Raw genomic sequence first — 114837 nt, 5'->3', positions numbered from 1 at the left:
ACTTCGGGTCAGCCAGGTGCTTTGCAGAACTTCGTTGAAGTATTGGTCGAATTCGTCGATGGCAGCGTGAAAGACAGCTTCCATGGCCGTAGCCCGGTGATTGCACCGCTGGCACTGACCATCTTCGTCTGGGTGTTCCTGATGAACGCCGTCGACCTGGTACCGGTCGACTGGATTCCTCAGCTGGCCATCCTGATCTCCGGCGACCATCACATCCCGTTCCGTGCCGTGTCGACTACCGACCCGAACGCGACCCTGGGCATGGCGTTCTCGGTTTTCGCACTGATCATCTTCTACAGCATCAAGGTCAAGGGCCTCGGCGGTTTCATCGGCGAGCTGACCCTGCACCCGTTCGGCAGCAAGAACATCTTCGTTCAGGCGCTGCTGATCCCGGTGAACTTCCTGCTGGAATTCGTGACCCTGATCGCCAAGCCGATCTCCCTGGCTCTGCGTCTGTTCGGCAACATGTATGCCGGTGAGCTGGTGTTCATCCTGATCGCTGTGATGTTCGGCAGCGGCCTGCTCTGGCTGAGCGGCCTGGGCGTAGTTCTGCAGTGGGCGTGGGCTGTGTTCCACATCCTGATCATCACCCTGCAGGCGTTCATCTTCATGATGCTGACCATCGTCTACCTGTCGATGGCGCACGAAGAAAACCATTAAGACCAGTCTCGACTAGTCTGATGTCCCTCCCGGTCAAACGGGAGGGGGCTCTTAACGGGGCCTCTGAAACGATTTGTTTTACCGCTTTAATCTAAAAAACCTAAACCATACGACGTAAAAGTCGGGAGGAAAGATGGAAACTGTAGTTGGTCTAACCGCTATCGCTGTTGCACTGTTGATCGGCCTGGGCGCACTGGGTACCGCAATTGGTTTCGGCCTGCTGGGCGGCAAGTTCCTGGAAGGCGCAGCGCGTCAGCCAGAAATGGTTCCAATGCTGCAAGTTAAAATGTTCATCGTTGCCGGTCTGCTCGACGCCGTAACCATGATCGGTGTTGGTATCGCTCTGTTCTTCACCTTTGCGAACCCGTTCGTTGGTCAGATCGCTGGCTAATTACTCGGATCTTCCGGGTAATTTGGTGTGATGGACAACGTAACTGCGAGGTGTTGGCGTGAACATTAATGCGACCCTGATTGGCCAGTCCGTTGCGTTCCTGATTTTTGTACTGTTCTGCATGAAGTTCGTATGGCCTCCGGTCATCGCAGCTCTGCACGAACGTCAAAAGAAGATCGCTGATGGTCTGGACGCTGCCAGCCGAGCAGCTCGCGACCTGGAGTTGGCCCAAGAGAAAGCGGGTCAGCAACTGCGCGAAGCGAAAGCTCAGGCAGCTGAAATCATCGAGCAAGCCAAGAAACGCGGTAACCAGATCGTCGAAGAGGCTGTTGAAAAAGCCCGTATCGACGCTGACCGTGTGAAGGTTCAGGCTCAAGCCGAGATCGAACAGGAACTGAACAGTGTCAAAGACGCGCTGCGTGCCCAAGTGGGCTTGCTGGCAGTCGGCGGCGCCGAGAAGATCCTGGGTGCCACAATCGATCAAAACGCGCACGCAGAGCTGGTTAACAAACTGGCTACTGAAATCTAAGCGAGGGCGATCATGGCAGAACTGACCACGTTGGCCCGACCTTACGCTAAGGCGGCCTTCGAGCACGCTCAGGCCCACCAGCAACTGGCCAATTGGTCAGCCATGCTCGGCCTGGCAGCAGCGGTGTCGCAAGACGACACCATGCAGCGCGTGCTCAAGGCCCCGCGACTGACGAGCGCAGAAAAGGCCGCCACGTTCATTGACGTGTGCGGCGACAAGTTTGATGTGAAGGCACAGAACTTCATCAACGTCGTTGCCGAAAACGACCGTCTCCCGCTCTTGCCGGAGATCGCCGCTCTGTTCGACCTGTACAAGGCCGAGCAAGAGAAATCGGTAGACGTGGAAGTAACCAGTGCTTTTGCATTGAACCAAGAACAGCAAGACAAACTCGCCAAGGTTCTCAGTGCACGACTCAACCGGGAAGTGCGCCTGCAAGTCGAGGAAGACAAATCCCTTATTGGGGGCATTGTCATCCGCGCCGGCGACCTGGTTATCGATGGCTCGATTCGCGGCAAAATCGCGAAACTTGCCGAAGCATTGAAATCTTGAGTTTGAAGGGGCAGCAGAGCAATGCAGCAACTCAATCCTTCCGAAATAAGTGAAATTATCAAGGGCCGCATCGACAAGCTCGATGTGACCTCCCAAGCCCGTAACGAAGGCACTGTCGTCAGCGTATCTGACGGCATCGTGCGGATTCACGGTCTGGCCGACGTCATGTACGGCGAGATGATCGAGTTTCCGGGCGGCGTCTACGGTATGGCCCTCAACCTGGAGCAAGACTCCGTAGGTGCCGTTGTATTGGGCGCGTACACCAGTCTGGCTGAAGGCATGAGCGCCAAGTGCACCGGCCGTATCCTGGAAGTTCCGGTTGGTAAGGAACTGCTGGGTCGCGTTGTCGACGCACTGGGTAACCCAGTTGACGGCAAAGGTCCGCTGAACAACACCGAGACCGACGCGGTCGAGAAAGTTGCTCCAGGCGTGATCTGGCGTAAGTCGGTAGACCAGCCTGTACAGACTGGCTACAAGGCTGTCGATGCCATGATCCCTGTCGGCCGTGGCCAGCGTGAGCTGATCATCGGTGACCGTCAGATCGGTAAAACCGCTCTGGCGATCGACGCGATCATCAACCAGAAAGACAGCGGCATTTTCTGCGTCTACGTAGCCATCGGTCAGAAGCAATCGACCATCGCCAACGTAGTTCGCAAGCTGGAAGAAAACGGTGCACTGGCTAACACCATCATCGTTGCAGCGAGCGCTTCGGAATCTGCAGCACTGCAGTTCCTGGCTCCGTACTCCGGTTGCACCATGGGCGAATACTTCCGCGATCGCGGTGAAGACGCGCTGATCGTTTATGACGATCTGTCCAAGCAAGCAGTGGCTTACCGCCAGATTTCCCTGCTGCTGCGCCGTCCACCAGGCCGTGAAGCTTACCCAGGCGACGTGTTCTATCTCCACTCCCGTCTGCTGGAGCGCGCATCCCGCGTTTCGGAAGAGTACGTAGAGAAGTTCACCAACGGCGCAGTGACCGGCAAAACCGGTTCCCTGACCGCACTGCCGATCATCGAAACCCAGGCTGGCGACGTTTCCGCGTTCGTTCCGACCAACGTGATTTCCATCACTGACGGTCAGATCTTCCTGGAATCGGCCATGTTCAACTCGGGCATCCGCCCTGCAGTGAACGCCGGTGTTTCGGTATCCCGTGTGGGTGGTGCCGCTCAGACCAAGATCATCAAGAAGCTGTCCGGTGGTATCCGTACCGCTCTGGCTCAGTACCGTGAACTGGCGGCATTCGCCCAGTTCGCTTCTGACCTGGACGAAGCGACCCGTAAGCAACTTGAGCATGGTCAGCGCGTTACCGAGCTGATGAAGCAGAAGCAATACGCGCCAATGTCGATCGCCGACATGTCGCTGTCGCTGTATGCCGCTGAGCGTGGGTTCCTGACTGACGTTGAAATCACCAAGATCGGCAGCTTCGAGCAAGCGCTGATCGCTTACTTCAACCGCGATCACGCCGATTTGATGGCGAAGATCAACGTTAAAGGTGACTTCAATGACGAAATCGATGGCGGCCTGAAAGCCGGTATCGAGAAGTTCAAGGCCACCCAAACCTGGTAAGCCGCAGCGGGAGCCGCAAGGCTCCCGCTTGCTAACCTGATAGGTGTTACATGGCAGGCGCAAAAGAGATTCGCAGTAAGATTGCGAGCATCAAAAGCACGCAAAAGATTACCAGCGCCATGGAAAAAGTGGCGGTCAGCAAAATGCGCAAGGCACAAATGCGCATGGCTGCTAGCCGTCCTTATGCGGAGCGCATCCGCCAGGTTATTGGTCATCTGGCCAACGCCAACCCGGAATATCGCCACCCGTTCATGATCGACCGTGAAGTCAAGCGTGTCGGTTATGTCGTAGTGAGCAGTGACCGTGGTCTGTGTGGTGGCTTGAACACCAACCTGTTCAAGGCTTTGGTCAAGGACATGGCGGTAAACCGCGAGAAAGGCGTCGAGATCGATCTGTGTGTAGTTGGTAGCAAGGGTGCGGCTTTCTTCCGCAACTTCGGCGGTAACGTCGTTGCAGCTATCAGCCACCTGGGTGAAGAGCCGTCGATCAATGACCTGATCGGCAGCGTCAAGGTGATGCTGGATGCCTACTTGGACGGCCGTATTGACCGCCTGTCCGTGGTGTCCAACAAGTTCATCAACACCATGACACAACAGCCTACCGTGGAGCAGTTGATTCCATTGGTGGCAACCCCGGATCAAGAACTCAAGCACCACTGGGACTATCTCTACGAACCGGATGCCAAGGAGCTGCTGGACGGCTTGATGGTCCGTTACGTGGAGTCGCAGGTCTACCAGGCGGTGGTCGAGAACAACGCGGCTGAACAAGCTGCGCGGATGATCGCGATGAAGAACGCTACCGACAACGCCGGTGATTTGATCAGCGATTTGCAGCTGGTCTACAACAAGGCGCGTCAGGCTGCGATCACCCAAGAGATCTCGGAAATCGTCGGCGGCGCTGCCGCGGTTTAACGGTTCAAATATTCAGAGGATCCAGCTATGAGTAGCGGACGTATCGTTCAAATCATCGGCGCCGTTATCGACGTGGAATTCCCACGCGACAGCGTACCGAGCATCTACGACGCCTTGAAAGTTCAAGGCGCCGAAACCACTCTGGAAGTTCAGCAGCAGCTGGGCGACGGCGTGGTTCGTACCATTGCGATGGGCTCCACCGAAGGCTTGAAGCGCGGTCTGGACGTCAACAACACTGGCGCAGCCATCTCCGTACCGGTCGGTAAAGCGACCCTGGGCCGGATCATGGACGTACTGGGCAACCCGATCGACGAAGCTGGCCCGATCGGCGAAGAAGAGCGCTGGGGTATCCACCGCGCCGCTCCTTCCTTCGCAGAACAGGCTGGCGGCAACGAGCTGCTGGAAACAGGCATCAAGGTTATCGACCTGGTTTGCCCGTTCGCCAAGGGTGGTAAGGTCGGTCTGTTCGGTGGTGCCGGTGTAGGTAAAACCGTAAACATGATGGAACTGATCCGTAACATCGCCATCGAGCACAGCGGTTATTCCGTGTTCGCCGGTGTGGGTGAGCGTACTCGTGAGGGTAACGACTTCTACCACGAGATGAAGGATTCCAACGTACTGGACAAGGTTGCTCTGGTATACGGCCAAATGAACGAGCCACCAGGAAACCGTCTGCGCGTAGCGCTGACCGGCCTGACCATGGCTGAGAAGTTCCGTGACGAAGGTAACGACGTTCTGCTGTTCGTCGACAACATCTATCGTTACACCCTGGCCGGTACTGAAGTATCCGCACTGCTGGGCCGTATGCCTTCTGCAGTAGGTTACCAGCCGACCCTGGCTGAAGAGATGGGCGTGCTGCAAGAGCGCATCACTTCGACCAAGCAAGGTTCGATTACTTCGATCCAGGCGGTATACGTACCAGCGGACGACTTGACCGACCCGTCGCCAGCGACCACCTTCGCCCACTTGGACGCCACCGTCGTTCTGTCCCGTGACATCGCTTCCCTGGGTATCTACCCAGCGGTAGACCCACTGGACTCGACTTCGCGTCAGCTGGACCCGAACGTGATCGGCAACGACCACTACGAAACCGCTCGCGGTGTTCAGTACGTGCTGCAGCGTTACAAAGAACTGAAGGACATCATTGCGATCCTGGGTATGGACGAGCTGTCGGAAGCCGACAAGCAGTTGGTAAACCGTGCTCGTAAGATCCAGCGCTTCTTGTCGCAGCCGTTCTTCGTGGCTGAAGTCTTCACCGGTGCATCGGGTAAATACGTTTCCCTGAAAGACACCATTGCTGGCTTCAAAGGCATCCTCAACGGTGACTACGACCACCTGCCAGAACAAGCGTTCTACATGGTTGGCGGCATCGAAGAAGCGATCGAGAAAGCCAAGAAACTGTAATCCCGGCGCCCGGCAACGGGCGCTAATTTAGGTTGAGGCAATCAGATGGCTATGACAGTCCATTGCGATATCGTCAGCGCGGAAGGGGAAATCTTTTCCGGCCTGGTCGAGATGGTGATTGCGCACGGTGCACTGGGTGATCTTGGTATCGCCCTGGGTCACGCGCCGCTGATCACTAATCTGAAGCCAGGTCCGATCCGCCTGATCAAGCAGGGCGGGGAAGCCGAGGTGTTCTACATCTCCGGTGGTTTCCTCGAGGTTCAGCCGAACATGGTCAAGGTTCTCGCCGACACCGTGCAACGGGCTGCCGACCTGGACGAAGCCGCAGCTTTGGAAGCCGTTAAGGCTGCCGAGAAAGCCTTGCATGAGCGAGGCGCGGAATTCGATTACGGTTCTGCTGCCGCACGTCTGGCCGAGGCCGCAGCTCAGCTGCGCACCGTCCAGCAGATCCGCAAGAAGTTCGGCCACTAAGGTCACGCTTGTTGTGCGATTGATTAAAAAGGGTAGCCTCGGCTACCCTTTTTTCTTTTCCGAATTTTTTACAACCCGGTCGCAGCCGCTGACCACCCAGGATTGGTAGCCAGTCATGTCCCTAGAAATCGTTATTCTCGCTGCTGGCCAAGGCACGCGTATGCGTTCGGCGTTGCCAAAGGTTTTGCACCCGATTGCCGGCAACTCGATGCTTGGTCATGTTATCCACAGCGCCCGACAACTTGATCCACAGCGCATTCACGTGGTGATCGGCCACGGTGCCGATGCGGTGCGCGAGCGTCTGGCGGCGGACGATCTGAATTTCGTCCTGCAGGACAAACAGCTGGGCACCGGTCACGCCGTCGCTCAAGCGGTTCCTTTCATCCAATCCGACACCGTGCTGGTACTTTACGGTGACGTGCCGTTGATCGAGGTTGAAACTCTCCAGCGTCTGCTCAAGCAGGTCGGTCCGCAGCAATTGGGTCTGTTGACTGTCGAACTGGATGACCCGACCGGTTACGGCCGCATTGTTCGGGATGCCGAGGGCAAGGTGACTGCGATCGTCGAGCAGAAAGACGCCAACGAAGCCCAGCGCAAAATCAGTGAAGGTAACACCGGCATCCTGGCTTTGCCGTTTGAACGGCTTGGCGACTGGATGAGCCGTCTGTCCAACAACAATGCACAGGGCGAGTACTACCTGACCGACGTGATCGCCATGGCGGTGAGCGACGGATTGGTGGTGGCGACCGAACAACCCCACGATGCCATGGAAGTGCAAGGTGCCAACGATCGTCGGCAGTTGTCCGAACTTGAGCGGCACTATCAGCTGCGCGCCGGTCGCCGCTTGATGGCCCAAGGCGTAACGCTGCGCGACCCGGCACGTTTCGACGTGCGTGGTGAAGTGACGGTAGGCCGTGACGTGTTGATTGATATCAACGTGATTCTCGAAGGCAAAGTGGTCATCGAAGACGATGTCGTCATCGGCCCGAACTGCGTAATCAAGGACAGCACCCTGCGCAAAGGCGTGGTGATCAAGGCCAACAGCCACATCGAAGGTGCGGTCCTGGGCGAGGGCAGCGATGCCGGTCCGTTTGCGCGCCTGCGCCCCGGCACCGTGCTCGAAGCGCGGGCGCATGTGGGTAACTTCGTCGAGCTGAAAAACGCCCACATGGGCGAAGGCGCCAAGGCCGGTCACCTGACCTACCTGGGCGATGCCGAAGTCGGTGCGCGCACCAACATTGGCGCGGGCACCATCACCTGCAACTACGACGGTGCCAACAAGTGGAAAACCGTGCTGGGCGCTGACGTGTTCATTGGTTCCAACAACTCGTTGGTAGCGCCTGTGGATATCCTCGACGGCGCGACCACTGCAGCCGGCTCGACCATTACCTCGACTGTGGATAAATCCCAGTTGGCGGTAGGACGCGCTCGCCAGAAGAACATCGATGGCTGGAAGCGGCCGGAGAAGGTCAAGAAGTCGTAAGTTATCCACAGCTGCTCTTGCAGGAGCGAGCTAGCTCGCGATGAACCTGAACGATTGCGCATTTTTTCTGAATAACCGCATCGTTCACGTACCCATGGCGCGCAGGCTCGTTCCCACACCGGTTTATCCACAATTCTTTTTATTGCCCGACGCTTGACGAAGTTTCACTGATAGGTTTTGATTGCTTCCGTTATCTTTCGAAACGAAACTTATCAGCTCATGTCGAAGCGCAATACACCTCAACGCCGCCACAACATCCTCGCCTTGCTCAACGAGCAGGGCGAAGTCAGTGTGGACGAACTGGCCAAGCGCTTCGAAACCTCCGAAGTTACGATTCGCAAGGATCTGGCGGCGCTCGAAAGCAATGGCTTGCTGCTGCGTCGTTATGGCGGCGCAATCACCATGCCTCAGGAACTGGTGGCGGACCTCGGCCAGCCGGTTTCGAAATTCAAACAGGCCATCGCTCGTGCTGCCGTTTCACGGATTCGCGAGCACGCGCGGATCATCATCGACAGCGGCAGCACTACGGCTTCCATGATCCCGGAACTGGGCCAGCAACCCGGCCTGGTGGTGATGACCAACTCCCTGCATGTCGCCAATGCCCTGAGCGAACTCGAGCATGAACCGGTGCTGCTGATGACGGGTGGCACCTGGGACCCGCATTCCGAGTCCTTCCAGGGCCAGGTGGCCGAGCAGGTACTACGCTCTTACGACTTCGATCAGTTGTTCATCGGAGCCGATGGCATCGATCTGGTTCGCGGTACCACCACCTTCAACGAACTGCTGGGGCTGAGCCGGGTCATGGCCGAAGTCGCCCGTGAAGTGGTGGTGATGGTCGAATCCGACAAGATCGGCCGCAAGATACCCAACCTGGAGCTGCCGTGGAGCAGTGTCCATACCCTTATTACCGATGATCGCCTGCCGCTTGAGGCGCGTGATCAGATTCAGGCCCGCGGCATCACCTTGATATGCGCGGCTGTCAGTCAGGAGAAATAGCATGTGTGGAATTGTCGGCGCAGTTGCAGAACGTAACATCACCGCCATCCTGGTCGAAGGCCTGAAGCGTCTGGAATACCGTGGGTATGACAGCGCCGGCGTGGCGGTCTACACCAATGATGAAAAGCTTGAGCGTCTGCGCCGTCCGGGCAAGGTCAGCGAACTGGAGCAAGCCCTGGCCGAAGCGCCGTTGATCGGTCGACTGGGCATCGCCCACACCCGTTGGGCCACTCATGGCGCACCGTGCGAGCGTAACGCCCACCCGCATTTTTCCGGCGATTTGGCGGTGGTGCACAACGGCATCATCGAAAACCACGAAGCCTTGCGCGAACAACTCAAGGCCCTGGGTTATGTGTTCACCTCGGACACCGACACTGAAGTCATCGCCCACCTGCTGAACCATAAACTGAAGGACCTGCACGACTTGACCGTGGCCCTTAAAGCTACCGTCAAAGAGCTGCACGGTGCCTACGGTCTGGCCGTTATCAGCGCTCAGCAACCGGATCGACTGGTCGCGGCCCGCAGTGGCAGCCCGTTGGTCATCGGTTTGGGCCTGGGTGAAAATTTCCTCGCGTCCGACCAGTTGGCCTTGCGCCAGGTGACCGACCGTTTCATGTACCTGGAAGAAGGCGATATCGCCGAAATCCGCCGGGACAGCGTGCAGATCTGGGACGTCAACGGGAAGGCCGTCGAACGCGAAGCGGTACAGTATCGCGATGGCGCCGAAGCCGCTGAGAAGGGCGAATTCCGCCACTTCATGCTCAAGGAAATCCACGAGCAACCGTCCGTGGTGCAGCGCACCCTGGAAGGCCGACTGAGCCAGAATCAGGTGCTGGTGCAGGCTTTCGGCCCGCAAGCCGCAGAGCTGTTCGCCAAAGTACGCAACGTTCAGATCGTCGCCTGCGGCACCAGCTACCACGCCGGCATGGTTGCCCGGTACTGGCTTGAAGAACTGGCCGGCATTCCGTGCCAGGTCGAAGTGGCCAGCGAGTTCCGCTACCGCAAGGTCGTGGTGCAACCCAACACACTGTTCGTGACCATCTCCCAATCCGGTGAAACTGCCGACACCCTGGCTGCGCTACGTAACGCCAAGGAACTGGGGTTCCTCGCCAGCCTGGCGATCTGCAACGTTGGCATCAGCTCGCTGGTGCGTGAATCGGACCTGACCTTGCTGACCCAGGCCGGTCGTGAAATCGGCGTGGCTTCGACCAAGGCGTTCACCACGCAATTGGTCGGCTTGCTGCTGCTGACCCTGTCGTTGGGTCAGGTGCGTGGCACCCTGGCCAATGGCGTCGAGGCAACACTGGTCGAAGAGCTGCGCCGTCTGCCAACTCGATTGGGCGAAGCACTGGCGATGGACAGCACCGTGGAGAAAATTTCCGAGCTGTTCGCCGAGAAGAACCACACGTTGTTCCTCGGCCGTGGTGCGCAGTTCCCGGTGGCGATGGAGGGCGCACTGAAGCTCAAGGAAATTTCCTATATCCACGCTGAAGCCTACCCCGCTGGTGAACTGAAACACGGCCCGCTGGCGCTTGTGGATAACGACATGCCCGTGGTCACCGTGGCACCCAACAACGAGCTGCTGGAAAAACTGAAGTCCAACCTTCAGGAAGTCCGCGCCCGTGGCGGTGAGCTGATCGTCTTCGCCGACGTGAAGGCCGGCATGACCAATGGCGAAGGCACCCACGTCGTACAGATGCCGCACATCCACGACATCCTGTCGCCGATCCTCTACACCATTCCTTTGCAGTTGCTCTCGTACTACGTGGCTGTGCTGAAAGGCACCGACGTTGACCAGCCGCGCAACCTGGCGAAGTCGGTGACGGTGGAATAAGTTATCCACAGGTGTCCGGTGGTTTTGAAAAAGTAAAACTGCCACGAGAGGATGGAGGGGGTTAGCCTCCATCCTCTATGCCGTCGCGTCGGCGCTCCCCAACAATCCGTTAAACATCCAAGTGGCGCGTCTCGCCTTTCCTGCATCGACAGGAATGTTCAGGCAACGCTCAAAGCCCGACCTTTTATTTCATTTCCCTTCCAGTTGAACGAGCTGCGGCTTTAGTGGCTACGCGTCGAAGCGTTGCGACACTTTGTCCCGCCGAGTTTTTAGCATCAGACGTTTCCTACAGATTAAATAGTTGGCGCCCTCTAAATTTTCATTAGCACAGACGGTGCGTTATCAAACTAAAGGATCTGAAAGATGAACAAACTCAAGGCTTCCCTGGCGCTGGCTGTCATTGCCGGCACCGCCCTTTTGTCCGGCTGCACCGGTCAGGTGTATAACCAGCAAAAAAACTGCTCTTATGATTACTTGTTCACGCCAACTGTCTCTATCTCAAAAATGATTGGCGGCTGTGGCCCTATCGACAAGATTTCGCCGCAACAGTGATTGAATGGTCGAGCTGAATAAATTAGCTTGATATTTAAGCCCTTCAACAGAAATGAATGAAGGGCTAAATATTCAGTTGGCAGATTGGCGCCTTTATTTTTTTGAGTTTGTTGGCCACGATATTCGGGCCTTTCGCGACAGTTTTTATTTTCTGAAGTTACTCTGAAAAATCGCAGCTCCTGGCTGCGATTTTTTTTACCTGAAACGAGGACACGCCCATGGACCGCTTCCAGGAAATGCAGATTTTCGTCGCCGTTGCCCAGGAGCAGGGGTTTTCGGCGGCGGCGCGGCGTCTGGGGTTGTCGGCGGCGAGCGTTACCCGGGCGGTGGCCTCCCTGGAAAACCGCATTGGTACGCGGATGTTCACGCGCACTACACGCAGTGTGCATTTGAGTGAGGCCGGTCAGCGTTTCCTCGAAGACAGTCGGAGAATTCTCACTGAGGTGCAGGAAGCCGAGGATTCGGCGGCGGGCAGCCATATTCATCCCCGTGGGCAATTGACGATTACTGCGCCCGTTCTGTTTGGCGAGTTGTTTGTCACGCCGTTGATGGTGAGTTATCTGACGCAATTTCCGGAAGTCAGCATCAACGCGTTGCTCGTTGATCGGGTGGTGAGTGCAGCGGAGGAGGGGATTGATGTGGCGGTGCGTATCGGCGAGTTGCCCGACAGCAATCAGCACGCCATCCGGGTTGGGGAAGTTCGGCGGGTGATCTGCGCCTCGCCACAGTTTCTCGCCCGTCATGGCCGGCCCTCGCATCCACAGGAGTTGCAGCAGTCACCGATTATCGCAACCTCATCCATTGGCCAACTGAAGAGCTGGCCTTTCCTTGATAACGGTGAACCTCTGAGTATCCGGGTTGAGGCGCGTCTGGCGGTCACGGCGAATCAGGCAGCGATCAGCGCGGCGAGTCTGGGGCTGGGCTACACAAGGGTGCTGTCCTATCAGGTGGCGAGCAAAGTGGCGGCCGGGGAACTGGAGATTGTGCTGGCTGATTTCGAGCTGCCAGCCTTGCCGATCCACGTGGTCTACCTGGGTGGGCGCAAGGCGCCGGCGCGGGTGCGCAGTTTTGTCGACTTTGCGGTGAACACCTTGCGCGATAACCCGGCGTTGCAGCATTGATTTATTTCATCGGGTGAAATAATGGATTGCGCTTGGTGGTTATTCTGTTGTTTTGATCGAAGGTGGAAGATAGGCACCCATCGGCGCTGATCTCCCCTGAACAGCACCACTGACCCGAGGTGTTGACCATGCAAGCGATCAAACTCTACAACTTCCCGCGTTCCGGCCATGCTCATCGTGTCGAGCTCATGCTGTCCTTGCTGAAGTTGCCCACCGAGCTGATTTTTGTCGATCTGGCCAAAGGGGAACACAAGCAACCGGCCTTCCTGGCGCTCAATGCGTTTGGGCAGGTGCCGGTCATCGATGACCAGGGCGTGGTCCTGGCTGACTCCAACGCCATTCTGGTTTACCTGGCGCAAAAGTATGGCAACGGTCGTTGGTTGCCCGCCGATCCGGTCGGTGCGGCCAAGGTTCAGCGCTGGCTCTCGGCCGCCGCCGGGCCGATCGCCTTCGGCCCTGCCAGGGCAAGGCTGATCACCGTGTTTGGCGCGCCGTACAACGCTGATGAAGTGATTCCTTACGCCCACAGCGTGCTCAAGGTGGTTGAGCTTGAACTCGCCAATTCGCCTTATCTGGTGGGAAGCGAGCCGACCGTTGCCGATGTTGCGGCCTATAGCTACATCGCTCACGCGCCAGAGGGCAATGTGTCCCTCGACGATTACCCGAACATTCGTGCCTGGCTGGCCCGTATCGAAGCCCTGCCCGGTTTTGTCGGCATGCCGCGCACGGTCGCCGGTCTGCAAAAAACTGTCTGATGCTGGTGGCCCGGCACCCTGCCGGGCTGCACCTTGCTGCGCCGATGGCGCAGGGGAGAAGCCGATATGGACCGTTCACCCTGGCATGCTGGTGAGAAACAATTGCAGGCGCATGTGGGCGTTGCCGAACGTATGGAAATGTTCGGTCGTAAGGTGATTCGCAGTGAAATGCCGGACCAGCACCGCACCTTCTATGAGCAATTGCCCTTCATGTTGTACGGGGCGGTCGACGCTGAGGATCATCCCTGGGCCAGCGTGCTTGAGGGGGAACCCGGTTTCGCCCACTCCCCCGAGCCCGGCCTGCTGAATTTTCGCACGGTGCCGAACGCGGACGATCCGGCACAGTTGTGTGACGGCGCGGCCATTGGTTTGCTCGGCATCGAACTGCATACCCGGCGCCGCAACCGGATCAATGGCCGTGTCCAGAAGCTGGTGGAAAGTGGCTTCGGCGTAACGGTGGAGCAATCGTTCGGCAACTGCCCGCAATACATCCAATTGCGGCAGTTCCAACGCGTGCCGTTGGCGGACCCTGCACAACGCAGGGTGCAGCGTCTCGACTCACTTGATGAGGCAGCCAGGTCGATGATTGCTGAGGCCGACACCTTTTTTGTCGCCAGTTACGTGGATGTCGACGGCGAGCGCGCGGTGGATGTTTCTCACCGGGGTGGCCAGATCGGTTTCGTCCAGGTGGAGGGCAATCGTCTGACCATTCCCGACTTCGCCGGCAACCTGCATTTCAATACATTGGGCAACCTGCTGATCAATCCTCGGGCCGGGTTGTTGTTCATCGACTTCGCGACTGGCGACTTGTTGCAACTGAGCGGCCGCACCGAAATCATTCTGGAAGGCCCCGAAGTGGACGCCTTTCAAGGGGCGGAGCGGTTGTGGACATTTGATGTCGAGCGAGTGGTACGCCGCCCGGCTGCATTGGCCTTGCGCTGGCGCTTTGATGGGGTGTCGCCAACCAGCTTGCTCACCGGTACCTGGCCGCAGGCCAAAGCGCGATTGCAGGCCAAGGCTTTGGGCGATCAATGGCGGCCGCTGCGGGTGGCGCGGATCGAGGCGGAAAGCCAGAGTATCCGCTCGATTTATCTGGAACCCGCCGACGGTGCTGGATTGCCGCTGTTTCAGGCCGGGCAGCATTTGCCTCTGCGCTTCACTCTCGACGGTGAGGTGCATATCCGTACCTACAGTCTGTCGAGCGCGCCTTCCGATGATTTCCTGCGCATCAGCGTGAAGCGCGACGGCCTGGTGTCCACACATCTGCACGAGCACATTCGTGTCGGTGACGTGCTGGAAGCGCGGGCGCCACAAGGGCATTTCACTGTGGCGCCCAATGAACGCCGGCCTTTGGTGCTGCTGGCGGCGGGCGTGGGAATTACGCCGTTGCTGTCGATGGTGCGAGAGGTGGTGTACCAGGGATTGCGCACTCGCGGCATCCGGCCGACTTGGTTTATCCAGAGCTCGCGCACCTTGGCCGACCAGCCGTTTCGTCGGGAGCTGGATCGTTTGCTGGAGGACGCCGGGGGCGCTGTGCGTGTCTCGCGGCTGATAAGTCAGCCGGAATCCGAGGCGCTTGAAGGCGAGGATTTTGATCTGACCGGGCGTATTGATATCGCCCTGCTCAAGGACGTGCTTGAGGTCGATGACTACGATCAGGTCGATTTTGTCGTGTGTGGCCCGGGGAGTTTCACCCAGGCGTTGTACGACGGGTTACGCGAACTGGACGTACGCGATGCACGCATTCATGCGGAAACCTTCGGCCCGTCGACATTGAGCCGGCGTCCCGACCCGGATGCGGTGGTCATCGAGCAGCCGCCCGCTGCGACCACATCGGTGCCGGTGGTGTTCCAGCGCTCGGCCAAGGAAGCCCGCTGGCAGCCCGATGGCGGCAGCTTGCTGGAGTTGGCGGAAAGCCGCGGCCTGCATCCGGAGTTCAGTTGCCGCGGGGGTTCCTGCGGCACCTGCAAGACGCGCCTGATCAGCGGCCAGGTGAATTATCCACAGCCTCCGGCGGAGGTTCCGGATGAAGGACACGTGCTGATCTGCTGTGCGGTTCCGGCACAAGGGCCGCAGCCTCTGGTGCTGGATATTTGAAAGAAGAACACGAGCGAACATTGCTCGCGGGCCAATCGCTGGGTAGGGTAGTGCGTACAACGAAAGGGCCATGACTGGCCCTTTGCGCATTTCAGGGACAGGCGTTTTCATGTTTTCTTTTTATCGTTCTGTCGTCTTGCTGGTGGCACTGGTGTTGCTCACCGGCTGCGAACGTCAGGATGCGCCAGCACTCGATCAACAACTCTATGTGTGGCAGCGACAATGGACGCCGGCTCATGACGCCGCCCTGCGTGACAGCCACGCGGACTTCTCCACGCTGCGAGTGCTGGCGCTGCAAGCCTTCCCCCAGGCGGGGTGGAGCAAGGCACGGATCGATGCGGATTTGCTGAAGCGCGATGGCCGTCCGCTGATCGCCGTGATTCGCCTGGACGGGCAGTTGCAGTCGCTGGATCAAGATGAAGTGCGTGGGCAAATCCAGCAGGTGATCAGCGATTGGCAGTCGCAAGGGCTGACCCTCGCTGGCGTGGAAATCGACCACGATGCCGGTAATGCACGGCTACCGGCCTATCGGCAATTTCTGACAAAGCTGCGCGGGACGCTGCCGGCAGCCATGCCGCTGAGCATCACCGCCTTGCCGGCCTGGCTCGACAGCCCTGAGCTGCCGGCATTGTTATCCACAGTCGACAGCAGCGTATTGCAGGTGCATGCGGTGAACGATCCGCGGCGTGGCTTGTTCGATGCCGATCAGGCTCGACGTTGGGCCAAGTCCTGGAGCCATAGGACCGACAAGCCTTTTTATCTGGCGCTGCCAGCCTATGGCGTTGCCTTGTTGGCGGATGCCCAAGGCGCGCCAGTGGTGGAAAGCGAGGTGCCGCTGGAGCGCGATGGCGAGCGTCGGGAGTTGCTGGCCGATCCCCAGCAGTTGCGCACGTTGGCTGTGGAGTTGCGCGCCGATCCGCCGCAGCACCTGGCCGGTTTGATCTGGTTTCGATTGCCATTGGCCAACGACCGTCGCGCCTGGAGCCTGACAACGTTGCGCGCAGTCGCTCGCGGTGAGGTTCTGCAGGGTGAGCTGTCAGTGAAACTCTCGGCAGACAACGGCCTCTATGACATCGCTATCAGCAATCAGGGCAATCTCGACAACGCCTGGCCCGAGCGTCTGACGCTGTCGGTGCAGGGCTGCGAAGGCGCCGATGCATTGGCCGGCTACGCATTGCAGCAAAGCGCGGATCTGCTTACCTTCAGCCGACTGCGCGAGGGGCGAATAGCCGCCGGCGGGCAGCGGGCCATTGGTTGGGCGCGCTGTGCACACATTGATCAAGGAGCTTCGAATGTTCACCCGTAATTGGCCACGTCACCTGCTGTGCCTGAGCCTCAGCCTGCCGCTGGGTTCGGCAATGGCTTGCGGCCCGGACTTCCCGATGCGCCTGCTGAACGACCGCGCCCAATCGCTGGCCGAACTGCCGGAAGGCAATTTCGGCTTCGAGATCAACCGCCTCGGGCACGCTATTGCAGGGTTGAAGACGGTGGCGGCTGTGGATAACAGCATGGGCGACACCGACTACACGGCTCAGCGTGATCAGGCCGAGCAAGCGGGTTTGACGGCTGAACAGCAGACACTGGTGCAGCACCTTCGCAGCCTGACCGATGCCCATCAGGTCGAGGCGCAAGGCGCGGCGCTACCGGCAGAACTCAAGTTGTATCTGGCCGGTGCCGTAGCTTTTGCCGCAGGTGATCATGGCTTGGCGGCGCAGTATTTCCGGCAAGTGCTGGCCTTGCCCGCCGATCAGCGGGCACTGCGCAGCACTTGGGCGGCTTATTCGCTGGGGCGTGCCTTGTTCGCCATGGGTGCCGAAGCCGATGCGGCGCCAAACCTGTTGGAGCAATCGAGACAGGCGTTCGAGCAAGCCCGGCAGTTGAGCATCGACGGTTTCAGCGATCCGTTGGAGTTGGGTGTTGCCAGCCTCGGCGAAGAAGCCCGGGTCGACCGCACGACCGGGGACTGGAATCGCGCCATCGAACTGTACGCCACACAGAACCTTCACGGCTCGGCTGTGGGCTACAGCTCGTTGAAGCTGTTGATGGCTGATCTGGCAGCCATGCCCGAGGATCAATTGAGTGTGTTGCTCAAGGGCCAACCGGTGCAGCAGTTGGTCACCGCTTCCTTGATCAGCAAGCTGGGCTGGTCGTTCGGTGATCAGCCAGCCAATGAAAAAAAGCTGATCAAGTTGCTGCAAAACAGTACCCAAGGCAGCCTCGACAACGCTGATCGCCTGGCCGCCGTGAATTATCAACAGGGTGACTACGCCAATGCCAAGGTCTTCCTTGAGCATGCGGGTGATGGTGGGCTGGCGTGGTGGTTGCGCGCCAAGCTGGCGCTGCGCGATGGCGATAAAGCCGCCGCGGCCGCCGCCTATGCCAAAGCCGCCCAGGCGTTTCCGCAGAACGAGTCCTGGGGCGAGCGCCGCACGCCTGACTTCGATTACGAAACGCTGCAGCCCAAGTGCCGCGTCGAGGGTGAAAGCGCAATCCTGGCACTGCAACGCGGGGACTATCTGCAAGCGTTCGATCAGCTCTATCGCAGCGGCAGCCTCTATTGGTACGACGCGGCGACTGTGGCCGAACGGGTGCTGACGCTCGAAGAGCTCAAACAATACGTCGACAGCAAAGTCCCGGCGCCACCGCCCCTCAGCCAGGCAGATCGTGACAATTATGTGCCGCTGCCGGTCGCGGCGAGCCTGCGCAATCTGCTCGCCCGACGTTTGTTGCGCGAAGGGCACTACGCGCAGGCGCCGACCTATTTCGATAACGATGGATTGCAGCACAAGGCTCGCTTGTACGGCCAACAGCGAGAAGCGGCCGATGGCGCATGGTGGCCGACCCGTCGGGCCGCCGCCTTGTTCAATGCCGCCTGGACGGCGCGTGAGTGGGGCATGGATATCCTCGGCTACGAAATGGCCCCGGATTACGCCACGTTGGGCGGCAACTTTGTGCTCGATAGCGCTGAAGTGAAGGTCGGGCCACTGATGACCGCCGATGAGGTCAAGCGTCAGCAGGCCAGTGCCGCTCAACCTGACGAGCGTTATCACTATCGGTTTTTGGCCACGGCACTCGCCGGCCGTGCGGCGGACAACCTGCCCCACACCAGCCAGGCGTTTGCGGCGGTGCTCTGCGAGGCGGCAGGGTGGAACAGCAGTCTGGAGGAGCAGAGCGCGCTGTATCAACGCTACGTCCAGCAAGGGCCGTACGTGCCGTGGGCGGCTGACTTTGGTCATCAGTGCCCGTATCCGGACTTTGAGAACGCCGACAAGCGTTATGTCACGCAGGTGACGGATGCTGTTCGCTCGGCACTACGACCTTATAAGACTGCGCTGTTCATTGGCGCTGGATTGGTGGTGGCAGCGGCGCTGTTGCTGATCAGTCGCCGCCGTCGTCGAGCAGCGTAAGGGTCAAGCCTGTTGAACGAAGGCCAGGCGCATAGCGAAACCGATCAACAGGCTACCGAACAACCATTGTTGCAGGCGCTGGGCAGAGGGGCTGCGTTGCAGCCAGCGGCCCAGCGCGGCGCCGGTCAGTGCGTAGGCACTGTCGAAGAGAAAACCGACACCGACCAGCATCAGCCCCAGGATCGCGAATTGCTCCAGCACCGGGCCAGCCTGTGGATGAATGAACTGCGGCAACAGCACCGAGCAGAACAACAACGCCTTGGGATTGAGCAGGTTGGTTAGCAGGCCGCGCCTGATCGACGCACTCCAACGGGGTTGTTCGCCCATGGCGCCGGTACCGTTGAGGTTCGGCAAGATCGTCGTCCGCAAACACTGAATACCGATCCATAACAGGTAGGCGGCGCCCGCCAGTCGCACCACATCAAAGGTCCAGGGTGCCGCCTTGAACAGTGCTGCGAGCCCCAGCCCGGCGAGTGCCACATGACAACCCCGGGCAATGCCCAAGCCCACGGCGGTGGCCAGCGCGGCGCCTTTGCCCTGGCGGGCACCGGTCTGCAACAGCAGGATCATGTCCGGGCCGGGTAACAGGTAGACCACCGCCAGCGCCATGAAAAACAGCCAGAATCCCGCCATGATGCACCCCGTTCGTTGTCGATTTGGTAGGCCCAGTCTATTGCGCAAGGGCAGGGCAGGTGCTTGCGTTGTTTGCTTCTAATGGCCTCATGATTGGCATAACCTGCTAGTAAATTGCGCTTTAACTCTCAGGATCTGCCAAATCATGAAACTCGACGCCTACGACCGAAAAATTCTCGCCGCGCTGCAACGCGACGGTCGCCTGAGCAACGTGCAGTTGGCTGAGGAAATCGGTCTGTCCGCCTCGCCCTGTTTGCGGCGGGTGCGCATGCTGGAAGAGGCCGGGGTGATTCGCGGTTACCAGGCCAACCTGGATCGTGATGAAGTCGGGTTGGGGCTGACGGTGTTTGTCGGGGTCAAGGTCGAGCGCCATAACGATGAGCAAGCCGAAGCTTTTCGCGTTGCCGTGACGGCGTTGCCGGAGGTTATTTCGGCGTTCCTGGTCTCGGGGGAGTCGGATTTTCTGCTGCAAGTGGTGGTGCCGGATCTGCGCGGTTACGACCGCTTCCTCACTGGCAGCTTGTTGAAGCTGCCAGGTGTCAGCGATATCCGCAGCAACTTCGCGATTCACACGGTGAAAGCGCCGGGTGGTTTGCCGTTGGAGCATTTACCGCGTTAGACCGCCATCGCCAGCCAACTGGCTCCTACAAGGTTTGCACTGTACCTGTGGGAGGGAGCTTGCTCGCGATAGCGGTCCTGCGGTAATCGACACATCAAGGTTTTACATCTGCGTCGCCATCCCCTCCACATTCATCGCCGCCTGACGCAATGCCTCGGAGCGGGTCGGGTGCGGATGGCAGGTCAGGGCGATGTCTTCGGCCGAGGCACTGAACTCCATGGCCACGCAATATTCACCAATCATTTCACTGACGCTCGGGCCAACCAGGTGTACGCTGAGGATTTCATCCGTGCGCTCATCGGCCAGCACTTTGGCGAAGCCTTCGGTTTCGTGATTGATCTTGGCCCGGCTGTTGGCGGTAAACGGGAACTTGCCAACCTTATAGGCACGGCCTTCGGCCTTGAGCTGTTCTTCGGTCTTGCCGACGCTGGCCAGTTCCGGTTTGGTGTAGATCACGCTCGGGATCAGCTCGTAATTGACCTCGCCGGCCTTGCCGACAATCTGTTCGACGCAGGCCATGGCCTCGTCTTCGGCCTTGTGCGCGAGCATCGGGCCGCTGGTCACGTCACCAATGACCCAGACCCCGGGCGCTTGTGTGCGATGGCCCTTGTTCTCGAGCATGCCGCGCTTGTCCGTGGCGAGGCCGACATTTTCCAGCCCCAGGCCCTGTGTATAAGGTCGGCGGCCGATGGCCACCAGCACGTAATCCGCTTCGATCAATTCGGCCTCACCACCCGCAGCAGGCTCGACGCGCAATTGCACACCATTAGCGGAGGTGGTGGCGCTGGTGACTTTCGAACCGAGCTTGAAGCTGAAACCTTGTTTGCCCAGGGAGCGCTGCAGGGTTTTTCCTGCCTCCACATCAACACCGGGGCAAATGCGGTCGAGGAATTCGACCACAGTGACTTGAGCACCGAGACGCCGCCACACCGATCCCAACTCCAGACCGATGACACCAGCACCGATCACCACCAGATGCTTGGGCACCTCTTTGAGCGACAGCGCGCCGGTGGAATCGAGGATACGTTGGTTATCGATGTCCACACCCGGCAGGGGAGTGGGCTCGGAGCCAGTGGCGATGATGATGTCCTTGGCACTCAATTCGGTCTTGCCACCAGCGCTATCGGTCACTGTCACCTTGCCCGGCCCGTCGATGTGGCCCCAGCCTTTGATCCAGTCGACCTTGTTCTTGCGAAACAGGAACTCGATGCCCTTGGTCAGCCCGGTCACGCTCTCGTCTTTCTGTTTCATCATCTGCGCGAGGTTGAGACTGGGCTTTACCTCGATCCCCAGGTTGGCGAATTCCCCACCCATGGCTGCGTCATACAGTTCGGAGGCATGCAGCAGTGCCTTGGAGGGCATGCAGCCAACGTTGAGACAGGTGCCGCCGAGGGTGGCGCGTCCTTCCACGCATGCGGCTTTCAAGCCCAGCTGGCCGGCGCGGATCGCTGCGTTATAGCCACCTGGCCCTCCGCCGAGTATCACGACGTCGTAAGTGCTCATGGATGTACTCCTGTCTGGAAGGGGATCGGATCGGTAAACGTAGTTCCTGAGAAAAATTACGATCGTAATATGTGCGTTTTAGCGCATTTCGGTCAAGGCTTCAGGCAAGCGACAGGTTGAGCGTCTTTAGATAGCGCGATTTTGTACGAACTTTTTACCTATTTCGTTATATCGTAACGAATAGTCATGTGAGCAAAAAACAAGCGCTGGGGTGGTATGCAAGTCGATCTCGAAGTTGATGAAGCACCCGTTGCCGGGTTGCCACGCTTTCAGCAGGCCGTGTTTCAGGGGCGGCGATTGCGCCAACTCGTCCTCTTGATGGGTACGCTTGCCGCCACGGGGTTGTTGTTGGCTTTTTTTGCTGCGTTGTTCGCCGCTCATACGCTGTGGCCGGCGTGGTTGATGAACCAGAGTGCGGCGCTGCTGGTATTGGTTGCCGGTTTGCAGTCGGCCGGGTGGGTGACGCAGTGGCGCGCAATCGCGTTGAACCCTGTGGCGCCGGTTATCGCTGTCGATGAACAAGCGCCTGCGCCGACAGGTTGGTACGAGCGCTTGCTGGACCGGATCAGCCAACGCTGGCTGAACATGCTGCGACACATCGGTGCCCCGACGTTGTGGTTGGGTGGCTGGTCGCTCGCGGCATTGCTGTGCGTGGAACTGTTCTGGGATCTGACCTTGCCGTCCGCCGCACTGGGTTTTTCCGCGACCTTGGGCGCGGCGATCTCACTGTTGCTGGCGTTCGGACTGCTGGTGCTGGAGCGCCATCTGGCCCAGGCAAACACCGCGCAATGGCCTGAGGCAACGGCACTCGCGCAGTTGATCCGGGTGGTGATCATCAGCCTGGTGCTTGGCGCTTTGTGCCTGTTGTTTGCCGATGACACGTCGGTGTGGCCGGTGCGTCTGGCGGTGCTGATTGGCCTGCTGCCCGCGCTGGTGGCGCTCGAACTGCTGCTGCGCGCCGTGCTTTCGCTGTTCAGCCCACGCCGCGAGCGCCTGGAGCCTGACCTGCTGGCGCGCAGTTTTGTCGCTGACATGCTGCGCTGGCCGCCGCAGCCTCTGGTCGCACTGCAGCATGAATTGCACAACCGTTTCGGCATCGACCTGCGGCAGATCTGGGCGTTCACTTACATGCGCCGGGCCTTCCTGCCGGTTGTGGCGGTCGTCTCGATCATTGGTTGGTCGCTCACCGGCATCCATGAAATTCCCCTGCAAGGGCGGGGCATCTACGAACGTTTCGGCAAACCGGTGGAAGTCTTCGGTCCCGGTTTGCATGCCGGTTTGCCTTGGCCTTTGGGGCGGGTGCTGAACGTTGAGAACGGTGTGGTTCACGAGTTGGCTACCAGTGTCGGTGAAGCGGGCACTGCAACCGAAGTCGCCCCGGCTGAAGGTCCGGCGCCTGCCATCGCCAACCGCTTGTGGGACGCCAGCCACGTCAATGACAAATCCCAGGTGATCGCCAGCAGTCGTGGCGACAAGCAGAGCTTCCAGATCGTCAACATGGACGTGCGTTTTGTCTATCGCATCGGCCTGAGCGATCAGGCGGCGTTGGCGGTAACCTACAACAGCGCTGATGTGCCAACGCTGATCCGCAGCACCGCCAGCCGTATTCTGGTCCACGATTTTGCCTCGCGGACCCTCGACGGTTTGCTCGGCGAGGACAGGGAAGGGCTCGCCGAAGAGATTGGTCGCGCCGTCCAGGGCGATCTGCAGAAGCTCGACAGTGGCGTGGAAATTCTTGCCACGGTGGTCGAGGCGATTCATCCGCCAGCCGGGGCCGCCAATGCGTACCACGGAGTGCAAGCCGCGCAGATCGGCGCGCAAGCGTTGATCGCTCGCGAGCGAGGCGCGGCTGCCGAAGCCACCAACCAGGCACAACTGCAGGCGAGCATCGCGCGCGATCAGGCCACCGCGAGTGCGCGTGAAATCAACGCGGGTGCACAAGCGGCAGACCTGAAGTTCAACGCCGAACAAAAAGCTTTTGCCAGCGCCGGCCAGTCTTTTGTGCTCGAACAGTATCTCGGCCAATTGTCCCAGGGACTGGCCAACGCCAAGTTGTTGGTGCTCGACCATCGCCTGGGCGGCAGCAGCAACGCGCCCACCATCGACCTCCGTACGTTCACGCTGCCGGTAGACCCTGCGCAGTCGCGTAAAACCGCCCAGCCAGGAGTTGCCAATTGAGCCAGTCGCACACCCACGATCACGATGACCACAGCGGCCACGATCACGGCCATGGCGGGCATCACCATCACGGTCATCACCACCATCACCACCACGGCGAGCCACAGGAGGCGGGACCGTTTCCATGGCGCCGGATGGGCTGGGCAGCGCTGCTGGTGGCTTTCGCTGTCGCCGCCGCGAGCCTGGTGCAGGTTCGCTCTGGCGAAGCCACGGTGATCACCCGTTTCGGCAACCCGTCGCGAGTACTGCTGGAGCCAGGACTGGGCTGGCGCTGGCCTGCACCGTTCGAGGCGGCGATTCCGGTCGACCTGCGCCTGCGCACCACGTCGAGCGGATTGCAGGATGTGGGCACGCGTGACGGTTTACGCATCATTGTTCAAGCCTACGTAGCGTGGCAGGTGCAGGGCGATCCGGACAATGTGCAACGCTTCATGCGTGCCGTGCAGAATCAGCCGGATGAAGCTGCCCGGCAAATTCGTACCTTTGTCGGCTCGGCCCTGGAAACCACCGCCAGCAGTTTCGATCTGGCGAACCTGGTCAACACCGACTCAAGTCAGGTGCACATCGCCGATTTTGAAGCGCAGCTGCGCAAGCAAATCGATCAGCAGTTGCTCACCACTTATGGCGTACGTGTGCTGCAAGTCGGTATCGAACGGCTGACGTTGCCGTCGGTGACACTCACTGCCACGGTCGATCGAATGCGTGCCGAGCGTGAAACCATCGCCACCGAACGGACCGCCATTGGCAAACGTGAAGCGGCGCAGATTCGCTCTGCAGCTGAGCGGGATGCGCGAATCGTGCAAGCGGATGCCACGGTGAAAGCTGCCGATATCGAGGCGCAATCCCGCGTTGAGGCCGCGCAGATATATGGCCGTGCCTACGCGGGTTCACCGCAGCTTTACAACTTGCTGCGCTCGCTCGACACCCTGGGCACCATCGTCACCCCGGGGACCAAGCTGATTCTGCGCACCGATGCTGCGCCGTTTCGCGTGCTGGTTGATGGCCCGCCGAGCGTTGATAGCAAAACCGGATCGCAGCCATGAGTTTGGTTCCACGTGGAACAAATGAGTTGAGCAGCCCGTGGATTCAGGCCGGTCGCTTTGCATTTCTGGCCCTGTACGGGGTGACGGTGCTCGCTGCGATAGCCTGGGCGTTTTCCAATGTGCGGCAGATCGACCCACAGAACCGCGCCGTGGTTTTACATTTCGGCGCGCTGGATCGAATCCAGAACGCCGGTTTGCTGTTGGCCTGGCCACGTCCTTTCGAGCAGGTGATTTTGCTGCCGGCGGCGGACCGGGTTATCGAACGCCGAGTGGAAAACCTGCTGCGTACTGATGCCGCTGTACAAGCGGATCGCGTCGCAAGTTTCGCGACACCTATCAGTGATGCCCTCGCCGGTTCAGGTTACCTGCTGACCGGTGATGCCGGTGTGGTGCAACTCGATGTCCGGGTGTTCTACAAAGTGACGGAGCCTTACGCCTTTGTGCTGCAAGCGGAGCATGTATTGCCGGCGCTGGATCGCCTGGTCACTCGCAGTGCGGTGGCACTTACAGCTGCGCGCGATCTGGACACCATATTGGTTGCCCGCCCGGAACTGATTGGCGCCGACAGTCAGGCGGCGGAACGACGCGAACGCTTGCGCGGCGATCTGGTGCAGGGCATCAATCAGCGACTGGCTGAGTTGGCCGCCACGGGGCAGGGACTGGGCATCGAAGTGGCGCGGGTCGATGTGCAATCCAGTCTGCCGAGCCCCGCGGTGAATGCATTCAATGCCGTACTGACGGCCAGCCAGCAAGCCGACAAAGCGGTGGCCAACGCCCGCACCGATGCCGAGAAGCTGACCCAGACTGCCAACGAACAAGCTGACCGTACTTTGCAGGTTGCCCATGCCCAGGCCAGTGAACGATTGGCCAAGGCATCGGCGGACACCGCCACCGTCTTGAGCCTGGCCAAAGCGCAACAACAAGGCACCGATCCACAAATGCTACTGCGCATTTACCGCGAGCGGATGCCGAAGATTCTCGGCCAGGCCGGTTCGGTGACGACGGTTGATCCCAAAGACGATTCCCGCCTGATCATTCAGGGAGCTGCACAATGACTGCGCAAACCGCCGCTGCACCGAGCATGTTGTCCTCGGCCGAACAGCGCAGTGCCGCACGCCAACTGACTCTGGCCATGCTGGCCCTGGGCTTTTTGGCGCTGGGCTTGATCTGGCGCTGGCTGGCGCCGGAACAAACAGGTGTCAGCCAATTGCTGCTGGGCTTCGCCTCCTTGCTGGTTGCGGTACCGGTCATGCGTTCGGCCTGGTACAGCCTGCGTTATCCAAGCCTGCACGGCATCACCGATCAGTTGATTGCCTTGGCCATGCTTGGCGCCTGGGCCACTGGCGATCTACTGACGGCGGCGCTGCTGCCGATCATCATGATCTTCGGCCACGTGCTGGAAGAGCGCAGTGTGATCGGTTCGCAGGAGGCGATTCACGCCCTCGGCAAATTGACCCGCAGCCATGCGCGCAAGGTTCAGGCGGACGGCTCGATCGTCGAAGTCGATAACGGCACGCTCAAGGCCGGCGATGTGGTCGAAGTGCGTGCCGGTGACCGCGTGCCTGCGGACGGCAGAGTATTGTCGGGTCAGGCAAGCCTGGACACGGCATCCATCACTGGCGAATCAGTGCCGGTGGAGGCGGGTGTCGGCATGCCAGTGTTCGGCGGCGCGATCAATCTGGATGGTTTACTGCGCATCGAAGTCACCCGCACCGGGCATGAATCGACCCTCGGTAAAGTCATCGCGCTGATGCAAAACGCCGAGCGCTCCAAGCCGCCGATCACGCGGTTGCTGGAACGCTACGCGGGCAGCTACATGGTGCTGGTCCTGTTGCTGGCCGCCGTGACCTGGTTCATCACCAACAATGCCCAGGCGATGCTCGCGGTGTTGGTTGCGGCTTGCCCTTGCGCTCTGGTGTTGTCGGCACCGGCCACGGCCATTGCCGGTGTTGCAGTCGCGGCTCGCCACGGCATCCTGATTCGCAGCTCGGCGTTTCTTGAGGAGCTGGCGGACCTGACGTCGCTGGTGGTGGACAAGACCGGCACGCTGACCTACGGCACCCTGCGCCTGCAATCCATAGACAGCCCACTGGAAGATCGCAGCCATGTCCTCAAATTGGCTGCCAGCCTCGGCTCTGCCAGCAGCCATCCGGTCAGCCGTGCACTCGCGAGTCTGGTGACCCAGGAGCATTTCCTGCTGTTGTCGGATGTTCACGAGCGTCAGGGTCTGGGCGTCGTGGCAATGACTGAACAGGGCGAAGCGGCGTTGGGTCGGCCGGAGTTGTTCACGCAGCTTGGCATCTCGACTACGACGGTTCCCGAGCACGACGGTCCGATTGCCGGATTGGCGCTCAATGGTGAATTCCTCGCCTGGCTGTTGCTCGCCGACAGCGTCAAACCGGAAGCGCAATTTGCCTTGAGCGAGCTGCGCGAACTGGGCTTGGGTCGTCAGTTGCTGCTGACTGGCGATCGTCACAGCGTGGCGCAGACACTGGCCCGCGATGTCGGCATCAGTGACGTTGAAGCGCAGGCCTTGCCCGAAGACAAACTCAACCGCGTGCTCAAGGAAATCGACAGCGGTTTCCGGCCGATGGTGGTCGGCGACGGCATCAACGATTCCCTGGCCCTCAAGGCCGGTGTGGTGGGCGTGGCCATGGGTGCCGGCGGCGCCGACATTGCCTTGGCGTCGGCCGATATCGTGTTGATCGGCAGTGATCTGCGTCGGCTGGGGACCTGTGTGCGGCTGAGCCGTCAGTGTCGCCAGACGTTGCAGGTCAACGTGATCATCGGCCTGGGCTGGACGCTGGCAATCGTGGCCTTTGCCGCTTTTGGCTGGCTCGGTGCGGCGGGGGCCATGATTGCGGCACTGCTGCATAACCTCAGCACGCTCCTGGTGCTGGGCAATGCCGGGCGCCTGCTGCGGTTCCAGGAGCCTTTGCTCAAGCTCAAGGATGAGGCTTGAACGCTCTGAAACGCGGGTGTTGAACGGATTCAAATTTTTAGAACTGTGCGCCCGCTTTGTAGTCATTGACAATGAGGGCGCATCTTTTTTGCACTCGCATCGGCTGGTCGAGGCGGTTCGGGTCATTGAAAACGGCTATTAAATCGATAGCCTGCTATTTTTCAAAGATGGTCTACCCTCTGTTCAGACGTCTGAAACAAGGGGGATTATCCATGCTCGCGCAACTTCCACCGGCCTTACAGAATCTGCAGCTACCGCTTCGCCTGCGGCTCTGGGACGGCCATGAGTTCAATCTGGGGCCGACGCCCAGCGTCACGATTGTGGTCAAGGACCCGCAAATGGTTACCCAGTTCACGCACCCAAGTCTGGACGCGCTCGGCGCAGCCTTTGTCGAGGGCAAGCTGGAACTTGAGGGCTCGATCAGCGACGTGATCAGGGTCTGTGACGAATGGAGCCAGGCCTTGCTCGCGGATGACGACGACAATCAGCCCGTGCGTACCGTCCACGACAAAGAGACCGACGCCAAGGCGATCTCCTATCATTACGACCTCTCCAACGCGTTTTATCAGCTGTGGCTCGACAGTGACATGGCCTATTCCTGTGCCTATTTCGAGACCGGCAGTGAAACCCTGGAGCAAGCCCAGCAAGCCAAATTCCGTCATCTTTGCCGCAAGCTGCGTCTGCAACCCGGCGACTATCTATTGGATGTCGGTTGTGGTTGGGGCGGGCTGGCGCGCTTCGCCGCGCGGGAATTCGGCGCGAAAGTATTCGGCATCACCTTGAGCAAAGAGCAATTGGAACTGGCTCGTGAGCGCGTCAAAGCGGAAGGTCTGGAAGACATGGTCGAACTGCAACTGCTCGACTACCGGGATCTGCCTCAGGATGGCCGCTTCGACAAAGTGGTCAGTGTCGGCATGTTCGAACACGTCGGTCACGCCAATCTGGCCGAGTACTGCAAGACCCTGTTCGGCGCGGTGAAAGAGGGCGGCCTGGTGATGAACCACGGGATTACCGCCAAGCACACCGATGGCCGTCCGGTGGGGCGTGGTGCCGGCGACTTCATCGAAAAATACGTATTCCCCAATGGCGAGTTGCCGCACCTGTCGATGATTTCCGCCGAGATCAGCGAGGCCGGTCTGGAGATCGTCGACGTGGAAAGCCTGCGCCTGCATTACGCGCGCACGCTGGACCACTGGAGCGAACGTCTGGAAGATAACCTCGAGGCCGCCGCCAAACTGGTGCCGGAACAGGCCTTGCGTATCTGGCGTCTGTACCTGGCGGGTTGTGCGTATGCGTTCGCCCGGGGCTGGATCAACCTGCACCAGATCCTCGCCGTCAAAGCTCATCCCGATGGCAGCCATGAATTGCCATGGACACGTGACGACATCTACCTTTAAAGAATCGGCGAAATAAGCCGGGCGATCCGCATGCCAAGTTGTTGCAGGCGGTGGGTCTCCCGGCCTTCTTCCTTGTTGATTTCGTGGGCCTGGGCAAAGTCGTCGTTGAGCATGTGCTCGACTTCGGCGGCAAAGGCGCTGTCGACCGTCAGCAACATCACTTCGAAATTCAGCCGGAACGAACGGTTGTCCAGGTTGGCGCTGCCGATGGCGCTGATCTCACTGTCGATCAATACCACTTTCTGATGCAGGAAACCGGGCTCGTAACGGAACATCCGCACGCCTGCGCGCACGGCCTCAAAAGCGTAAAGGCTGGAGGCGGCGTAGACGATGCGGTGGTCCGGACGCGAGGGAAGCAGGATCCGCACATCCACACCGCGCAACACAGCCAGGCGCAGGGCCGCGAACACCGCTTCATCGGGGATGAAGTACGGGGTGGTGATCCACACCCGTTCGGTCGCTGCGTGGATGGCTTCGACGAAAAACAGTGAGCAGGTTTCGTAAGCGTCGGCGGGGCCGCTGGCGAGTAGCTGGCACAGCACGCCATCTTCCGGATACACCTCCGGCAGGATCAACGGCGGCAGTGAGCGCGCAGCCCAGAACCAGTCTTCGGCGAAGGACTCCTGCATGTTGGCCACCACCGGTCCGCGGACCTGTACGTGGGTATCGCGCCAGGGCGCCAAGGGCGGTTTTTCGCCCATGTATTCGTCGCCGACGTTGTGCCCGCCGACAAACCCCAGCATGCCATCGACGACCACGACTTTGCGGTGATTACGGAAATTGACCTGAAACCGGTTGAGCCAGCCGCTGCGAGTGGCAAAGGCTTTCACCTCGACACCGCCGTCGCGCAACTTCTGTGCATAACTGTGGGGCAGGGAATGGCTGCCGATGCGGTCATACAACAGGTAGACCGCCACGCCTTCGGCCGCTTTCTTCAGCAGCAGCGTTTGCAGGCGCTGGCCGAGGCGGTCGTCGTGAACGATGAAGAATTGGATCAGCACGGCTTCCTTTGCCTGGCTGATGGCTTCGAATATCGCGTCGAAGGTGGCCTTGCCATTGATCAGCAGATGCACTTCATTGTTGGCCAGGCACGGCATGTTGCCCAGTTTCGGCATCGCCCTGAGGGTGTCGTACGCGGAGGAGGCGCGGGCCGTCAGTGCTTCTTCTACCCAGGGGCGCCAGTTGAGTTCGGAGATGGCCTTGCGCATTTCCTCGTTGGCCTGGCGCCGTGCCTTGATGTAGCCGTCGAACGTGCTGCGGCCGAACACCAGGTACGGGATGAGGGTCAGGTAAGGAATGAAGATCAGCGACAGGGCCCAGGCGATCGAGCCTTGGGCGGTACGGACGGTCAATACGGCGTGAATTGCCGCGATCATGCCGAGCGAATGCAGCAGGGCGATGGTGTAACCGAAAATGTGTGGGCCAAAATAATCCATGGGGGCAGCCTTGCTCCTGAAGATTCAGTGCTTAACAGACCATGTTCCGTGCAGAATGTCGCTAATTAATTGGCCCATGAACCGAAGCTTGCGGCTGACGTCTAACGGCCACTACTGATCAGGAGTTACTCGATGAACGTTCGTCTGCTGGGTTTGGCCATGGCTCTGGGTTTGGCACTTCCTGTAGTCGCTCAGGCGCAGATGCTGCAACCGGGGCTGTGGGAGCTGACCACAAGCAACATGAAGGTCGATGACCAGAACATGCCCGATCTGCAATTGATCCTCGGCCAGCTTCAGGGCCAGATGACCCCGGCACAACGTGCGCAGCTGGAAAAGCAGGGCATCACCATTGGCGGTAAGGGCGTTCGCGCGTGCCTTACCCCGGAGCAGGTCAAGACAGACAATATTCCGCTGACCGATCCGCAATCGGGCTGCAAACAGGAAATCACCGACCGTTCCGGCAATCAGTGGAAATTCCGCTTCAGTTGCCCGAGAGCCCAGGGCGCCGGCGTGGCCACCTTTGTCAGCGATCGTGAGTTCACCACCAAGGTCAACGGCACCTTCAATGCCACCGGTATTCAGCAGAAGGGCAGCCTGGAATCCCGTGCCGTCTGGTTGGGGCAGGATTGCGGGACTGTGAAACCGAGAGCCTGATTTTTTCAACAACCTTCGCGAGCAGCGAGCCTGCTCGCGATGGCGTTATTCCAGTTATTCACCGTCTTCAGGCTGACTAAGCCACTGACAAGCCGCCTCGACGCCCATCCGGCCGAAATCCTCTCCGGTTCGGCTGCGTACACTGACGAATCCACCCGTTTGCTCCTTCTCCCCGATCACCACCAGGTACGGTACGGATTGGCTGTGCTGACGAATCTTGTAGCGGACTTTTTCGTTACGCAGGTCTGCTCGCGCGCGAACGCCGTTCTGGCGCAAGGTTTCCGTCACTGCCTGCGCGTAAGCCGTCTGCCGATCATCCATGCTGACAACCACGACCTTGGGCGGGATCTGCCAGTACTGCAGCTCCTGGTGGCTGGACCAACAAGTGCCGTAGATCCTTTGCTGCAGCGTGCCGCTGATGTGATCGAGCGCGAAGGCCTGCAAGACTTTGGTGGCGGGGACATGCGGTCCCCGGGATTGATACTCGGTGTCGCCCAGACGGTACAGCGAAAGACCTTTTTCGAGGGATGGCAGAGGCTGCCGACGGATCGAGTGATTGGTCGCGGCCAATGCCTGCATGCGCGCTTCAATTCCGGGCAGGTCGGTCGGGCTGAGCGGCCGCTCGGAGGTGAACTCGTAGAAGAACCCGTCCCCCAGCTCTGAACCTTCGCGCAGCTGTGCATGGGGATGCAGTTGCTTGACCGCCATGGCCAGCATCAATGCACAGGAGCGTCGCAGGATTTCCAGCCCATCCGGTTCCCGTGGCGTAACGATGCTGACCCTGGCATCCGCGTCGATCAGGTGTTCACAGTCCACGAGCACACCGTCCACCCGACCGGCAACGGCTGCACTGGCTAATTCGGCGCCGATGCTCGCGGCCACCTCATGCACAGACAGCGGCTGGTCGTATTCACGCAATGAACCATCGGGCAGGGTGATCCGGATCATGGTCGGCGTACTCATGTGCAACTAACGAGCGTTATCGCATAAACCGTAGGGGCAAGCCCATTAAACTGTCATTAAGACGTTGGTCGTGCCAGACAACGTGGCCCGAGACGATCGTGGTGCTGACACGGTGGCGAAAGCGCTGGCGGGCGAACGGTGTCCAGGCGCATTGCGACAGAACCGGTTGGGTGCTGACGGCAACACCGCCGGGTTCGGGTTTGATCAGCACCAGATCTGCCCAGTAACCTTCGCGAAGATACCCCCGATCGGGAATGGCGAACAGGTCGGCGACGCGATGACTGGTTTTCGCCACCAGGGTGGCGATCGGCAAGACCTTGTCGGCTACCAGTTCGAGGAGCGCGGGCAGGGCGTGTTGCACCAGTGGCAGGCCGGAGGGCGCTTGTGGGTAGGGGCGCTGTTTTTCCGCCCAGGTGTGCGGGGCGTGGTCGCTGCCGATGACATCCAGTCGGTTGCTCAGTAGCGCCTGGCGCAAGGCATCACGATCCGCCTGTGTCTTGATCGCCGGGTTGCACTTGATCAGGTTGCCCAACAACGGATAGTCGCGGTCGTCGAACAACAGATGATGCAAGCACACTTCGGCGGTGATGCGTTTTTGTGCCAGCGGCTTGTCTTCGAACAAAGCCAGTTCGCGGGCGGTGGTGAGGTGCAGGACGTGCAGGCGGGTGCCGAAGGTCTTCGCTAATGCCACGGCCATCGAGGATGAACGAAAACAGGCTTCGGCATCGCGAATCAGTGGGTGAGCGCTGGGAGGTATGGATTCGCCATGGCGGTCTCGCCACCTCGCTACGTTGGCATCTATGCTCGGCGTGTGCTCGCAGTGAGCCAGCAGAATAGTCGGCACCTCGGCAAACAGCCGCTCTAGAATCCGCGGGTCGTCCACCAGCATGTTGCCGGTCGAGGCCCCCATGAACACCTTTACCCCGGCAACCTCACAGGGATTGAGCGCGGCGACGGTGTCGAGGTTGTCGTTGCTGACGCCGAAATGAAAGCCGTAGTTGGCCACGGAGCTGGTGGCAGTGCGGCGCTTCTTGTCCGCCAGTGCGGCAAGTGTCAGGGTCGCCGGCAGGGTGTTCGGCATGTCCATGAAGCTGGTGATCCCACCGGCCACCGCCGCCCGCGATTCGCTGTAGAAGCTGCCCTTGTCGGGGGCCCCGGGTTCACGGAAATGCACCTGATCGTCGATCATGCCGGGGAGCAACCAATGGCCTTCGGCATCGATTTCCTGGTCGGCCTTTTCATCGTTGATGCTGCTGGCAATCTTGACGATTCGCCCGTTGCTCACTAACAGGTCGGCGTCGAACTCACGACCCTCGTTCACTAACCGGGCATTGCGAATCAACACGCTGTTCATGCTCAGAACTCGTTTTGCAGGGCCTTGTAGCCGCGCACCAGATCAACGTTGGTGCGCGCCACGTCTTCGGAAAACTCCGAGGCACTGACGCTCACCGGCGGGAACTGCGAGAGGTCGGTAGTGGGGCCTATTCGTGTGGTGGAAGGCACGTAGAAGTCTTCGGGCAGGTCTCGACCGTCGACCACCGAGTTATGCCGCACCACGCAACCGTCACCGACCACGCAGTTGAACAGCACGCTGTTGAAGCCGATGAACACGCGGTCGCCTACCGAGCACGGTCCATGCACGATCGAGCGGTGGGCGATGGAACTGAACTCGCCGATGGTCACCGCTGCACCGGACTTCGAGTGAATGACCACACCATCCTGAATGTTGGAATTGGCGCCGATGGTAATGGGCTGCATGGCGCCGGATTCGTCGACTTCGTCTGCACGTATCACGGCATAGGGACCGACGAAGACGTTTTCGCCGATCACCACTTTGCCGCAGATGATGGCGGTCTTGTCCACGTAAGCCGACTTGGCAATCACCGGCAAATCACCGGAAGGGTTCTTGCGGATCATGGTTGGCTCAATGCGTTGTAGAGGGTGTTCAGGTTGTGTTCGAACAGGCCGGTGAAGGTGCTCGCCGGGCCGCTGGCCGCGAGTGCATCGGAGTACAGCGTGCCGCCAATCCGTGCGCCACTTTCATCGGCGATCTGCTTGAGCAGGCGGGCGTCCTTGATGTTTTCCATGAACACGGCTTTGACCTTGTCCTGACGAATCTGGGTAATCAGTGCGGCCACTTCGGCGGCGGAAGGTTCACGTTCGGTGGACAACCCTTGAGGCGCCATGAAATCGATACCGTAGGCCTGGCCGAGATAACCGAAGGCATCGTGGGAGGTCACTATCTTGCGGTTGCCAGGCGGCAGCGAACCGAGCTTGGCCTTGGCTTCGACCAGGAGGGCATGAACCTCTTTCAGGTAGGCCTGACTGTTTTGTTGATAGTCGGCTTTGTTGGCAGGGTCGGCCGTGATCAATGCCTTGGTGATGTTGGCGACATACAGTTCGGCGTTCGCCAGGTTATGCCACGCATGCGGATCCGGAACCGTTTCGCCGTCTTCATCGAGGCTGCGCGGAATCACGCCGTGGCTGGCGCTGATGACCGGTGCCCGGGTCTCGGTGCTGGTTACCAGGCGATCCAGCCAGGGTTCAAAACCCAAGCCGTTCTTGATGATCAATTTGGCCTTCAGCAGTGCCTTGGCGTCGTCCGGAGTCGGTTCGTAAGTGTGCGCATCGGCGTCGGGCCCGACCATGTTGGTGATCTGGATATGCTCGCCACCGATCTGATGGGTGATGTCGGCGAGGATGCTGAAACTGGTGACCACCTGAAGTTTTTCCGCGGCGGACAGCGACATCGACAGCAGCAAACTGCACAGCACGAGTAAAACGCGCATCGTGAAACTCCTCATTGGGATGTGAGCAAAGGCGGGCGGCGCAACAAGCCATGCACCGGTCCGAACACCACGGACAACAGATACAGAACACCCGCTATCAGCACGATGGCCGGGCCGCTGGGCACTGAGTAGTAGAACGAGATCAGCAGGCCGATCCACACCGAGAGGCAACCGAGCAGCGCGGCGATGAGCATCAACACAGGCAGGTTGCGGCTCCAGAATCGTGAAGCGGCGGCAGGCAACATCATCAAGCCGACCACCATCAGCGCGCCGATGGCCTGGAAGCCGATGACCAGATTGAGCACGACCAATGTCAGGAACACGCCATGGGCCAGTGGACCCAATCGGCTGACGGTTTGCAGGAACAGCGGGTCGAGAGTGTCCAGGAGCAAGGTTTTGTAGATGAGTGCCATGGCGACCAGGCTGATGCCCGAGACCCAGAGCATGCCGGTCAATGTCGGGCCGTCGACCGCCAGGGCGGAGCCGAACAACAGGTGCAGGAGGTCCAGGCGTTTACCGGCGATGCCCAGGATCAGCACACCGCTGGCCAGCGATATCGGATAGATCGCAGCCAGGCTGGCGTCCTCCCGCAGCCCGGTACGGCGGGTGATCCACGCGGCGAGGCCTGCCATGCCCAGACCTGCACCGAGGCCACCGAGGGTCAAGGCAGGCAGACTCAAACCGGCGAACCAGAAACCCAATGCCGCACCTGGGAGGATGCCGTGGGCCACGGCATCGCCGATCAGGCTCATGCGGCGCAGAATCAGAAACACACCCAGAGGGGCGGTGCTGCACGCCAGGACCAGGCCGCCGATCAATGCCCTGCGCATGAAGACGAACTCGTGGAACGGTTGCCAGAGGGGCATCGTGGCAATCATCAGCAGGCTACTCGGCAGGGTTGCGCTTGAGGCTGAATCAGCACGTTGCTTGAGTCGAAAAGACAGCCGCTGTTTTTGATCAGCAGGGTCTGTGGCATGTGTTGGCGGACTGCGGCAAGGTCATGGCAAACAACAACCTGCGTCCGGTCCTCGGCGTGCCATTGATGAATGTGTTTCCACAGCAACTCCTGACCGAGCTCATCGAGGGCCGCGTGTGGCTCATCGAGGAGCAGCAGCGGTGACTCACTCAGACTCAATCGAGCGAGTAACGCGCGTTGCAACTCGCCCCCGGAAAGCGCCATCAACGGGCGGTGTTCAAGTCCGGCCAGGTTCCAGTTTTCGAGGACGTTTGCCAGTAGCTGCCGACGTACTTGCGCAGGCTGCTTGCTGCCCCAGAAGCCCGCGCTGACCAGTTCATGCAGGCTGATCGGAAATTGCCTGTCGAGATATTGCTGCTGAGGTAGAAATGAAATGCCTCCATTGCCGGAGACGTCCAGTTTCACCCGGCCACTCAGCGGTTTTTGCAGGCCTGCGATCACCTTCAGCAAACTGCTTTTTCCCGTTCCGTTGGCGCCGATCACCGCTGTCAGGCTGCCTTTGGTCAGCTCCAAATCCACCGGGGGAGTCAGTGGCTGGCCCGGCGCTCCCCAACTGAGTGACTGGCAACGGATCATCTTGCCTCCCAGTTGAAGTGTGTTTCGGCGACGGCATCGTGAGCGTGCAGGCTTTCTGCGTGGACGACACGGGCATGGAAAGCGCGGATGCCTGGGGAGCGCTTCAGCGCAAGATTCAATCGTCGCGCCGCGTCTTCGCAGAACATCAGATTCTGCCCATTGGCCAGGGCAAAGGCTTGCTCGTCGGCGCGTTTGACTGCGGTTTGCACGGGGGTGGCGAGTGCGGCTTCCGCGTCGTTGATCAGTGCAATCAACGGAAACTCGTCGAGAAAGTCATCCAGCATTACGCGCAATGTCGCCTGGCTGCGTTGGCTGTGGGGTGTTGCAACGATGCCGTTGGTGGAGCCCAGCCACGCCAGAATGTCTGCGTGTTGCAGCGGTCGATTGGCAAAATCGTCGATGAATTGCTGCTGAATCAACTGGCGGGACAGCGCCGCTGAACAGGGGCAGGTCGAGGAGTACGGCACCTCGGTTTTTAGTTCCACGTGGAACATTGCGTTTTTCAGGCGGGCATTGATGCTCACGCGGTAGCTCTTCCATCCGGCAAGCGGGCTGATCAGCGCTGGTCTTTTCAGCATCAAGTCGGCGCTAATTTTCAGGTATGCGCTATCGGCCAGACCCTCATGACTCTCAAGAAAACGCTCCAGCACTTGCCGCAACAGGTCGGGGGAGAGCGATTCCCGCTCAAGCATTTCAAGGGCCAGATAGAGCCGTGACATATGAATGCCGCGTGCATTGCCATCGTCGAGACTGACCCCTGCATCGACCGTTGCAGCAAGCCGTTGGCCATCGAATAAAACGGGAAGAGCAATGCCACACATGCCCACCCACTCCAGTGGCAGGGCTTGGCGTGAGGCCTGCGCGGCGATATCCGGCAGAGTCAGCGCATTCATGAGCAGGTCCATCGTGGTAGTAGATTTTTCATGTTATAGTATAACAATGCATTTCACGATAGCTTTTTCACGAGCGGCTTTCACCATGCACAGACGTCACTTGCTCAACCTGTTACTGGCCAGCACAGCTTTTGCCTTGCCCTTTGATCTCTCAGCCACCCAGATTCGCAACGCCCGACTTTGGCGGTCGGATGACAAGCTGCGACTGGTGTTCGATCTGAGTGGCGCGGTGCAGTACAAGACCTTCAGCTTGAGTTCGCCGGAGCGTTTGATCATCGACTTGAGCGGCGCCAACCTCAGTGGCGATTTCAGTCAGCTGGCGCTCGGCGACAGTGTGATCCGTTCGATTCGCTCCGGACATTCCGGCCAGGGCGACACACGAATCGTTCTGGATCTGCGTAGCCCGGTTCAGCTATCCAGCTTTCTGCTGCCGCCACAGGAGGGCCAAGGCCATCGATTGGTCCTGGATCTGAAGACCGCCATGCCGCAGCAGATGGCCTCGGCTCCGACAAAATCCATCGATAAGCAGCACCCCAAGCGAGACATCATGGTTGTTGTCGACCCCGGTCATGGCGGCAAGGACCCTGGGGCGATCGGTGCCAAGGGCGAGCGGGAAAAGGACGTTGTGCTGTCCATCGCTCAGTTGTTGGCCAAGCGCCTGAAGCGGGAAAAAGGCTTTGATGTGAAGCTGGTGCGTAACGACGATTTTTTCGTCCCGCTACGCAAGCGCGTGGAGATCGCGCGCAAGCACAATGCCGACATGTTCATTTCCGTGCATGCCGATGCCGCACCGCGGCTGACGGCATCGGGAGCGTCGGTGTATTGCCTGTCCGAAGGGGGCGCAACGTCGGCTACGGCACGTTTCATGGCGCAGCGGGAGAACGGCGCGGACCTTCTGGGCGCGACCAGCCTGCTCAATCTCAAAGACAAGGACCCGATGCTGGCCGGGGTGATTCTCGACATGTCGATGAACGCCACCATCGCCGCCAGTCTGCAATTGGGCAGTACGGTACTCGGCAGCCTCGCAGGCATCACTACGTTGCATCAGAAACGCGTGGAGCAGGCCGGATTTGCGGTATTGAAGTCGCCGGATGTGCCTTCGATCCTGGTGGAGACCGGGTTCATCTCCAACGTTCGCGACAGCCAGCGCCTGGTGACTGCGCGCCATCAACAGGCGGTGGCTGACGGCTTGTTCGAAGGGCTGCAGCGCTACTTTCAGAAGAACCCGCCGATCAACAGCTACCTGGCCTGGCAGCAGGAACAGCAAAAAAACCAGGCCTAGCAGCCTGAGAGGCGGCTACAGGTAAATTTTCCGCTGCTGCCACCGGAGCTGGAAAACCGGTTGATCGTGGTCCAGCCGACTCGCTGGTTGTAGCCGACCCAGGCCTCGCCATCGGAAGCAATGCCGGTGAAAAACGTCAGTTGCCCATAGCGGCTGCTGGTCTGTGCCCAGTAGCGCTTGCCGATGGCTTCGAAGCCGCGCAAATAGATCGTGCTGCCAACCGTGTTGACGCTGTAGGCGTTGCCATCCTGATCGATGCAGGCCAGGAGATTCGCGCTGCGGGTGCACTTGGCCAGGTTCGGTATCTGCGCCTGGGTATTGGCGGCTATCAGCATGCAAAAGCTCATAACGGCGAGTTTCAGGGCGGTGCGCATTGATTTTCTCACGGGTTGAACGATGTCCAGCATCCCGTTCTTTACCGGGATGGGCAATAGAGGGGATGGTTTATTTGTGTTGTTATAATATAACATTGAATAAAGCCCGGCTCAGCGACCGGGCATCCCCTTGTGAGGAATACCTGATGCCTAATCGACTTCCCGTGACCGTCCTATCTGGTTTTCTGGGTGCCGGGAAAAGTACATTACTTAATTACATACTACGTAATCGCGAAGGTCTGCGGGTGGCGGTCATCGTCAATGATATGAGCGAAATCAACGTCGATGGCAGCGAAGTTCAGCGTGATGTCAGCTTGAACCATGCTGAAGAAAAGCTCGTGGAAATGAGTAATGGCTGTATTTGCTGTACGTTACGTGAAGACCTGTTGAAGGAAGTGGCACAGCTCGCCGGGGAGGGGCGTTTTGATTATCTGCTGATCGAATCCACGGGTATCTCCGAGCCGCTGCCCGTAGCGGAAACCTTCACCTTCCGCGATGAAAACGGCCAGAGCCTCAGCGACATCGCTCGCCTCGACACCATGGTTACCGTGGTCGACGGCATGAACTTCCTGCTCGACTATCAGACCGCCGAAAACGTTGCTTCGCGGGGCGAAGCGCTTGGCGAAGAGGACGAACGCTCGATTGCCGAGCTGTTGATCGAGCAGGTCGAGTTTGCCGATGTGATTCTGGTCAGCAAGATCGACTTGATCAGCCAGCGTGAGCGCGAGGAGCTGATTGCCATTCTTCAACGGCTCAACGCCCGCGCGGCGATTTTTCCCATGGTCATGGGCGAGATTCCTTTGCGGCAAATCCTCAACACCGGCCGCTTTGATTTTGAAAACGCCGCCCAGGCGCCGGGTTGGCTTAAGGAACTGCGCGGCGAGCATGTGCCGGAAACCGAGGAATATGGCATTGCCTCCAGCGCCTATCGGGCACGCAGGCCGTTTCATCCACAGCGCTTCTTCAACTTCATCAACGGGGCCTGGGAAAACGGCAGGCTGCTGCGCTCCAAGGGATTTTTCTGGCTGGCGAACAAGCACACGGATGCCGGCAGTTGGTCGCAGGCCGGTGGCTTGATGCGCTACGGTTTTGCCGGCCGCTGGTGGCGTTTCGTACCGAAAAACCAATGGCCGCAAGACATGGAGAGCATGTCCGGGATCATGAAAAACTGGCGGCCCGACAGCGGCGACTGCCGTCAGGAACTGGTGTTTATCGGCCAGAACATCGACTTCGCACAGCTCACGGCCGAACTTGACGCTTGCCTGCTGAGCGATGAGGAAATGGTGCTAGGCGAGGAGGGGTGGCGTTCGTTGCCTGATCCGTTTGGCCCCTGGTATGAAGAAGTGGCTTGAAGGACGGGGGCAGCAATAAGTCGGCATGGTCGGGCACTGCGTCATAGTGAATGGGCTGCCGCTGAGGCATATTGGTGATCCGGGCGCTGCAGCACGAGTCGACAACCAGCCAAAGCGCGGCTTCCATGACTTTTTTCAGACGCCATCAACCATGTTGCAGAACATCCCCACCCACCTGATTGCCGGGCCGCTCGGCGCCGGCAAGACCAGCCTGATCAAGCATCTGCTCGCCCAACGCCCAGAAGGCGAGCGCTGGGCGGTATTGATCAACGAATTCGGCCTGATCGGTCTCGATGCTGCGTTGCTGGCACAAGACGCGGACGGCATTGCCCTCGGCGAAGTGGCCGGAGGTTGCCTGTGTTGCGTCAATGGCGCGCCGTTCCAGATTGGCCTGGGGCGTTTGCTGCGTAAGGCAAAACCGGATCGGTTGTTCATCGAACCGTCAGGGCTCGGGCATCCGGCACAGTTGCTTCGCCAGTTGAGTCAGTCACCGTGGCAAGGGGTGCTGGCCGTTCAACCCTGCGTATTGGTTCTGGATGCCCAGGCACTGGCGGCGGACAAGGCTCTGCCTGCCTCGCAGCAGGAAGCGCTGGGCCATGCGGGATTGCTGCTGCTCAACAAGGCTGAAGATCTCGATGAGCGGGCTCGCCAGAAAATTGCAGCGCAATTGCCATCCCGCCCCCTGTACTGGACGCAGCAGGCCGTTATGCCATTGGACGAGTTGCCGGGGTTTGACGCGCAGGCGCAGCCAGGTGTGGATAACTTCGTTGTGCCCAAGGGGTTGGCGCAGATGCCGGCGGTTTGGACAGATCCGGCGCTGCCGATCTGTTTGAGTCAACAGCAGGACGGTGGTTGGAGCATCGGCTGGCGCTGGCATCCTTCGCAAGTATTTGAGGTTGCTCGGGTGACCCAGTGGCTTACGGGTCAAAGCTGGAAGCGGGCGAAGCTGGTTATCCACAGCGCTGACGGATGGGTATCGACGAACGCGGTGGATAACTCGGTGTTGGCTTGGCAGACCAGTGAGTGGCGACAGGATTCGCGGATCGAACTGATATTCAACGAGCCCCAATCAGTCGACAGCCTGCAAAGCGGCCTGGCGCAATGCCGCGCTGAGTCGAATTAGCGTCTCACGGGCGCCATTTAGTGTGGTCCTGACGCCATTGGCTCAGCTCGATCACCTCGGCCCGAGGTTTGGTCACCTCAACCACAGGTTCGGTTTCGTCATGGGGAACCGGGTAGGGCGCGAGCTCGATGTGCGCACTGTGCGCACCGAACTGGGTGATGGTGCCGTTGTGACGGGTTTCCCCGGTCACGGTGAATTCGAAGTTGTACACCCGGGCAAGGCGCCGACGACCGCGGGCGTCTTTGATGAAGGCGATCTTTTTCAGTGCTACGTTGCCGTCCAGCAGCTCGACGCCGAGCTTGCTGCAATGCTGCTTGACCCGTTCCAGCGCTCGCTCGCGCAAGCCATGGTTGTGCCATAACCACGCGCCGGCAGTGGCGAACAGCATCAGCACGAAGATATTTCCGAGGGTCAGCATCAACAGGGTGCTCCAACTAGAGGGTGCCAGCTTAACTGTGTCGCCGGTCTGTCGTACAGGCTGTGTTTAGTCGCATACTGCGCGACTGGAATTTCAATCGTTTTACGGAAACTCAGCGCATGAAACGTACACCGCATCTGCTCGCTATCCAGTCCCACGTGGTGTTTGGTCACGCCGGCAACAGTGCCGCGGTTTTCCCGATGCAACGCGTCGGGGTGAATGTCTGGCCGCTCAACACCGTGCAGTTCTCCAACCACACCCAGTATGGCCAGTGGGCCGGTGAAGTGTTGGCGCCGCAGCAGATCCCCGAGCTGGTCGAGGGCATCGCTGCCATCGGCGAGTTGGGTAATTGTGACGCGGTGCTGTCCGGGTACCTCGGCAGCGCGGCCCAGGGCCGGGCGATACTGACGGGCGTGGCGCGGATCAAGGCGATGAATCCAAAGGCGTTGTATCTGTGTGATCCAGTGATGGGACATCCGGAAAAGGGTTGCAGCGTGCCAGCCGAAGTCAGTGACTTTCTGTTGGAAGAGGCCGCTGCGGTGGCGGACTTCATGTGCCCGAATCAACTTGAGCTCGACAGTTTCTCCGGGCGCAAACCGCAGTCGCTGTTCGACTGTCTGGCCATGGCGCGCGCCCTGTTGGCGCGGGGTCCGAAGGCTGTGCTGGTCAAGCATCTCGACTATCCGGGCAAGTCGGCAGAGGTCTTCGAAATGCTGTTGGTGACGGCCGAAGGCAGTTGGCATTTACAGCGCCCCTTGCTGGCGTTTCCACGTCAGCCGGTGGGCGTGGGCGATCTCACCTCAGGCTTGTTCCTGGCGCGTATTCTGCTGGGCGACAGCCTGGTGGCGGCGTTCGAATTTACCGCGTCGGCGGTGCATGAGGTGCTGCTGGAAACCCAGGCTTGCGCCAGTTATGAACTGGAGCTGGTGCGCGCCCAGGACCGGATTGCCCATCCGCGGGTGCGGTTCGAGGCGACTTCGATCAGCCTTTGATTCAGCGCTGAATCCATTCGCGAGCAGGCCCTTTGGGAGCAACCGTGCGACCTGCTCGCGATGACGTACTCAAGAGCGCTGAAAATCTTCAGCCTCATGCGTCGCCCTTGATCTCCTGATAACGCTTTTCCAGCTCCTGACGAATCTGCCGGCGTTGCTGGGCCTGAATGTAGCGGCGTTTGTCTTCGCTGTTTTGCGGTTGCAGCGGCGGTACCGGCGCCGGTTTGCGCTGGTCGTCGACCGCGACCATGGTGAAGAAGCAGCTATTGGTGTGGCGCACCGAGCGCTCGCGGATGTTTTCCGTCACGACCTTGATGCCGACTTCCATCGAAGTGTTGCCGGTGTAGTTCACCGACGCCAGGAAGGTCACCAGTTCGCCGACATGGATCGGCTCGCGGAAAATCACCTGGTCCACCGACAGCGTGACCACGTAGCGACCGGCATAACGGCTGGCGCAGGCGTAGGCGACTTCGTCGAGGTACTTGAGCAGGGTGCCGCCGTGGACATTGCCAGAAAAATTGGCCATGTCGGGGGTCATCAGTACCGTCATCGACAGTTGGGCGTTTCCGGGTTCCATAGCGATCTCACGGGTCAGGGCAAGGATTGAGGGTGCACCTCTACGGGTGCCTCGGCGGTTTTTCCAAACCAACAGTTATCGGGACGCCAGGCGCGTCGTCGCCGTCACGCCGGATCGATCTGTTTCCATATATTGCACCGCATTTCTGCCGGAAGTCGCGGTGTTACCCTTCGAAAAGCCCGGTCAAGAAGGGCCAGTCCTGCGCACTTCGCGAATATCCAACCGACTCGATCGGGCGTTTCCTCCGTCCTTTCATCGAGCTTCGTCCTCAAGGGAGCCCTACGCCATGCATGCCATCAGTTTCATTCAGGATCTGGCAGTGATCATGTTGATCGCAGGCGTGGTGACGGTGGTGTTCCATCGACTCAGGCAGCCTGTGGTGCTGGGGTACATCGTCGCCGGTTTCATCATTGGCCCGCACACGCCACCGTTTGGCCTGATCCACGACGAACAGACCATCAAGACCCTTGCCGAACTGGGGGTGATCTTCCTGATGTTCTGCCTTGGGCTGGAGTTCAGTCTGCGCAAGCTGTTCAAGGTCGGGGCCACGGCGTTTATCGCGGCATTCCTGGAAATCGTGCTGATGATCTGGATCGGCTACGAGATTGGCCGCTGGTTTGACTGGAACACCATGGATTCATTGTTCCTCGGCGCCATTCTGGCGATCTCCTCGACCACCATCATCGTCAAGGCGCTCAACGACCTGAAGTTGAAGAATGAGCGTTTTGCCCAATTGATATTCGGCGTGTTGATCGTTGAAGACATCCTTGGCATCGGCATCATTGCCTTGCTGTCCAGCATTGCGGTCAGCGGGACGGTCAGTTCCGGGGAAGTATTTTCCACAGTCGGCAAGCTGTCGTTGTTCATGATCGTGGCGCTGGTCATCGGCATATTGATGGTGCCGAGGCTGCTGGCCTACGTGGCTAAATTCGAAAGCAATGAGATGCTGCTGATCACGGTGCTGGGTTTGTGTTTCGGCTTCTGTCTGCTGGTGGTCAAGCTGGAATACAGCATGGTGCTGGGTGCCTTCCTGATTGGCGCGATCATGGCAGAATCGCGACAACTGCTGAAGATTGAGCGCTTGATCGAGCCTGTTCGCGACTTGTTCAGTGCTATTTTCTTTGTCGCCATCGGGCTGATGCTCGATCCGAAGATCCTGCTCGAATATGCCTGGCCGATCGCGGTGATCACGGTGGCCGTGGTGCTCGGCAAAATGCTCTCCTGCGGTCTCGGTGCCTTTATCGCTGGCAACGATGGCCGTACCTCTTTGCGGGTGGGGATGGGGCTTTCGCAGATCGGCGAATTTTCATTCATCATCGCCGCGCTGGGCATGACCCTGCAGGTCACCAGCAACTTTCTTTACCCGGTGGCGGTGGCGGTATCGGTGATTACCACGCTGCTGACACCGTATCTGATACGTGCCGCCGATCCGTTGTCGATGAAACTGGCCGCAGTCATGCCCGAGCGCCTGGGGCGCGTGCTGGGGATGTACGGAGAGTGGCTGCGCAGCATCCAGCCTCAAGGACAAGGCGCGATGCTGGCCTCGTTGATTCGGCGAATCCTGCTGCAGGTGGGCGTCAATCTGGCGCTGGTGATTGCCATCTTTTTCTCCGGCGCGTTCTTCGCTGAGCGTATGTCCGCTTATCTGCAGGACTGGATCAACGACCCGAGCTGGCAGAAAGCATTGATCTGGGGTGGAGCGCTGCTGCTGTCACTGCCATTCCTGATTGCCGCCTACCGCAAGCTCAAGGCGCTATCGATGCTGCTGGCAGAGATGGGTGTGAAACCGGAAATGGCCGGGCGCCACACCCAGCGAGTGAGGCGTGTGATTGCCGAAGTGATACCGATTCTATCGCTGCTGGTGATCTTCGTGCTGCTGGCAGCCTTGTCGGCCAGTATTCTCCCGACCAACAAGTTGCTGGTGCTGATCGCCGTGGTCGCGGCCGCCGTGGCGGCGCTGCTGTGGCGTTGGTTCATCCGCGTGCACACGCGGATGCAGGTGGCATTGCTGGAAACCCTGGACAACCACAAGGAGTCATCCGGCCATTGACCACCCGCGGCGCTGGCTGGATCAGCTTTCCAGCCAGACGTCCCGCGCCCAGTGCCAGACGGACTCCCAGGTTTCTTCTGTGACCAGTTCTTCTTCGGCGGACCACAACACCACGGTACCGTCTTCTTCGACGCAGTAGTAATCGTCGCCGTCCTGGCAGATCGGAATCAGGCTGCGATCAACACCGGCATCCCAGGCATTGGCGGCTACATCCGGCAGGTAGGTATGGGATTGCGGATCGGTGACGGTCACTGGCTCCAGGCTGCCATAGACCACATCACTGACGGTCAGCAGGAATTCACGGAAGACGAATGGGATATCGATGAACAGTTGTTCTTCGATTTCGACCAGCAGGTCTTCGTCAGGCAGCTCCAAGGGGACCGGTACCGGTTCGTTGGCTTCACGCAGTTGTTCGATGATTTCTTCCACGTCCGGGATCCTCTTGCTTGTTTGGCGCGGTTTATATGGGGCGGTTTATACAGTAGCTTGCTATAGATGCAACCGCGAAATAGAAAACCCCGGCCGAGGCCGGGGTTTTAATACAACCGATGAAACGTAGCAGAGGATCAGCCGTTCTGGCGGATACCGGCCACCAGCCAAGGCTGGTTTTCGCCCTGGGCACGTTCCATGTTCCAGCTTTCGCTGAAGGCTTCGCCTTGGTCGAAACGGGAGTTTTTCGACACACCGGTGAATGTCAGGGTGGCGATGGTCTTGTCCGCACGATCGTCCACGCCGTCCAGCTGTACATTGAGGTTATCGATGTACGTGGACTGGAAAGCATCGCCCAGTTCAGCGCGTTCACGCTTGAGGAACTCGAGCATTTGCGGGGTAACGAACTCGGCAATCTTGTCCATTTCGTTGGCGTCCCAATGCTGCTGCAGGGACTGGAAGTGGTTGCGCGCGGCTTCGACGAAGTTGCGCTCGTTGAACCAGGACGGGGCATTGATGACCGGACGGGCGGCCACAGGTGCAGCCGAACCACCGAAGATCGAGCCACCGGCAGGCTTGTGCTCGAACACTTCACGCTGCATCGGTGCATGGCCGGCTGGAGCGTACTGCTCCTGCTGCTTGCGACGACGTGCGGCGATGAAGCGGAAGATCAGGAAGGCGATGACCGCCATGATCAGGATGTCGAAGATCTGCATGCCCTGGAAGCCGCCGCCCATGAACATGGAGGCGAGCAGGCCACCGGCGGCGATACCGGCCAGAGGGCCGAGCCATTTCGAAGCACCGCCAGCCTTGGCAGCGGCGCCTGCGGCACCGGCAGCACCAGCGGTCGCCGCCGCGCCGCCCATGCCTGGAGAAGAAGGAGCCATCTGGCTGGTCTGGTGCGTCGGCGCAGCGCCGGCGCTTTTGCCACCACCAAAGCGCTTGGCGGCATTGACGTCGAGACTCATCGTCAGGCCGATGCACAACGCCATGGCGATGCTAAGAAAACGTTTCATAAAGGGAATTCCCATTTGTGGAGGGCACGCGCGCCATGTTGCACAGCTGAACTGATACTGGCTAGCGGCAGAGTGTTTCGGGCTTTTGCCTGACAGGTTGCATTCAGCTTCAGCCAGCGCAATAAGGCCTGTTACATTTGAGCGGTAAGATGAGTGGATAGTCGTTGTAGGAAAGATACCTAGCGACGCAATGCCAGCATGACGACGCCGGCGGTGATCAGACCGATTCCGCCCCATTGGCGCAGGTCGAGTTTCTCTCCCAGCAGAACGACGCCCAGAATCGCCACCAGCACCACGCTGAGCTTGTCCACCGGGGCCACCAGTGAAGCCGGACCGACCTTGAGCGCGCGGAAGTAGCAGATCCACGAGGCGCCCGTGGCCAGACCGGACAACAAGAGGAACAGGTAGCTCCTGGCAGAGATCGATCCTAAAGACTGATATTGGCCCGTGGCGTACAAAATCAAGGCCAGGCTGACCAGAACTACGATGGTACGCAGCAGGGTGGCGAAGTCGGAGTTGACGTTTTCAATGCCGACTTTGGCGAAAATCGCGGTCATTGCCGCGAACATCGCCGAAAGCAGGGCCCAGAATGTCCAAGAGGAAAAAAAGCCTGAGCCCATGATTTTGATGCCTTCCGTCAGATCAACCTGTGGGAGCGAGCCTGCTCGCGATGAACGATGATGCGGTATTTCTGAAATACCGTGGTGCTGCCATCGCTAGCAGGCTAGCCCCCACAGAACAGCAACCCAAGTGTCCCTAGATCGCTTCCAGCTTGGCATACCCCAGCATCAACCACTTGCTGCCTTCGCTGAAGTTCACCTGCACCCGGGCCTGCGCTCCGGCACCTTCGAAGTTGAGGATCACACCGTCGCCGAAGATCGAGTGGCGCACGGTCTGGCCCAGGCTGAAGCCGGTCTGCGGGATCTCGCTGCCGCTGAACAGGTTGCTGCCACTCATGGTCTGGTTGCCGCCAAACGGCCGGCTGACGCTGTTGGACAGCCGCACTTCCTGGATCAGGCCTTTCGGTACTTCACGTACGAAACGCGACACCTTGTTGTAGGTCTCGCTGCCATACAGGCGGCGGGTTTCCGCGTAGGTCATCACCAGGTTCTGCATGGCCCGAGTGATACCCACGTAGGCAAGGCGGCGTTCTTCTTCAAGACGGCCGGGCTCTTCCAGGCTCATCTTGTGCGGGAACAGACCTTCTTCCATGCCCACCAGGAACACGTAAGGGAATTCCAGGCCCTTGGCGCTGTGCAGCGTCATCAACTGAATGCTGTCTTCGTGCTCGTCGGCCTGGGTATCGCCGGCTTCCAGTGAAGCGTGACCGAGGAAAGCAGCCAGTGGCGTCAGGTCTTCGTCTTCTTCGCTGTTTTCGAAGTTGCGCGCGGCACTGACCAGTTCCTCAAGGTTTTCTACCCGTGCCTGGCCTTTTTCGCCTTTCTCCGCTTCGTGATAGGCGATCAGCCCCGATTGCTCGATGACTGTCTGCGTCATCAGGTGCAGGGGCATTTCCATGCACTTGGTGGCGAGGTTTTCGATCAGCTCGACGAAGGCACCCAGCGCGCTGGCGGCACGACCGGTAACGCCTTTGTTGGCAACCAGCTGGCGCATGGCTTCCCACATGGACACATCGCTGTGGCGAGCATGCTCGCGAATCGCTTCGACGGTCTTTTCGCCGATGCCGCGAGCCGGCACGTTGATCACCCGTTCCAGTGCTGCATCGTTGCCACGGCCTTCCAGCAGGCGCAGATAGGCCATGGCGTTCTTGATTTCCGCCCGCTCGAAGAAGCGCTGGCCGCCGTAGATGCGATACGGAATGCGCTCGCGCAGCAAGGCTTCTTCCAGAACGCGCGATTGGGCGTTGGAGCGGTACAAAATTGCGATATCGCTTCGGGACAAGCCGGTTTTCAGCGCGCTTTCGATGGTTTCAACCACATAGCGTGCTTCGTCGTGTTCGTTGAACGCGGCGTAGAGATTGATGGCTTCACCATCGCCGCCGTCGGTCCACAACTCTTTGCCCAGGCGCCCGGTGTTGTTGGCAATCAGGGCGTTGGCGGCCTTGAGGATGCCGGCCGTGGAGCGGTAGTTCTGTTCCAGGCGAATGGTTTCGGCGTCCGGGAAGTCTTCCGAGTACTGGTAGATGTTTTCGATTTTCGCGCCACGCCAGCCGTAGATCGACTGGTCGTCGTCGCCGACCACCATCAGGCTGTCGCCACCCTTGGCCAGCAGACGCAACCAGGCGTACTGCACGGCGTTGGTGTCCTGGAACTCGTCCACCAGAATGTGCCGGAAGCGCTTCTGATAGTGAGCGAGCAGGCCGGGGTGATCGCGCCACAGGTCGAGGGCGCGCAGCAGCAGTTCGGAGAAGTCGATGACACCGGCACGCAGGCAGGCGGCCTCATAGGCTTCATAGATGCCGCGCATGGTCGCCAGGAACAGATCGCCGCTGGCTTGAATGTGCTGGGGACGCAGGCCTTCGTCTTTCTGTCCGTTGATGAACCATTGGGCCTGACGAGCTGGCCAGCGTTGTTCGTCGAGGCCGAGCTCGCGGATCACCCGCTTGACCAGGCGTTGCTGGTCATCGCTGTCGAGAATCTGGAACGTCTGGCTCAGGCCGGCTTCTTGCCAGTGCGCCCGTAGCAGGCGGTGCGCCAGGCCGTGGAAGGTACCGACCCACATGCCGGCCGGGTTGATACCCATCAACTGCTCGATGCGGTGGCGCATCTCGGCAGCGGCCTTGTTGGTGAAGGTCACCGACAGGATTGAGTGGGGCGAGGCGTTCTCGACCTGGATCAACCAGGCGATACGGTGCACCAGCACTCGGGTTTTGCCGGAGCCAGCACCGGCCAGGACCAACTGACGGCCCACGGGGGCAGCTACGGCCTGCCGTTGGGCATCGTTGAGGGAGTTCAGCAGAAGGGAGAGATCATCGCGCATCGGGGCATTCTAGGGGGCGGCGTCACCCCGGGCAAACCCGGCTTCGTTTTAACCGATGAAAGTTATCGCCGGGACGACCGGTCGGTCACCTGCTGGAGCCGTTGAGCGGGCTTGGCTGCAACCTTTGGCAAAGGCACCCAGCCTTTCGAAAGCAGGCGATTTTTTGATCAACAGCAGTTTGGTCCGGGCAATGGCTTGTGTATGCTCCGTCGACGTTTCGGGCTCATGCTCATCCATATAAGAACAAGAACAACGCCTATGACCCTCAGCTTTGACCTGTCGGGCCCCACTGTGGAGCCGCGGGTTATCCGCAAACAGTACGCCACGCAAATGGCGGTCGAACGCACGCGCCTGCTGTATCAGGGCTCGCTGCTGCCGACCTTGTTCATGCTGATCAACGGCCTGGTCTGTGCCGGATTACTCTGGAGCCCACAGCGCTACTTTCTGGTCAGTGTCTGGCTGGTCTGGTTGCTGTCCCTGGTGGCTTTGCGCGTGATTCAGGTGGCCGCCTTCGACTCGGCCATTCCCAATCGTCAGGCCAACCCGATCTGGCTGCGCATGTTCCTGCTCGGTTCGGGCCTGACCGGGCTGACGCTGGCCGGTGCAGGTATTGCGCTGGTACCCGCTGACAGTTTCATCCAGCAAGCCTGGGTATTCGGCCTGATCGGTGCCGCTGCCCTGTCGGCCAGCGTGGCCTACGCCGTCAGCCTCCCGGCCTTTCTTTCTTTTACCTTGCCTTGCCTGCTGCCGGCCATCGCCTACATGTTCTGGGGTGGCGATGCCCAGGAGCATGGTTGGGGCTGGTTTGGCCTGATTTTGCTGGGGGCACTGAGTGTGGTGGCCTGGCAGGTGAATCGGCTGATCGACCGCGGCCTGCTGCGACGCTTTCAGAATCAGGCGCTGATCGAACATTTGCAGCAAGCGCAAAACGACAGTCTGCAGCTCAACCAGCAGTTGGCCAGGGAGGTCGATCAGCGTCGTCGGGTTGAAGACGAATTGCGCCAGATCCAGATCGAGCTGGAAAGCCGGGTCGCCCAGCGCAGTCTCGAACTGGATGCCGCCAACGGCGCCCTCAGCAAGAGCGAGGCGCGTCTGGCGCTGGCCTTGAAGGCGAGCGAGCTGGGGTTGTGGGACTGGAATTTGCAAACCGATGAAGTGCATCACACCCATATCAAGGAACTGTTCGGTCTTGAGCCCGAGTATGTGACGGCCATGCTGCGTCATCTCAAGCCGCGGCTACACCCCGAGGATCTGCCGGTACTGCGTCGGGCGCTGGTTGAGCACCTGAAGGGGCGCACCGAGGATTACCAGGTCGAGTACCGCGTGCGTCATGGCGATGGCCACTGGGTCTGGATCGAAGACCGGGGGCGTGCAGTCGAGCGTCGCGACAACGGCCGGGTGGTGCGCATGGTCGGAACCCGTCGCGACATCAGCATCGGCAAGGCACTGGAAGAGCAGCAGCAACTGGCGGCAACCGTGTTCGAGGCGGCCAGTGAAGGTATCGTGATCTTCGACCCCGATTATGCACTGATCGCCGTCAACCAAGCCTTCAGTCGGGTGACCGGCTACCAGATCGAGGAAATTCTCGGGCGCAGTGTTCTTGACCTGCCGTGCAGTCGCGATGCCCGCCGGCACTACGCTGCAATCCACCAGGCGCTTGAGCAGCACGGCAGTTGGCAGGGCGAACTGGTGGAAACGCGCAAAAACGGCGAGATGTACCCGCAATGGCTACATTTGAACGCGGTGCGTGATTCGCGAGGCCAGGTCAGCCACATCGTCGGCTTCTTTGCCGACCTCTCGGTCCGGCGCGAATCCGAAGAACGCATGCGCTATCTGACCCATTACGACGAACTGACGGGGCTGGCCAATCGTTCGCTGTTTCGCGAGCGGCTCAATGAGGCCCACCAGCGGGTACGGCAGGGTGGGTATCGCAGTCTGGCGCTGCTGCACATCAATCTGGATCGCTTCAAGCTGCTCAACGACAGCCTGGGCCATGAAGTCGCCGACCAGCTATTGCAGAAAGTGGCGCGGCGCTTGGTCAATGCATTGCCAGAAGCGGACACCATCGCTCGCTTGTCGGGCGATGAGTTCGCCGTGCTGTTCAACAGTTACGGCAATCTGTCGAGCCTGGCGCGGGTCGCCACAAGGTTGTCAGCCAAACTGCGCGTGCCGGTGACGGTCGAAGGGCATGAACTGGTTGTCAGCGCGTCCATGGGCATCAGCCTGCTACCGGACAACGCCCGGGAAATGTCGACACTGGTCAGCCAGTCGAACATGGCCATGCAACACGCCAAGCATTTGGGCGGCAACAATTTCCAGTTCTACACCGACAGCTTGCAGGCCAGCACACTTGAGCGCCTGCAATTGGAAAACCAGCTGCGCAAGGCCATCGAAGACAAGCAACTCAAGGTGTTCTACCAGCCCAAGCTGTGTCTCGCCTCCGGTCGGCTGAATGCTGCCGAAGCGCTGGTGCGTTGGGACCACCCGACCATGGGCCGCGTGCCCCCGGGGGACTTTATCGGGCTGGCGGAGGAAACCGGGCTGATCGGTCCGATTGGCGAGTTTGTATTGCGCCAAGCCTGCTGGCAGGCCTGTGAGTGGCAGCGCCAGGGCCTGGAGTCGATTCGCGTGTCGGTCAATCTGTCAGTGCATCAGTTACGCCAGGGCAAACTGGTCAGCCTGGTGCGGCAGGTGCTGGAGGAAACCGGACTGGCACCACAACTTCTGGAACTGGAACTCACTGAAAGCCAGTTGCTGGACAGCGTCGAGCACATCATTGCGACGTTCCAGCAACTTCGCGACCTTGGGGTGAAACTGGCTATCGATGATTTCGGTACGGGGTATTCGTCCCTCAGCTACCTCAAGCGCATTCCGGTGGACTACGTGAAAATCGATCAGGCGTTTATCCGTGGTCTAGGGGAGGGCACGGAAGACGCGGCGATTACCCGGGCAATCATTGCCATGGCGCATGGGTTGTCGCTCAAGGTCGTCGCCGAAGGGGTGGAGCGGGAGGAGCAGCTTGCGTTTCTCAGGCAAGAGCATTGCGATGAAGTGCAGGGGTATCTGATCAGTCGGCCAGTCGAGGCGGATGGGTTGGCTGCACTGTTGCGAGAGCAGTGTGAGTAAACGATGGAAACGTCCCGCCGCTCGCAATGTGTGTTCGGCGGGAAGCCAGGAAGCAAATTCCTCATTGGGTAATCAGTATCTCATCGATATGGTGAACTAACTTATCGTCGAAAAATATACTGATTCCCGAGACGTTAGAGTCCCCCGTTATTTTATATTCAACAGGCTTGTCCGTTTTGTCTTTCCAATAAATACCGAGGCACTCTTCAATGATCAAAATCAGACGCAAATCGAATGATTTGTCTTGTAGCGGGCTGAATATCAGTCTGGGCTTCAGGCCAGGATGATCAACAGTTACGGTACCCTGTACGCGAAAAAAGGTATCGCCTGGCATACGGTTGATTTGTGCAGTCCAGTCTTTCGTTTCAATATTCATATTCATTAACTCCTGTAATTTAGGCAATTTGCATTCCTGCCGGATGAATATATCGATTCAATTAGCGGGCGTGTGGATGGTTTTTATTTAAGTTGTAAGCTTTTTTGATGGGCGTGATTGTGCGCGTTTGTGGGGTGATGCAAGCAGATCAGGGCAAAGTTATTGCAGAGATGACGGCCAATGGCCCTGGTGAGCGCGGCCGTGAGTGCTACATGAAGCGCGGCCTGCTGAAATCAGGGGGATCCGGTTACGCATTGAGCAGGCAAAAAGCCGATTCATGTAGTATAACTACAAGCGTGCTACATCCCCGGCGCCTGCCCATAACAAAGAGTCCAGCCCTTTGAATCTGCTGCAACACATCGCCCAGTCCCGTCACCTGTTACGCAAGTCGGAGCTCAAGGTCGCCGACCACGTGCTGCTTGATCCTGCGGCGGTGATGCACAGCTCCATGGCTGACCTGGCCCACAGCGTGGGCATCAGCGAGCCGACCATCGTGCGTTTTTGCCGTGCGATCGGCTGTTCCGGTTTTCAGGACCTGAAGTTGAAGCTGGCCCAGAGCCTGGCGGCAGGGGCGAGTTTCGGGCAGTTCGCGATTCATGAAGACGATTCGGTTGCCGATTACAGCCTGAAAATTTTCGACACAACCCTGCATACCCTGATGGAGGTCCGCGAAAAGCTCGACCCGCAAGAACTGCAAAGGGCGGTGACGCTAATGTCCCAGGCGCAGCGTGTCGAGTTCTACGGCTTTGGTGCCTCGGGTGCGGTGGCGGCGGACGCCCAGCACAAGTTCTTCCGCTTGCTGCTGACCGCGGCGGCGTATTCCGACCCGCACATGCAGGCGATGTCAGCGGTGACGCTGAAACCGACTGACGTGGCGATCTGTATTTCCCAGTCCGGGCGTTCCAAGGATTTGCTGATTACGGCGAACCTGGTGCGCGAAAGTGGCGCTTCGTTGATTACCTTGTGCCCAAGCGCGACGCCGCTGGCCGAGTTGTCTACCGTCAACCTTGCGATCGACGTGCACGAGGACACCGAAATCTATACGCCGCTGACCTCGCGTATCGCTCACCTGGTAGTGATCGACGTGCTGGCGATGGGCGTGGCGATGGCGCGCGGTCCGAGCCTGGTCAATCATCTCAAGAGCGTCAAGCGCAGCCTGCGCAGCTTGCGCCTGTCGCCCAAGTCGGTAAAAGCGCTGGATGACTGAGGTCATCGCAAGCTCGTTCCGACCTTGATCGCGAGCAAGCTCGCTCCCACAGGATTGGCGGCGCATGCGGATTTTGTATTGCATTGAAGGTCCCTTGTGTGAGCGAGCCTGTTCGCGAAGGCGTGCTTGAATACACCGCAACCTTCATCAGTCTGTAACGACCGAGCCGCCAAACCGTCATCCCCCGCGCCTATCTTGAAGCTCCTGAACTCGCCTTGGGAGACTCGAAATGGCCATGCCTTACGAAGAACGCAACAGCGCTGTCAAAACCCGCCGCCAGCAAGAAGATCAGCGCCGCATGGAATTTCGCCGCGCCATCGAAGACCGCTGCGAACGCCGTCAACTGCTGGCAGAAATCGGTGATTTCCCTGAGCTGGAACTCAACTTCTGGCAGACATCTCCCGCAGCTTCCCGTCGAAACGCTCAACCAGGGCGCTGATCTGAATCCGTTCACTGCGGATGAAGGCAAGGAACGCGTGAGCAACCGGTGACAGGCGTTTTGCCTTGGCCTGCACCAGGCACCAGCTGCGGTAGAGCGGCAGTTCCTCGACTGGCAGTTCGATCAAGCCGCCGGTGGCCAACTCAAGGTTCAGGGCGTGACGCGTCAACAGCGCAACGCCCAAGCCTGCCAGGACACATTCACGCTGCGCCTCGGCCGACGAGACTTCCTGAGTCTGGTTGAAGTGCACGCGCTTCTCTTTGAAATACTCCTCGCACGCCAACCGCGTACCTGAGCCAGGCTCACGCAACAACAGAGTGTAAGGCTCCAGATCCTGCAAGCGCAAAGGCCCCATGTGACACAACGGATGATCCGGTGGTGCGACGGCGACGATCGGGTTGTTCAGGAATGGCAGGAACTCCAGGCCCATGTCCTGGGGCACCATGGACATGATCACCAGGTCATCGCGATTGTCGGAAAGGCGCCGGATGACCTGGCCGCGATTGACCACCGTCAGCTGCAAATTCACTTCCGGATGCTGGCGCTTGAAGGCCGCGAACAGGTGCGGTACGAAGTACTTGGCGCTGGATTCGATGGCCAGTTTCAGCTGCCCTTGCAGCGAGCCCTGCATGTCCGACAGCTGCATGTCGAGGTTTTCCAGGCGGCCGAAAATGTCCCGGCTTGCGCGCTGTAACGCTTCAGCGGCTTCAGTCATGTAGAGTTTTTTGCCGACATAATCGAACAAAGGCTGGCCAATCAGCTCTTCAAGCTGGCGAATCTGCAGGCTCACGGCGGGTTGTGTGAGAGACATTTCGTCGGCCGCACGGCTATAGGACCGCAAATCGCAGACCTCGTTGAAGATCTGCAATTGACGCAAAGTCATACGCATCAATGACTTACGCATTATTCACTCACTTTTGTTCTTGGCTTGTGCATCAACTATAAGTCTTTACTTATGCACGACCCAATTTTTATTCATTTTTGTTAATCCCTTGTGAGCGCTAGTGTGGCCCTGCGACCAGATTGAAACATTTGGTCACGCGTCGACCTGGGTCTAGCAGGTCGTGGGTACTACCGGCTCAAGGGAAACTCCAAGTGATAACAAAGATCCTGATCGCCAACCGTGGTGAGATTGCCGTACGCATCGTACGTGCCTGTGCCGAAATGGGCATTCGCTCGGTCGCGATCTACTCCGACGCCGACCGTCATGCCTTGCATGTCAAACGTGCGGATGAAGCCCACAGCATTGGTGCCGAGCCTCTGGCCGGTTACCTGAACCCGCGCAAGCTGGTGAACCTGGCGGTGGAAACCGGTTGTGATGCATTGCACCCCGGCTATGGCTTCCTGTCGGAAAACGCCGAGCTGGCAGACATCTGCGCCGAACGCGGCATCAAATTCATTGGCCCGGCGGCCGAAGTCATTCGCCGCATGGGCGACAAGACCGAAGCGCGCCGCAGCATGATCAAGGCGGGCGTACCGGTCACCCCCGGCACCGAAGGCAACGTCTCCGGCATCGAAGAGGCCCTGGCCGAGGGTGACCGCATCGGTTATCCGGTGATGCTCAAGGCCACCTCCGGTGGTGGCGGTCGCGGCATTCGTCGCTGCAACAGTCGCGAAGAGCTGGAACAGAATTTCCCTCGGGTGATTTCCGAAGCCACCAAGGCGTTCGGTTCGGCGGAAGTGTTTCTGGAAAAATGCATCGTTAACCCCAAGCACATCGAAGCGCAGATTCTCGGCGACAGCTTTGGCAACGTGGTGCACCTGTTCGAGCGCGACTGCTCGATCCAGCGCCGCAACCAGAAGCTGATCGAAATCGCCCCAAGCCCGCAACTGACCCCGGAACAGCGCGCCTATATCGGCGACCTGTCCGTGCGTGCGGCCAAGGCGGTGGGTTACGAGAACGCCGGCACCGTGGAGTTCCTGCTCGCCGAGGGCGAGGTGTACTTCATGGAGATGAACACCCGGGTGCAGGTGGAACACACCATCACCGAAGAAATCACCGGCATCGACATCGTTCGCGAGCAGATCCGTATCGCCTCCGGCCTGCCGCTTTCGGTGAAACAGGAAGACATCCACCACCGTGGTTTCGCCCTGCAATTTCGGATCAACGCCGAAGACCCGAAGAACAACTTCCTGCCGAGCTTCGGCAAGATCACTCGTTACTACGCTCCGGGTGGCCCCGGCGTGCGGACCGATACGGCGATCTACACCGGTTACACCATCCCGCCGTTCTACGACTCCATGTGCCTGAAACTGGTGGTGTGGGCGCTGACCTGGGAAGAGGCGATGGACCGTGGCTTGCGCGCCCTCGACGACATGCGTCTGCAAGGGGTCAAGACCACCGCCGCGTACTACCAGGAAATCCTGCGTAACCCGGAATTCCGTAGCGGCCAGTTCAACACCAGCTTCGTTGAAAGCCACCCTGAACTGACCAACTACTCGATCAAGCGCAAACCCGAAGAGCTGGCCCTGGCCATCGCCGCCGCCATCGCCGCCCACGCAGGCCTGTGAGGAATAGAACAATGAGCAAGAAGATTCATGTAACCGACACCATCCTGCGCGACGCCCACCAATCGCTGCTCGCGACCCGCATGCGCACCGAAGACATGCTGCCGATCTGCGACAAGCTCGACAAGGTTGGCTACTGGTCGCTGGAGTGCTGGGGCGGCGCGACATTCGACGCCTGCGTCCGTTTTCTGAAAGAAGACCCGTGGGAGCGTTTGCGCCAACTGCGCGCGGCACTGCCTAACACCCGCCTGCAAATGCTGCTGCGTGGCCAGAACCTGCTGGGCTACCGCCACTACAGCGACGACGTGGTCAAAGCCTTCGTCGCCAAGGCAGCGGTTAACGGCATCGACGTGTTCCGTATCTTCGACGCCATGAACGACGTGCGTAACCTGCGCGTGGCCATTGAAGCAGTGAAGGCGGCGGGCAAGCATGCCCAGGGCACTATCGCCTACACCACCAGCCCGGTGCACACCATCGATGCGTTCGTCACCCAGGCCAAGCAGATGGAAGCCATGGGTTGCGACTCGGTGGCGATCAAGGACATGGCCGGTCTGCTGACCCCGTACGCTACAGGTGAACTGGTTCGCGCACTGAAGGCCGAGCAGTCGCTGCCGGTGTTCATCCACTCCCACGACACCGCTGGCCTGGCCGCGATGTGCCAACTCAAGGCCATCGAAAATGGTGCTGATCACATCGATACCGCGATCTCCAGCTTCGCATCGGGCACCAGCCACCCGGGCACCGAGTCGATGGTCGCTGCCCTCAAAGGCACCGAGTTCGACACCGGCCTGAACCTGGAGCTGCTGCAGGAGATCGGCCTGTACTTCTACGCCGTGCGCAAGAAATACCACCAGTTCGAAAGCGAATTCACCGCGGTCGACACCCGTGTGCAAGTCAACCAGGTACCGGGCGGGATGATTTCCAACCTGGCCAACCAGTTGAAAGAGCAGGGCGCACTGAACCGCATGAGTGAAGTGCTGGCCGAAATCCCGCGGGTTCGCGAAGACCTTGGCTTCCCGCCGCTGGTAACCCCGACCTCGCAGATCGTCGGTACCCAGGCGTTCTTCAACGTACTGGCCGGCGAACGCTACAAGACCATCACCAACGAAGTGAAGCTGTACTTGCAGGGCGGCTACGGCAAGGCGCCGGGCACCGTGAACGAGCAACTGCGTCGTCAGGCCATCGGCAGTGAAGAAGTGATCGACGTGCGTCCGGCCGACCTGCTCAAGCCGGAAATGGCCAAGCTGCGTGCCGATATCGGTGCTCTGGCCAAGTCCGAAGAAGACGTGCTGACCTTCGCCATGTTCCCGGACATCGGGCGCAAGTTCCTCGAAGAGCGTGCCGCCGGCACCCTGACCCCTGAAGTACTGCTGCCGATTCCGGAAGCGGGCAAGGTCGCTTCGGCCGGTGGCGAAGGCGTGCCGACCGAGTTCGTCATCGACGTTCACGGCGAAACCTATCGCGTCGACATTACCGGTGTCGGTGTGAAGTCTGAAGGCAAGCGTCACTTCTACCTGTCCATCGACGGCATGCCGGAAGAAGTGGTGTTCGAACCGCTCAACGAGTTCGTCGGCGGTGGCAGCAGCAAGCGCAAGCAAGCCAGCGCACCGGGCCACGTCAGCACCACCATGCCGGGCAACATTGTCGATGTGCTGGTCAAGGAGGGTGACACCGTCAAGGCGGGCCAGGCTGTCCTGATCACCGAAGCGATGAAGATGGAAACCGAAGTCCAGGCGGCCATCGCCGGCAAGGTCACTGCCATTCACGTCGCCAAGGGCGACCGGGTCAACCCGGGCGAAATCCTGATCGAAATCGAAGGCTGAGTTAACAGCCTCGATAACAACGCTTTATACCTCGGGGGGGCATGTGCTCCCCTTTTTTTTGCCTGGCTTATTCGCCCACTGACAGGTGGCTGAACACTGTTGTAGTTAGAACGCCATCTGCCACTGCCCGATCAATCCGTGGTTGCGGCTGTTGTTGCCGATTTCGCCGCTGTAGCCGACGCCTATCGTGTGGCGAGCGGAAATGCCCAGGTCAACGCCCGCTTCCAGCACCAGGCTGTCCCGATCCAGGGAGCTGCCGTCGACACTGAACGCCGTTCCGCCGACCACAAAAGCCTGGCGTGTAGAGTTGCTGACATCGCCATAGGTGTGTTTCCAGCCGGTGGTCACGCGCGGCGTCAGGCTCATGCCGTTGTCCAGGGTGCCGAGGTAGGCCAGGCGTACGCCGAGGGTGCTGTTGAAGTTGTCCTGGGTCTGCGCATCGACTTGCAGCGCGGCGGGGCCGCCTTTTTCCTGGTAGCTGTCGCGGTGATAGCGCTGATAGCCGAGGCTGGCGAAAGGCTCGGTGCTGAGCCGGCCATTGCCCAGTGCGTAGCCCAGTTCCGCGAAGGCTTGCTGGCTGTCGGCGTCGTAGTCGCCCTTGAGGCGGTCGTTGAAGCCATCGAAGGCCACCGTGCGTTTGCTGTCCCCTTGATGGCCACTGTAGGCCGCACCCAAACGCAAGGCCATCGGACCGTTCTGATGCACGGCATACACCCCGGCGTGCCAGCTCTCGACGTTGCCATCGCTGCCCGTGGCATCCAGATCGGTTTTGGAATAGCCGCCCAATACACCCAGGCGCCATTGTGGATTGAGCGCCCAATCGGCGCCGATCACGCTGCCCTTGGTGCGTTGTTCAAGGCTGCTGTTGCCGTGTTCGCCATCGAGCTTGCCGTAGCCGCCGATGGCTTGCAGCCAGAGACGACCCTGCGCATTCGGGTCGTTCAGGTTGCGCGCTTCGGTTGGCACCCCATTGGCGGCGAGCACCGGCGTGTCCTTTTGCTCCAGACCGACCATCAGCCCCGAGCTACCGCCCATCTGCCGCATGGTCGAGAGCATGCTGCTGCCGACCTGGCTGCTGGCGCCGAGCGTTGCGCTGGTCAGGTTGGCGTTGCTGGCCCCGGCCAATTGCTCGATGGCCGCGCCCGCACTGGTGGTACTGGTGTTGAGCAAGGCGTTGTACAACACGTTGTTCTTGCCCAGAGAGGCCAGGCTGTTGGCGGCGTTGCCCCCGTTACCGGTCAGGGCCATTTCGTTGAACGCTACGTCGTTGCGCGTGTACGTCAGGTCGACTGCGGTCGGTGTGTACGCCAGGGTTGGCGTGAGGAATGCGTAGTCGCTGGTGACGTTGCCGAAGGTGCCGTTGATGCTTGCCGCTTGCAGTACGGTGTAGCGACTTTGCCAGGGATAAGTGCCACTGCCGGGGTTCACTGCGAGGGTGGCGCCGTTCAGATTGGCCGTGCCACCGACGATTACCGGGGCGCTGCTGCCATCGGCGTTGACACCGTAAGCCAGCGTGCCGCCGCTGCCGAAAGTCAGATCGTGGCTGATCTTCGCCGTGCCGAGTTGAGTGTTGGTCTGCAATGTACCGTCGACCTGCAGATTGCCCACCGAACCGCCGCCGGCATACACGCCACCGGCATCCACGGTCATGCTGCCGGCGATGCCACCCTGGTTGATCAGGCGTGCGCCATTGCGTACCGCACCACCGTCGCTGAAATCGCCGTTGCCGGTCAGCGTCCAGGCGCCTTGCCTGACCTCGAGAAATTCGAAATTGCGGCTGTCGCCAAAGCTGCCGCCTGCGGCATCGTCCATCACTATACGGTCGTAACCGCTGCCGCCGTCGACCAGGCCGATAAAACGGCTGCCGCTGCGCAAGGTCAGGTTGTCGTTGCCGCCGCCCAAGTCGAGGGCCAAACCGTTGCTGCCACTGATGGTGCCGCCGTTGATGACGGTGTCGGCGAACTCGCCCACCAGTTTCACGCCGAAACCATTGAGGCCCTGAATCGTGCCGTAGTTTTCCAGAGTGGTCGCTGCCACGCCGGAGCCGCCGCTGCCGTCGTCCACCAGAATCGCACTGTCGGCACCGCTGATCAGCGCGCCCTTGGCGTTCAAAATGTAACCGCCGCCCAGGGCGATGCCTTCACTGCCGTTGGCGAAACCACCCTTGTCCACGCCACCGGCGCCGACACCCTGAATGGTGCCGTAGTTTTCAATGTGGGCGATCTTGTCGATGTCGACACCATCGCCGTCACCGTTGGCTTGCAGGCCGGAATACGCGCCGGTGATGGTGCCGTGGTTGATCACCGTGCCGTCACCATCGGAGCCAAAACCGGAGCCATTGCGCCCGGTAATCTGCCCATAGTTGACCAGCGTCGCCCCGAGGTCAGTGGTGATGCCGTGACGACCGCCGGAGATGGTGCCGTAGTTGGTCACCGTGACGCCGGTGGCACTATCGATATCGATGCCATCGAACTTCTCGTCGGCGTTATGTGAGTCGCCGGTAGAGATCTCGCCGTAGTTGGTGATCGTGGCATTGGCGCCGGTCTTCATGCCGTCGCTGGCGTCACCGCGAATCAGTGCGCCGGCGCGGTTGATGATGGTGGTCGTCACCCCGTTGCTGCGCAGTGCATCAAGGTCCAGGCCTTGGCCGGTGGTCGAGCGAATGATCCCGCTGTTGTCGATCAACAGACTGCCGCTGACGAAATTGCTGTCGATGCGCAACGCGTCGTTGAAACCGAGAATCTGGCCACCGGCGCGGTTGTAAATGCTGTAGTTGCGCGCCTGCGTCAGGTCGCCACTGCTGTCGATGGCCCGGCCGCCGGTGGAAATGATCTGCCCGGCGTTATCGATGATCACGCCAGCGCCGCTGGTGCTGTCCTTGAGGCTGACGGTTTTCCCCGCATTGGTGATGCTGCCGGGGGCGGATATCGTCAGGGTGTCGCTGCCGCCGAGGGTTTGCGCGGTGGTGGTGGCGGTGTCGATGTTTACGTTCTTGGCTTGCGTGCTGGTGGCGCTGATCAGCAGGGCAATGGTCAGGGCGAGACGCTGCGGCGGCAAGGGCATGGGAAGACGTCCGTTTCGTTATAAGCGGGGCGTCTTGTATAGCGAGGAGTTTTTACAAATTGATGTATTGGCAGTGCGGACATTTTCTTGAAGATATTGCGAAATGATTCCTTAGCTGCATGTGGATCAAAGGATCGCCTGAATTCGGGTCGAATCTTCAGACGATCTGTTTGCCTGCCGGGCCGTTAGTTACGGCACTCAACCAACCCTTTCACCTGCCCCGATTCCGATTGGTTTTCCTCACTCAACCAGCGTTCAAACCCTGCGCCAATTGCCGGCCATTCCGAATCCACAATCGAGTACCACGCGGTATCGCGGTTCTGGCCCTTGACCACCATGTGCTGGCGGAACACGCCTTCGAAACTGAAGCCCAGGCGTTCGGCGGCGTATTTGGAGCGGGCGTTGCCGTTGTTGCACTTCCACTCCAGACGACGGTAACCCAGGGCGAAGGATTCCTTGGCCAGCAGGTAGACGGCCTCGGTACTTTTCGGTGTGCGCTGCATCGGGGCGCCGAAGGTGACGTGACCGATTTCGATGCGGCCCTGGGCCGGAACGATGGACATCAGGCTGAGGATGCCTTGCACTTCACCGCTGGCGCGGTCAATCACACTGAAGAAGTACGGGTCGCTGTGGGCCGCGTGATTGTTCAGCCAGTCATTGAATGCGCTGCGCTCGGGGAAGGGGCCGTAAGGCAGGTAGTCCCAAAGCTTCGGGTCGGCGCCCGGGCCTTGCAGTGCCTTGAACAAATCGTCGCCGTGACGCGCCGGGTCGAGTTTTTCCAGGCGAATGTAACGCCCTTCGATCAGTTGCGTGGTGGGGGCCGGGGCGCCTTTCCAGTCGGCGAGTGAAGTCGACATGTTGTTCTCCGTTTACCTTGAATGGGGCCTTAAATGGCTTTGCGAAACTGAATGAAACCGGGACGTTCGGCGATGCGCTCGTAGAGCTGGATCGCAGTGGCATTGGTTTCGTGGGTCAGCCAATGCACTTTGTTGCAGCCGTCGGCCTTGGCGGTGGCGTAGACGAACTCGATCAGCTTGCGGCCGACGCCGGTGCCACGGGTTTGCGGTGCCACCAGCAGGTCTTGCAGGTAGCAGGAGTTTTCGATGGCCCAGTTCGAACGGTGGTAGATGAAGTGCACCATGCCTACCGCCTTGCCATCGGTCCAGGCGAGAGCCGCGTGGGTCGGTTCGTTCGGGTCGAGCATGCGCTGCCAGGAGCTTTGCGTGACGGCCTCCGGCAGCTCGGTTTTGTAGAAGCTCAGGTACGCCTGCCACAGTGGCAGCCAGGCGGCGTAGTCGTCGGCGCTGACCTGGCGGATTTCGATCTGAGTCATGTTCATTCCTTGGGCATCAAGTGGGCGAGGGCCTGGTCGTATAGGTCAGGACTGGCGCTGAGTCCTTCGCGTACGCCGGCGATGTCTGCGGTGCTGCGGTTCTGGCTGAGCTTGCGCTTGCCTTCCAGCCGGTCGATCGGAATGGCGAAGCCGACGATGGCCTTGAGCATCCCGTCGATGTAGTCGGCCGGTGCATCGTCGACGGACCAGGGTTGCGCACGGCCGGCCTCATGGCGATTGGTGAGGGTGCTGACAATATCCAGCAGGCGTCCGCCGTCGCTGAAGGTTTCGGCGTTGCCGTAGGCATGCACGGCGACGTAGTTCCAGGTCGGCACGACTTTGCCGTGCTCGGCCTTGCTCGGATAAAAGCCCGGGCTGACGTAGGCATCGGCCCCGGGAAAAATCACCAGGGCTTCGGCGCCGTCGCGCAGGTCTTTCCATTGTGGGTTGGCCTTGGCCAGATGCCCGTACAGCGTGCCGTTCGGACCTTGTTCGCGATGCAGCAATACCGGTACGTGGCTGGCCTGCAAACCGTGCTCGCCATGGGTGACCACAATCGCCAGGCGCGTGGCGAGGATCAGTTCGTGCAGTTGGGACAAGTCGTCGATGGCAAAGGCTTTGGGTAGATACATGGAAATTATTCCTTGGCGAATGCCTCCATCCTAGGCAGGCTATTGGTCTGTTGTAAGAGCCATTAAAGACCAATTTCATAGGTCCATTGCCATGACGGATTCGCCGATTTCCCTGTCCTTCAACCCGGCCGGTATCGAACTTGATCGTCGCCAGGGCTTGAGCCGTCAGCTGTACCAGGCCTTGCGCCTGCGGGTGCTCGATGGCCGACTGGCTGGCGGTACGCGGTTGCCGGCCAGTCGCGACCTGGCGGCCGCCTTGGCCATTTCCCGTAACAGTGTGGTGCGCGCCTACGACCAGCTTTACGCCGAAGGCTTCATCGAGGGAAGGGTCGGCGATGGCACTTACGTCGCTCAACTGCCTCAGGCAGCGCTGCCGGGCAAAAAACTATCCACAAAAGTATCCACAGGGTTTTCAACAGGCTTACCCACAGCCTTATCCACAAATTGGCTTGATTTACCTGTTAATTCATCCAGCAAAGTTATCCACAGCGACTCCCTGGAGCGGGTCAAAAACAACCACCTGGCGCTTCCGCCGAGCGGGCCGCCGCGGGCATTTCGGGTCGGTGTTCCGGCGTTCGATCTGTTTCCTTTCGAGGTCTGGGCCAAGCTGAATGCGGCTTTCTGGCGCAAACCGGACCTGCAGCAGCTGTGTTATGGCGACCCGGCGGGGGATTCGCGGCTGCGGGGGATGATCGCCGCCTATTTGCGCAGTTCCCGGGGTATGCAGTGCACGGCTGAGCAAATTGTGATCACCAGTGGCGCGCAACAGGGAATCAGCCTTTGTGCACAGTTGCTGGTGGAACCGGGGGACGGTGTGGCGATCGAGAATCCGGGGTATCGGGCGGCCGGTCATGCATTCGCTGTGGCCGGAGGGCGATTGCGTGGCGTGGCGGTCGACAGCGAAGGCATCGATTGCAGTGCGTTGGCGGCGCTTGGCGATTGCCGGTTGGCCTACGTGACGCCTTCGCATCAGTACCCGACTGGCGTGGTGATGAGCCTGGCCCGGCGTCTGGAATTGCTGGCCTGGGCCGAGCGAACCGGGGGCTGGATTGTCGAGGACGATTACGACGGTGAGTATCGCTACAGCGGGGCGCCGCTGGCGCCGTTGGCTGCATTGGATCGGCATGGGCGAGTGCTGTACGTCGGCACCTTCGGCAAAGTCGCTTTCCCGGCGTTGCGCCTGGGTTATCTGGTGCTGCCACCCGGCTTGGTCGACGCCTTCGCGCAACGTCGCGCAGTGGATGTGCGCCATTCGGAAGTCAGTACCCAGGTGGTGATGGCCGAGTTCATGGCGGCCGGGCATTTCCAGCGGCATATACGGCGCATGCGCCGGGCCGCATCGAGCCGCCGCACTGCCTTGATGAGCGGCTGGCCCACAGACGTGCCGGGCATAGGCAGCTTGCCAGGGGTCGCGGCGGGGTTGCACATGACCGTGCCGGTCAACAGCCTGGCGCGCGAACGTGAACTGGTTGGGCTGGCTGCCGAAGCCGGTGTGGAAATCAATGCATTGAGCAGCTATTGGCTGTCGGACTCGTCAACCCCTCAGGATCAGCGCGCGGGGTTGGTACTGGGCTTTGCCGCCGTGCCCGAAGTGGCCATAGCGGCAGCCCTTGAGCGGCTCAAAACGGTGTGGTGTGAACGCTGATGGGGGCGTCGGTCAGGCTTGCACACCCCCGTCAGGCTTTGGATTGAGGAACGGCGTCGTGTCAGTGATTTCGCGCAGCACGTAATCGATGGGGACCAGCTCGGTCAATTCCTTGCGCCGTTCAGTCGGCAATTGCACCAAATGCTCATCGGCAATTTTCAAGTGCGCCGCTGTGAATTGTTCAGGCGTTGCAGTAAGTGCGTCGTAGTGGAAGTGCGCCAGCCACAGTGGCTGGTCCTGGTTGGCTATATCGAGAATCCGGAACTCCTCAAAGTAGTCTTTGCGTTGTCGGGTCTTGATCCGGCCTTGCTGGTTTTTGACGATGCGTACCTGCTTGTTGGTGAGCAGCCATTGCAGGTACGCCTGTCGAGGCTTGCGCTGCTTGAGCATCAGCGTACGGGTTTTGATGCCCTCACTGCGTAGTCGGACAGCATTGCCTCGGAGTTCCTCAGGAAGCGTAGCGACGGGAAACCTGTCCAGGTCAATGTTTTGCTCGATGTTGGCAGCCATTTGCTCGAGACGATTGGCTTGAAGGTCAAACAGGTCCTGCATGTCCGCCGGGATGCGCTGGGGTTTAAGGGCATCTTTTTTTGTTCGTTCAATGAAGTTGTCCACATCCAGGTTCAACTCAAGCCCGGCGCCGACCGTTTCCGTATCGTTACGAGCGGGTGGTACTGCCGGGGCCAACCTTGCAGGAATGATTTCCTTGAGGGGCTGCTCTTCAGGCCGGGCGTTGCTGGGATTCGCGGAGGGGCGAGGCCGGTTCTTGGTGACTTTGCCCGGCAGTCGTGATGGTCCGGCGACTGCCGGTTTGGGTGCCGATGGCAAGTAGGCAGCCGGACCCTCCGGTGACAGAGTGCTTAATTGGTGTTGAGCCAGTTCCCTGAATTCGACAACCAGGTGGCGAACGCGCTCAAGCTCGATCGGGTCAACCTGATCAGGGTATTCACCCGGTATCTCCTTAAGTCGCTGGTCCGCATCGGCAAAGGTATCAACCAGGGTGCTCAGCGCACCGAGACGGACCGCCAATGGCTGGTCCGGTGTCTGGACTTTCATCAGCTTCGCCATGTTATGACCGGCCTTTCCCGCTTCCACCATGATCTTGGCGACGGCTTCGCGAGGAGCCGCCATGTCCACATCATTTCCCGGCTTCATACAAAGTTCGTGGGACATACCGATTTCGTTGGCTTTCAAGTCCCACTCGGTGAAGCTCGGCAGGACCTTCTTGAACTGTTCAACTTCGCGAATACCCAGGCCGCCCAATCCGACCAGCCGATCCCGCGTTACTTGCGATAGCTGAAACCGGGCGATCATTTCACCACTTGCCTGTATGGCTTTGCGGGCTGCATCAATGTAGACCGCGCGCGGGGTGGCTGGCTGGAGAAGGGTATCGGTGAGGGCCATATACGAGGCTTTTGTAGGGAGGAACCACAGGGCAATGTATTTTTGCAGCTGTGTCGTCATGCGTAGCATGTCGTAGACGTAGCTACTGCTGCTACCGTCCATTGCGCGCCACTGTTCAAGTCGCTCCAGATTCAGCTGGTAGTCGCTGATCTGTTGATCCAGCAGGACAAGGTAGGGTCCGGTCTCGCCAGGGTTGCTTTCCTGCTTTGCCTGAGCAATGTCGAACGCACGCTCTTTGGCAACTTCCAGTTTTTGGAACTCGTTCAACAGTCCTTCCAGTTCCTTTTTTTTGTTGGCCTTTTCCTGGCGCTGGGCTTTTAACCTGCTCTTGAGGCTTTCTCCGCCGGCGCCGCCGCGAAGCCGCAAGCGCAAGTCCAGAAACCAGCTCCCTTGCCGGTTATGAATCAATAGCGGACCTGTGCGCGTGGGGTCGTCGGGGTAGGCAATCTTCAGGTTACCGTCGGCGTCCTCTGCAACCTTGAACCAGCGCTCGCCGACTTGCGCGAACACGTCGCTCTCCAAATGATACAGCGGAGCATTACCGAGCTTGAGGATGGTCACCTCCTCGCTGGCCAGGTCCGGCGCGGGGACTTTGATGCTGTCCAGATAAACGCCCAGTGCCCCGGGTGAGCGTCGAGGAACCGAGCCGCCGATCTCAAGGGAGGAGAAGTGACTGACAGGCAATCGCCCCTTGATCGGTGTATCAATGAGTTTCACGGTTGGAGCAGGGACAGTGGCAGGTTGGGGCATGGGCTCGAGCGCATCGATGTCGCGAGGTGTTTCCGCCAGGCCCGTGTCAGTCTTGCGCTTGGACATCGCGCGATGGGCCACGACCAACCCCAGCATCAACAAAAGGTCACCCATGGCGGACCATTGGCTGAGCCTGTCGCCACGCGTACCGGCATCCTCTGCCTGCTGAATGTCGGAGAGGGCCTGCCAGACCCAGACAGCAATGCCCGCGGGACCGCTGAGGAAGTTCGATGCCACGTTAAATAACGCCCAGCCACTGTCGCGCAGCAACGCCCATTGTCTTTCGGCATTGGACTGTGATTGCCTGTCTGCGAGGGTGGCCATTGCCATGGCATTGCTTTTGAACAGGAAGGAAAACGCATCGCCGGCCAGCTCGACCGTCGACAGTTTGAGCGGATTTTCCCATGTGGCCGGGCTCCAGGGTTCGGTCAACACCTGGAGGGCCAGCCATGGTGAAGGGAAGCCGACAGGAAAGGCGTATTGGGCGTATTTGAAGCTCAGTGCGGAGTCTGGCAGCCAGGCGAGTATCGAGTCCCTCAGCTCTCCGGGTTGATGCATGGCATAAATCAGGTTGGGTTCTGAAGGAAACTGCAGCAAGGGCGTGTCCAGCAATGGGCGATAAAGCAGACAAGGTCCACTATCCGGACTGCGTGGTCCGATGATGAACATATTGGCAACGGTATCGCCAGCGGACTCGGTGCCATGCATGAGGACGAGAGGGCGAATCACGACAGGGTGCGGCTCGCCAGGCTCGGGCTCCAGCCATTGCCGAATTGTATGAAAACCTTGCTCGTCTACCCCGCCCAAGCGGCGAATCTTGTGTTCAAGCGCCATGAGCAGTAGATGGACCGGCAGTTGTTGGGTGTAGGCCTTTTGCTGCAGGGCCGCCTGGCTTTTGTCATCGATTAGTCTGGACTTGATCAGCTTCGGATAGACCTCGCCCACATTGACCTGGGCAGCCATCGTCGTGAGGTACTCAGGTGTCAGCCAGTCGGGAATCTGGCGGGCATTCTTGAAGCGCAGGTTGGCCCGGTAGGGGGCCTCGTTTTGCAAGGCGAACTCGCCGAGGGTTTCGGTGTGCGTGTCGAGTGGATTGGGGAGTGTCAAACCACCCGCTTCGAAGCTGTTGATGATGGTGATTTCGAGCTGGTCGAGTGGAAGATCCACCGACTCGACGGGTTTGTCTGCCGTGATTGCTTCGCGCATCTTCTGCTGGGCAAAGTCAGTGACGGACGGGATCCTGTACAGCCCGCTGTCGGCGTGTCGGAGCAACTTGCCAAGGTTTCTGAGGGACTGGCTATAGATATCCAGATCGGTGGTCGATGCGTTTGTCAGCCAATCGGGGATCGCTTGATCGAGTTGGCTGCGCGTGGGTTCTTCAGGGAGGCTGCCGCGGGCGTTTTTTTCCGACGGGTTTTCGCCGGTGATGGTGCTTAAGGTATCAATCTGGGTGTTGATCAGGGCCCAGGCCATGTGGTCGAAAAAATCTCCATCGGGTTCGAACAGACGCCACTGCATATCACGTCCGGCCAACTTGTCACCGATGCGTTCCGGTAATACGGCGCCGAGTTTCTCGAGGGTGTCGAAAGACTCATAGCCGTCTTCGACGGTGTACATCATCAGCAAATCGCGTTGCTCGAATCGTCCATTGATGACAGCCGCACCCCCTACCATCAAATGCTCGTTTCCCGTGGTGCCGGTGATATCGATATCGATCAAGCACACCTGAATATCCTTCATCGCGGGTTCGTTGAGCTGCCGCACTGTTTTGTCCGGGTACAGCGATACTGCCCGGGCTACTCGGCACTGATCGCTGTTCCAACCGTTCACTTGCTGCACATCCAGCATCATGCGCAATGAGTTGGACAGCCCATGCCAGCGGCGAACGTTGTGTACCTCTTCGTTCCAGAAAGCCAGTTGCTGCTCGCCGAATGCGACGAACAAAAGCGGGGCATAGTCATTGAGCAGATGGGCGATGTCTTCGATGTTGATGTTCAAGTGCACGACAGGGGATGTCAGGGGCAGGCGGGTGAGGAAGTGCTCGCCTTCAAGATAGTTGGCAACGGTCGTCGTGAAAAACTGCCTCACCACGGCCTGGGTCAGCGTTTGGTACTGGACAGGGCCTGCGCTGGGTTCGCCATCGACCAACTGCCATTGCGGGGTACCGATCAGGGTCTGGTCCGGGTCGAGGTCTTGAGTTGAAAAGCGCTCCTTCAGGGCTTCTCGCAGCATGTTTGCCGCGACTTCGCTAATGATGGGGCCTTGATGGTGTTCGTGGACCTTTGCGCTGGCTTTTACAGTGTTTGTCATGGTCATTTCCCTATGAAGGGGGCGATGGCGTCATCGTCCCGGAGAAATGAGGCTAGTGATCAGTGTTAGCGCCTTGGCGGTAATTACCTATCGCTCCAAAAAAAGACCCGCATCAACGCGGGTCTGTGTGGCGGTTTGCGCGGTGACCTGCTCAGGTCCCGGACTTGATTTTGGTCCAGGCCCGGGTACGCGCCCGTTCTGCGTCGCGTGGTAGCGGTTGCAGGGTGTAGAGCGTGTTCATCGCCGCATCGGTCGGGTACAGGTTCGGGTTGTTGCGGATCGCCGGGTCGACCATTTCCGTGGCGTCCTTGTTCGGGTTCGGGTAACCGACGAAGTCACTGACTGGTGCAATCACCTGCGGTTGCAGCAGGTAGTTGATGAAGGTGTAGGCGTCTTCGGTGTTCTTCGCTCCCTTCGGAATCGCCAGCATGTCGAACCAGATCGGCGCGCCTTCTTTCGGCAGGCGCATGTCCACCGTCACGCCGTTCTTGGCTTCCTTGGCGCGGTTGGCGGCTTGCGAGAAGCTGCCGGAATAACCGACCGCCACGCAGATGTCACCGTTGGCGATGTCGGCCATGTACTTGGACGAATGGAAGTAGGTGATGTACGGCCGAATCTTCATCAGCAGCGCTTCAGCCTTGTCGTAGTCCGCCGGCTTCTTGCTGTTGGGGTCCAGGCCGAGGTGTTGCAGGGCCAGTGGCAGGATCTCCGACGGCGAATCGAGCAGGGCGACGCCGCACTGTTTGAGCTTGCTGATGTTCTCTTCCTTGAAGATCAGGTCCCAGCTGTCCACGGGGGCGTTGTCACCGAGCACGGCCTTGACCTTGTCCGGGTTGAAGCCGATGAGGATGGTGCCGTACATGTAGGGCACGGCAAATTTGTTGCCCGGGTCGTTGGCCTCGATCAGCTTCATCAGTTTCGGGTCGAGGTGATTCCAGTTCGGCAGCTTGCTACGGTCCAGCGGCTGGAACACCCCGGCCTCGATCTGCTTGGCGAGGAACACGTTGGACGGCACTACGACGTCGTAGCCGGAGTTGCCGGTCAGCAACTTGGCCTCCAGCGCTTCGTTAGTGTCGAAGATGTCGTAGACCAGTTTGGTCTGGGTGTTCTGCGCCTTGAAGTCTTCCAGGGCCTTGGGCGTGATGTAGTCGAACCAGTTGTAGACGCGCAACGTGCGTTCTTCAGCGTGAGCGGCGCCGGTCAGCAGCGTCGCGCACAGTGCCGGCGCGATAAAGCGCTTGAGACTTTTCATTGTTCTGGATCCTTACTGTGCGCTTTCAAAACCTTCGAGGACGTTCACCGCGTTGATGCCGATTTCTTCGACCGCGTAACCGCCTTCCATCACGAACAGCGTCGGTTTGCCCAAGGCCGCAATGCGCTTGCCCATCGCCAGGTAATCCGGGCTGTCGAGCTTGAACTGCGAGATCGGGTCGTCCTTGAAGGTATCGACGCCCAGGGACACGACAATGATGTCGGCGCCGTAGCTTTCGATTTCTTTGCAGGCCTGTTCCAGCGCGTCGCTCCAGACATCCCAGCCGGAGCCGGCCGCGAGCGGGTAGTTGAAGTTGAAGCCTTCGCCGGCGCCTTCGCCGCGCTCGTCTTCATAGCCAAGGAAGAACGGGAATTCCGCTTCCGGGTGGCCGTGGATCGAGGTGAACAGTACGTCGCTGCGCTCGTAGAAAATCGACTGTGTGCCGTTGCCGTGGTGGTAGTCGACGTCGAGGATCGCGACCTTCTTGTGGCCCTGATCGAGGAAGGCCTGGGCGGCGATGGCGGCGTTGTTGAGGTAGCAGTAACCGCCCATCAGATCGCCGGCGGCGTGGTGTCCTGGTGGACGGCACAGGGCAAACGCACTGCGCGCGCCGTTCTGGATTTCCGCCTGTGCGGTCAGCGCGACTTGCGCTGCGCTGTAGGCCGCTTGCCAGGTGCCGGCGGTGATCGGCGCGCCGCCGTCGAAGCTGTAATAACCGAGCTGGCCATGCAGGCTGGTCGGTTTGATTGCACGCAAGGTGCGCGCTGGCCAGGTGTAAGGCAGCAGGTCGCCGTCGGTGTTGAATTCGGTCCAGCGCGCCCAGGCACCTTTGAAAAAGTCGAGATAATCGCGGCTGTGGATGCGTGCAATCGGCTCAAGGCCGAAATCCTTCGGCGCTTCCACCGGGCCCAGTTTCTGGTGTTGTACGCGTTGCAGTACATGGTCGGCACGCGAAGGCATCTCGAAGCAGGGCTTGAGTTGCCCGTCAATGAGTTCGCAACGGCCGTGATGCAGGTGGTGATCGTCCGAGTAGATCGTCAGCATTTGTTGTTCTCCGCAGGGCTGATTCGGTTGGACACAGTGTTGCGGCGCAGGGCGAATCGGAGAACGTCAGGAGAGGCCAAAAGGGGATTGATACGGCCAAAAAAACTGACCGAAATTCGCCCCTGAATGGCTCAGGCTTGCCCAGAAGTGGGTCAAAGATACAAACCTGTGGGAGCTGGCAAGCCGGCCACCACAGAGAAGATATCAATGTGGGCGGAACTGGCTCGGCGCCACACCGCTCCAGCGCACGAATGCATGACGAAAACTCGCGGTCTCGCTGAAACCGAGCGCCTCGGCAATCTGGTAGATCGGCAGTTGATCCTCGCAGAGCATTTGCTTGGCCTGTTCGAAACGCAGCTCATCGAGCAATTCCTGATAGCTGCAACCCAGGTCCTTGAGATGACGGCGCAGGGTACGGGCAGAGCAATTCATCTGTTCGGCCAGGCCTTCCAGGCCCGGTGCGGCGTTCAATTGCGCGCTGAGCAACTGGCGGATTCGCCCCAGCCACGCCTGTCTGCCGGTGAACTCGAGATTCTGTTTGCGGCAGCGTTCGGCCATGGCCTGATGCGTGATGACATCGGCCAGCGGCAATGGCTGATCAAGCCAGTGCCGGTCGAAGGCAAACGCATTGTCCTTGGCGGCGAAGTGCAATGAGCTGTCGAAGTGCTCGGCATAACTGTCGCGGTAATCCGGCGCTGCGTGCTCGAAGCGCGTGGCGAGCAGCGGCAACGGGTGGCCGAGCAAATCGTCACAGATGACTTTCAGCGATACCAGGCAGAATTCGGCGTTGAACACGGCCATGGCCGGGCTCTCACGGTAATCGGCGGCGACGAACCAGACGCGCTCGCCATCGTCCTCCAGGCTCAACTCGAAAAGTGTTCCCAGCAGGGCCGGATAACGTATCGCCAGGCGCAAAGCGTCACCGAAGGTGGCACAGGTCAGCAGGGCGTAACCGAGTATGCCGTAGCAGGACACGTGCATGCGTCGGCCCAGTTCCAGGCCGATGTCGTGCTTGAGCGCAACGGCGTTGGCGCAGACCTGCATCTCCTGATTGGTGGTGATGCGTGTGTCGGCACGGTTCAGGTCCGCGGCGCTGATGCCGCTGCCGGCCAGCAACGCCTCGCTGGACAAGCCTTCAGCCTTGAAGGTGTTGAGGATCAGCGAGACGGCGTTGAGGGTAGTGAGGTGGGAGTGGAGCATAGGGACTTCCAGCCTGGGGATGCTGGAAACGGCAGCAAGTTGCATGCCGGATGGCGTCAATCCTGATGGAGTCTGTGGCGAGGGAGCTTGCTCCCGCTCGGCTGCGAAGCAGACGCAATGGGGCCGCTGCGCGACCCAACGGGAGCAAGCTCCCTCGCCACAAAGGCTTGCTCCTATTGGGGCGATGGTGTGTCAGCTGAGTTCGCCACACAGGTCGAGTTCGATCAGGCGCCGTACTTCAGCCACATCGAGTCCCGTACCCAACAAACCATGCAGCTTGCCGAACGCGGCCTCGCGGGTCATGCCGCCACCGGACAAAACCCCCACACCCCGCAAGCGACTGCCAGCCTCGTAGACGTCCAGTTCTACGCCACCTTCATGGCACTGCGTGACCGCTACCACGACCACACCGTTGTCCCGCGCACGAGCAAGGCTGGCGAGGAACTCGGGGTTGTCACTCGGTCCGGTACCGCTGCCATAGCACTCCAGCACCAGGCCTTGAATGCCGCTGTCGATCAGGCCGTTCAACACCCCGGCGCTGATCCCCGGAAACAATGGCAATACAGCGACGTTCGCCAGATGTTTGGGCTGGTTGTAGTTCAACGCGACCGGCAGGGAAGCGGCTTTCACGCCGCCGCCCTGGCGTTCCAGGCGCTTGAACGGATGTCGGCCGAAACTGCGCACTTTGGCGCAGCGGGTGGGTGCCAGCAGTTCGCCGTGGAAGTACAGATGCACACCCGGCGCCAGGCCTTGTCCCAGGGCAACCAAGGCACCGCCGAGATTTTCCCAGGCGTCGCTGTCAGGAACGCCGGCCGGCAACATGGAGCCGGTGAAGCACACCCGGGCCTGGAGGCCGAGCAACTGGAAACTCATGGCCGCAGCGCTGTAGGCCAGGGTATCGGTGCCATGCAGGATCAGCACGCTGTCGCAGCCTTGCACATCCACCGCATCGAACACCGCTTCACGCAGTTGCTGCCAATAGGCCGGAGTCATATTGGCGCTGTCGATCAGCGGCGACATCTCGCGAAAACGCCATTGCGGCACCACCAGTTCCGGCTGGCTGAGCAGGTGCTCGCGCATCCGCGCTTCGAAACCGGAAGCAGGAGCCAGGCCGTTGGCGCTGGCCTGCATGCCGATGGTGCCGCCGGTGTAGAGCACCATGACGTGCTGGGCAGCAGGGTAGGTCGAGGAATTCATGGAGACGCTCCGAGAACAATGACGTCCTGTGTGGGAGGGGCTTGCTCGCGAAGAGGTCGCGTCAGTTGACATCAATGTCATCTGAAACACCGCTTTCGCGAGCTAGCCCGCTCCTACAGGTAATTGCGCACTTTCCCACAAGGGATGGCGCACTTTAACCGATCAGCGTTGCGCTGCGGGGATGCCTTGCGGCTGAGCGTCAGCCGGTGGATTGGTCGGCCAGGCCTTCAGGTCCAGGTCCAGATCGGTAAATTTGCTGGCGTCGAACACGGGCTGCTTGACGCCGATGCGGCGCTGCTCGTCGTAGTCGCGCATGACGCGCAGGCCGACCTTGAACAGCATCGCCAGAGCCACCAGGTTGACGAAGGCCAGGCAGGTCATGGTGATGTCGGCGAAGGCGAACACGGTCGAAAGGTCCTGCATCGAACCCCATACCACCAGCGCCAGCACCAGGCCGCGGAAGGTCATCAGCGCGGCGCGGTTGCGGGTGAGAAATTGCAGGCTGTTCTCGCCCAGGTAGTAGTTGTAGAGGATGCAGGTGAAGACGAACAGCGACAGCGCGACACTGACGAACATGCGGCCCCAGTCACCGACCACGGCGGCCAGCGAGTTCTGGGTCAGGACGATGCCGTCACCTTCGAAGCCCGGGGTGTAGAAGCCCGACAACAGAATCAGCAGCGCGGTGCAGGTGCAGATCACGAACGTGTCGAGAAACACGCTGAACGCCTGAACCACGCCTTGGGCGCCCGGGTGCTTCACGGCAGCGACTGCGGCGACGTTCGGCGCACTGCCCAGTCCCGCTTCGTTGGCGAACACGCCGCGCTTCACGCCCATGACGATGGCGCTGCCGAGCAGGCCGCCGAACGCCGGGTCGAGGCCGAAGGCGCTTTTGAAGATGGTTTCCAGCATGGCGGGCACGTGTTCGATCTGCGTGCCGATCACGTACAGGGTTACGCCGATGTAGGCCAGGGTCTTGATCGGTACCAGCAGGTCGGACACCGAGGCGATGCGCTTGATGCCGCCGATGAAGGTGATGGCCAGCAACACTGCCAGGACGATGCCGGTGTGGCGTGGGTCGAAGGCAAAGGCGTTCTGCAGCGAATGGGTCACGGTGTACGACTGCAGGCCAATGAAGGCGAAGCCGTAGGTGACCAGCAGCAGGATGGAGAACACCACCGCCATGCCTTTGCGCTTCAGGCCGTGCTGGATGTAGTAAGCCGGGCCGCCTCGGTACAGACCGTCGCCGTCGGCGCGCTTGTAGACCTGGGCCAGGGTGCATTCGAAGAAGCTGCTGGACATGCCGACCAGTGCAGTCACCCACATCCAGAACACCGCACCCGGCCCCCCGAGAGTCACGGCGATGCCGACACCGGCGATGTTGCCGGCACCGACACGACCGGCAAGGCTGAGCATCAGCGCCTGGAACGAGCTGAGTTGGCCAGCGTTGCCTTTGAGGCTGTCGCGGAACACCGCGAACATGTGCAAGAAATGACGCAGTTGTACGAAACGCGAGCGGATCGTGAAGTAACTACCGAGCCCGACAATGAGCACGATCAGTACTTTCCCTGAGAGGAAGTCGTTAATGACTTCGAGCATGGATTATTCCTCGCTGTTTTTTTTAGAGGCAGAAATGCACGCCGGGCAGACACATCGAGTTACACCCCTTGGCGCACGGCACAGAGGGCGGGTCGACATTCGTCCCGGTTTCATATCGCGGGTTTGTTATTAGTTCGATTTCGCACGGGTTGTGGTCTCGCTACCGACGACCGCTCACGCGAAGAGGGGCGGCACTATACCGATGCTTGTCTGTGGGAGCGAGCCTGCTCGCGATGGGGCAGGAACCACACCGCAAAACCCGGGCAAAAAAAAGGGCCTGGAGAGTGATCTCCAAGCCCTCAAAAGGTGAGAGGTGTCTAGTCCCTCGACCTGGTGAGCGGTGCTACAGGTAACGCGTCGGATCAGGCCTTCAAAGGCACCAGACGCGGAGCAATCATGTTTTCCGGGCGCAGGATGTCGGCGAGCATGGCTTCGTCGAGCAGACCTTCTTCGCGCACCAGTTCCAGCACGCCGCGGCCTGTTTCCAGGGCGATACGGGCGATGCGGGTGGCGTTTTTGTAGCCGATGTACGGGTTCAGTGCGGTGACCAGGCCGATCGAGTGCTCGACCAGTTCACGGCAGCGCGCTTCGTTGGCCGTGATGCCGACGATGCAGTGCTCGCGCAGCATGTCCATGGCGCGTTGCAGCAGGCGGATCGAGTCGAGGATCTTGAAGGCGATCAGCGGCTCCATCACGTTCAGTTGCAGTTGGCCGCCTTCGGCTGCCATGGTCAGCGCCAGGTCGTTACCGATGACCTGGAACGCTACCTGGTTAACGGCTTCCGGGATTACCGGGTTGACCTTGCCTGGCATGATCGAGCTGCCTGGCTGACGCGCTGGCAGGTTGATCTCGTTGATGCCGGTGCGCGGGCCGCTGGACAGCAGGCGCAGGTCGTTGCAGATCTTCGACAGCTTGACCGCGGTGCGCTTGAGCATGCCGGAGAACAGCACGAAGGCGCCCATGTCCGAGGTGGCTTCGATCAGGTCGGCGGCTGGAACCAGTGGTTGACCGCTGATCAGCGCCAGACGCTGAACGGCCAGGTGCTGATAGCGCGGGTCGGCGTTGATGCCGGTGCCGATCGCGGTGCCGCCCAGGTTCACTTCGGTCAGCAGTTCCGGGGCCAGCGTCTTCAGACGGGCCAGGTCTTCGCCCATGGTGGTGGCGAAAGCGCGGAATTCCTGGCCGAGCGTCATCGGCACGGCGTCTTGCAGCTGGGTACGACCCATCTTCAGGACGTGGTTGAATTCTTCACCCTTGGCCGCGAATGCCTGAATCAGGCTGTCGAGACTGGCGAGCAGAGCGTCGTGACCCAGCAACAGACCCAGGCGGATCGCCGTCGGGTAAGCGTCGTTGGTCGACTGCGCCATGTTCACGTCGTCGTTCGGGTGCAGGTACTGGTATTCGCCTTTCTGGTGACCCATGGCCTCCAGCGCGATGTTGGCGATCACTTCGTTGGCATTCATGTTGGTCGAAGTGCCAGCGCCGCCTTGAATCATGTCCACCACGAACTCTTCGTGGAAATCGCCGCGGATCAAACGGGCACAGGCTTCGCTGATGGCAGCGTGCTTGGCTTCGCTCAGGTGACCCAGCTCACGGTTGGCGTCAGCGGCGGCCTGTTTGACCATCGCCAGACCGACAACCAGTTTCGGGTAATGCGAAATCGGAACACCGGAGAGGCGGAAGTTGTTCACCGCTCGCAGGGTCTGGATGCCGTAATACGCTTGAGCGGGTACTTCGAGGGCGCCAAGCAGGTCGTTTTCTGTGCGGAATGATGCAGCGGAGGACATGATAGAAATCATCTCAATATGGACCCGGTCTGTGCCGGAACGCTGCGAATGCTAGGCTTGTGGAGAATTTTGGGCCAATGCTGTTAAACACTGGCCTATGCATATTCGGCATAATGCCCATGTGACGCCGGCTTGACAGCGAGCGTGTGACCTAAATTGGTGCGTGTCCGGGAGGACCTGATGAATCTGGAAAGCAAATGGCTGGAGGACTTTAGTGCCCTGGCCGCCACCCGCAGTTTTTCGCAAGCAGCTGAGCGGCGCTTCGTGACCCAACCGGCGTTCAGCCGGCGAATTCGCAGCCTGGAAGCGGCGCTGGGGCTGACCTTGGTCAATCGTTCGCGCACGCCGGTCGAACTGACGGCGGCGGGGCAACTCTTTTTGGTGACCGCACGCACGGTGGTCGAACAGCTCGGCGAAGTGTTGCGTCACCTTCACCATCTGGAAGGCGGGCAGGGCGAAGTCATGCAGGTTGCCGCGGCGCACTCCCTGGCCCTGGGCTTTTTCCCGCGCTGGATTGCGCAACTGCGTAATGACGGGCTGAACATCGCCACCCGGTTGGTGGCGACCAACGTTGGCGATGCGGTGCATGCCTTGCGCGAAGGCGGTTGTGATTTGATGCTGGCGTTCTATGACCCGGACGCGGCCATGCAAATGGACCCGGAAATCTTCCCGTCGATGCACCTGGGGCACACCGAAATGCTCCCGGTCTGCGCGGCGGACGCCAATGGCAAGCCACTGTTCGACCTTGAAGGAGAAGCCAGCGTGCCGTTGCTGGCCTACAGCGCTGGCGCATTTCTCGGCCGTTCAGTGAACGGTCTGTTGCGTCAGCGCTCGCTGCGTTTCACCACCATCTACGAAACCGCCATGGCTGACAGCCTGAAAAGCATGGCCCTGGAAGGCCTTGGCATTGCCTGGGTGCCGCAACTGAGCGTACGTGCTGAACTGGCCCGGGGTGAGCTGGTGGTCTGTGGTGGCCCGCAATGGCATGTACCGTTGGAAATCCGCCTGTATCGCTGCGCATTGGTGCGCAAGGCCAATGTGCGCTTGTTGTGGCGCAAATTGGAGGGTGGTACTTCAGGCGGAGTGTGATTAACCCGTTTTATTCGAGCATTACGGGAGTTTTTCGAGATGGTCGCGAATGTTTTTTCGGTTTTTGTCGCTGAACCTGTAACTGTTTCCACGGAATTTGGAGCCGTGATCAGTCAGCATTATGGAGTCTTGCCACCAGCCTTCAAAGCGAACTTCACTGTCTTCATGAGTTGCGCCAAACATATGCCCTATCTCATGTGCAGCTATATGCTCAGAAGTTATTGAAGCAATGCCGGCGTAGCTTTTAAAATGGGTTACGCCCTGGGTAACTCCAATGAGCCCCCATAGGGTTTCATTTATGTCATATCGGGTGAGTAGAAGGATTTTAACCAGTCCGCTATGGAAATTCTGCTGCTGCCAAATAGAATTGTACAGAGCGCGTGTTTTTTCTCTCCAGCCCAACGCTGCGGCTTCGTGGTCGTCGTTCCTGTAGTTGAAATCGGAGAGGCCGGGAACATCAACTTTATCGAACCCCTTAATAAGCACAGGACGGCCGGAAATCTCCTCCAATTCAGTGATGAGCCAGCTGAAGTATTTTTCGTATAGCTCATCTCGAGAAAAACCTTGAAGGTCGTTGTGAATAATTACAATGATTGTTATGGGTTTTTTCATGGTTGATGCCTTGCTGAGGTTTGTGATTTTTAAAATTACCTTCAGTTGGTTTTTCTATCGAGATTAAAAATATTTCAAGTCTTGCGCTGCTAAAAACCAAATTAATGATCGTAAGAAATTTATCTTATAAAGTTTGATTACCTCTTATAAGCGGTTCATTGGAGGCGTAAGTTATTGACTTAATAGTCAGAAATTAACGACCTTGGCGATTCCATGACAGATGGTCGCAACAGGGGCTGTTTATCTGCGTTATTGCGGTATACTGCGCGGCCTTCGGCCGGTTACGACCGGCCATATAATTCGTACAATCAAGCCACGCATCCTGCGTGGCTTGTTGTTTTTTGACGCGCCTGCGGGCGCCCAGAGAGAAGAGGCACGACGATGAGTGCACTGGTTGGCGTGATCATGGGCTCCAAGTCCGATTGGTCCACCCTTAGCCACACCGCCGATATGCTGGAAAAGCTCGGCATCCCTTACGAGGTGAAGGTGGTCTCTGCCCACCGCACCCCGGACCTGCTGTTCCAGTACGCCGAAGAGGCCGAGGCGCGTGGCATCGAGGTGATCATCGCCGGTGCCGGTGGCGCGGCCCACTTGCCAGGCATGTGTGCGGCCAAGACCCACCTGCCGGTGCTGGGCGTGCCGGTGCAATCGGCCATGCTCTCGGGCGTCGATTCGCTGCTCTCGATCGTGCAGATGCCGGCCGGCATTCCGGTCGCGACCCTGGCCATCGGCAAGGCGGGCGCGATCAACGCCGCACTGCTGTCGGCGAGCATCCTCGGCGCCAAGCACCCGCAGTTCCATGAAGTGCTGAAAACCTTCCGCGCTGAGCAGACAGACAGCGTCCTGGACAATCCAGACCCACGCATCGCCTGAGGTTGTTGACGATGAAGATCGGTGTAATCGGTGGCGGCCAGTTGGGTCGCATGTTGGCCCTGGCGGGCACTCCGCTGGGCATGAACTTCGCGTTTCTGGACCCGGCGCCAGATGCTTGCGCGGCAGCATTGGGCGAACACCTGAAGGCCGATTACGGCGATCAGGATCACCTGCGCCAGCTGGCTGACGAAGTCGATCTGGTGACCTTCGAATTTGAAAGTGTGCCTGCCGAAACCGTGGCGTTCCTGTCGCAGTTCGTGCCGGTGTACCCGAGCGCCGAAGCCCTGCGCATCGCCCGCGATCGCTGGTTCGAGAAGAGCATGTTCAAGGACCTGGGGATTCCGACCCCGGCGTTCGCCGACATCCAGTCGCAAGCTGACCTGGACGCTGCGGTGGCTTCGATCGGTCTGCCGGCCGTGCTGAAAACCCGAACCCTGGGTTATGACGGCAAGGGCCAGAAAGTCCTGCGTACCGCTGAAGACGTGGTCGGCACCTTCGCCGAGCTCGGCAGTGTTCCCTGCCTGCTTGAAGGTTTCGTGCCGTTCACCGGCGAAGTGTCGCTGATCGCCGTACGTGCCCGCGATGGTGAAACCCGCTTCTACCCACTGGTGCACAACACCCACGACAGCGGCATTCTCAAGCTGTCCGTAGCCAGTACCGATCACCCGTTGCAGGCGCTCGCCGAAGACTATTCCAGCCGCGTGCTCAAGCAGCTGGATTATGTCGGTGTGATGGCGTTCGAGTTCTTTGAAGTCGATGGTGGCCTCAAGGCCAACGAAATCGCCCCGCGCGTGCACAACTCCGGGCACTGGACCACCGAAGGCGCCGAGTGCAGCCAGTTCGAAAACCATCTGCGCGCCGTTGCCGGCCTGCCATTGGGTTCGACGGCCAAAGTCGGTGAAAGCGCCATGCTCAACTTCATCGGTACAGTGCCGGATACCGCGAAGGTCCTGAGCATCGCCGATTGCCATCTGCATCACTATGGCAAGGCGTTCAAGGCCGGGCGCAAGGTCGGTCATGCCAACCTGCGTTGCGCTGATCGCGAGACACTGGCGGCGCAGATCCTCAAGGTTGAAGCGCTGATCGCCGAATAGTTTCATGTGGCAGCGGTGGAACCATTCAGGTTGCACCGTTCTCTCATGGCAGGATGCCAAAGTCTGACTAGGCTTTGGCATAGCCACTCCACATTGAGGGAAATGCCATGGGAATTATCGGAACCATCTTTATCGGCTTGATCGTCGGCCTGCTGGCACGGTTCCTGAAACCGGGCGATGACAGCATGGGCTGGATCATGACCATCCTGCTCGGTATCGGCGGTTCGCTGGCAGCCACCTACGGCGGCCAGGCCCTGGGCATCTACCAGGCCGGTCAGGGCGCAGGCTTCATCGGTGCGCTGGTGGGCGCGGTGATCCTGCTGGTGATCTACGGTCTGGTCAAAAAGAACTGAGATAAACGATCGAGCCCTCTCTGCGCGGCGCACGGAGAGGGCTAGAATGCTCGCCGCCATTTATGTCCCTTCCTTTACCGAGCACTTCAATGCGCCGTCTTCTGCTGACTCTACTTTTCTTGGGTGCAGGCTTTGCCCATGCCGGCGAATTGCCGGAAACCGACTGGCTGGAATTGATGCCCAAGTCGGACCAGAAAGCCCTCGAGGCCATGCCTGAAATCGATCACAACTCTCCGGAAGCCAATGGCACCTTCACTGCCAAGGGCGGCATGAAACAGGCCAAGGGGTTGCCGGCGGTGATGTATTCGACCAAAACCGTGGCATCGATGAACGACAAGAACATTCGCATCGGTGGTTATCCGGTTCCTCTGGAGACCGACGCCAAGGGCAACAGCACGCTGTTCTTCCTGGTGCCGTACCCGGGCGCGTGCATCCACGTTCCGCCACCGCCGCCCAATCAACTGGTGCTGGTGCGTTATCCGAAAGGCTTGAAGCTGAACGACATCTACACGCCGTTGTGGGTAACGGGCACGCTGAAGATCGAGAAGGTCAGCAATGACCTGGCCGATGCGGCGTATGCGCTGGATGCGGCGAAAGTGCGGGTGGTAAAAGAGTCCGATCTCTAACCCCCGTGCAAAACAGCTGTGAGAGCCAGCCTGCTGGCTCTCACTTTGGATCCTGCGGCGTGGTTTAGAGCGGTTTAGAGCCGATGCTGACGCCCATCGTGTGGCTGGCATCTGCCGCCAGATGCACCACGTCATCCATCACATTCGCCGTCTCGATGCACAGCATCCGCTGCCAGCCGTCATTGGCCATGTCGCTGAACGCGGCGGCACGGTCGATCCACGGGTTCCAGATCACGGCGGTACGCGAGCCTCGGGCCGTGAGTTGTACGCGCCGCTCCCAGGCAGGATCGACGATGCTCAACTGTGATGGTGCATCAAGGTAGATGCGGTCGGTTTCACTGCTGAATCGCAGATCACCGTGCTGGGTCTTGGTTTTCCAGTCGTCCAGGGTCTCGATGTAATTCAGGCCATCAACACCTTCGACATGCACATTGCGTACATCGCTGACCGCGAAATAGGTGTGCAGCGCCTGGCTGATGCTGACGGTTTCAGCGCCGCGGTTATGGCTGGTCAGATCGATGTGCAGTTGCTCATCCAGGCGAATGCTCAGTTTCAAGTCAACCTGGTGCGGCCAGCCTGGAAAACCGCCTTCTGGGTAAGGCAGCAGAAACTCGATCTTCAGGCTTTCGCCTTCGGCTTCGATGCCACCCAGCTGCCAATCCATCGCTCGGACAAAGCCGTGGGCCGACGGTGTGTCATCGGCGATGCGCATCGCCTTCACGCTCTGCGGATTACGCTCGAAAACGCCGAACCACGGCCAGCACACCGGTACGCCGGCGCGAATGCTCTTGCCGGCCTTGAACACGGCTTCGTCATTCAGCCATATCAGCGGCGGCTGGCCGGCCAATTGATAGCTGAGAATGTGCGCACCTTGCTGGGCCACCAGTAATTCGGCCTGACCGTGGCGGATGCGCCAGCAGTTCAGTTCATCCAGTTTTACGGCTTCAACATTGGGCGTGCTCATGGGACAGCTCTCGATCAGAAACGTGGACGACCTTCGACCGCAAAATGACGGCGGCGTTTAACGGGCGCGCGGAGGCACCGAGCGGGTGCGACCGCTGCCGTCGATGGCGACGAACACAAACACTGCTTCGGTTACTTTACGCCACTCGCTGGACAGCGGGTCGTCACTCCAGACCTCGACCATCATCTTGATCGAACTGCGGCCGATTTCCAGGGCCTGGGTGTAGAAGGAGAGCTGGGCGCCCACGGCCACCGGCACCAGAAACGCCATGCGGTCGATGGCCACGGTCGCGACGCGTCCACCGGCGACCTTGCTGGCCATCGCGGTGCCCGCCAGATCCATCTGCGCCACCAGCCAGCCGCCGAAAATATCGCCAAAGCCGTTGGTTTCGCGAGGGAGCGCGGTGATTTGCAAGGCCAGGTCGCCTTGCGGGATCGGATCTTCTTGTTCGAGCTCTATCATGCCGGGGGTGCCTCTGACCCGTGACTCTTCGTTGGTGCTGCTGGTGGTAGCCGTCTTCGGGAAAAACGATTCAGCACCGAACATACTACGTTCGTCACGTTTTTCGTAAGGCGCCTAAAGGGAAACTCTGCGAAATCGGCTGGGCCATACACGTTGGGCCAACGACGTCTTCGCACAGCAACCCCGCAAAAACCGGAGCAAGGCTGCGAGTATATCGGTCGGTAGACTCCTAGACGACCATCCGGTTCTCATTTTGACCCTCAAAAACGCGCCTCTATGTGCTTTTTCGAACAATTTGTTATGGTGCCGGACCTGCCAAAACCTCAGCCAGCGTTGTTGAGGTCGCAGATCCGACTATAAGAGAAGCTTTGCCATGACCACAGCGCCCTCGAGCATCGCGCAACCAGACCAGCCCGCACGTCCGTTGACCCGCAATGATTACAAGACCCTGTCGTTGTCTGCCCTGGGCGGCGCGCTGGAGTTCTACGACTTCATCATCTTCGTGTTCTTTGCCACGGTGGTGGGCAAACTGTTCTTCCCCGCCGACATGCCCGAATGGCTGCGCCTGATGCAGACCTTCGGCATCTTCGCCGCCGGCTACCTGGCGCGGCCGCTGGGCGGCATCGTGATGGCGCACTTTGGCGACCTGTTGGGTCGCAAGAAGATGTTCACCCTGAGCATCTTCATGATGGCCGTGCCGACCCTGATCATGGGCCTGCTGCCGACTTATGCACAGATCGGCCTGTGGGCGCCGATCCTGTTGCTGTTGATGCGCGTGATTCAGGGCGCGGCCATTGGCGGTGAAGTGCCGGGGGCGTGGGTCTTCGTTTCCGAACACGTTCCGCAACGTCATATTGGCTATGCCTGCGGCACCTTGACCAGCGGCCTGACCGCGGGGATCTTGCTCGGCTCGCTGGTCGCCACGGCGATCAACAGCATTTATACCCCGGTGGAAGTGGCGGATTACGCCTGGCGAATTCCGTTCCTGCTGGGCGGTGTGTTCGGTTTGTTCTCGGTGTACCTGCGTCGCTGGTTGCACGAAACCCCGGTGTTCGCCGAGTTGCAGCAACGCAAGGCCTTGGCCGAAGAAGTGCCGCTGCGTGCGGTGCTGCGTGATCATCGCGGTGCCATTGCCATCTCGATGCTGCTGACCTGGCTGCTGTCCGCCGGGATCGTCGTGGTGATCCTGATGACCCCGACCGTGCTGCAGACGGTCTACCACTTCTCGCCGACCACGGCGCTGCAGTCCAACAGCGTGGCCATCGTGTTCCTGAGCCTTGGCTGCGTCATTTCCGGTGCCCTGGCTGACCGCTTCGGTGCGGGGCGCGTGTTCGTCTTCGGCTGCGCAGCGTTGCTGGCCAGTTCCTGGACCTTCTACCACAGCCTGGCAGATCATCCTGACTGGCTGTTCCCGCTGTACGCCCTGACCGGTTTGCTGGTCGGCACCATCGGTGCGGTGCCCTACGTGATGGTCAAGGCCTTCCCGCCGGTGGTGCGTTTCAGCGGTCTGTCTTTCTCTTATAACGTGGCCTACGCGATCTTCGGCGGGTTGACGCCGATGGTGGTCAGCTTGCTGCTCAAGGAAAGTGCCATGGGGCCTGCCTACTATGTGGCGGTGTTGTGTGGCATGGGGATTCTGGTGGGCGCCTGGTTGTGGAACAAAGGTCGCTGATCCCGACAGAATCTGTAGCGCTACTGGCCCCATCACCAGCAGGCTGGCTCCCCCATTGAAATGCATTCCAATGGGGGAGCCAGCCTGCTGGTGATTTGGGCTACCGGTATAATTCGGTAATGCCTCAATACTGGCCTTTCATCCAATTGTCACAATTCAGCCATAGAGTGTTCACATGGTCTGCTGATACTTGGCCCCGACTTAACACACCCTATCTGCTAGGAGTAAGGCATGAAACTGAAGCGTTTGATGGCGGCAATGACGTTTGTCGCTGCTGGCGTCGCGACTGCCCACGCGGTGGCCGCTGGTGTTGACCCGGCAATTCCGGCTTATACCAAGACAACCGGTGTATCGGGCAACTTGTCCAGCGTTGGTTCCGATACCCTGGCCAACCTCATGACCCTGTGGGCTGAGAACTACAAGAAAGAATACCCGAACGTAAACATCCAGATTCAGGCCGCTGGCTCCGCCACCGCGCCACCTGCGCTGACTGAAGGCACCTCCAACCTGGGCCCGATGAGCCGCAAGATGAAGGACACCGAACTGGCTGCCTTCGAGCAGAAGTACGGCTACAAGCCAACCGCTATTCCGGTTGCCGTGGACGCCCTGGCTGTCTTCGTACACAAGGACAACCCGATCCAGCACCTGACCATGGAACAGGTTGACGCGATTTTCTCGTCCACCCGTCTGTGCGGCGCTAAAACCGAAGTCAAAACCTGGGGCGACCTGGGCGTGACCGGCGACCTGGCCAACAAGCCGGTTCAGCTGTTCGGTCGTAACTCGGTATCCGGCACCTACGGCTACTTCAAGGAAGAAGCCCTGTGCAAAGGCGACTACAAGCCTAACGTGAACGAACAACCTGGTTCGGCTTCGGTTGTGCAGTCGATCAGCTCCTCGCTGAACGGCATCGGTTACTCGGGCATCGGCTACAAGACCGCCAGCGTGAAAACCGTTGCTCTGTCGAAGAAAGGCAGCACCGAGTTCATCGAAGACAGCGAAGAAAACGCCCTGAACGGCAAGTACCCACTGTCCCGCTTCCTGTACGTTTACGTGAACAAGGCACCGAACAAGCCTCTGGCCCCGCTGGAAGCCGAGTTCGTGAAGCTGGTTCTGTCGAAACAGGGTCAGGAAGTTGTAGTGAAAGACGGTTACATCCCACTGCCAGCCAAAGTAGCCGCCAAAGCGCTGGCTGACTTGGGTCTGTCGGAAGGTGGCGCGGAAGTCGCAAAAAAGTAACAAACTGAGTCCATAGTGAACCCCTCTGGACTCAAATGGGGGCGGCAGCAGTCGCCCCCATTTACATCAAATCCTCTATCCACTGCTGGCTAGCGCTTGCGGCGGATTTGTCGCGTCACTGTGCTGTCATCTTTCTGTCATACAGGATCGCTAGGGTGTGCGAATGAATGATCTGGCCAATTCCAACATGACTACTAATCCCCCCAAGCGGATTGATTTCAATACGCCTGAGCTGCAACGCAAGCGCCGCATTCGCGCGCTGAAAGATCGTTTGACCCGCTGGTACGTCCTCGTCGGCGGCCTCGCTGTACTGGGTGCGATCACCTTGATCTTCTTCTTCCTTGCCTACGTCGTCGCGCCCCTGTTCCAGGGTGCCAGCCTGACCGCCAAGGATGCCCTGACCCCGGCCTGGATGCAGGATGCCGGCAAACCCCTGATGATCTCCCTGGAAGAGCAGAATCAGGTCGCCATGCGGGTTTCCGATAAAGGCCAGGCCTTGTTCTTCGATATCGACAGTGGCGCCGAACTCAAGCGCGTCGATCTCCCGATTCCGGCCGGCGTCACCGTGACGTCCATCGGTGAAGACCAGCCAGGTCATCCGCTGGTGGCCGTGGGCCTGTCCAGCGGTCAGGCATTGGTGTTCCGCCATACCTACAAAGTCAGCTACCCGGATGGCAAAAAAACCATTACCCCGGCCGTTGAGTTCCCTTACGGCGAGACCCCGATTGCTGTCAACGAAGCCGGCGGTGCACTGGAGCACGTCAGTCTCAACGCCAACGATTCGACCCTGATGCTGGTCGGCTCTACCGGTTCGCAACTCAATGTTCTGTCGCTGAGCAGCGAAGAGAACATGATGACCGGCGAAGTCACCACCGAGCAGAAGCGCATCGAACTGCCGCAGATGACCGAGCCGGTGAAGAACATCTTCGTCGACCCACGCCAGCAGTGGTTATACGTGATCAACGGGCGTGCCCAGGCCGATGTGTTCAGCCTGCGCGACAAGAGCCTCAACGGTCGCTACAAGCTGTCGGAAAATGCCGACACCGAAGTCACCGCGACGACCCAACTGGTCGGCGGCATTTCGCTGATCGTCGGCGACTCAAAAGGCGGTCTGGCCCAGTGGTTCATGGCCCGTGATCCGGATGGCGAACTGCGCCTGAAGCAGATCCGTACCTTCCAGATGGGCACCGCGCCTATCGTAGAAATTACCGCCGAAGAGCGTCGCAAGGGCTTTGTAGCCCTGGACGCGACCGGCAAGCTGGGTGTGTTCCACAGCACCGCTCACCGCACCTTGCTGGTGGAGCCGGTGGCGGAAGGCCGGGGCATTTTCGGCCTGTCGCCGCGAGCCAACCACGTGATCGTGGAAGCTAACGGCAAGCTGCACCCATTGTTGCTCGACAACCCGCACCCGGAAGTGTCGTGGAGCGCGCTGTGGAGCAAGGTCTGGTACGAAAACTACGATGAGCCTAAATACGTCTGGCAATCGACCGCCGCCAACACCGACTTCGAACCCAAGCTGAGCCTGTCGCCGCTGACCTTCGGTACTCTGAAAGCCGCGTTCTACGCCATGCTGCTGGCCGCTCCACTGGCCGTTGCCGCGGCGATCTACACCGCGTACTTCATGGCACCGGGCATGCGCCGCAAGGTCAAGCCGGTGATCGAGTTGATGGAAGCGATGCCGACGGTGATCCTCGGTTTCTTCGCCGGTTTGTTCCTCGCACCTTATGTAGAAGGGCATTTGCCGGGCATCTTCAGCCTGCTGATGTTGCTGCCGATCGGCATTTTGGTCGCCGGCTTTACCTTCAGTCGCCTGCCTGAGTCGATCCGCCTGAAAGTGCCGGACGGCTGGGAAAGTGCGCTGCTGATTCCGGTGATCCTGTTTGTGGGCTGGTTGTCGCTGTACATGAGCCCGTTCATGGAGAACTGGTTCTTCGGCGGTGACATGCGCATGTGGATTTCCCACGACCTGGGCATCACCTACGACCAGCGCAACGCACTGGTGGTCGGTCTGGCCATGGGCTTCGCGGTCATCCCGAACATCTACTCCATCGCCGAAGACGCCGTGTTCAGCGTGCCGCGTGGCCTGACCCTGGGCTCCCTGGCGCTGGGTGCCACGCCTTGGCAGACCATGACGCGGGTGGTGATCCTCACCGCCAGCCCGGGCATCTTCTCGGCACTGATGATCGGCATGGGCCGTGCGGTCGGCGAAACCATGATCGTGCTGATGGCCACCGGTAACACCCCGGTCATGGAAATGAACCTGTTCGAAGGCCTGCGCACCCTGGCGGCCAACGTCGCCGTGGAAATGCCGGAGTCGGAAGTCGGCGGCAGTCACTACCGCGTGCTGTTCCTCTCGGCGCTGGTGCTGCTGCTGTTCACCTTCATCATGAACACCCTCGCGGAACTGATTCGTCAGCGTCTGCGCAAGAAATACTCGTCGCTTTAAGAAAGGTAGAAGTCTGTGAAACAGAACTCCCTGAATGGATGGTTCAAGAGCGGCGCCCCCGGCGTCTGGATCAGCGGTGGTGCGGTGTCCATCGCGGTCATCATGACCATTGGCCTGCTGGCAGTGATTGCCGTGCGCGGCCTGGGTCACTTCTGGCCGGCGGACCTGGTGCACGCCAGCTACGACGTGCCGGGTCAGGCCAATCACCTGGTCATCGGTGAAGTGGTGCAGAAGGAAGAAGTGCCCCGTGCCCGCTTGAAGAGCGCTGGCCTGCCCGTGCCGGATCAAGGCCCGGAATTCATGACCCGCGAGCTGATCAAGGTCGGCAACCGTGACCTGAACGGCAACGACTTCACCTGGATCGTCGGCGACTGGCTGACCAACCAGACCACGCCACCGGAATTGATGGCCATCGAACGTCGCGAGTGGGGCAACTTCTACGGCTACCTGGTCAACGTCAAACAGGATGGCAAAGTCGTTGCTGAGGGCGAAGCGGCCTGGCCGGAGTTGCAGGCGCGTGTCGACCGCGTGAACAAGCTGGCTGCCCAGCTCAAGAGCCTGGAAAAAACTGACATTGGCGCGATCAACGCCGGTCTCGAACGCATCCGTCTGCACGGTCGCAAACTGGAGCTCGAAGGCAAGCTCGACGCCGCCGCACAAGCGGACATGGAATCCGAGCGTGCCGAGCTGAATGCGCGTTATCAGGACATCGAAGCACGCCTGAGCGACCTGCATGCCCAGTTCAACCGCGACAGCCTGACCGCCCGTGATGCCAACGGCAAAGAGATCGAGATCGGTATCGGCAAAGTGGTTCACGCCTACCAGCCTAACGCCATGAGCGTGACCACCAAGATCGGTTTCTACTTCAGCAAGGTCTGGGAGTTCCTCAGCGACGACCCCCGTGAAGCGAACACTGAAGGCGGTATCTTCCCGGCTATCTTCGGTACCGTGATGATGACCCTGATCATGGCGATGATCGTCACCCCGTTCGGCGTGCTGGCGGCGGTGTACCTGCGTGAATACGCCAAGCAGAACACCCTGACCCGGGTCATCCGCATCGCGGTGAACAACCTGGCCGGTGTTCCGGCGATCGTTTACGGCGTGTTCGGCCTGGGCTTCTTCGTCTACGTACTGGGTGGTTCGCTCGACCGTCTGTTCTTCCCGGAAGCGCTGCCGGCACCGACCTTCGGTACGCCGGGCCTGCTCTGGGCTTCGTTGACCCTGGCGCTGCTGGCCGTGCCGGTGGTGATTGTGGCCACTGAAGAAGGCCTGGCGCGGATTCCGCGTACCGTGCGCGAGGGCTCGTTGGCCCTGGGTGCGACCAAGGCTGAAACCCTGTGGAAGATCGTCCTGCCGATGGCCAGCCCGGCGATGATGACCGGCATGATCCTCGCCGTGGCACGCGCCGCCGGTGAGGTGGCGCCGTTGATGCTGGTGGGTGTGGTGAAACTGGCGCCGTCGCTACCGGTGGACGGCAACTACCCGTATTTGCACCTGGACCAGAAGATCATGCACCTGGGCTTCCACATCTACGACGTCGGCTTCCAGAGCCCGAACGTTGAAGCCGCACGGCCGCTGGTGTACGCCACGGCGCTGCTGCTGGTGCTGGTGATCGCGACACTGAACCTGTCGGCCGTATGGATTCGAAACCACCTGCGCGAGAAGTACAAAGCGCTGGATAGCTGATCAACACCGATCCTACAAAAGAATTGTGTAACCGCCGGCCCGGGCCGGCGGCACCGAACCGAATTTGTTAGCACAGGGAGCCTCCCATGCAGCACGAAACACCTACCCACGGCATCAACATGTCGGCGCTGGGTCGCGACAAGCAGAGCCTGAGCCTCGAGCAGGAAACCGTGGCCATCGAAGTGCCGGGCCTGAGCCTGTTCTACGGCGAGAAACAAGCGCTGTACGACGTCAGCATGAACATCCCGAAACAGCGCGTGACCGCCTTCATCGGCCCGTCCGGCTGCGGCAAGTCCACGCTGCTGCGTACCTTCAACCGCATGAACGACCTGGTGGATGGCTGCCGCGTTGAAGGCGCCATCAACCTGTACGGCAACAACATCTACCGCAAGGGCGAAGACGTTGCCGAGCTGCGTCGTCGTGTCGGCATGGTGTTCCAGAAGCCGAACCCGTTCCCGAAAACCATCTACGAAAACGTGGTGTACGGCCTGCGCATCCAGGGCATCAACAAGAAGCGCATTCTCGACGAAGCCGTTGAGTGGGCGTTGAAAGGCGCGGCCCTGTGGGACGAAGTCAAAGACCGTCTGCACGACTCGGCACTCGGCCTGTCCGGTGGTCAGCAGCAGCGTCTGGTGATTGCCCGCACCATCGCCGTCGAGCCGGAAGTGCTGTTGCTCGACGAACCGTGCTCGGCACTCGACCCGATCTCCACGCTGAAAGTCGAAGAGCTGATCTACGAACTGAAATCCAAGTTCACCATCGTCATCGTGACCCACAACATGCAACAGGCGGCGCGGGTGTCCGACTACACCGCGTTCATGTACATGGGCAAGCTGGTTGAATTCGGCGACACCGACACCCTGTTCACCAACCCTGCGAAGAAGCAGACCGAAGACTACATCACCGGTCGCTACGGCTAGTTGAGGCGGCTACAAGCCGACAAGCCAGAAGCCTTGCGGTTTTGAGTTCACCACAACACAGCTAGCAGCTTGAAGCTTGCGGCTCTTGGTTAAACGCTTTTGCGGAGCGAACACAATGATTTCTAAGGAAGGCCTTACTCACCACATCTCCCAGCAGTTCAACGCCGAACTGGAGGAAGTGCGCAGCCACCTCCTGGCCATGGGCGGGCTGGTCGAGAAACAGGTCAACGACGCGGTGACCGCGCTGATCGAGGCTGACTCCGGCCTGGCTCAGCAGGTGCGTGAAATCGACGACCAGATCAACCAGATGGAGCGCAACATCGACGAAGAATGCCTACGCATTCTGGCCCGTCGTCAGCCGGCGGCCTCCGACCTGCGCCTGATCATCAGCATTTCCAAGTCGGTGATCGACCTCGAGCGCATCGGCGACGAAGCGACCAAAATCGCTCGCCGTGCCATCCAGCTGTGTGAAGAAGGCGAAGCGCCGCGCGGTTACGTCGAAGTGCGCCACATCGGCGACCAGGTGCGCAACATGGTCCGTGATGCCCTGGACGCCTTTGCTCGCTTTGACGCCGAACTGGCCTTGTCGGTGGCGCAGTACGACAAGATCATCGACCGCGAATACAAGACCGCCCTGCGCGAGCTGGCCACCTACATGATGGAAGACCCGCGCTCTATCTCGCGGGTTCTGAGCATTATCTGGGTACTGCGTTCGCTGGAACGTATCGGCGACCATGCGCGCAACATCTCGGAACTTGTGATCTACCTGGTGCGCGGCACCGACGTGCGTCACCTGGGCCTCAAGCGCATGAAGGAAGAAGTCGAAGGAACAAATGGCGAAAACGCTAATGTTCCGGGCAAAACTGACGATAAGTAAGGTTGCCCAAGTAAAGCGCCCGGCCTATTGGCCGGGCGTTTTCGTTTGTGGCGCACGAATTCGAAAAGCAGCACCCGCGAACGAAAAGTCCGGCGTGACTGAAGGTTTTTTGGCAAAGTGCCATCAGTGAAGCGATAGGCTGGCCGGGATTTTTTAAAGGGGTGGTGGATGAGTAAGGTCAGTGTATTGGTCGTGGACGATGCCTCGTTCATTCGTGACCTGGTGAAAAAGTGCCTGCGCAACTATTTCCCGGGCATGCGGATTGAAGACGCGATCAACGGCAAAAAGGCCCAGGCCATGCTGGCCAAGGAAACCTTCGACCTGGTCCTGTGCGACTGGGAAATGCCGGAAATGTCCGGCCTGGAACTGCTGAGCTGGTGCCGCGAGCAAGACGCCCTCAAGTCCATGCCGTTCATCATGGTGACCAGCCGGGGTGACAAGGAAAACGTGGTCCAGGCGATCCAGGCCGGTGTTTCCGGTTACGTCAGCAAACCGTTCACCAACGAACAACTGCTGAACAAGGTCAAGCAGGCCCTACACAAGGTCGGCAAGCTAGATGCCTTGATCAACGTCGCTTCGACCAAAACCCAATCGGCCTTCGGCAACGACACTTTGAATGCGTTGACCGGCGGCAAACCCTCCGTGGCCACAGCCCCAACGGCACCTGCGCCAGCACCTGCAGCACCCACTCCTGCTGCCGCGCCATCCCGTGGCCTGCTCAACAGCCCGCCGGTGAAGGCTCCGGCCGGGGCTGCCGTTGCCAGCGGTCGCGGCCAGGGCCAGTTACGCCTGCCCAGCGGCAACCAGCAATGCGTGATCAAGGCCCTGAGCCTCAAGGAAGCGTTGCTGGTGGTCAAACGCACCGACACCCTGCCGCAGATCCTCGACAGCGCCGTGCTCGACCTGGAGCAGGGCGACAACGCCGAAGTCGCTCGCCTCAACGGCTATCTGCACGCAGTCGTCGCCCATGAGCCGAAACCCGATAGCGACTGGCTGCAACTGACCTTCCGCTTTGTCGATCAGGATGCGCAGAAACTCGACTACATCTCCCGCCTGATTGCCCGCGGTACGGCGCAGAAGCACTTCATTCCCGGCGCTTGATCAACGGCCTCTGCCGGCAAGCCCGCTCTCACCTGAGAATACATTCCAGATGTGAGGGCGAGCCTGCTCGTGAAGGGGCGCCGCCGCGACCGCATGTCTCCTGAACAGCCATTTTGAAACATCTGTCGACTATCCCGGTCCATTGCAGCTGCTAGGCTCACCTCAGGTTTCACTCGACAGAATGCCCTCCCATGTTCGCGCGACTGCTGCTTCTTCTCGGTCTTTGCCTGGTCGCCACTTCGGCCGCGGCTGCGACCATCTATAAATCCAAAGATGCCAATGGCGTGGTCTCCTACAGCGACCGCCCGAGCAAAGGCTCGAAGGTGTTTGTTCTGCAGGACCGCATGGATGAACACCTGGAGCGCCAGGTACGGCTGATCATCCTGAAGGAGGGTGATGTCGACAGCCTGTACGTGCGCAATGACCTGTTTGCCCCGGTAGAAGTCGAACTGACGCTCGCCGGGGTGAAGAACGCCCGTGGTGCACCGAATCGACCGGTTCGACGGGTCATTCCCTTGCGCAGCAGCGTGCGCCTGGCGCAGCTCACAGCGATTAACGCAGGCAAGCCGCTGGCGTATGTGCCGAAATTCAAATATTCCCTGGGCGACCCCTCAGGGCCCATGGTGGGTTATCGCTACCCATTGCCGTGGCGCGGTGGGCCGTTTCGCATCAGCCAGGGTCCCAACGGTCCCTACAGCCACTTTGGCCCCAAGAGCCGTTACGCCATCGACATAGCGATGCCGGAAGGCACGCCAATCATAGCCGCGCGAGGCGGAACCGTGATCAAGACGGAAAACAGCCAGGATGGGCGTGGCAATGACGCCTCCGGCAACTTCGTGCGGGTATTGCACGACGATGGGACCATGGGCGTGTACCTGCACCTGAAAAAGGGCTCGGTGTGCGTGCGCGAGGGGCAGCGGGTGAAGGTCGGTAGTGCCCTGGCGCTGTCGGGCAATACCGGCAACAGCACCGGGCCGCATTTGCACTTTGTGGTGCAGCGCAATACCGGGATGGGCCTGGTGTCGATTCCGTATCAGTTCAACAAACCCGTGGGCGCGTTGCCCAACTTTGTGTTGGGCAAGCAGTAAGCCTGCGGGGATCAACCCAGCATCAACACCTTGGCCAGGACGATCTTCGGCCCTTTCATCTTCTTGATGATGATCCGCAAACCTTCGACTTCCAGCACTTCTTCCTCTTCCGGCACACGCTTGAGGCTTTCGTAGACCAGGCCGGCGAGGGTTTCGGCTTCGACGTGGTCCAGATCGATGCCCAGCAGCCGTTCAACCTTGAACAGCGGCGTATCGCCGCGCACCAGCAGCTTGCCCGGTTGATAGGCGAGAATGCCGCGCTCGGCCTTGCGGTGTTCGTCCTGGATGTCGCCCACCAGCACTTCCAGCACGTCTTCCATGGTCAGGTAGCCGATGATGTTGCCGTCGGCTTCTTCAACCACTGCGAAGTGCGAGCCACCTTTGCGGAACTGCTCCAGCAACTGCGACAGCGGCATGTGTCGCGACACGCGCTCCAGCGGACGGGTCAGCTCGGCCAGGTTGAACGACTCCGGAATGTGATCCAGTGCCGCCAGTTCCAGCAGCAGGTCCTTGATGTGCAGCAGGCCGACGAACTCCTGGCGTTCGCTGTCGTACACCGGATAGCGGCTGAATTTGTGACGTCGGAACATCGCCAGGATCTGCTTGAGCGGCGCGTTGAATTCTAGGGTCACCAGGTCTTCCCTGGAGTTGGCCCAGTCGACCACTTCCAGCTCGCCCATTTCCACTGCTGAGGCCAAAACGCGCATGCCTTGGTCGCTCGGGTCCTGGCCACGGCTGGAGTGCAGGATCAGCTTCAGTTCTTCGCGGCTGTAATGGTGCTCGTGATGCGGGCCGGGTTCACCCTGGCCGGCGATGCGCAGGATGGTGTTGGCGCTGGCGTTGAGCAGGTAGATGGCCGGGTACATCGCCCAGTAGAACAGGTACAGCGGCACGGCCGTCCACAGCGACAGCAATTCCGGCTTGCGGATGGCCCAGGATTTCGGCGCCAATTCGCCGACCACGATGTGCAGGTACGAAATGATGAAGAACGCGGTGAAGAACGAGATGCCCTTAACCACTTCGGCGGACTGCACGCCAATCGCGCTGAGGAACGGCTCGAGAATGTGCGCGAATGCCGGTTCACCGACCCAGCCCAGGCCGAGGGAGGCGAGGGTGATACCCAGCTGACAGGCCGACAGGTAGGCATCGAGCTGACTGTGCACGGTGCGCAGAATGTGTCCGCGCCAGCCGTTCTTGTCCGCGATGGCCTCGACCCGGGTCGAGCGCAATTTGACCATGGCAAATTCCGCCGCAACGAAAAAACCGTTGAGCAAGACCAGGATCAAAGCAAAAAGAATCATGCCGAAGTCGGCAAAAATGGTAGCGAGGGTCAAACCAGGGGAAGGGTCCATGATGGAGTTTTGCGGGTTCCGTGAAGTCGAGAAGGTAAGAAAGAATCGCGCCTGAAAGGCAGGCGCAAGTCAGCCAATGTAGCGGCTGACCGGCCGGTTGCCTAGTGGCGCATGCTGGCTGGTATCAGTCGGCGGCCTTCAGCGCCCGGGATCGGGTGACCTGGGCCGGGGCAAAGTGGCAGGTAAAGGTGCTGCCGTGACCCGGTACGCTGCTGATCTCCATCCGTGCGCGATGGCGCAACAACACGTGTTTGACGATCGCCAGCCCGAGGCCGGTGCCACCGGTGTTGGAGTTGCGGCTGGAGTCGACGCGGTAGAAGCGTTCGGTCAGGCGTGGCAGGTGTTTGGCGTCGATGCCGATGCCCGAATCCTGCACGCTCAAATGCGCACCCTGATCGTCGCCCCACCAGCGAATGCGAATGTTGCCCTCGGCCGGGGTGTACTTCACCGCGTTGAAGACCAGGTTTGAAAACGCACTGCGCAGTTCCGCTTCACTGCCCTTGAGCAGAATCGACGCATCGGCCTCCAGGGTGAAGTGCTGGTTTTTCTGGCCGGACAACTGCTGCGCATCACTCTTGATCGATTGCAGCAGCACATCGATCGGCACTGGCTGGTTGTCCGACGGGTAATCGGTGGCTTCCAGTTTGGCCAGCAGCAGCAAGTCATTGAGCAGCGTCTGCATGCGCCCGCCCTGTTGCTGCATCTGCTGCAGGGCGCGGCTCCAGCGCGGGTTCACTTCCTCGACATTGTCGAGCAGGGTTTCCAGGTAACCGCAGATCACCGTAAGCGGCGTGCGCAATTCGTGGGACACGTTGGCGATGAAGTCTTTGCGCATCTGCTCAAGTTGATGGATGCGCGTGACGTCGCGCACCAGCATCAGGTGTTCATTGTTGCCGTAACGGGTGATGTACATCTGGATGCGCATGCGGTCGTTGGACGGCGAAGGGATTTCCAGTGGCTCGGCGTAGTTTTCCTGCTCGAAGTATTCCTTGAAGCGCGGATGACGCACCAGGTTGGTCACCGGTTGGCCGCTGTCCTGCGGAGTCTTGAGGCCCAGCAGGGTTTCGGCGGCGCGGTTCCACCATTCCAGGTTGCCGTCGGTGTCGAGCATGATCACCGCGTCCTTGAGAGCAGCGGTGGACTCCTGGACGCGGTCGATCACTGCTTGCAGGCGCCCGCGCACCCGTTGGTCACGGCGTTGCAGGTGGTAGATGCTGTCGAACACCTCGCCCCACAGGCCATAGCCGTCAGGTGGTGCTTCGTCGGGTTTGTGCAGGCGCAGCCACTCGTGCAGCCGCAGCAATTGCTTGAGGGTCCAGGCCAGGTAAAGTCCCAGGCCTGCGGCCAGGCTCCAGCCGTAGTAGCCGGAGATCAGACCGACCACCAGGCAAGCGGTGACCAGTAGCAGCATGTGGCGAATCAGGGTGCCATGCCAGTTTTGGTTCACGTGACGCGCGTCCTTGTCAGCTTGTCGGGCGGTAAGGGGCAGGGTCAGGCTTTGGTCGAAAAGCGGTAACCGGTGCCGCGCACGGTTTGTACCAGATTTTCGTAAGCATCGCCGAGGGCTTTGCGCAGGCGGCGGATGTGCACGTCAACGGTGCGCTCTTCAACATAGACGTTGCCGCCCCAGACCTGGTCCAGCAACTGGCCACGGGTGTAGGCGCGTTCCTGGTGGGTCATGAAGAATTGCAGCAAGCGGTATTCGGTCGGGCCCATCTCGGCAGGACGGCCGTCGATGGTCACGCGGTGGCTGATCGGGTCGAGCAACAGGCCACCCACTTCAATGGGCGCTTCGCCATCGGTGGGACCTGCGCGGCGCAGCACGGCCTTCAGGCGCGCGACCAGCTCACGTGGGGAAAACGGTTTGGTGATGTAGTCGTCAGCGCCGACTTCCAGGCCCTGGATCTTGTTGTCCTCTTCACCCTTGGCGGTGAGCATGATGATCGGGATATCACCGGTCAGCTCGTCACGCTTGAGGCGGCGGGCCAGCTCGATGCCGGAGGTGCCTGGCAGCATCCAGTCCAGCAGGATCAGGTCCGGTTTGCGGTCGACAATGATGGCGTGGGCCTGCTGGGAGTTTTCAGCCTCCAGGCAGTCATAGCCGGCCATTTCCAACGCAACGGCGATCATTTCGCGAATAGGCGCTTCGTCGTCGACGATCAGAATGCTCCTGCCAACCATGCCTTAACCCTCTTGTCATTTAACTGTCTTGCGCCGCATTAGATAACGGAATTATTGCAGTCGTGTGACAGTATTTTAGTCGCCCGGTGATTGTCGTAATCGTGAACTAAGCTCTAAGTCCGAATCCTGACAACCACAAAAGGAAGGTTTCCATGACACTACACTCGCAATCCTTCAAAGCCCTGATGCTGGCGGCTGCCCTGGCACTGCCTGCCATGGCCTTTGCGGCGCCACCGGCCATGATGAACGAAAGCGGCATGATGACCGACCACAAAGGCATGACGCTGTACACCTTCGACAAGGACACCGGCGGCAAATCGGTGTGCACCGGCGACTGCGCGAAAAACTGGCCGCCGCTGGAAGCGAAGGCGGGTGACAAGGCCGAAGGCAAGTGGACAATCATCAAGCGTGACGACGGCACCATGCAGTGGGCCTATGGCGGCAAGCCGCTGTACTACTTCATGAAGGACAAGGCGCCCGGCGACATGACGGGCGACAAGATGAAAGACGTCTGGCACGTGGTTCACGAGCACATGTAAACGCTTCTCCCCGTGGGAGCGAACGGGCTCGCTCCCACGGGTTTTACCGATCAGCGCAGCGCGTAATCCAGCACGATCCCGACAAAAATCGCCAAGCCCGCCCAGTGGTTGTGCAGAAACGCCTTGAAGCAGCGCATGCGGTCCCTGTCACGGGTGTACCAGAACTCCCAGACAAAGCAGCCTGCCGCCGCCAGCAGGCCGAGGTGGAACCAGGTGCCGAGCTCGAACTTCGATCCCGCCAGCAACAGACAGCCCAGGGCCAGCGTCTGCAAGGTCAGGATGATCACCCGGTCCGCTTCGCCGAACAGGATCGCCGTTGATTTCACGCCGATCTTCAGGTCATCGTCACGGTCGGTCATCGCGTAATAAGTGTCGTAACCCACCGTCCACATCAGGTTGGCGATCCACAGCAGCCAGGCCGCGGCAGGCAGTTCGCCGGTCTCGGCGGTGAACGCCATCGGCATACCCCATGAAAACGCCATGCCCAGCACCACCTGCGGATAATAGGTGTAGCGCTTCATGAACGGGTAGGTGAACGCCAGTGCCAGCCCGCCAAACGACAGCCAGATGGTCGCGGCGTTGGTGCACAGCACCAGCAGGAAGCTCAGGCCCATCAGCAGCGCAAAAAACACCAGCGCTTCTTTCGAGCTGATCTTGCCGGAGGCCAGGGGGCGTTGCGCGGTGCGTTTGACGTGGCCATCGACCTTGCGGTCCGCCCAGTCGTTGATCACGCAGCCACCGGCGCGGGTCAGCACCACACCGAGCACGAAAATCAAGATGTTGGCCAGCGACGGCGAGCCCTTGCCGGCAATCCACAGTGCCCACAGCGTCGGCCACAGCAACAGGTAGATGCCGATCGGCTTGTCCATCCGGGTCAACTGAATAAAGTCCCAGGCGCGCGGGTTCAAGCGATTCAAGGACTTGAGCAGGCTCTGGTACATCAGGTGTTCTCCGGTTGGGCGCGGGCAGCGTTCCACAGGGTTGGCAGGAAGATCTCGGCCACCAGTACGCTCAATGCACCCCTGTCGAAACGCGAGCGGCGGCCCCACAAATCAGGCCGTCGCACCTCGGCTGGCAACCAGGCTTGCGGGTAGTGGCACACCTCGATTTCCCGGCGCTGGAACGCATGATCGCAAAACAGCAATTCGCCCAGCGAACGGCTGCCCAACTCGTCCATGTGCAAGCCATCACCCTGCAGGGCACTGCGCGATGCCACGCTGCGGGCAAACACCCAGGCCTCACCGTGACCGCGCAGATATACCTCGCGCACCCAGCCTTCGCTGCCTTCGGCCAGGTTCAGCGCCGCGCATTCGTCGGCGCGTAGCGTCTGCCAGCCTTCGAACATCGGCGAGACGCTGAAGGCATCATTCGACAGATGAATGAGGCGGCGAGTCAGCGAGCCTTCATCGAACAACCAGTCGAGAATAGAGGCGTCGGGTGGGGGCGTCAGTTGGCCTTGAGCGAGCCAGAGGGGAGTCGGGGAGGGGGATTCTGTGTGTTGCACAATGAGTCATTATTGGCAGCAAATGAGGCGGCGAGCTTACCATGTCAGCCGTCGATATCGAGTGAATCGGCCCGCCGTTGCGCCGAACAGGCTTGCATCTGCCGGGCCCGAACAGTACAAAACGCCCTGAGTTGGACGGCAGTGCTACATCCATCGACCGCCCAGCCGGCAAAACGCCTGAACCCTGAGGAAGTACCTGAATGAAAAAGTGGCAATGTATCGTCTGCGGCCTGATCTACAACGAAGCAGACGGCTGGCCCGATGACGGCATTGCGCCGGGCACCCGCTGGGAAGATGTCCCGGCAGACTGGCTGTGCCCGGACTGCGGCGTCGGCAAAATGGATTTTGAAATGATCGAAATCAACTAATCAAACAAACAGAGGAGTCAGGAATGAACGCACCTGTCGTCATCATCGGTACCGGCCTAGCGGGCTATAACGTCGCCCGCGAATTTCGCAAACTCGATAGCGAAACCCCGCTGTTACTGATCACCGCCGATGACGGACGTTCCTACTCCAAGCCGATGCTCTCCACGGGCTTCGGCAAAAACAAGGATGCCGACGGCCTGAGCATGGCCGAACCCGGTGCCATGGCTGAGCAACTCAAGGCTGAAGTACGCACCCACACCCGCATCAGCGGCATCGACCCGGGCCATAAGCGCCTGTGGATCGGCGAAGAAGCGGTGATCTACCGCGACCTGATCCTGGCTTGGGGCGCCGAAACCGTGCGCGTGCCCATCGACGGTGACGCCGCCGATTGCGTGTTCCCGATCAACGACCTGGAAGACTACGCGCGCTTTCGTGCAGCCGCCGCCGGCAAGCGCCGCGTACTGCTGCTCGGCGCAGGCTTGATCGGCTGCGAGTTCGCCAATGACCTGACCCTGGGTGGCTTTGAGGTGCAACTGGTGGCGCCCTGCGAACAGGTGATGCCGACGCTGCTGCACCCAGCAGCCGCTGCGGCCGTGCAAGCCGGGCTTGAGAGCCTCGGTGCACGTTTCCACCTCGGCCCCGTGCTCAATCGCCTGCAACGCGTGGCAGACGGCCTCGAAGCGCATCTCTCCGATGGCCAGGTGATCGCCTGTGACGTCGTGGTCTCCGCCATTGGCCTGCGCCCGCGCATCGATCTGGCAGCTGCGGCCGGTTTGCAGGTCAATCGCGGCATCATGGTCGACCGCCACCTGAAAACCTCCCACGCCAATATCTACGCCCTGGGCGACTGCGCCGAAGTCGACGGACTCAACCTGCTGTACGTCATGCCCCTGATGAGCTGTGCACGGGCCTTGGCGCAAACCTTGGCTGGCACCCCGACTGCCGTGAGCTATGGCCCGATGCCGATTACCGTGAAAACCCCGGTGTGCCCGCTGGTGGTTTCGCCACCACCGCGAGGCGCTGAAGGTGTCTGGACCGTGGAAGGACAGGGTGCCGACATCAAGGTGTTATGCCGCGACGCCACAGGCAAACTGCTCGGTTATGCCCTGACCGGTGCTGCCGTGATGGAGAAACTGGCCCTGAACAAAGAGCTTCCACCGCTGCTGGCATAAATACCGGTCGTTCTGTCGGAATCACCCCCCTTTTGCCCTCACAAAGGCCGCACCGATACTGGCGCGGCTCCTCACTGCGTGCCATCCTCACTCCCGTCTGCCGCAGAGTAGAGCATCTGCGGCGCCTTGGGCGCTGCTCCGCAGAGAGCAGCACGGACATAACAACAACAAACCGTCAAAGGGGCTTCACTCATATGCGTAAACCAGAACTCGCTGCAGCCATTGCTGAAAAAGCAGACCTCACCAAAGAGCAAGCCAACCGCGTTCTCAACGCCGTGCTTGAAGAAATCACCGGCGCCCTGCACCGCAAAGACAGCGTGACGCTGGTGGGCTTCGGCACCTTCCTGCAACGCCATCGTGGTGCCCGCACCGGCAAAAACCCGCAAACCGGTGAACCCGTCAAAATCAAGGCCAGCAACACTGTTGCGTTCAAGCCAGGCAAATCGTTGAAAGACAGCGTCAATCCATAATCCGTTTCACCTCGCGTACAGCGGGGAGCGGAATTAAAAATGGGCACGTCAACCGAAGTTGGGTGCCCATTTTTTATGCGCTCGACAAATCAACACCGGGCAGCTTTTATGGGTGCCATTCTCCGGTTGGACGCTCAGTCCAGCCGGCCTTGTTGCCTGGCGAGCGCCATCGCCATTTCCGGCGTCTCCAGGTCATCCAACACTCGTTCCACCATCAGTTGAACGCCATCAGCCATGCGACTCAAGGCAAGCGCTATGGAGTGATGGGGGCCGTCTACGTCGTCTGCCAGATCGGCCGCGATAGCGCTGATGGACCGCAAATCCTCGGATGCATTGGCAAGTAGTGCTTCAGTGGTGATCTCCGGGCAGACGCTGAAGAGCTGGCCGAAGCGCTCCGCAAATGGTTTTTTTGCTGGGGCGAAGTAGTGGTCCAGCGCGCGCTCAGCGGCCTTGTGGAGCCTCCTTGAATCGAGGTTTTCGTACGGTGACGCCGGGTCGGTTTCCGGCGCATATGACGTGACTTTGAGCATGGCATGGCTCTCTTTTGATTGAAGCGGCTACTGGCTCGCGACTGATTGGGTGAGGGGATCTGGACACTGCACGGTAGACCGACAGCTCAGGAACTTCCTGCGCACAGCAATGACCAAGCGCGCCCCGGACTGGCTGATGAGCCTTTGAGCGATGCAATTGCGGTGGACTGCAGGACTTCATTACCCATTTTCAGCACCGAATATGAAGTTACCGAGCAACTCCTACACCGACAAGACGGCGAATTCCGGCGTATCTGTAGACAAAGGCGCAGGGCGTTGTAGCTTTTGAGAGTTAATTCCAGCGTTGTTTAAACATATTTTTGTCAGGATTGTTTGGACAAGCCGCAAACCACCGGGTGAATTCGCAGTTGGTGCCGCAGCGGGTGTTTGCAGCGGTGTTTAGTCAGTGACTTGGTAGTCATCAGCGTCAAAAAATACCGCATCTTCTTCTAAAGCTACACAACAGTAGCGTTCTCGTTCGAAGCCGCTACACTGCGCCGGCCGTTCATTTTTCTTCTGAGGCTGTGCGCATGAAATTTCGCTTTCTGCTGTGGATGCTGGGTTTATTGATGGGTAAGGCCAGCCGGACCAATCCGGCGTTTCAGCAGCAGTTGGGTGACAAGGAGTTGGTGTTTCAGCTGCAAACCCTGGATGGCAAAGTGGCGCGGCATTTCCGCGTGAAGGACCAACGTATTACCAGTGCGTCCGGTGTGTATGCCGAACCGGCTTTTGCGATTGCCTTTAAAGATGCTGCTTATGGCTTCGCCACGATGCAGGCGAAGAACAAGCAGTTGGCGTTCATGACTGGGGTTCAGGACAAGTCGATTCAGATCAAGGGCAACCCGGCACTGGTGATGTGGTTCCAGGGCTTGACCAAGTATTTGAAGCCGAGGAAAGCCAAGCCGAAGGCTTGAGGTTTCTCAGCGCGATTGCGGTGGATTCATCGCGAGCAGGTTGGATCGCAGCAGCGCCGCGCCCACTGGATTCCGGTATCCAGTGGGAGCGGTTTTTTCAGGCCTGGCTGAACTGCGAAGCCAGTTCGCGCAGCAGCACTTCCGCTTCCAGCACTTTGCTGACGACGTCGTTGGCTTTTTCGCGGCTCAGGCCGAGGCGTTCGAGCAGCGCGTCGGGGATGTCTTCGTCGGGGCCTGAGCCGATGCCACGGCTGCGCAGCAGGCGTACCGACAGGCACACCAGGTTCGGGTACTCGGCGTAGGCGCCGTCGTAGGCCGGGTCGTTCTGGAAGCGCAGGGCGGTGGCCAGCTCTTCGGGCATGTCCCAGTAGCGCATCAGCCACGAGCCGATCTGTTCACGGCTGATGCCCAGCAGGTGCTGCTCGACGAAGCTGTGGCACAGGTGCGGGTTGACCTCCAGGTGGCGGCAGATCAGTGAGAAGTGCGGTGGGAACACGTGGGCCAGCAACAGGTAGCCGAAATTGTGCAACAGGCCCGCGAGGTAGGTCAGGCCGGCTTCGGGGCGCTGGGCGCGCGGCATGGCGCGGGTCAGGCCTTCGATGACGGCGGCGGTGTAGATCGACTGCTGCCAGTACGGCGTGGCGTGTTGCGGATGATCTTTGGGCAGGCTCAGGGTCTTGCCCAGGGCCAGGCCGAGTGCGAGGTTGATCACCAGGTCGAAACCCAGCACGCGCACGATGGCGTCTTCGACCGAGCGGATCTTGCCGGGCGAAGCGTAATACGGGGATGCGGCCCAGCTCACCACCTGGGCGGCCAACGCCGGGTCGGTTTCGACGACGCCGGTGATGTCGTCGATGGTGGCGTTGGGGTCGACGCGCAGTTTGATGATTTTTTGCGCTGTCTCGGCCAGTGGCGGAATTTCGATGGTGGCTTCCAGGCGCTGCTGGATGCGGCGCGCGGTGAACGCCTGGACGGCCTGGGTGATTTCCTCGCGGTCGTCGTCGGGGCGGTCGAGGTTCGGGCGAATGCTGCTCAGGTTCTCGCCGAAGTTGGCGGCGCTGGCCTTGTTGAGCATGCCCTTGAAGGCTTCGCTGGTGATTTCCAGCAGCACGCCCGGTTCGCCAGAGTTGACCAGCACTTTCGGTTCACGCAGCAGGCTTTCATCGTAGAGGCATGGTGAGCTGGTCAGCGCCGGCAGGCCGGGCAGCAGCGCCAGGCTGTGTTTGCCGAGCATCTTTTCCAGGCGCTCGGTGGGTACCGCGGTGAGGCGGCGGCCGGTGAGTTCGGTGAGTCGATTGAGGTCCAGCAGTTGGCTCTGCGGGAACAGCACCATCAGTGCGCCGACGCTGTCGTCGAGCAGTACGGCCTGCACTTTGCGTGCGGGATTGAGGCCGTGGTGGTCCAGGACTTCTTCATAGGCAATGCCCAACTTGCCCAGCAGCAGCCGTATAACCGACGGAGCGTGCGGGGGGGCGGGTGCGAAGGCAACTTCGGTCATAGTCTGTATCCGGGCTAAAACAATTGCAGGAGTATAACCAGCTTGCTTGGGGGTACGCTTCTGAAACTGTGACGCATTTCACACTTGGCCGTATTGCTGGCCATGGCGCAGCCAGCGGTCGAGCAGCGGGCTGACATGGGTCGGCCAGCGCTCGAGTAACGCCTGGGCGGCATCGCGTACAGCGGGCAGTAAATCGGCATCGCGCATCAGGTCGGCGACCTTGAATTGCAGCAGGCCGGTTTGCCGTGTGCCGAGCATTTCGCCGGGGCCACGCAGCTCCAGGTCCTTCTCGGCGATGACAAAACCGTCGTTGGTTTCACGCATGATGCCCAGGCGTTGCCGACCGATCTGCGACAGCGGCGGATGGTAGAGCAGCACGCAATGGCTGACCGCGCTGCCACGGCCGACTCGACCACGCAACTGGTGCAGCTGCGCCAGGCCCAGGCGCTCCGGGTTCTCGATGATCATCAGGCTGGCGTTGGGCACATCCACACCCACCTCGATCACGGTGGTGGCCACCAGCAGCTGCAGGTTGCCGGCCTTGAACTCGGCCATCACCGCCGCTTTTTCCGCAGGCTTCATACGCCCGTGGATCAGCCCGACCTTCAGTTCGCCGAGGGCGGCGGTGAGGTCTTCATAGGTGGTCTCGGCGGCCTGGCAGGTCAGCTCTTCCGACTCTTCGATCAGGGTGCACACCCAATAGGCCTGGCGCCCTTCGGCACAGGCGCTGCGCACCCGTTCGATGACTTCGACGCGCCGGGTGTCGGTGATCAGCACGGTATTGACCGGCGTTCGACCGGGCGGCAGTTCGTCGAGGATCGAGGTGTCGAGATCGGCGTAGGCGCTCATGGCCAGGGTGCGCGGAATGGGTGTCGCGGTCATGATCAGCTGGTGCGGGCACATGCGTCCGCCCACGCCTTTCTGGCGCAAGGCCAGGCGTTGCTGCACGCCGAATCGATGCTGCTCGTCGATGATCACCAGGGCCAGGTTCTTGAACTGCACTTCGTCCTGGAACAGCGCGTGGGTGCCGACCACCATGGGGGTGCCGCTGGCGATCTGATCCAGCGCGGCGACGCGGTTCTTGCCCTTGAGCTTGCCGGCTAGCCAGGCGACTTCGATGCCCAGCGGTTCGAGCCAGCGCTTGAAGGTGATGAAGTGTTGTTCGGCAAGAATCTCGGTGGGCGCCATCAGGGCGACCTGATAACCGGCTTCCAGCGCTTGCAGCGCAGCGAGGGCGGCGACCACGGTTTTACCGGCGCCCACATCGCCCTGGATCAGCCGCAGCATTGGCTCGTGCTGGCTGAGGTCGTAGGCGATTTCGTTGCCGACCCGTTGCTGCGCGCCCGTCGGGTTGAAGCCGAGATTGGCCAGGTATTTAGCCGGAAGTTGCGTGGCTTTGGGCATGGCCGGTGCGCGCAGCGAGCGCATGCTTTCACGCAGGCGCTGTTGTGACAGTTGGTGGGTCAGCAGTTCTTCGAAAGCCAGGCGGTGCTGTGCCCAGTGATGACCGAGGGCCAGTTCATCGACGTCGGCATCGGCGGGCGGGTTGTGCAGGTAGCGGATCGCGTCGGCCAGCGGCGCCAGTTGATAGTCGCGGGCCAACTCTTTGGGCAGCCAGTCGGGCAGGCTGCTCGGGCCGAGCAGGGTGAGGGTCTGCATGCACAACTGGCGCAAGCGCTGTTGGGTCAGGCCTTCGGTGAGCGGGTAGACCGGGGTCAGGGTTTCATCCACGGGCGGCGGCTCGTCGCCGGTGATGGCGCGGTATTCCGGGTGGTAGATTTCCAGCCCCGAAGCGCCGGGCCGCGCCTCACCGTAGCAACGAATGCGTGTGCCGCGTTTCAGGCCTTCTTTCTGCGCATTGCTGAAGTGATAGAAGCGCAGGCTGAGCCCGCCAGTGCCGTCCTGCAAGCGCACCACCAGGCTGCGCCGACGGCCCATGACCACGTCGGCACCGCTGACGGTGCCTTCGATGACCGCATCCTGACCCGGCCGCAGTGCACCGATCGGCACCACGCGGGTGCGGTCCTGATAGCGCAGGGGCAGATGAAACAGCACGTCCTGGAGGTTCTCCAGGCCAACCTTGGCCAGTTTCTCGGCCATGGCTTCGCCAACACCCTTGAGTGCCGTGACCGGCACTTGCGACAACTCGCTCATGACAACGGCTTAACCGGCAGCCACCGGTGCCGCGGGCTTGGCCACCGAGCACAGGCGAATGGAGTCGGCGAGAATTTCGATCGCTTTCGGACGCGGGAAGCTGGCGCGCCAGGCAATGGCCACGGTGCGATAAGGCGTTGGCGCCGACAAAGGTCGCACTTCAATCACGCCGGGGGCGTAGTGATGGCTGTCGACCGCCGACAGCGGCAGGATCGAGATGCCGAGGCCGGACGCAACCATGTGGCGAATGGTTTCCAGGGAGCTGGATTCCACCGTGGTGTGCTTGGCGCCGTCATTGCCTTTGGTCAGGGTCGGGCACGCTTCCAACACCTGATCGCGGAAGCAGTGGCCTTCGCCGAGCAGCAGCAGGCTCTTGTCGTTGAGCAGGCTGGCGTCGATGGACTCTTTCTGTGTCCAAGGGTGTTGGGCCGGCATCAGCACGTAGAACGGCTCGTCGTAGAGCTGCAGGGTCAGTACATCGGCTTCGCTGAACGGCAGGGCGATGATGATTGCGTCGAGTTCGCCGTTGCGCAGTTTGTCGCGCAGCACGTGGGTGAAGTTTTCTTCGATGTACAACGGCATCTGCGGGGCGACCCGGTGCAGTTGCGGAATCAGGTGCGGGAACAGGTACGGCCCGACGGTGTAGATCGCGCCGACTTTCAGCGGCGCGGTCAGCTGGTTCTTGCCGGCCTGGGCCAGCTCGCGGATGCCCTGGGCCTGCTCCAGGACCTTTTGCGCCTGGGCGACGATGCCTTCGCCAACCGGGGTCAGGCGCACGGCGCTTTTGCTGCGCTCAAAAATCAGCACACCGAGTTCGTCTTCAAGCTTTTTCACGCCCACCGACAGGGTCGGCTGACTGACGTGGCAACGCTCGGCCGCATGGCCGAAATGCTGCTCTTGGGCGAGGGTGACGATGTAGCGTAATTCTGTGAGGGTCATAGCAGGCGTCCATGAGTTTGCGAGCCAAGCATACCGGCTGCAATCGATAGACGCACGTTATCAGACTGAACGTGCAGGGCGACACCGGGTAATGCCGGTTTGCCGCTGGCAGATGAGCAAAAGGCACCTTTCGGTGCCTTTCAGGGGTGCAGCATGACCTTTGTGAGCGCCGGTTGATCAACGCCGGCGTTTCTCCAGCGAATAAACAAACGGTGCAACAATTTCGATCGAGCCGTTAGTCAGCATGTCGGCTGGCGGCTTGGGCAGCGGCTGGGCGCGGCGGATCATTTCCAGGGTAGCCCGGTCCAGATCGGCAGTGCCGGAAGCGCCCACCAGTTCGAACGACAACACGTTGCCTTCGCCGTCCACCACGAAGCGCAGACGGTTCATGCCTTCCTTGCCCCGCGCCTGGGCACTGGCAGGGTACTTTTTGTACTTCTGCAGGTGCGCAAGCAGTGTGCCTTGCCAGCTGGCCTTGGCCGCCAGTTGCGCTGGCGACGGGCCGGGTGCCGGCTGGGCGGATTTCTCCGTCGGTGCCTGCGTCGGCTGGGTATCGGCAGGCTTCTCTTCCGAGGGTTTTTCCTTCGGCGGATCAGGCTTCTTTTCTACCGGTTTGGGCGGCTGAGGCTTGGGCTTGGGTTTGACCGGCTTGGGCACGGCAATTTCGGCTTTCGGCGCTTCGGCGAGCTTCGGAATCGGCAGTTCTTCAACCGGAGCCGGTGGCTGCGGCGGGGTGACGACTTTCGGCGGAGCAGGCGGTGGCGGGGCCGGAACCGGCGCCAGTTCGACCATCATTGCCTGAGGCGGCAACTCGATGGGCGGACGGGCAGTCCAGTTCAACGCCAGCGCAATGGCCAGCGCGTGAACACCCAGCACGATTGCCAGGCTACCGCTGTAACGCGTCAGCTTATGGCGCGTCGTGATCATTTCTTGACTGCCGACTCGAGACCGACCAGACCCACCTTCAGGTATCCGGCGGAACGCAGATTGTCCATCACGCTCATCAGGTCGCCGTAGTCCACGCCTTTATCGGCCTGGAAGAAGATCGTCGTGTCTTTCTTGCCCTGGGTCTTGGCGTCGAGGGTGGCGCCGAGGGCTTCGGCTTTCACTTCTTCTTCGCCGAGGAACAGGCGTTGGTCAGCCTTGACGCTGAGGAACACCGGCTTCTCCGGCCGCGGCGCCGGTTTGGCGGTCGAGGCGGGCAGGTCAACCTTGATGTCCACAGTGGCCAGCGGGGCGGCCACCATGAAGATGATCAACAACACCAGCATTACGTCGATGAATGGCGTGACGTTGATTTCGTGGTTTTCGGACAGATCGTCGTCTGCCCCTTCTTTCAAATGCAGGCCCATGGCCGATTACCCCACTTTCACCATGTGCGGTTGCGAGCTGCGCTCAGGCTGGTGGTCGAGGTCACGGCTGACCAGCAGCAGAACCTGCGCCGACGCGTCGGACACCTGGGCCTTGTAACCGGCGATGGAGCGGGCGAAGACGTTGTAGATCACGACCGCTGGAATCGCTGCAACCAGACCCAGTGCAGTTGCCAGCAAGGCTTCGGCGATACCGGGGGCGACGACGGCGAGGTTGGTGGTCTGGGTTTTGGCGATGCCGATGAAGCTGTTCATGATGCCCCACACGGTGCCGAACAGGCCGACGAAGGGCGCGGTGGAGCCGATAGTGGCCAGCACGCCGGTGCCGCTGCTCATGTTGCGGCCGCAAGCGGCTACCAGGCGTTCGAGACGGAAGCTGACGCGCTCCTTGATGCCTTCTTTTTCGCGGCTGTTGACCGACAGGCGCATCTCTTCGAGGGCGTCATGGACCAACAGGTTGGCCAGAGTGCCTTCCTTCGCCGCGGTGACGCTGGCTTCCTTGAGAGAAGCGGATTTTTTCAGCTGGGCGATTTCACCGCGCAGACGACGCTTGGCGCCGATCAGCTCAAAGCCCTTGGCGATCCAGATGGTCCAGGTGATGATCGAGGCAATGGCCAGGCCGATCATCACGATTTTCACGATGATGTCGGCATTCTTGTACATGCCCCACGGCGACAGGTCATGGGCCATGCCCAGGGTGTTGTCGGCCTCGAGGACTTCAGGCACCTCTTCACCCAATGCGTCTGCCGGCACTGCCTGAGCAGGATCGGTCGCGGTTGGGGTCACGGCCGGTGCCGCGTGATCGGCCGGAGCGGGCGTTGCGGCAGCGGCCGCAGTGGCTGGCGCCTGGGCATCAGCGAAAGCGGCGACAGGGGCCAGCATCAGGCTGAGAAGCAGGGCGGCCACCGCGCTCCAGGCGCGAGGTCGTTTGGTTGGCGAAGCGGGGAATTGATTGCGTGTCATGCTGGCCGGACCTGAGAGAAAAAAACGGGTGATGTTCTTCCAGGCCTCGAAGGCCGAGAACAAAAGTGGCACGCATTATTGCAAGTAATTCTTGTTAACAGAAGTAATAGCGTCTCTTTTTTTCCTGCATTGCTAGCCGCTCGTCTATTGCCGGCGCTAGTCTGTGGCTTTCCGATAGGAGTTTTTTGATGTCTGCGCCTTCTGTTTTGATCGCTGGCTGTGGTGATGTCGGCAGCCGTCTGGCTACGCAATTGTTGGCTGCAGGCTGGGAGGTTCATGGCCTTCGCCGCGATATTTCGCGCCTGCCAAAGGGTGTCATCGGGGTCGCCGGTGACTTGTTCGACAAGGAGTGCCCAGCCACCTGGCCAATCGGCGCGGTGGATTACGTGGTGTATTGCGCAGCAGCCACCGTGCACGATGAAGCCGGTTACCGTGCCGCTTATGTGCAGGGGCTGGAGCACGTGCTTGAGTGGCTGAGCGACTACGGACAGGAGCCCAGCCGGCTGCTGTTCGTTTCCAGCAGCAGTGTTTATGGGCAGAAGAACGGCGAGTGGGTCGACGAGACGTCACCGACCCAGGCTTCGGGTTATTCGGGGCAAGTGATGCTCGAAGCCGAGCAGGTTGCGCTCAAAAGCGGTATTCCGGCCAGCGTGGTGCGTTTGACCGGCATCTACGGTCCGGGCCGTGAATGGCTGCTGACCCAGGTGCGTCAGGGTTATCGCGTGGTGGTTGACCCGCCGTTGTACGCCAACCGCATTCATGCCGACGATGCAGCCGGATTGTTGGCGTTTCTGCTTGAGGCGGATCGGCAGGGTGCCGCGCTGGATAACTACTACATCGGTGTCGACGATGAGCCCGCAGCGCTGGCGGATGTGGTGGATTGGTTGCGTGGGTATCTGGGCGTCACGGAATGGGCAGAAGACGCGAGCGTGCGTCGCACGGGCAGCAAGCGTTGCAGTAATGCACGGACGAAGGCCTTGGGCTGGAAGCCGACCTATCCAAGTTTTCGCGAGGGGTATGCGGCGGTGCTGGAAGCGAAAAGCTGACGATCAATCACCGAAAAACACATGTGGGAGCGAGCTCCCACATTGTTTCAGTGCCGAAAGCGCATGTTTACTGTTTTTCCAGCAACCACTTGCGCTCACCTGGCATGAACGAAGGCATTTCATCCGCCTGCGCTCTGTTCACCGCCTGGAAGATCTCCAGCTCTTTGCCCTTGCGAGTGAAGATCCAGGGGCTGCCCTGGCCGTTGAATTGCAGCCACATGTTGTCGTTGCCGCCGCTCATGGAGGCGCAATCGCCCGCCAGGCACAGGGCGTAGCGATCACTGTCTGGCAGACCGGTCACCTGGCCGTCAGCCTGGAACTGCACGGTATTGCCTTCGCCCGGGCCGCTGAGGATTTTCCAGCTGCCACCCATGTAGGCGGAATACAGCGCGCGCTCAAAGCTGGCGCCAATCGGCGCACCTTCCGGTACCGGAATCAGTGCGCGGTCGAAGACTTGTGCCGCTTCATTCTCGGTGGCGGACTGGCTCAGTTGTTTGCCATCACGCTTCAGCTCACTGCTGGAGCTGCCATAAAAGTCGACTTTCCAGGCGCCGGACTCTTCGCCCAGTAGCTTGCCTTCGACATTTTCAAAACCGTTGGTGTAGCGGGCCTGACCGGCCTTGGTGTTGACGTCCCATTCCAGGTTCGGGCCATAGGTCTGGAGCGCTTCGCGCAGGGGGACACCTTTGGATGCCGCATCGATTGCCACCTGGTTGATCCAGGTGCCACTGATATCACGATCGGCAGGGTTGCTGGCACATCCGCCCAGGAACAGGGCGAGCAGCGAGAGAGCAAGCGCTTTGCGCATGGTGGAATCCTTTCAAGCTTTCTTTACAGCAGAGCAGTCGGCGCAGCCCGGGGCTGCGCCGTACGCATTACTCGATGACCAGGATGGCATCCATTTCAACCTGCGAACCCTTCGGCAGGGCGGCAACGCCGATGGCGGCGCGGGCTGGGTAAGGCTGATCGAAGTACTTGCCCATGATCTCATTGACCTTGGCGAAGTGGCTCAGGTCGGTGAGGAAGATGTTCAGCTTGACGATGTCCTTGAACGAACCGCCGGCGGCTTCAGCCACGGCCTTGAGGTTCTCGAACACCTGGACGGTCTGGGCTTCGAAGCCTTCAACCAGTTCCATGGTTTTCGGGTCCAGGGGAATCTGGCCCGACATGTAGACAGTGTTGCCAGCCTTGATCGCCTGGGAGTAAGTACCGATGGCGGCTGGGGCCTTGTCGCTGGTGATAACGGTCTTGGTCATGAATGACTCCTTGTAAGAGTGGGCTTATGCACGCATGCGGGTAATGCGGATCACCCCGGTCAGTGCGCGCAGTTTCTTGATCACGCGGGCCAGGTGCACACGGTCGTGCACGCTGACCACCAACTGAACCACGCTGATGCGACCATCGCGTTCGTCCATGCTGATTTTTTCGATGTTGCCGTCGGCCGCGTTGACGCTGCTGGCCAGCAGGGCGATCAGGCCACGCTGGTGTTCCAGCTCGACGCGCAATTCGACGTTGAATTCGCCGGTGACATCCTTGGCCCAGGAGAGCTGGATGCATTTTTCCGGGTTGTGGCGGATTTCGCTGATGTTACGGCAGTTGTCCAGGTGCACGACCATGCCTTTTCCGGCAGACAGATGGCCGACAATCGGGTCGCCGGGAATCGGCGTGCAGCACTTGGCGTAGCTGAGTACCAGGCCTTCGGTGCCGCGAATGGCCAGCGGACCTTCCGGGCTGGGCAACTGTTCGCCTTCGCCGAGCAGTCGACGTGCCACCACATAGGCCATGCGATTGCCCAGGCCGATGTCTTCCAGCAAGTCTTCGATCAGTTCCAGGCGGTATTCGGCAAGCATCGCCTGAATACGTTCGGCGGGGATTTTCTCCAGCGCACTGTCGAAGCCGTTGAGGACCTTGTTCAGCAGGCGCTCGCCGAGGCTGATGGATTCGGAGCGGCGTTGCAGCTTCAACGCATGGCGGATGTGCGTACGAGCCTTGCCGGTGACCACGAAGTTGAGCCAGGCCGGGTTCGGCCGTGCCCCCGGCGCGCTGACAATCTCGACCGTGGAGCCGCTTTGCAGGGGTTCGGACAGCGGTGCGAGGCGGCGGTTGATCCGGCAGGCAATGCAACTGTTGCCGACGTCGGTGTGC

General features: G+C 60.0%; 102 protein-coding genes (2 of these 102 running past the window's edge). 54 read left to right on the top strand and 48 right to left on the bottom strand.

Features of this window, described 5'->3' with window-relative positions; genetic code table 11:
- From atpB to EIY72_RS06965, 17 genes are all read left to right on the top strand, one after another.
- On the top strand, window positions 1-660 hold the 3' portion of the coding sequence (gene atpB / locus EIY72_RS07045) for a F0F1 ATP synthase subunit A (RefSeq protein ID WP_007969902.1). 210 nt of this gene lie to the left of the window's left edge; the window shows 660 of its 870 coding nt (coding positions 211-870); the start codon falls outside the window, past its left edge; the stop codon is at window positions 658-660.
- A 133-nt stretch (window positions 661-793) separates the two neighbouring features.
- Window positions 794-1051, top strand: a complete 258-nt coding sequence (gene atpE, locus EIY72_RS07040) for a F0F1 ATP synthase subunit C (RefSeq protein ID WP_003097235.1) — start codon at window positions 794-796, stop codon at window positions 1049-1051.
- Window positions 1052-1109: 58 nt separating this feature from the next.
- Entirely contained in the window at window positions 1110-1580 is a 471-nt protein-coding gene (locus EIY72_RS07035; RefSeq protein ID WP_034149395.1) for a F0F1 ATP synthase subunit B, read from the top strand.
- A 12-nt stretch (window positions 1581-1592) separates the two neighbouring features.
- Window positions 1593-2129, top strand: a complete 537-nt coding sequence (locus EIY72_RS07030; RefSeq protein ID WP_093228328.1) for a F0F1 ATP synthase subunit delta — start codon at window positions 1593-1595, stop codon at window positions 2127-2129.
- Between the two features lie 21 nt (window positions 2130-2150).
- A complete protein-coding gene (atpA, locus tag EIY72_RS07025; RefSeq protein WP_093228332.1) occupies window positions 2151-3695 on the top strand; it encodes a F0F1 ATP synthase subunit alpha in 1545 nt (514 codons plus the stop codon).
- Between the two features lie 50 nt (window positions 3696-3745).
- The gene (gene atpG / locus EIY72_RS07020; protein ID WP_093228336.1) at window positions 3746-4606 is read left to right on the top strand and encodes a F0F1 ATP synthase subunit gamma; all 861 of its coding nucleotides are present in this window, start codon (window positions 3746-3748) and stop codon (window positions 4604-4606) included.
- A 27-nt stretch (window positions 4607-4633) separates the two neighbouring features.
- Window positions 4634-6010, top strand: coding sequence for a F0F1 ATP synthase subunit beta (atpD, locus tag EIY72_RS07015; RefSeq protein WP_007954162.1), 1377 nt, complete (start codon window positions 4634-4636; stop codon window positions 6008-6010).
- A gap of 45 nt (window positions 6011-6055) precedes the next feature.
- Window positions 6056-6481 carry a F0F1 ATP synthase subunit epsilon gene (locus EIY72_RS07010; RefSeq protein ID WP_093228338.1) on the top strand — a complete coding sequence of 142 codons (426 nt, stop codon included), beginning with the start codon at window positions 6056-6058 and terminating at the stop codon, window positions 6479-6481.
- A 115-nt stretch (window positions 6482-6596) separates the two neighbouring features.
- A complete protein-coding gene (glmU, locus tag EIY72_RS07005) occupies window positions 6597-7964 on the top strand; it encodes a bifunctional UDP-N-acetylglucosamine diphosphorylase/glucosamine-1-phosphate N-acetyltransferase GlmU (RefSeq protein ID WP_093228341.1) in 1368 nt (455 codons plus the stop codon).
- 219 nt (window positions 7965-8183) lie between these two features.
- Window positions 8184-8960: a DeoR/GlpR family DNA-binding transcription regulator gene (locus EIY72_RS07000; RefSeq protein ID WP_093228345.1), complete on the top strand. Its 777-nt coding sequence runs from the start codon at window positions 8184-8186 to the stop codon at window positions 8958-8960.
- A 1-nt stretch (window position 8961) separates the two neighbouring features.
- Entirely contained in the window at window positions 8962-10794 is a 1833-nt protein-coding gene (gene glmS, locus EIY72_RS06995; RefSeq protein WP_093228348.1) for a glutamine--fructose-6-phosphate transaminase (isomerizing), read from the top strand.
- 363 nt (window positions 10795-11157) lie between these two features.
- The gene (locus EIY72_RS06990; protein WP_093228351.1) at window positions 11158-11346 is read left to right on the top strand and encodes a DUF4223 family protein; all 189 of its coding nucleotides are present in this window, start codon (window positions 11158-11160) and stop codon (window positions 11344-11346) included.
- Window positions 11347-11564: 218 nt separating this feature from the next.
- A complete protein-coding gene (locus EIY72_RS06985; RefSeq protein ID WP_093228354.1) occupies window positions 11565-12467 on the top strand; it encodes a LysR family transcriptional regulator in 903 nt (300 codons plus the stop codon).
- Window positions 12468-12595: 128 nt separating this feature from the next.
- Complete coding sequence (locus EIY72_RS06980; RefSeq protein ID WP_093228357.1) at window positions 12596-13222, top strand: glutathione S-transferase family protein; 627 nt, start codon at window positions 12596-12598, stop codon at window positions 13220-13222.
- Between the two features lie 66 nt (window positions 13223-13288).
- A complete protein-coding gene (locus tag EIY72_RS06975; protein WP_093228360.1) occupies window positions 13289-15319 on the top strand; it encodes a pyridoxamine 5'-phosphate oxidase family protein in 2031 nt (676 codons plus the stop codon).
- A 109-nt stretch (window positions 15320-15428) separates the two neighbouring features.
- Window positions 15429-16625, top strand: coding sequence for a DUF3142 domain-containing protein (locus EIY72_RS06970; protein ID WP_093228363.1), 1197 nt, complete (start codon window positions 15429-15431; stop codon window positions 16623-16625).
- Window positions 16612-18726, top strand: coding sequence for a hypothetical protein (locus tag EIY72_RS06965; protein WP_093228366.1), 2115 nt, complete (start codon window positions 16612-16614; stop codon window positions 18724-18726). The genes EIY72_RS06970 and EIY72_RS06965 overlap by 14 nt, the downstream gene beginning before the upstream one ends.
- A 3-nt stretch (window positions 18727-18729) precedes the next feature.
- On the opposite strand, the gene EIY72_RS06960 is transcribed toward EIY72_RS06965, so the two are convergent.
- On the bottom strand, window positions 18730-19359 hold the full coding sequence (locus EIY72_RS06960) for a LysE family translocator (protein ID WP_093228369.1): 630 nt from the start codon (window positions 19357-19359) through the stop codon (window positions 18730-18732).
- 145 nt (window positions 19360-19504) lie between these two features.
- Here EIY72_RS06960 and EIY72_RS06955 point away from each other — a divergent pair, with 145 nt between their 5' ends.
- Window positions 19505-19978, top strand: a complete 474-nt coding sequence (locus EIY72_RS06955; RefSeq protein WP_093228371.1) for an Lrp/AsnC family transcriptional regulator — start codon at window positions 19505-19507, stop codon at window positions 19976-19978.
- 102 nt (window positions 19979-20080) lie between these two features.
- Here the strand turns inward: EIY72_RS06955 and lpdA are convergent, their stop codons facing one another.
- A complete protein-coding gene (gene lpdA, locus EIY72_RS06950) occupies window positions 20081-21481 on the bottom strand; it encodes a dihydrolipoyl dehydrogenase (protein WP_093228373.1) in 1401 nt (466 codons plus the stop codon).
- A gap of 216 nt (window positions 21482-21697) precedes the next feature.
- Here lpdA and hflK (EIY72_RS06945) point away from each other — a divergent pair, with 216 nt between their 5' ends.
- From hflK (EIY72_RS06945) to cfaB, 5 genes are all read left to right on the top strand, one after another.
- The gene (gene hflK, locus EIY72_RS06945) at window positions 21698-23659 is read left to right on the top strand and encodes a protease modulator HflK (protein ID WP_093228376.1); all 1962 of its coding nucleotides are present in this window, start codon (window positions 21698-21700) and stop codon (window positions 23657-23659) included.
- The gene (gene hflC / locus EIY72_RS06940) at window positions 23656-24702 is read left to right on the top strand and encodes a protease modulator HflC (RefSeq protein ID WP_093228378.1); all 1047 of its coding nucleotides are present in this window, start codon (window positions 23656-23658) and stop codon (window positions 24700-24702) included. The genes hflK (EIY72_RS06945) and hflC overlap by 4 nt, the downstream gene beginning before the upstream one ends.
- A complete protein-coding gene (gene hflK, locus EIY72_RS06935) occupies window positions 24699-25757 on the top strand; it encodes a protease modulator HflK (protein ID WP_093228380.1) in 1059 nt (352 codons plus the stop codon). Before hflC ends, hflK (EIY72_RS06935) begins: the two co-directional genes overlap by 4 nt.
- Window positions 25754-27664 carry a cation-translocating P-type ATPase gene (locus EIY72_RS06930; protein ID WP_093228382.1) on the top strand — a complete coding sequence of 637 codons (1911 nt, stop codon included), beginning with the start codon at window positions 25754-25756 and terminating at the stop codon, window positions 27662-27664. Before hflK (EIY72_RS06935) ends, EIY72_RS06930 begins: the two co-directional genes overlap by 4 nt.
- Before the next feature lie 212 nt (window positions 27665-27876).
- On the top strand, window positions 27877-29061 hold the full coding sequence (gene cfaB, locus EIY72_RS06925) for a C17 cyclopropane fatty acid synthase CfaB (RefSeq protein ID WP_093228384.1): 1185 nt from the start codon (window positions 27877-27879) through the stop codon (window positions 29059-29061).
- Here the strand turns inward: cfaB and cls are convergent.
- Window positions 29058-30497 carry a cardiolipin synthase gene (gene cls / locus EIY72_RS06920; RefSeq protein WP_093228387.1) on the bottom strand — a complete coding sequence of 480 codons (1440 nt, stop codon included), beginning with the start codon at window positions 30495-30497 and terminating at the stop codon, window positions 29058-29060. The two genes, cfaB and cls, sit on opposite strands and share 4 nt — an antisense overlap.
- 132 nt (window positions 30498-30629) lie before the next feature.
- Here cls and EIY72_RS06915 point away from each other — a divergent pair, with 132 nt between their 5' ends.
- Window positions 30630-31151 (top strand): DUF3617 domain-containing protein, encoded by a 522-nt coding sequence (locus EIY72_RS06915; protein ID WP_093228389.1) that lies wholly within the window; start codon window positions 30630-30632, stop codon window positions 31149-31151.
- 54 nt (window positions 31152-31205) lie between these two features.
- Here EIY72_RS06915 and EIY72_RS06910 read toward each other — a convergent pair whose 3' ends face one another.
- From EIY72_RS06910 to folE2, 7 genes are read right to left on the bottom strand one after another with little or no spacing between them, the layout of a single operon-like run.
- The gene (locus EIY72_RS06910; protein ID WP_093228392.1) at window positions 31206-32099 is read right to left on the bottom strand and encodes a His/Gly/Thr/Pro-type tRNA ligase C-terminal domain-containing protein; all 894 of its coding nucleotides are present in this window, start codon (window positions 32097-32099) and stop codon (window positions 31206-31208) included.
- 31 nt (window positions 32100-32130) lie between these two features.
- Entirely contained in the window at window positions 32131-33468 is a 1338-nt protein-coding gene (locus tag EIY72_RS06905) for a dihydroorotase (protein ID WP_093228395.1), read from the bottom strand.
- A gap of 2 nt (window positions 33469-33470) precedes the next feature.
- The gene (locus EIY72_RS06900; protein WP_093228398.1) at window positions 33471-34031 is read right to left on the bottom strand and encodes a gamma carbonic anhydrase family protein; all 561 of its coding nucleotides are present in this window, start codon (window positions 34029-34031) and stop codon (window positions 33471-33473) included.
- The gene (locus EIY72_RS06895; RefSeq protein WP_093228401.1) at window positions 34028-34903 is read right to left on the bottom strand and encodes a metal ABC transporter substrate-binding protein; all 876 of its coding nucleotides are present in this window, start codon (window positions 34901-34903) and stop codon (window positions 34028-34030) included. Before EIY72_RS06895 ends, EIY72_RS06900 begins: the two co-directional genes overlap by 4 nt.
- An 11-nt stretch (window positions 34904-34914) precedes the next feature.
- Window positions 34915-35781: a metal ABC transporter permease gene (locus EIY72_RS06890; RefSeq protein WP_093228404.1), complete on the bottom strand. Its 867-nt coding sequence runs from the start codon at window positions 35779-35781 to the stop codon at window positions 34915-34917.
- Window positions 35781-36455: a metal ABC transporter ATP-binding protein gene (locus tag EIY72_RS06885; RefSeq protein WP_093228407.1), complete on the bottom strand. Its 675-nt coding sequence runs from the start codon at window positions 36453-36455 to the stop codon at window positions 35781-35783. Before EIY72_RS06885 ends, EIY72_RS06890 begins: the two co-directional genes overlap by 1 nt.
- Window positions 36452-37348: a GTP cyclohydrolase FolE2 gene (folE2, locus tag EIY72_RS06880; protein ID WP_093230778.1), complete on the bottom strand. Its 897-nt coding sequence runs from the start codon at window positions 37346-37348 to the stop codon at window positions 36452-36454. The genes EIY72_RS06885 and folE2 overlap by 4 nt, the downstream gene beginning before the upstream one ends.
- A gap of 85 nt (window positions 37349-37433) precedes the next feature.
- Between folE2 and EIY72_RS06875 the strand changes: the two genes are divergently transcribed.
- Window positions 37434-38630 carry an N-acetylmuramoyl-L-alanine amidase gene (locus EIY72_RS06875; RefSeq protein WP_093228410.1) on the top strand — a complete coding sequence of 399 codons (1197 nt, stop codon included), beginning with the start codon at window positions 37434-37436 and terminating at the stop codon, window positions 38628-38630.
- Here the strand turns inward: EIY72_RS06875 and EIY72_RS06870 are convergent.
- Window positions 38627-39004: a glutamine synthetase gene (locus EIY72_RS06870; RefSeq protein ID WP_093228413.1), complete on the bottom strand. Its 378-nt coding sequence runs from the start codon at window positions 39002-39004 to the stop codon at window positions 38627-38629. The two genes, EIY72_RS06875 and EIY72_RS06870, sit on opposite strands and share 4 nt — an antisense overlap.
- A 146-nt stretch (window positions 39005-39150) precedes the next feature.
- Between EIY72_RS06870 and zigA the strand changes: the two genes are divergently transcribed.
- Window positions 39151-40356 carry a zinc metallochaperone GTPase ZigA gene (gene zigA, locus EIY72_RS06865; RefSeq protein WP_093228415.1) on the top strand — a complete coding sequence of 402 codons (1206 nt, stop codon included), beginning with the start codon at window positions 39151-39153 and terminating at the stop codon, window positions 40354-40356.
- 151 nt (window positions 40357-40507) lie between these two features.
- A complete protein-coding gene (locus EIY72_RS06860) occupies window positions 40508-41479 on the top strand; it encodes a CobW family GTP-binding protein (protein WP_093228418.1) in 972 nt (323 codons plus the stop codon).
- A gap of 4 nt (window positions 41480-41483) precedes the next feature.
- Here EIY72_RS06860 and EIY72_RS06855 read toward each other — a convergent pair whose 3' ends face one another.
- Window positions 41484-41897: a DUF3301 domain-containing protein gene (locus EIY72_RS06855; RefSeq protein ID WP_093228422.1), complete on the bottom strand. Its 414-nt coding sequence runs from the start codon at window positions 41895-41897 to the stop codon at window positions 41484-41486.
- 119 nt (window positions 41898-42016) lie between these two features.
- Between EIY72_RS06855 and pdxY the strand changes: the two genes are divergently transcribed.
- The gene (gene pdxY, locus EIY72_RS06850) at window positions 42017-42889 is read left to right on the top strand and encodes a pyridoxal kinase PdxY (protein WP_093228425.1); all 873 of its coding nucleotides are present in this window, start codon (window positions 42017-42019) and stop codon (window positions 42887-42889) included.
- Window positions 42890-42983: 94 nt separating this feature from the next.
- On the opposite strand, the gene EIY72_RS06845 is transcribed toward pdxY, so the two are convergent.
- Complete coding sequence (locus EIY72_RS06845) at window positions 42984-43466, bottom strand: acyl-CoA thioesterase (RefSeq protein ID WP_083349923.1); 483 nt, start codon at window positions 43464-43466, stop codon at window positions 42984-42986.
- 286 nt (window positions 43467-43752) lie between these two features.
- Between EIY72_RS06845 and EIY72_RS06840 the strand changes: the two genes are divergently transcribed.
- Window positions 43753-45516, top strand: coding sequence for a cation:proton antiporter (locus EIY72_RS06840; RefSeq protein ID WP_093228427.1), 1764 nt, complete (start codon window positions 43753-43755; stop codon window positions 45514-45516).
- Between the two features lie 21 nt (window positions 45517-45537).
- Here EIY72_RS06840 and EIY72_RS06835 read toward each other — a convergent pair whose 3' ends face one another.
- From EIY72_RS06835 to uvrD, 4 genes are all read right to left on the bottom strand, one after another.
- The gene (locus EIY72_RS06835; RefSeq protein WP_014720555.1) at window positions 45538-45945 is read right to left on the bottom strand and encodes an SMI1/KNR4 family protein; all 408 of its coding nucleotides are present in this window, start codon (window positions 45943-45945) and stop codon (window positions 45538-45540) included.
- A 137-nt stretch (window positions 45946-46082) separates the two neighbouring features.
- Window positions 46083-46961 carry a Tim44 domain-containing protein gene (locus EIY72_RS06830; protein ID WP_093228430.1) on the bottom strand — a complete coding sequence of 293 codons (879 nt, stop codon included), beginning with the start codon at window positions 46959-46961 and terminating at the stop codon, window positions 46083-46085.
- 179 nt (window positions 46962-47140) lie between these two features.
- The gene (locus EIY72_RS06825) at window positions 47141-47581 is read right to left on the bottom strand and encodes an EamA family transporter (protein ID WP_093228434.1); all 441 of its coding nucleotides are present in this window, start codon (window positions 47579-47581) and stop codon (window positions 47141-47143) included.
- Between the two features lie 136 nt (window positions 47582-47717).
- Complete coding sequence (gene uvrD, locus EIY72_RS06820) at window positions 47718-49901, bottom strand: DNA helicase II (protein ID WP_093228438.1); 2184 nt, start codon at window positions 49899-49901, stop codon at window positions 47718-47720.
- Window positions 49902-50159: 258 nt separating this feature from the next.
- On the opposite strand from uvrD, the gene EIY72_RS06815 reads away from it, so the two are divergent.
- Complete coding sequence (locus tag EIY72_RS06815) at window positions 50160-53027, top strand: EAL domain-containing protein (protein WP_093228441.1); 2868 nt, start codon at window positions 50160-50162, stop codon at window positions 53025-53027.
- A 61-nt stretch (window positions 53028-53088) separates the two neighbouring features.
- Here the strand turns inward: EIY72_RS06815 and EIY72_RS06810 are convergent, their stop codons facing one another.
- Window positions 53089-53403 (bottom strand): hypothetical protein, encoded by a 315-nt coding sequence (locus tag EIY72_RS06810; RefSeq protein ID WP_093228444.1) that lies wholly within the window; start codon window positions 53401-53403, stop codon window positions 53089-53091.
- Between the two features lie 340 nt (window positions 53404-53743).
- Here EIY72_RS06810 and hexR point away from each other — a divergent pair, with 340 nt between their 5' ends.
- Together hexR and EIY72_RS06800 are read left to right on the top strand one after the other, a co-directional pair.
- Window positions 53744-54610, top strand: coding sequence for a transcriptional regulator HexR (gene hexR, locus EIY72_RS06805; RefSeq protein WP_093228448.1), 867 nt, complete (start codon window positions 53744-53746; stop codon window positions 54608-54610).
- 229 nt (window positions 54611-54839) lie between these two features.
- Window positions 54840-55049, top strand: a complete 210-nt coding sequence (locus EIY72_RS06800; RefSeq protein ID WP_093228451.1) for a PA3496 family putative envelope integrity protein — start codon at window positions 54840-54842, stop codon at window positions 55047-55049.
- Here EIY72_RS06800 and EIY72_RS06795 read toward each other — a convergent pair.
- Window positions 54991-55953 (bottom strand): LysR family transcriptional regulator, encoded by a 963-nt coding sequence (locus EIY72_RS06795; protein ID WP_093228453.1) that lies wholly within the window; start codon window positions 55951-55953, stop codon window positions 54991-54993. The genes EIY72_RS06800 and EIY72_RS06795 overlap by 59 nt on opposite strands.
- A 191-nt stretch (window positions 55954-56144) precedes the next feature.
- On the opposite strand from EIY72_RS06795, the gene EIY72_RS06790 reads away from it, so the two are divergent.
- The gene (locus tag EIY72_RS06790; protein WP_093228457.1) at window positions 56145-57560 is read left to right on the top strand and encodes an acetyl-CoA carboxylase biotin carboxylase subunit; all 1416 of its coding nucleotides are present in this window, start codon (window positions 56145-56147) and stop codon (window positions 57558-57560) included.
- 11 nt (window positions 57561-57571) lie between these two features.
- Window positions 57572-59380, top strand: coding sequence for a sodium-extruding oxaloacetate decarboxylase subunit alpha (oadA, locus tag EIY72_RS06785; protein ID WP_093228460.1), 1809 nt, complete (start codon window positions 57572-57574; stop codon window positions 59378-59380).
- Window positions 59381-59485: 105 nt separating this feature from the next.
- Here the strand turns inward: oadA and EIY72_RS06780 are convergent, their stop codons facing one another.
- From EIY72_RS06780 to EIY72_RS06765, 4 genes are all read right to left on the bottom strand, one after another.
- A complete protein-coding gene (locus EIY72_RS06780) occupies window positions 59486-62443 on the bottom strand; it encodes an autotransporter outer membrane beta-barrel domain-containing protein (RefSeq protein ID WP_093228463.1) in 2958 nt (985 codons plus the stop codon).
- A gap of 185 nt (window positions 62444-62628) precedes the next feature.
- Window positions 62629-63300, bottom strand: coding sequence for a GNAT family N-acetyltransferase (locus EIY72_RS06775; RefSeq protein WP_093228466.1), 672 nt, complete (start codon window positions 63298-63300; stop codon window positions 62629-62631).
- A gap of 29 nt (window positions 63301-63329) precedes the next feature.
- Complete coding sequence (locus EIY72_RS06770) at window positions 63330-63776, bottom strand: GNAT family N-acetyltransferase (RefSeq protein WP_093228470.1); 447 nt, start codon at window positions 63774-63776, stop codon at window positions 63330-63332.
- Between the two features lie 2 nt (window positions 63777-63778).
- The gene (locus EIY72_RS06765; protein ID WP_093228473.1) at window positions 63779-64408 is read right to left on the bottom strand and encodes an FMN-binding negative transcriptional regulator; all 630 of its coding nucleotides are present in this window, start codon (window positions 64406-64408) and stop codon (window positions 63779-63781) included.
- Between the two features lie 91 nt (window positions 64409-64499).
- On the opposite strand from EIY72_RS06765, the gene pdxR reads away from it, so the two are divergent.
- Entirely contained in the window at window positions 64500-66053 is a 1554-nt protein-coding gene (gene pdxR / locus EIY72_RS06760; protein ID WP_093228476.1) for a MocR-like pyridoxine biosynthesis transcription factor PdxR, read from the top strand.
- 12 nt (window positions 66054-66065) lie between these two features.
- On the opposite strand, the gene EIY72_RS06755 is transcribed toward pdxR, so the two are convergent.
- From EIY72_RS06755 to aspA, 7 genes are all read right to left on the bottom strand, one after another.
- The gene (locus EIY72_RS06755; RefSeq protein ID WP_093228479.1) at window positions 66066-70517 is read right to left on the bottom strand and encodes a dermonecrotic toxin domain-containing protein; all 4452 of its coding nucleotides are present in this window, start codon (window positions 70515-70517) and stop codon (window positions 66066-66068) included.
- A 151-nt stretch (window positions 70518-70668) separates the two neighbouring features.
- Window positions 70669-71769: a polyamine ABC transporter substrate-binding protein gene (locus tag EIY72_RS06750; RefSeq protein WP_093228482.1), complete on the bottom strand. Its 1101-nt coding sequence runs from the start codon at window positions 71767-71769 to the stop codon at window positions 70669-70671.
- Between the two features lie 12 nt (window positions 71770-71781).
- Complete coding sequence (locus tag EIY72_RS06745; RefSeq protein WP_093228485.1) at window positions 71782-72813, bottom strand: histone deacetylase family protein; 1032 nt, start codon at window positions 72811-72813, stop codon at window positions 71782-71784.
- 204 nt (window positions 72814-73017) lie between these two features.
- Window positions 73018-74013: an AraC family transcriptional regulator gene (locus EIY72_RS06740; RefSeq protein WP_093228488.1), complete on the bottom strand. Its 996-nt coding sequence runs from the start codon at window positions 74011-74013 to the stop codon at window positions 73018-73020.
- A 192-nt stretch (window positions 74014-74205) separates the two neighbouring features.
- Entirely contained in the window at window positions 74206-75210 is a 1005-nt protein-coding gene (locus tag EIY72_RS06735) for an asparaginase (RefSeq protein ID WP_093228491.1), read from the bottom strand.
- A 162-nt stretch (window positions 75211-75372) separates the two neighbouring features.
- A complete protein-coding gene (locus tag EIY72_RS06730) occupies window positions 75373-76806 on the bottom strand; it encodes an alanine/glycine:cation symporter family protein (protein ID WP_093228494.1) in 1434 nt (477 codons plus the stop codon).
- A 362-nt stretch (window positions 76807-77168) separates the two neighbouring features.
- Window positions 77169-78593 (bottom strand): aspartate ammonia-lyase, encoded by a 1425-nt coding sequence (gene aspA / locus EIY72_RS06725; RefSeq protein ID WP_093228497.1) that lies wholly within the window; start codon window positions 78591-78593, stop codon window positions 77169-77171.
- A 180-nt stretch (window positions 78594-78773) separates the two neighbouring features.
- Here aspA and EIY72_RS06720 point away from each other — a divergent pair, with 180 nt between their 5' ends.
- Window positions 78774-79682, top strand: coding sequence for a LysR substrate-binding domain-containing protein (locus EIY72_RS06720; protein ID WP_093228501.1), 909 nt, complete (start codon window positions 78774-78776; stop codon window positions 79680-79682).
- A gap of 21 nt (window positions 79683-79703) precedes the next feature.
- On the opposite strand, the gene EIY72_RS06715 is transcribed toward EIY72_RS06720, so the two are convergent.
- Complete coding sequence (locus tag EIY72_RS06715) at window positions 79704-80294, bottom strand: zinc metalloprotease (protein WP_093228505.1); 591 nt, start codon at window positions 80292-80294, stop codon at window positions 79704-79706.
- Window positions 80295-80675: 381 nt separating this feature from the next.
- Between EIY72_RS06715 and purE the strand changes: the two genes are divergently transcribed.
- From purE to EIY72_RS06695, 4 genes are all read left to right on the top strand, one after another.
- The gene (purE, locus tag EIY72_RS06710) at window positions 80676-81167 is read left to right on the top strand and encodes a 5-(carboxyamino)imidazole ribonucleotide mutase (RefSeq protein WP_008030713.1); all 492 of its coding nucleotides are present in this window, start codon (window positions 80676-80678) and stop codon (window positions 81165-81167) included.
- A gap of 11 nt (window positions 81168-81178) precedes the next feature.
- Entirely contained in the window at window positions 81179-82261 is a 1083-nt protein-coding gene (locus EIY72_RS06705) for a 5-(carboxyamino)imidazole ribonucleotide synthase (protein ID WP_093228508.1), read from the top strand.
- Between the two features lie 107 nt (window positions 82262-82368).
- On the top strand, window positions 82369-82614 hold the full coding sequence (locus tag EIY72_RS06700) for a GlsB/YeaQ/YmgE family stress response membrane protein (RefSeq protein WP_008018299.1): 246 nt from the start codon (window positions 82369-82371) through the stop codon (window positions 82612-82614).
- An 89-nt stretch (window positions 82615-82703) separates the two neighbouring features.
- Complete coding sequence (locus EIY72_RS06695) at window positions 82704-83240, top strand: DUF3299 domain-containing protein (protein ID WP_093228511.1); 537 nt, start codon at window positions 82704-82706, stop codon at window positions 83238-83240.
- Window positions 83241-83304: 64 nt separating this feature from the next.
- On the opposite strand, the gene EIY72_RS06690 is transcribed toward EIY72_RS06695, so the two are convergent.
- Together EIY72_RS06690 and EIY72_RS06685 are read right to left on the bottom strand one after the other, a co-directional pair.
- A complete protein-coding gene (locus EIY72_RS06690) occupies window positions 83305-84204 on the bottom strand; it encodes a D-hexose-6-phosphate mutarotase (protein WP_093228513.1) in 900 nt (299 codons plus the stop codon).
- A gap of 57 nt (window positions 84205-84261) precedes the next feature.
- Entirely contained in the window at window positions 84262-84666 is a 405-nt protein-coding gene (locus tag EIY72_RS06685) for an acyl-CoA thioesterase (RefSeq protein WP_007942704.1), read from the bottom strand.
- Between the two features lie 373 nt (window positions 84667-85039).
- Between EIY72_RS06685 and EIY72_RS06680 the strand changes: the two genes are divergently transcribed.
- The 8 genes from EIY72_RS06680 (at window position 85040) to EIY72_RS06645 (ending at window position 95692) form a co-directional block, all read left to right on the top strand.
- Window positions 85040-86338 carry an MFS transporter gene (locus EIY72_RS06680; RefSeq protein WP_093228515.1) on the top strand — a complete coding sequence of 433 codons (1299 nt, stop codon included), beginning with the start codon at window positions 85040-85042 and terminating at the stop codon, window positions 86336-86338.
- Window positions 86339-86569: 231 nt separating this feature from the next.
- Window positions 86570-87574: a phosphate ABC transporter substrate-binding protein PstS gene (locus EIY72_RS06675; protein ID WP_093228517.1), complete on the top strand. Its 1005-nt coding sequence runs from the start codon at window positions 86570-86572 to the stop codon at window positions 87572-87574.
- A gap of 163 nt (window positions 87575-87737) precedes the next feature.
- Window positions 87738-90020: an ABC transporter permease subunit gene (locus EIY72_RS06670; protein WP_093228519.1), complete on the top strand. Its 2283-nt coding sequence runs from the start codon at window positions 87738-87740 to the stop codon at window positions 90018-90020.
- Between the two features lie 15 nt (window positions 90021-90035).
- Complete coding sequence (pstA, locus tag EIY72_RS06665; protein WP_093228521.1) at window positions 90036-91706, top strand: phosphate ABC transporter permease PstA; 1671 nt, start codon at window positions 90036-90038, stop codon at window positions 91704-91706.
- Between the two features lie 86 nt (window positions 91707-91792).
- The gene (gene pstB, locus EIY72_RS06660; RefSeq protein ID WP_093228523.1) at window positions 91793-92626 is read left to right on the top strand and encodes a phosphate ABC transporter ATP-binding protein PstB; all 834 of its coding nucleotides are present in this window, start codon (window positions 91793-91795) and stop codon (window positions 92624-92626) included.
- A gap of 115 nt (window positions 92627-92741) precedes the next feature.
- Window positions 92742-93503 carry a phosphate signaling complex protein PhoU gene (phoU, locus tag EIY72_RS06655; RefSeq protein ID WP_093228525.1) on the top strand — a complete coding sequence of 254 codons (762 nt, stop codon included), beginning with the start codon at window positions 92742-92744 and terminating at the stop codon, window positions 93501-93503.
- 168 nt (window positions 93504-93671) lie between these two features.
- Window positions 93672-94604, top strand: a complete 933-nt coding sequence (locus tag EIY72_RS06650) for a response regulator (protein ID WP_093228527.1) — start codon at window positions 93672-93674, stop codon at window positions 94602-94604.
- Window positions 94605-94795: 191 nt separating this feature from the next.
- A complete protein-coding gene (locus EIY72_RS06645; protein ID WP_093228529.1) occupies window positions 94796-95692 on the top strand; it encodes a peptidoglycan DD-metalloendopeptidase family protein in 897 nt (298 codons plus the stop codon).
- Between the two features lie 11 nt (window positions 95693-95703).
- Here the strand turns inward: EIY72_RS06645 and EIY72_RS06640 are convergent, their stop codons facing one another.
- The 3 genes from EIY72_RS06640 to phoB all read right to left on the bottom strand — a co-directional run bounded on the left by EIY72_RS06640 (window position 95704) and on the right by phoB (window position 99225).
- Window positions 95704-97044 (bottom strand): hemolysin family protein, encoded by a 1341-nt coding sequence (locus EIY72_RS06640; protein WP_093228531.1) that lies wholly within the window; start codon window positions 97042-97044, stop codon window positions 95704-95706.
- A 124-nt stretch (window positions 97045-97168) separates the two neighbouring features.
- Window positions 97169-98455, bottom strand: a complete 1287-nt coding sequence (phoR, locus tag EIY72_RS06635) for a phosphate regulon sensor histidine kinase PhoR (RefSeq protein WP_231985613.1) — start codon at window positions 98453-98455, stop codon at window positions 97169-97171.
- An 80-nt stretch (window positions 98456-98535) separates the two neighbouring features.
- A complete protein-coding gene (gene phoB, locus EIY72_RS06630) occupies window positions 98536-99225 on the bottom strand; it encodes a phosphate regulon transcriptional regulator PhoB (protein WP_003229608.1) in 690 nt (229 codons plus the stop codon).
- 152 nt (window positions 99226-99377) lie between these two features.
- Here phoB and EIY72_RS06625 point away from each other — a divergent pair, with 152 nt between their 5' ends.
- A complete protein-coding gene (locus EIY72_RS06625) occupies window positions 99378-99764 on the top strand; it encodes a COG4315 family predicted lipoprotein (RefSeq protein WP_093228535.1) in 387 nt (128 codons plus the stop codon).
- Between the two features lie 50 nt (window positions 99765-99814).
- On the opposite strand, the gene ubiA is transcribed toward EIY72_RS06625, so the two are convergent.
- Together ubiA and EIY72_RS06615 are read right to left on the bottom strand one after the other, a co-directional pair.
- Window positions 99815-100705, bottom strand: coding sequence for a 4-hydroxybenzoate octaprenyltransferase (gene ubiA, locus EIY72_RS06620; RefSeq protein ID WP_093228537.1), 891 nt, complete (start codon window positions 100703-100705; stop codon window positions 99815-99817).
- Window positions 100705-101268 (bottom strand): chorismate--pyruvate lyase family protein, encoded by a 564-nt coding sequence (locus EIY72_RS06615; protein WP_093228539.1) that lies wholly within the window; start codon window positions 101266-101268, stop codon window positions 100705-100707. The genes ubiA and EIY72_RS06615 overlap by 1 nt, the downstream gene beginning before the upstream one ends.
- Window positions 101269-101468: 200 nt before the next feature.
- Between EIY72_RS06615 and EIY72_RS06610 the strand changes: the two genes are divergently transcribed.
- The 3 genes from EIY72_RS06610 (at window position 101469) to EIY72_RS06600 (ending at window position 103278) form a co-directional block, all read left to right on the top strand.
- Window positions 101469-101636 (top strand): rubredoxin, encoded by a 168-nt coding sequence (locus tag EIY72_RS06610; RefSeq protein WP_003177199.1) that lies wholly within the window; start codon window positions 101469-101471, stop codon window positions 101634-101636.
- Window positions 101637-101659: 23 nt separating this feature from the next.
- The gene (locus tag EIY72_RS06605) at window positions 101660-102808 is read left to right on the top strand and encodes an NAD(P)/FAD-dependent oxidoreductase (RefSeq protein ID WP_093228542.1); all 1149 of its coding nucleotides are present in this window, start codon (window positions 101660-101662) and stop codon (window positions 102806-102808) included.
- 194 nt (window positions 102809-103002) lie between these two features.
- On the top strand, window positions 103003-103278 hold the full coding sequence (locus tag EIY72_RS06600; protein WP_003213368.1) for an HU family DNA-binding protein: 276 nt from the start codon (window positions 103003-103005) through the stop codon (window positions 103276-103278).
- A 134-nt stretch (window positions 103279-103412) separates the two neighbouring features.
- Here EIY72_RS06600 and EIY72_RS06595 read toward each other — a convergent pair whose 3' ends face one another.
- A complete protein-coding gene (locus tag EIY72_RS06595; protein WP_093228545.1) occupies window positions 103413-103808 on the bottom strand; it encodes a DUF6124 family protein in 396 nt (131 codons plus the stop codon).
- A gap of 530 nt (window positions 103809-104338) precedes the next feature.
- On the opposite strand from EIY72_RS06595, the gene EIY72_RS06590 reads away from it, so the two are divergent.
- Window positions 104339-104722, top strand: a complete 384-nt coding sequence (locus EIY72_RS06590; RefSeq protein ID WP_093228548.1) for an SCP2 sterol-binding domain-containing protein — start codon at window positions 104339-104341, stop codon at window positions 104720-104722.
- Between the two features lie 97 nt (window positions 104723-104819).
- Here the strand turns inward: EIY72_RS06590 and EIY72_RS06585 are convergent, their stop codons facing one another.
- The 6 genes from EIY72_RS06585 to exbB form a co-directional block, all read right to left on the bottom strand.
- On the bottom strand, window positions 104820-106220 hold the full coding sequence (locus EIY72_RS06585; RefSeq protein WP_093228551.1) for an aminoacyl-tRNA deacylase and HDOD domain-containing protein: 1401 nt from the start codon (window positions 106218-106220) through the stop codon (window positions 104820-104822).
- A gap of 78 nt (window positions 106221-106298) precedes the next feature.
- On the bottom strand, window positions 106299-108374 hold the full coding sequence (recG, locus tag EIY72_RS06580; RefSeq protein WP_093228554.1) for an ATP-dependent DNA helicase RecG: 2076 nt from the start codon (window positions 108372-108374) through the stop codon (window positions 106299-106301).
- A 9-nt stretch (window positions 108375-108383) separates the two neighbouring features.
- Window positions 108384-109313, bottom strand: a complete 930-nt coding sequence (locus EIY72_RS06575) for a hydrogen peroxide-inducible genes activator (protein WP_093228557.1) — start codon at window positions 109311-109313, stop codon at window positions 108384-108386.
- A gap of 177 nt (window positions 109314-109490) precedes the next feature.
- On the bottom strand, window positions 109491-110240 hold the full coding sequence (locus tag EIY72_RS06570) for a TonB family protein (protein ID WP_093228560.1): 750 nt from the start codon (window positions 110238-110240) through the stop codon (window positions 109491-109493).
- Entirely contained in the window at window positions 110237-110665 is a 429-nt protein-coding gene (gene exbD / locus EIY72_RS06565; RefSeq protein ID WP_093228563.1) for a TonB system transport protein ExbD, read from the bottom strand. Before exbD ends, EIY72_RS06570 begins: the two co-directional genes overlap by 4 nt.
- Before the next feature lie 6 nt (window positions 110666-110671).
- Window positions 110672-111646: a tonB-system energizer ExbB gene (gene exbB, locus EIY72_RS06560; protein ID WP_093230781.1), complete on the bottom strand. Its 975-nt coding sequence runs from the start codon at window positions 111644-111646 to the stop codon at window positions 110672-110674.
- 188 nt (window positions 111647-111834) lie between these two features.
- Between exbB and EIY72_RS06555 the strand changes: the two genes are divergently transcribed.
- Window positions 111835-112692, top strand: a complete 858-nt coding sequence (locus tag EIY72_RS06555) for an SDR family oxidoreductase (RefSeq protein ID WP_093228567.1) — start codon at window positions 111835-111837, stop codon at window positions 112690-112692.
- 67 nt (window positions 112693-112759) lie between these two features.
- Here EIY72_RS06555 and EIY72_RS06550 read toward each other — a convergent pair whose 3' ends face one another.
- The 3 genes from EIY72_RS06550 to spoT all read right to left on the bottom strand — a co-directional run.
- Window positions 112760-113500 carry a hypothetical protein gene (locus EIY72_RS06550; protein ID WP_093228570.1) on the bottom strand — a complete coding sequence of 247 codons (741 nt, stop codon included), beginning with the start codon at window positions 113498-113500 and terminating at the stop codon, window positions 112760-112762.
- Between the two features lie 67 nt (window positions 113501-113567).
- Window positions 113568-113948 (bottom strand): RidA family protein, encoded by a 381-nt coding sequence (locus EIY72_RS06545; protein ID WP_003229509.1) that lies wholly within the window; start codon window positions 113946-113948, stop codon window positions 113568-113570.
- 24 nt (window positions 113949-113972) lie between these two features.
- Window positions 113973-114837, bottom strand: partial view of a bifunctional GTP diphosphokinase/guanosine-3',5'-bis pyrophosphate 3'-pyrophosphohydrolase gene (spoT, locus tag EIY72_RS06540; protein ID WP_093228572.1) — the end only. The gene runs 1241 nt beyond the window's last position; only the last 865 of its 2106 coding nucleotides appear in the window; its start codon lies off the right edge, out of view; it ends in the stop codon at window positions 113973-113975.

It is taken from the genome of Pseudomonas vancouverensis, assembly GCF_004348895.1.
Classification (GTDB): domain Bacteria; phylum Pseudomonadota; class Gammaproteobacteria; order Pseudomonadales; family Pseudomonadaceae; genus Aquipseudomonas; species Aquipseudomonas vancouverensis.
Note: the sequence above shows the minus strand (reverse complement) of the source record. Positions and strands in the feature narration are given on the sequence as shown.

Coding starts and splice junctions, on each gene's coding strand:
- atpE (WP_003097235.1), top strand. CDS start 794: ATGGAAACTGTAGTTGGTCTAACCGCTATCGCTGTTGCACTGTTGATC.
- EIY72_RS07030 (WP_093228328.1), top strand. CDS start 1,593: ATGGCAGAACTGACCACGTTGGCCCGACCTTACGCTAAGGCGGCCTTC.
- atpA (WP_093228332.1), top strand. CDS start 2,151: ATGCAGCAACTCAATCCTTCCGAAATAAGTGAAATTATCAAGGGCCGC.
- atpG (WP_093228336.1), top strand. CDS start 3,746: ATGGCAGGCGCAAAAGAGATTCGCAGTAAGATTGCGAGCATCAAAAGC.
- atpD (WP_007954162.1), top strand. CDS start 4,634: ATGAGTAGCGGACGTATCGTTCAAATCATCGGCGCCGTTATCGACGTG.
- EIY72_RS07010 (WP_093228338.1), top strand. CDS start 6,056: ATGGCTATGACAGTCCATTGCGATATCGTCAGCGCGGAAGGGGAAATC.
- glmU (WP_093228341.1), top strand. CDS start 6,597: ATGTCCCTAGAAATCGTTATTCTCGCTGCTGGCCAAGGCACGCGTATG.
- EIY72_RS07000 (WP_093228345.1), top strand. CDS start 8,184: ATGTCGAAGCGCAATACACCTCAACGCCGCCACAACATCCTCGCCTTG.
- glmS (WP_093228348.1), top strand. CDS start 8,962: ATGTGTGGAATTGTCGGCGCAGTTGCAGAACGTAACATCACCGCCATC.
- EIY72_RS06990 (WP_093228351.1), top strand. CDS start 11,158: ATGAACAAACTCAAGGCTTCCCTGGCGCTGGCTGTCATTGCCGGCACC.
- EIY72_RS06985 (WP_093228354.1), top strand. CDS start 11,565: ATGGACCGCTTCCAGGAAATGCAGATTTTCGTCGCCGTTGCCCAGGAG.
- EIY72_RS06980 (WP_093228357.1), top strand. CDS start 12,596: ATGCAAGCGATCAAACTCTACAACTTCCCGCGTTCCGGCCATGCTCAT.
- EIY72_RS06975 (WP_093228360.1), top strand. CDS start 13,289: ATGGACCGTTCACCCTGGCATGCTGGTGAGAAACAATTGCAGGCGCAT.
- EIY72_RS06970 (WP_093228363.1), top strand. CDS start 15,429: ATGTTTTCTTTTTATCGTTCTGTCGTCTTGCTGGTGGCACTGGTGTTG.
- EIY72_RS06965 (WP_093228366.1), top strand. CDS start 16,612: ATGTTCACCCGTAATTGGCCACGTCACCTGCTGTGCCTGAGCCTCAGC.
- EIY72_RS06960 (WP_093228369.1), bottom strand. CDS start 19,359: ATGGCGGGATTCTGGCTGTTTTTCATGGCGCTGGCGGTGGTCTACCTG.
- EIY72_RS06955 (WP_093228371.1), top strand. CDS start 19,505: ATGAAACTCGACGCCTACGACCGAAAAATTCTCGCCGCGCTGCAACGC.
- lpdA (WP_093228373.1), bottom strand. CDS start 21,481: ATGAGCACTTACGACGTCGTGATACTCGGCGGAGGGCCAGGTGGCTAT.
- hflK (WP_093228376.1), top strand. CDS start 21,698: ATGCAAGTCGATCTCGAAGTTGATGAAGCACCCGTTGCCGGGTTGCCA.
- hflK (WP_093228380.1), top strand. CDS start 24,699: ATGAGTTTGGTTCCACGTGGAACAAATGAGTTGAGCAGCCCGTGGATT.
- EIY72_RS06930 (WP_093228382.1), top strand. CDS start 25,754: ATGACTGCGCAAACCGCCGCTGCACCGAGCATGTTGTCCTCGGCCGAA.
- cfaB (WP_093228384.1), top strand. CDS start 27,877: ATGCTCGCGCAACTTCCACCGGCCTTACAGAATCTGCAGCTACCGCTT.
- cls (WP_093228387.1), bottom strand. CDS start 30,497: ATGGATTATTTTGGCCCACACATTTTCGGTTACACCATCGCCCTGCTG.
- EIY72_RS06915 (WP_093228389.1), top strand. CDS start 30,630: ATGAACGTTCGTCTGCTGGGTTTGGCCATGGCTCTGGGTTTGGCACTT.
- EIY72_RS06910 (WP_093228392.1), bottom strand. CDS start 32,099: ATGATCCGGATCACCCTGCCCGATGGTTCATTGCGTGAATACGACCAG.
- EIY72_RS06905 (WP_093228395.1), bottom strand. CDS start 33,468: ATGAACAGCGTGTTGATTCGCAATGCCCGGTTAGTGAACGAGGGTCGT.
- EIY72_RS06900 (WP_093228398.1), bottom strand. CDS start 34,031: ATGATCCGCAAGAACCCTTCCGGTGATTTGCCGGTGATTGCCAAGTCG.
- EIY72_RS06895 (WP_093228401.1), bottom strand. CDS start 34,903: ATGCGCGTTTTACTCGTGCTGTGCAGTTTGCTGCTGTCGATGTCGCTG.
- EIY72_RS06890 (WP_093228404.1), bottom strand. CDS start 35,781: ATGATTGCCACGATGCCCCTCTGGCAACCGTTCCACGAGTTCGTCTTC.
- EIY72_RS06885 (WP_093228407.1), bottom strand. CDS start 36,455: ATGATCCGTTGCCAGTCACTCAGTTGGGGAGCGCCGGGCCAGCCACTG.
- folE2 (WP_093230778.1), bottom strand. CDS start 37,348: ATGAATGCGCTGACTCTGCCGGATATCGCCGCGCAGGCCTCACGCCAA.
- EIY72_RS06875 (WP_093228410.1), top strand. CDS start 37,434: ATGCACAGACGTCACTTGCTCAACCTGTTACTGGCCAGCACAGCTTTT.
- EIY72_RS06870 (WP_093228413.1), bottom strand. CDS start 39,004: ATGCGCACCGCCCTGAAACTCGCCGTTATGAGCTTTTGCATGCTGATA.
- zigA (WP_093228415.1), top strand. CDS start 39,151: ATGCCTAATCGACTTCCCGTGACCGTCCTATCTGGTTTTCTGGGTGCC.
- EIY72_RS06860 (WP_093228418.1), top strand. CDS start 40,508: ATGTTGCAGAACATCCCCACCCACCTGATTGCCGGGCCGCTCGGCGCC.
- EIY72_RS06855 (WP_093228422.1), bottom strand. CDS start 41,897: ATGCTGACCCTCGGAAATATCTTCGTGCTGATGCTGTTCGCCACTGCC.
- pdxY (WP_093228425.1), top strand. CDS start 42,017: ATGAAACGTACACCGCATCTGCTCGCTATCCAGTCCCACGTGGTGTTT.
- EIY72_RS06845 (WP_083349923.1), bottom strand. CDS start 43,466: ATGGAACCCGGAAACGCCCAACTGTCGATGACGGTACTGATGACCCCC.
- EIY72_RS06840 (WP_093228427.1), top strand. CDS start 43,753: ATGCATGCCATCAGTTTCATTCAGGATCTGGCAGTGATCATGTTGATC.
- EIY72_RS06830 (WP_093228430.1), bottom strand. CDS start 46,961: ATGAAACGTTTTCTTAGCATCGCCATGGCGTTGTGCATCGGCCTGACG.
- EIY72_RS06825 (WP_093228434.1), bottom strand. CDS start 47,581: ATGGGCTCAGGCTTTTTTTCCTCTTGGACATTCTGGGCCCTGCTTTCG.
- uvrD (WP_093228438.1), bottom strand. CDS start 49,901: ATGCGCGATGATCTCTCCCTTCTGCTGAACTCCCTCAACGATGCCCAA.
- EIY72_RS06815 (WP_093228441.1), top strand. CDS start 50,160: ATGACCCTCAGCTTTGACCTGTCGGGCCCCACTGTGGAGCCGCGGGTT.
- EIY72_RS06810 (WP_093228444.1), bottom strand. CDS start 53,403: ATGAATATTGAAACGAAAGACTGGACTGCACAAATCAACCGTATGCCA.
- EIY72_RS06800 (WP_093228451.1), top strand. CDS start 54,840: ATGGCCATGCCTTACGAAGAACGCAACAGCGCTGTCAAAACCCGCCGC.
- EIY72_RS06795 (WP_093228453.1), bottom strand. CDS start 55,953: ATGCGTAAGTCATTGATGCGTATGACTTTGCGTCAATTGCAGATCTTC.
- oadA (WP_093228460.1), top strand. CDS start 57,572: ATGAGCAAGAAGATTCATGTAACCGACACCATCCTGCGCGACGCCCAC.
- EIY72_RS06780 (WP_093228463.1), bottom strand. CDS start 62,443: ATGCCCTTGCCGCCGCAGCGTCTCGCCCTGACCATTGCCCTGCTGATC.
- EIY72_RS06775 (WP_093228466.1), bottom strand. CDS start 63,300: ATGTCGACTTCACTCGCCGACTGGAAAGGCGCCCCGGCCCCCACCACG.
- EIY72_RS06770 (WP_093228470.1), bottom strand. CDS start 63,776: ATGACTCAGATCGAAATCCGCCAGGTCAGCGCCGACGACTACGCCGCC.
- EIY72_RS06765 (WP_093228473.1), bottom strand. CDS start 64,408: ATGTATCTACCCAAAGCCTTTGCCATCGACGACTTGTCCCAACTGCAC.
- pdxR (WP_093228476.1), top strand. CDS start 64,500: ATGACGGATTCGCCGATTTCCCTGTCCTTCAACCCGGCCGGTATCGAA.
- EIY72_RS06755 (WP_093228479.1), bottom strand. CDS start 70,517: ATGACAAACACTGTAAAAGCCAGCGCAAAGGTCCACGAACACCATCAA.
- EIY72_RS06750 (WP_093228482.1), bottom strand. CDS start 71,769: ATGAAAAGTCTCAAGCGCTTTATCGCGCCGGCACTGTGCGCGACGCTG.
- EIY72_RS06745 (WP_093228485.1), bottom strand. CDS start 72,813: ATGCTGACGATCTACTCGGACGATCACCACCTGCATCACGGCCGTTGC.
- EIY72_RS06740 (WP_093228488.1), bottom strand. CDS start 74,013: ATGCTCCACTCCCACCTCACTACCCTCAACGCCGTCTCGCTGATCCTC.
- EIY72_RS06735 (WP_093228491.1), bottom strand. CDS start 75,210: ATGAATTCCTCGACCTACCCTGCTGCCCAGCACGTCATGGTGCTCTAC.
- EIY72_RS06730 (WP_093228494.1), bottom strand. CDS start 76,806: ATGCTCGAAGTCATTAACGACTTCCTCTCAGGGAAAGTACTGATCGTG.
- aspA (WP_093228497.1), bottom strand. CDS start 78,593: ATGTCCTCCGCTGCATCATTCCGCACAGAAAACGACCTGCTTGGCGCC.
- EIY72_RS06720 (WP_093228501.1), top strand. CDS start 78,774: ATGAATCTGGAAAGCAAATGGCTGGAGGACTTTAGTGCCCTGGCCGCC.
- EIY72_RS06715 (WP_093228505.1), bottom strand. CDS start 80,294: ATGAAAAAACCCATAACAATCATTGTAATTATTCACAACGACCTTCAA.
- purE (WP_008030713.1), top strand. CDS start 80,676: ATGAGTGCACTGGTTGGCGTGATCATGGGCTCCAAGTCCGATTGGTCC.
- EIY72_RS06705 (WP_093228508.1), top strand. CDS start 81,179: ATGAAGATCGGTGTAATCGGTGGCGGCCAGTTGGGTCGCATGTTGGCC.
- EIY72_RS06700 (WP_008018299.1), top strand. CDS start 82,369: ATGGGAATTATCGGAACCATCTTTATCGGCTTGATCGTCGGCCTGCTG.
- EIY72_RS06695 (WP_093228511.1), top strand. CDS start 82,704: ATGCGCCGTCTTCTGCTGACTCTACTTTTCTTGGGTGCAGGCTTTGCC.
- EIY72_RS06690 (WP_093228513.1), bottom strand. CDS start 84,204: ATGAGCACGCCCAATGTTGAAGCCGTAAAACTGGATGAACTGAACTGC.
- EIY72_RS06685 (WP_007942704.1), bottom strand. CDS start 84,666: ATGATAGAGCTCGAACAAGAAGATCCGATCCCGCAAGGCGACCTGGCC.
- EIY72_RS06680 (WP_093228515.1), top strand. CDS start 85,040: ATGACCACAGCGCCCTCGAGCATCGCGCAACCAGACCAGCCCGCACGT.
- EIY72_RS06675 (WP_093228517.1), top strand. CDS start 86,570: ATGAAACTGAAGCGTTTGATGGCGGCAATGACGTTTGTCGCTGCTGGC.
- EIY72_RS06670 (WP_093228519.1), top strand. CDS start 87,738: ATGAATGATCTGGCCAATTCCAACATGACTACTAATCCCCCCAAGCGG.
- pstB (WP_093228523.1), top strand. CDS start 91,793: ATGCAGCACGAAACACCTACCCACGGCATCAACATGTCGGCGCTGGGT.
- phoU (WP_093228525.1), top strand. CDS start 92,742: ATGATTTCTAAGGAAGGCCTTACTCACCACATCTCCCAGCAGTTCAAC.
- EIY72_RS06650 (WP_093228527.1), top strand. CDS start 93,672: ATGAGTAAGGTCAGTGTATTGGTCGTGGACGATGCCTCGTTCATTCGT.
- EIY72_RS06645 (WP_093228529.1), top strand. CDS start 94,796: ATGTTCGCGCGACTGCTGCTTCTTCTCGGTCTTTGCCTGGTCGCCACT.
- EIY72_RS06640 (WP_093228531.1), bottom strand. CDS start 97,044: ATGGACCCTTCCCCTGGTTTGACCCTCGCTACCATTTTTGCCGACTTC.
- phoR (WP_231985613.1), bottom strand. CDS start 98,455: ATGCTGCTACTGGTCACCGCTTGCCTGGTGGTCGGTCTGATCTCCGGC.
- phoB (WP_003229608.1), bottom strand. CDS start 99,225: ATGGTTGGCAGGAGCATTCTGATCGTCGACGACGAAGCGCCTATTCGC.
- EIY72_RS06625 (WP_093228535.1), top strand. CDS start 99,378: ATGACACTACACTCGCAATCCTTCAAAGCCCTGATGCTGGCGGCTGCC.
- ubiA (WP_093228537.1), bottom strand. CDS start 100,705: ATGTACCAGAGCCTGCTCAAGTCCTTGAATCGCTTGAACCCGCGCGCC.
- EIY72_RS06610 (WP_003177199.1), top strand. CDS start 101,469: ATGAAAAAGTGGCAATGTATCGTCTGCGGCCTGATCTACAACGAAGCA.
- EIY72_RS06605 (WP_093228542.1), top strand. CDS start 101,660: ATGAACGCACCTGTCGTCATCATCGGTACCGGCCTAGCGGGCTATAAC.
- EIY72_RS06600 (WP_003213368.1), top strand. CDS start 103,003: ATGCGTAAACCAGAACTCGCTGCAGCCATTGCTGAAAAAGCAGACCTC.
- EIY72_RS06595 (WP_093228545.1), bottom strand. CDS start 103,808: ATGCTCAAAGTCACGTCATATGCGCCGGAAACCGACCCGGCGTCACCG.
- EIY72_RS06590 (WP_093228548.1), top strand. CDS start 104,339: ATGAAATTTCGCTTTCTGCTGTGGATGCTGGGTTTATTGATGGGTAAG.
- EIY72_RS06585 (WP_093228551.1), bottom strand. CDS start 106,220: ATGACCGAAGTTGCCTTCGCACCCGCCCCCCCGCACGCTCCGTCGGTT.
- recG (WP_093228554.1), bottom strand. CDS start 108,374: ATGAGCGAGTTGTCGCAAGTGCCGGTCACGGCACTCAAGGGTGTTGGC.
- EIY72_RS06575 (WP_093228557.1), bottom strand. CDS start 109,313: ATGACCCTCACAGAATTACGCTACATCGTCACCCTCGCCCAAGAGCAG.
- EIY72_RS06570 (WP_093228560.1), bottom strand. CDS start 110,240: ATGATCACGACGCGCCATAAGCTGACGCGTTACAGCGGTAGCCTGGCA.
- exbD (WP_093228563.1), bottom strand. CDS start 110,665: ATGGGCCTGCATTTGAAAGAAGGGGCAGACGACGATCTGTCCGAAAAC.
- exbB (WP_093230781.1), bottom strand. CDS start 111,646: ATGACACGCAATCAATTCCCCGCTTCGCCAACCAAACGACCTCGCGCC.
- EIY72_RS06555 (WP_093228567.1), top strand. CDS start 111,835: ATGTCTGCGCCTTCTGTTTTGATCGCTGGCTGTGGTGATGTCGGCAGC.
- EIY72_RS06550 (WP_093228570.1), bottom strand. CDS start 113,500: ATGCGCAAAGCGCTTGCTCTCTCGCTGCTCGCCCTGTTCCTGGGCGGA.
- EIY72_RS06545 (WP_003229509.1), bottom strand. CDS start 113,948: ATGACCAAGACCGTTATCACCAGCGACAAGGCCCCAGCCGCCATCGGT.